108 protein-coding genes (1 of these 108 running past the window's edge) are annotated in these 113574 nt (G+C 64.2%); 55 read left to right on the plus strand and 53 right to left on the minus strand.

The window, feature by feature from the left end:
* Positions 1–556, minus strand: a 556-nt coding sequence (locus HX881_RS25150; protein WP_218171774.1) for an AlgP family protein, incomplete at its 3' end; no start/stop codon positions are given.
* 332 nt (positions 557–888) lie between these two features.
* Here HX881_RS25150 and HX881_RS25155 point away from each other — a divergent pair.
* Complete coding sequence (locus HX881_RS25155; RefSeq protein WP_177087186.1) at positions 889–1554, plus strand: FKBP-type peptidyl-prolyl cis-trans isomerase; 666 nt, start codon at positions 889–891, stop codon at positions 1552–1554.
* Between the two features lie 63 nt (positions 1555–1617).
* Here HX881_RS25155 and HX881_RS25160 read toward each other — a convergent pair whose 3' ends face one another.
* From HX881_RS25160 to HX881_RS25195, 8 genes are all read right to left on the minus strand, one after another.
* A complete protein-coding gene (locus HX881_RS25160; protein WP_017125479.1) occupies positions 1618–2076 on the minus strand; it encodes an Rsd/AlgQ family anti-sigma factor in 459 nt (152 codons plus the stop codon).
* Between the two features lie 192 nt (positions 2077–2268).
* Positions 2269–2781 (minus strand): disulfide bond formation protein B, encoded by a 513-nt coding sequence (locus HX881_RS25165; protein ID WP_017125480.1) that lies wholly within the window; start codon positions 2779–2781, stop codon positions 2269–2271.
* 225 nt (positions 2782–3006) lie between these two features.
* Positions 3007–4245: a heme biosynthesis protein HemY gene (locus tag HX881_RS25170; protein WP_017125481.1), complete on the minus strand. Its 1239-nt coding sequence runs from the start codon at positions 4243–4245 to the stop codon at positions 3007–3009.
* Positions 4242–5369 (minus strand): uroporphyrinogen-III C-methyltransferase, encoded by a 1128-nt coding sequence (locus tag HX881_RS25175; RefSeq protein WP_017125482.1) that lies wholly within the window; start codon positions 5367–5369, stop codon positions 4242–4244. The genes HX881_RS25170 and HX881_RS25175 overlap by 4 nt, the downstream gene beginning before the upstream one ends.
* 17 nt (positions 5370–5386) lie before the next feature.
* The gene (locus tag HX881_RS25180; RefSeq protein ID WP_017125483.1) at positions 5387–6154 is read right to left on the minus strand and encodes a uroporphyrinogen-III synthase; all 768 of its coding nucleotides are present in this window, start codon (positions 6152–6154) and stop codon (positions 5387–5389) included.
* Positions 6151–7092 carry a hydroxymethylbilane synthase gene (gene hemC / locus HX881_RS25185; RefSeq protein WP_017125484.1) on the minus strand — a complete coding sequence of 314 codons (942 nt, stop codon included), beginning with the start codon at positions 7090–7092 and terminating at the stop codon, positions 6151–6153. The genes HX881_RS25180 and hemC overlap by 4 nt, the downstream gene beginning before the upstream one ends.
* A gap of 138 nt (positions 7093–7230) precedes the next feature.
* Positions 7231–7977, minus strand: a complete 747-nt coding sequence (locus HX881_RS25190) for a LytR/AlgR family response regulator transcription factor (protein ID WP_017125485.1) — start codon at positions 7975–7977, stop codon at positions 7231–7233.
* The gene (locus tag HX881_RS25195; protein ID WP_177087188.1) at positions 7974–9056 is read right to left on the minus strand and encodes a sensor histidine kinase; all 1083 of its coding nucleotides are present in this window, start codon (positions 9054–9056) and stop codon (positions 7974–7976) included. The genes HX881_RS25190 and HX881_RS25195 overlap by 4 nt, the downstream gene beginning before the upstream one ends.
* Before the next feature lie 183 nt (positions 9057–9239).
* Here HX881_RS25195 and argH point away from each other — a divergent pair, with 183 nt between their 5' ends.
* Positions 9240–10634, plus strand: coding sequence for an argininosuccinate lyase (argH, locus tag HX881_RS25200; protein ID WP_177087190.1), 1395 nt, complete (start codon positions 9240–9242; stop codon positions 10632–10634).
* A 304-nt stretch (positions 10635–10938) separates the two neighbouring features.
* On the opposite strand, the gene HX881_RS25205 is transcribed toward argH, so the two are convergent.
* Positions 10939–11598: a glutathione S-transferase family protein gene (locus HX881_RS25205; protein ID WP_017125488.1), complete on the minus strand. Its 660-nt coding sequence runs from the start codon at positions 11596–11598 to the stop codon at positions 10939–10941.
* Positions 11599–11723: 125 nt separating this feature from the next.
* Between HX881_RS25205 and HX881_RS25210 the strand changes: the two genes are divergently transcribed.
* From HX881_RS25210 to HX881_RS25220, 3 genes are all read left to right on the plus strand, one after another.
* Positions 11724–12008 carry a hypothetical protein gene (locus HX881_RS25210; protein WP_017125489.1) on the plus strand — a complete coding sequence of 95 codons (285 nt, stop codon included), beginning with the start codon at positions 11724–11726 and terminating at the stop codon, positions 12006–12008.
* 166 nt (positions 12009–12174) lie between these two features.
* Positions 12175–12423, plus strand: coding sequence for a TIGR02647 family protein (locus tag HX881_RS25215; protein WP_017125490.1), 249 nt, complete (start codon positions 12175–12177; stop codon positions 12421–12423).
* A gap of 183 nt (positions 12424–12606) precedes the next feature.
* Positions 12607–15453 carry a class I adenylate cyclase gene (locus tag HX881_RS25220; RefSeq protein ID WP_177087192.1) on the plus strand — a complete coding sequence of 949 codons (2847 nt, stop codon included), beginning with the start codon at positions 12607–12609 and terminating at the stop codon, positions 15451–15453.
* 34 nt (positions 15454–15487) lie between these two features.
* On the opposite strand, the gene rnk is transcribed toward HX881_RS25220, so the two are convergent.
* From rnk to cyaY, 3 genes are all read right to left on the minus strand, one after another.
* The gene (rnk, locus tag HX881_RS25225) at positions 15488–15901 is read right to left on the minus strand and encodes a nucleoside diphosphate kinase regulator (protein WP_017125492.1); all 414 of its coding nucleotides are present in this window, start codon (positions 15899–15901) and stop codon (positions 15488–15490) included.
* Positions 15902–16129: 228 nt separating this feature from the next.
* A complete protein-coding gene (locus tag HX881_RS25230) occupies positions 16130–16354 on the minus strand; it encodes a DUF1289 domain-containing protein (RefSeq protein ID WP_422765609.1) in 225 nt (74 codons plus the stop codon).
* The gene (gene cyaY, locus HX881_RS25235) at positions 16354–16686 is read right to left on the minus strand and encodes an iron donor protein CyaY (RefSeq protein WP_177087196.1); all 333 of its coding nucleotides are present in this window, start codon (positions 16684–16686) and stop codon (positions 16354–16356) included. The genes HX881_RS25230 and cyaY overlap by 1 nt, the downstream gene beginning before the upstream one ends.
* A gap of 216 nt (positions 16687–16902) precedes the next feature.
* Here cyaY and lptM point away from each other — a divergent pair, with 216 nt between their 5' ends.
* From lptM to HX881_RS25265, 6 genes are read left to right on the plus strand one after another with little or no spacing between them, the layout of a single operon-like run.
* The gene (gene lptM / locus HX881_RS25240) at positions 16903–17064 is read left to right on the plus strand and encodes an LPS translocon maturation chaperone LptM (protein ID WP_017125495.1); all 162 of its coding nucleotides are present in this window, start codon (positions 16903–16905) and stop codon (positions 17062–17064) included.
* Between the two features lie 9 nt (positions 17065–17073).
* A complete protein-coding gene (gene lysA, locus HX881_RS25245; protein WP_177087198.1) occupies positions 17074–18321 on the plus strand; it encodes a diaminopimelate decarboxylase in 1248 nt (415 codons plus the stop codon).
* Between the two features lie 4 nt (positions 18322–18325).
* On the plus strand, positions 18326–19156 hold the full coding sequence (gene dapF, locus HX881_RS25250) for a diaminopimelate epimerase (RefSeq protein ID WP_177087200.1): 831 nt from the start codon (positions 18326–18328) through the stop codon (positions 19154–19156).
* 13 nt (positions 19157–19169) lie between these two features.
* Positions 19170–19892: a DUF484 family protein gene (locus tag HX881_RS25255; protein ID WP_177087202.1), complete on the plus strand. Its 723-nt coding sequence runs from the start codon at positions 19170–19172 to the stop codon at positions 19890–19892.
* 2 nt (positions 19893–19894) lie between these two features.
* Positions 19895–20791: a tyrosine recombinase XerC gene (xerC, locus tag HX881_RS25260; protein WP_177087204.1), complete on the plus strand. Its 897-nt coding sequence runs from the start codon at positions 19895–19897 to the stop codon at positions 20789–20791.
* Positions 20791–21498 (plus strand): HAD family hydrolase, encoded by a 708-nt coding sequence (locus tag HX881_RS25265; protein ID WP_017125500.1) that lies wholly within the window; start codon positions 20791–20793, stop codon positions 21496–21498. The genes xerC and HX881_RS25265 overlap by 1 nt, the downstream gene beginning before the upstream one ends.
* 63 nt (positions 21499–21561) lie before the next feature.
* Here HX881_RS25265 and sutA read toward each other — a convergent pair whose 3' ends face one another.
* The 4 genes from sutA to glnK form a co-directional block, all read right to left on the minus strand.
* Positions 21562–21891, minus strand: coding sequence for a transcriptional regulator SutA (sutA, locus tag HX881_RS25270; protein ID WP_017125501.1), 330 nt, complete (start codon positions 21889–21891; stop codon positions 21562–21564).
* 102 nt (positions 21892–21993) lie between these two features.
* The gene (locus tag HX881_RS25275) at positions 21994–22419 is read right to left on the minus strand and encodes a secondary thiamine-phosphate synthase enzyme YjbQ (protein WP_017125502.1); all 426 of its coding nucleotides are present in this window, start codon (positions 22417–22419) and stop codon (positions 21994–21996) included.
* Positions 22420–22631: 212 nt separating this feature from the next.
* The gene (locus HX881_RS25280; RefSeq protein WP_177058305.1) at positions 22632–23972 is read right to left on the minus strand and encodes an ammonium transporter; all 1341 of its coding nucleotides are present in this window, start codon (positions 23970–23972) and stop codon (positions 22632–22634) included.
* 33 nt (positions 23973–24005) lie between these two features.
* On the minus strand, positions 24006–24344 hold the full coding sequence (gene glnK / locus HX881_RS25285) for a P-II family nitrogen regulator (protein ID WP_002555808.1): 339 nt from the start codon (positions 24342–24344) through the stop codon (positions 24006–24008).
* 414 nt (positions 24345–24758) lie between these two features.
* Here glnK and HX881_RS25290 point away from each other — a divergent pair, with 414 nt between their 5' ends.
* From HX881_RS25290 to HX881_RS25300, 3 genes are all read left to right on the plus strand, one after another.
* Positions 24759–25019, plus strand: coding sequence for an accessory factor UbiK family protein (locus HX881_RS25290; protein ID WP_177087205.1), 261 nt, complete (start codon positions 24759–24761; stop codon positions 25017–25019).
* 309 nt (positions 25020–25328) lie between these two features.
* On the plus strand, positions 25329–25601 hold the full coding sequence (locus HX881_RS25295) for a helix-turn-helix domain-containing transcriptional regulator (protein WP_425503540.1): 273 nt from the start codon (positions 25329–25331) through the stop codon (positions 25599–25601).
* Positions 25602–25786: 185 nt separating this feature from the next.
* Positions 25787–27280 carry a YifB family Mg chelatase-like AAA ATPase gene (locus HX881_RS25300; protein ID WP_103033056.1) on the plus strand — a complete coding sequence of 498 codons (1494 nt, stop codon included), beginning with the start codon at positions 25787–25789 and terminating at the stop codon, positions 27278–27280.
* A gap of 24 nt (positions 27281–27304) precedes the next feature.
* Here the strand turns inward: HX881_RS25300 and HX881_RS25305 are convergent, their stop codons facing one another.
* The 3 genes from HX881_RS25305 to HX881_RS25315 form a co-directional block, all read right to left on the minus strand.
* Entirely contained in the window at positions 27305–28114 is an 810-nt protein-coding gene (locus HX881_RS25305) for an NYN domain-containing protein (protein WP_177087209.1), read from the minus strand.
* A 228-nt stretch (positions 28115–28342) separates the two neighbouring features.
* The gene (locus HX881_RS25310) at positions 28343–30319 is read right to left on the minus strand and encodes a methyl-accepting chemotaxis protein (RefSeq protein ID WP_177087211.1); all 1977 of its coding nucleotides are present in this window, start codon (positions 30317–30319) and stop codon (positions 28343–28345) included.
* A 190-nt stretch (positions 30320–30509) separates the two neighbouring features.
* Positions 30510–31430 (minus strand): LysR substrate-binding domain-containing protein, encoded by a 921-nt coding sequence (locus HX881_RS25315; protein WP_103033057.1) that lies wholly within the window; start codon positions 31428–31430, stop codon positions 30510–30512.
* A gap of 159 nt (positions 31431–31589) precedes the next feature.
* Between HX881_RS25315 and HX881_RS25320 the strand changes: the two genes are divergently transcribed.
* Positions 31590–33035, plus strand: a complete 1446-nt coding sequence (locus HX881_RS25320; RefSeq protein WP_246356579.1) for a NorM family multidrug efflux MATE transporter — start codon at positions 31590–31592, stop codon at positions 33033–33035.
* A 54-nt stretch (positions 33036–33089) separates the two neighbouring features.
* Here HX881_RS25320 and HX881_RS25325 read toward each other — a convergent pair whose 3' ends face one another.
* Entirely contained in the window at positions 33090–34760 is a 1671-nt protein-coding gene (locus HX881_RS25325) for a putative bifunctional diguanylate cyclase/phosphodiesterase (protein ID WP_017125510.1), read from the minus strand.
* A gap of 267 nt (positions 34761–35027) precedes the next feature.
* Here HX881_RS25325 and rep point away from each other — a divergent pair, with 267 nt between their 5' ends.
* Positions 35028–37037 carry a DNA helicase Rep gene (gene rep / locus HX881_RS25330; protein ID WP_042935111.1) on the plus strand — a complete coding sequence of 670 codons (2010 nt, stop codon included), beginning with the start codon at positions 35028–35030 and terminating at the stop codon, positions 37035–37037.
* 167 nt (positions 37038–37204) lie between these two features.
* Entirely contained in the window at positions 37205–37777 is a 573-nt protein-coding gene (locus tag HX881_RS25335) for a xanthine phosphoribosyltransferase (RefSeq protein WP_017125512.1), read from the plus strand.
* 32 nt (positions 37778–37809) lie between these two features.
* On the opposite strand, the gene HX881_RS25340 is transcribed toward HX881_RS25335, so the two are convergent.
* The gene (locus HX881_RS25340) at positions 37810–38478 is read right to left on the minus strand and encodes a response regulator (RefSeq protein ID WP_017125513.1); all 669 of its coding nucleotides are present in this window, start codon (positions 38476–38478) and stop codon (positions 37810–37812) included.
* 299 nt (positions 38479–38777) lie between these two features.
* On the opposite strand from HX881_RS25340, the gene HX881_RS25345 reads away from it, so the two are divergent.
* The 8 genes from HX881_RS25345 to HX881_RS32860 all read left to right on the plus strand — a co-directional run bounded on the left by HX881_RS25345 (position 38778) and on the right by HX881_RS32860 (position 47011).
* Positions 38778–39341, plus strand: a complete 564-nt coding sequence (locus HX881_RS25345; RefSeq protein ID WP_177087213.1) for a fimbrial protein — start codon at positions 38778–38780, stop codon at positions 39339–39341.
* Between the two features lie 61 nt (positions 39342–39402).
* Positions 39403–40173 carry a fimbria/pilus periplasmic chaperone gene (locus tag HX881_RS25350; RefSeq protein WP_177087215.1) on the plus strand — a complete coding sequence of 257 codons (771 nt, stop codon included), beginning with the start codon at positions 39403–39405 and terminating at the stop codon, positions 40171–40173.
* Between the two features lie 19 nt (positions 40174–40192).
* A complete protein-coding gene (locus HX881_RS25355; protein ID WP_177087217.1) occupies positions 40193–40972 on the plus strand; it encodes a fimbria/pilus periplasmic chaperone in 780 nt (259 codons plus the stop codon).
* A gap of 137 nt (positions 40973–41109) precedes the next feature.
* On the plus strand, positions 41110–43713 hold the full coding sequence (locus HX881_RS25360) for a fimbria/pilus outer membrane usher protein (protein ID WP_177087219.1): 2604 nt from the start codon (positions 41110–41112) through the stop codon (positions 43711–43713).
* A gap of 74 nt (positions 43714–43787) precedes the next feature.
* A complete protein-coding gene (locus tag HX881_RS25365) occupies positions 43788–44732 on the plus strand; it encodes a fimbrial protein (protein ID WP_177087221.1) in 945 nt (314 codons plus the stop codon).
* Between the two features lie 76 nt (positions 44733–44808).
* A complete protein-coding gene (locus HX881_RS25370; RefSeq protein WP_177087223.1) occupies positions 44809–45336 on the plus strand; it encodes a fimbrial protein in 528 nt (175 codons plus the stop codon).
* A 59-nt stretch (positions 45337–45395) separates the two neighbouring features.
* Positions 45396–45917: a fimbrial protein gene (locus tag HX881_RS25375; protein ID WP_177087225.1), complete on the plus strand. Its 522-nt coding sequence runs from the start codon at positions 45396–45398 to the stop codon at positions 45915–45917.
* A gap of 71 nt (positions 45918–45988) precedes the next feature.
* The gene (locus HX881_RS32860) at positions 45989–47011 is read left to right on the plus strand and encodes a fimbrial protein (protein WP_246356580.1); all 1023 of its coding nucleotides are present in this window, start codon (positions 45989–45991) and stop codon (positions 47009–47011) included.
* A 30-nt stretch (positions 47012–47041) separates the two neighbouring features.
* Here the strand turns inward: HX881_RS32860 and HX881_RS25385 are convergent, their stop codons facing one another.
* The 6 genes from HX881_RS25385 to dadA all read right to left on the minus strand — a co-directional run bounded on the left by HX881_RS25385 (position 47042) and on the right by dadA (position 53173).
* A complete protein-coding gene (locus HX881_RS25385; RefSeq protein WP_177087227.1) occupies positions 47042–48964 on the minus strand; it encodes an acetyl-CoA hydrolase/transferase C-terminal domain-containing protein in 1923 nt (640 codons plus the stop codon).
* Positions 48965–49100: 136 nt separating this feature from the next.
* Positions 49101–49517: a c-type cytochrome gene (locus tag HX881_RS25390; protein WP_305729616.1), complete on the minus strand. Its 417-nt coding sequence runs from the start codon at positions 49515–49517 to the stop codon at positions 49101–49103.
* A gap of 187 nt (positions 49518–49704) precedes the next feature.
* The gene (locus HX881_RS25395; RefSeq protein ID WP_042935159.1) at positions 49705–50253 is read right to left on the minus strand and encodes a cupin domain-containing protein; all 549 of its coding nucleotides are present in this window, start codon (positions 50251–50253) and stop codon (positions 49705–49707) included.
* A 129-nt stretch (positions 50254–50382) separates the two neighbouring features.
* Positions 50383–51456: an alanine racemase gene (gene alr / locus HX881_RS25400; RefSeq protein WP_177087229.1), complete on the minus strand. Its 1074-nt coding sequence runs from the start codon at positions 51454–51456 to the stop codon at positions 50383–50385.
* Positions 51457–51546: 90 nt separating this feature from the next.
* Complete coding sequence (locus HX881_RS25405) at positions 51547–51900, minus strand: RidA family protein (protein WP_017125526.1); 354 nt, start codon at positions 51898–51900, stop codon at positions 51547–51549.
* The gene (gene dadA, locus HX881_RS25410) at positions 51872–53173 is read right to left on the minus strand and encodes a D-amino acid dehydrogenase (RefSeq protein WP_103032867.1); all 1302 of its coding nucleotides are present in this window, start codon (positions 53171–53173) and stop codon (positions 51872–51874) included. Before dadA ends, HX881_RS25405 begins: the two co-directional genes overlap by 29 nt.
* 157 nt (positions 53174–53330) lie before the next feature.
* On the opposite strand from dadA, the gene HX881_RS25415 reads away from it, so the two are divergent.
* A complete protein-coding gene (locus HX881_RS25415; RefSeq protein ID WP_017125528.1) occupies positions 53331–53819 on the plus strand; it encodes an Lrp/AsnC ligand binding domain-containing protein in 489 nt (162 codons plus the stop codon).
* A 21-nt stretch (positions 53820–53840) separates the two neighbouring features.
* Here the strand turns inward: HX881_RS25415 and HX881_RS25420 are convergent, their stop codons facing one another.
* On the minus strand, positions 53841–54194 hold the full coding sequence (locus HX881_RS25420; RefSeq protein WP_177087231.1) for a YkgJ family cysteine cluster protein: 354 nt from the start codon (positions 54192–54194) through the stop codon (positions 53841–53843).
* Between the two features lie 149 nt (positions 54195–54343).
* On the opposite strand from HX881_RS25420, the gene HX881_RS25425 reads away from it, so the two are divergent.
* A complete protein-coding gene (locus HX881_RS25425) occupies positions 54344–55636 on the plus strand; it encodes an NAD(P)/FAD-dependent oxidoreductase (RefSeq protein WP_177087232.1) in 1293 nt (430 codons plus the stop codon).
* On the opposite strand, the gene HX881_RS25430 is transcribed toward HX881_RS25425, so the two are convergent.
* Positions 55633–55875, minus strand: coding sequence for a DUF1127 domain-containing protein (locus HX881_RS25430; protein WP_017125531.1), 243 nt, complete (start codon positions 55873–55875; stop codon positions 55633–55635). The genes HX881_RS25425 and HX881_RS25430 overlap by 4 nt on opposite strands.
* Before the next feature lie 181 nt (positions 55876–56056).
* On the opposite strand from HX881_RS25430, the gene HX881_RS25435 reads away from it, so the two are divergent.
* Entirely contained in the window at positions 56057–57490 is a 1434-nt protein-coding gene (locus tag HX881_RS25435) for an aminotransferase-like domain-containing protein (protein ID WP_017125532.1), read from the plus strand.
* Positions 57491–57550: 60 nt separating this feature from the next.
* Positions 57551–59104: a phospholipase D family protein gene (locus HX881_RS25440; protein ID WP_244861799.1), complete on the plus strand. Its 1554-nt coding sequence runs from the start codon at positions 57551–57553 to the stop codon at positions 59102–59104.
* Here HX881_RS25440 and HX881_RS25445 read toward each other — a convergent pair.
* Both HX881_RS25445 and HX881_RS25450 read right to left on the minus strand, forming a co-directional pair.
* The gene (locus HX881_RS25445) at positions 59101–60249 is read right to left on the minus strand and encodes an MFS transporter (protein WP_177087234.1); all 1149 of its coding nucleotides are present in this window, start codon (positions 60247–60249) and stop codon (positions 59101–59103) included. The genes HX881_RS25440 and HX881_RS25445 overlap by 4 nt on opposite strands.
* Positions 60250–60486: 237 nt before the next feature.
* Positions 60487–61980 carry an aldehyde dehydrogenase gene (locus HX881_RS25450; protein ID WP_017125535.1) on the minus strand — a complete coding sequence of 498 codons (1494 nt, stop codon included), beginning with the start codon at positions 61978–61980 and terminating at the stop codon, positions 60487–60489.
* Between the two features lie 238 nt (positions 61981–62218).
* On the opposite strand from HX881_RS25450, the gene HX881_RS25455 reads away from it, so the two are divergent.
* Positions 62219–62581, plus strand: a complete 363-nt coding sequence (locus HX881_RS25455) for a cupin domain-containing protein (RefSeq protein ID WP_017125536.1) — start codon at positions 62219–62221, stop codon at positions 62579–62581.
* On the opposite strand, the gene HX881_RS25460 is transcribed toward HX881_RS25455, so the two are convergent.
* The 3 genes from HX881_RS25460 to rpmB form a co-directional block, all read right to left on the minus strand.
* Positions 62582–63964 carry a hypothetical protein gene (locus tag HX881_RS25460; RefSeq protein WP_017125537.1) on the minus strand — a complete coding sequence of 461 codons (1383 nt, stop codon included), beginning with the start codon at positions 63962–63964 and terminating at the stop codon, positions 62582–62584.
* 162 nt (positions 63965–64126) lie between these two features.
* The gene (gene rpmG, locus HX881_RS25465) at positions 64127–64282 is read right to left on the minus strand and encodes a 50S ribosomal protein L33 (RefSeq protein ID WP_003177274.1); all 156 of its coding nucleotides are present in this window, start codon (positions 64280–64282) and stop codon (positions 64127–64129) included.
* 12 nt (positions 64283–64294) lie between these two features.
* Positions 64295–64528, minus strand: coding sequence for a 50S ribosomal protein L28 (rpmB, locus tag HX881_RS25470; RefSeq protein ID WP_007921114.1), 234 nt, complete (start codon positions 64526–64528; stop codon positions 64295–64297).
* Positions 64529–64978: 450 nt separating this feature from the next.
* Here rpmB and HX881_RS25475 point away from each other — a divergent pair, with 450 nt between their 5' ends.
* Positions 64979–66568, plus strand: coding sequence for an ABC transporter substrate-binding protein (locus HX881_RS25475; protein WP_017125539.1), 1590 nt, complete (start codon positions 64979–64981; stop codon positions 66566–66568).
* A 128-nt stretch (positions 66569–66696) separates the two neighbouring features.
* Here HX881_RS25475 and radC read toward each other — a convergent pair whose 3' ends face one another.
* Positions 66697–67371, minus strand: coding sequence for a RadC family protein (gene radC, locus HX881_RS25480; protein ID WP_017125540.1), 675 nt, complete (start codon positions 67369–67371; stop codon positions 66697–66699).
* Positions 67372–67504: 133 nt separating this feature from the next.
* Between radC and coaBC the strand changes: the two genes are divergently transcribed.
* The 4 genes from coaBC (at position 67505) to argB (ending at position 72813) form a co-directional block, all read left to right on the plus strand.
* The gene (gene coaBC, locus HX881_RS25485; RefSeq protein WP_103032865.1) at positions 67505–68713 is read left to right on the plus strand and encodes a bifunctional phosphopantothenoylcysteine decarboxylase/phosphopantothenate--cysteine ligase CoaBC; all 1209 of its coding nucleotides are present in this window, start codon (positions 67505–67507) and stop codon (positions 68711–68713) included.
* A 5-nt stretch (positions 68714–68718) separates the two neighbouring features.
* Positions 68719–69174, plus strand: coding sequence for a dUTP diphosphatase (gene dut / locus HX881_RS25490; protein ID WP_017125542.1), 456 nt, complete (start codon positions 68719–68721; stop codon positions 69172–69174).
* Positions 69175–70459: 1285 nt separating this feature from the next.
* A complete protein-coding gene (algC, locus tag HX881_RS32665; protein ID WP_218171782.1) occupies positions 70460–71854 on the plus strand; it encodes a phosphomannomutase/phosphoglucomutase in 1395 nt (464 codons plus the stop codon).
* Between the two features lie 53 nt (positions 71855–71907).
* Entirely contained in the window at positions 71908–72813 is a 906-nt protein-coding gene (gene argB / locus HX881_RS25500; protein ID WP_017125544.1) for an acetylglutamate kinase, read from the plus strand.
* Between the two features lie 70 nt (positions 72814–72883).
* Here the strand turns inward: argB and HX881_RS25505 are convergent, their stop codons facing one another.
* Entirely contained in the window at positions 72884–73663 is a 780-nt protein-coding gene (locus HX881_RS25505; RefSeq protein WP_017125545.1) for an exodeoxyribonuclease III, read from the minus strand.
* An 82-nt stretch (positions 73664–73745) separates the two neighbouring features.
* On the opposite strand from HX881_RS25505, the gene pyrE reads away from it, so the two are divergent.
* Complete coding sequence (pyrE, locus tag HX881_RS25510) at positions 73746–74390, plus strand: orotate phosphoribosyltransferase (protein ID WP_017125546.1); 645 nt, start codon at positions 73746–73748, stop codon at positions 74388–74390.
* Positions 74391–74396: 6 nt separating this feature from the next.
* Positions 74397–74978, plus strand: a complete 582-nt coding sequence (locus HX881_RS25515) for a hypothetical protein (protein WP_017125547.1) — start codon at positions 74397–74399, stop codon at positions 74976–74978.
* Positions 74979–75084: 106 nt separating this feature from the next.
* On the opposite strand, the gene HX881_RS25520 is transcribed toward HX881_RS25515, so the two are convergent.
* Entirely contained in the window at positions 75085–75450 is a 366-nt protein-coding gene (locus tag HX881_RS25520; protein ID WP_017125548.1) for a DUF4870 domain-containing protein, read from the minus strand.
* Positions 75451–75486: 36 nt separating this feature from the next.
* Positions 75487–76209: a ribonuclease PH gene (gene rph, locus HX881_RS25525; RefSeq protein WP_017125549.1), complete on the minus strand. Its 723-nt coding sequence runs from the start codon at positions 76207–76209 to the stop codon at positions 75487–75489.
* 247 nt (positions 76210–76456) lie between these two features.
* On the opposite strand from rph, the gene HX881_RS25530 reads away from it, so the two are divergent.
* The 6 genes from HX881_RS25530 to HX881_RS25555 all read left to right on the plus strand — a co-directional run bounded on the left by HX881_RS25530 (position 76457) and on the right by HX881_RS25555 (position 81783).
* Complete coding sequence (locus HX881_RS25530) at positions 76457–77320, plus strand: YicC/YloC family endoribonuclease (RefSeq protein WP_017125550.1); 864 nt, start codon at positions 76457–76459, stop codon at positions 77318–77320.
* A gap of 12 nt (positions 77321–77332) precedes the next feature.
* Entirely contained in the window at positions 77333–77953 is a 621-nt protein-coding gene (gene gmk, locus HX881_RS25535; RefSeq protein ID WP_177087238.1) for a guanylate kinase, read from the plus strand.
* A 167-nt stretch (positions 77954–78120) separates the two neighbouring features.
* Entirely contained in the window at positions 78121–78384 is a 264-nt protein-coding gene (gene rpoZ, locus HX881_RS25540) for a DNA-directed RNA polymerase subunit omega (protein WP_010447888.1), read from the plus strand.
* A gap of 60 nt (positions 78385–78444) precedes the next feature.
* Entirely contained in the window at positions 78445–80550 is a 2106-nt protein-coding gene (spoT, locus tag HX881_RS25545) for a bifunctional GTP diphosphokinase/guanosine-3',5'-bis pyrophosphate 3'-pyrophosphohydrolase (protein ID WP_017125553.1), read from the plus strand.
* A 36-nt stretch (positions 80551–80586) separates the two neighbouring features.
* On the plus strand, positions 80587–80967 hold the full coding sequence (locus HX881_RS25550) for a RidA family protein (RefSeq protein ID WP_017125554.1): 381 nt from the start codon (positions 80587–80589) through the stop codon (positions 80965–80967).
* 78 nt (positions 80968–81045) lie between these two features.
* Positions 81046–81783 (plus strand): hypothetical protein, encoded by a 738-nt coding sequence (locus HX881_RS25555; protein WP_017125555.1) that lies wholly within the window; start codon positions 81046–81048, stop codon positions 81781–81783.
* A gap of 159 nt (positions 81784–81942) precedes the next feature.
* Here the strand turns inward: HX881_RS25555 and HX881_RS25560 are convergent, their stop codons facing one another.
* Complete coding sequence (locus HX881_RS25560; protein WP_177087240.1) at positions 81943–82800, minus strand: SDR family oxidoreductase; 858 nt, start codon at positions 82798–82800, stop codon at positions 81943–81945.
* Positions 82801–82990: 190 nt separating this feature from the next.
* Here HX881_RS25560 and exbB point away from each other — a divergent pair, with 190 nt between their 5' ends.
* The 6 genes from exbB to HX881_RS25590 all read left to right on the plus strand — a co-directional run bounded on the left by exbB (position 82991) and on the right by HX881_RS25590 (position 89889).
* Positions 82991–83974, plus strand: a complete 984-nt coding sequence (exbB, locus tag HX881_RS25565; RefSeq protein ID WP_177087242.1) for a tonB-system energizer ExbB — start codon at positions 82991–82993, stop codon at positions 83972–83974.
* 6 nt (positions 83975–83980) lie between these two features.
* Positions 83981–84409, plus strand: a complete 429-nt coding sequence (exbD, locus tag HX881_RS25570; protein ID WP_017125558.1) for a TonB system transport protein ExbD — start codon at positions 83981–83983, stop codon at positions 84407–84409.
* Positions 84406–85155 (plus strand): energy transducer TonB family protein, encoded by a 750-nt coding sequence (locus tag HX881_RS25575; protein WP_103032604.1) that lies wholly within the window; start codon positions 84406–84408, stop codon positions 85153–85155. Before exbD ends, HX881_RS25575 begins: the two co-directional genes overlap by 4 nt.
* A gap of 253 nt (positions 85156–85408) precedes the next feature.
* The gene (locus HX881_RS25580; protein WP_017125560.1) at positions 85409–86329 is read left to right on the plus strand and encodes a hydrogen peroxide-inducible genes activator; all 921 of its coding nucleotides are present in this window, start codon (positions 85409–85411) and stop codon (positions 86327–86329) included.
* Between the two features lie 5 nt (positions 86330–86334).
* Positions 86335–88410 carry an ATP-dependent DNA helicase RecG gene (gene recG / locus HX881_RS25585; RefSeq protein WP_177087244.1) on the plus strand — a complete coding sequence of 692 codons (2076 nt, stop codon included), beginning with the start codon at positions 86335–86337 and terminating at the stop codon, positions 88408–88410.
* A 78-nt stretch (positions 88411–88488) separates the two neighbouring features.
* Positions 88489–89889, plus strand: a complete 1401-nt coding sequence (locus HX881_RS25590) for an aminoacyl-tRNA deacylase and HDOD domain-containing protein (protein ID WP_017125562.1) — start codon at positions 88489–88491, stop codon at positions 89887–89889.
* Positions 89890–90207: 318 nt separating this feature from the next.
* Here HX881_RS25590 and HX881_RS25595 read toward each other — a convergent pair whose 3' ends face one another.
* From HX881_RS25595 to tagH, 13 genes are all read right to left on the minus strand, one after another.
* A complete protein-coding gene (locus HX881_RS25595; RefSeq protein WP_083875310.1) occupies positions 90208–90585 on the minus strand; it encodes a helicase in 378 nt (125 codons plus the stop codon).
* 139 nt (positions 90586–90724) lie between these two features.
* The gene (gene tagQ, locus HX881_RS25600) at positions 90725–91669 is read right to left on the minus strand and encodes a type VI secretion system-associated lipoprotein TagQ (RefSeq protein WP_177087461.1); all 945 of its coding nucleotides are present in this window, start codon (positions 91667–91669) and stop codon (positions 90725–90727) included.
* An 84-nt stretch (positions 91670–91753) separates the two neighbouring features.
* A complete protein-coding gene (locus HX881_RS25605) occupies positions 91754–93481 on the minus strand; it encodes a formylglycine-generating enzyme family protein (RefSeq protein WP_177087246.1) in 1728 nt (575 codons plus the stop codon).
* Entirely contained in the window at positions 93474–94676 is a 1203-nt protein-coding gene (locus tag HX881_RS25610; RefSeq protein ID WP_177087248.1) for an FtsX-like permease family protein, read from the minus strand. The genes HX881_RS25605 and HX881_RS25610 overlap by 8 nt, the downstream gene beginning before the upstream one ends.
* Positions 94676–95392 carry an ABC transporter ATP-binding protein gene (locus HX881_RS25615; protein WP_177087463.1) on the minus strand — a complete coding sequence of 239 codons (717 nt, stop codon included), beginning with the start codon at positions 95390–95392 and terminating at the stop codon, positions 94676–94678. Before HX881_RS25615 ends, HX881_RS25610 begins: the two co-directional genes overlap by 1 nt.
* A complete protein-coding gene (locus tag HX881_RS25620; protein ID WP_177087250.1) occupies positions 95392–98526 on the minus strand; it encodes a serine/threonine-protein kinase in 3135 nt (1044 codons plus the stop codon). The genes HX881_RS25615 and HX881_RS25620 overlap by 1 nt, the downstream gene beginning before the upstream one ends.
* A 14-nt stretch (positions 98527–98540) precedes the next feature.
* Positions 98541–99269, minus strand: coding sequence for a PP2C family protein-serine/threonine phosphatase (locus tag HX881_RS25625; RefSeq protein ID WP_017125568.1), 729 nt, complete (start codon positions 99267–99269; stop codon positions 98541–98543).
* Positions 99270–99923, minus strand: coding sequence for a type VI secretion system-associated protein TagF (tagF, locus tag HX881_RS25630; protein ID WP_017125569.1), 654 nt, complete (start codon positions 99921–99923; stop codon positions 99270–99272).
* Positions 99920–103423 (minus strand): type VI secretion system membrane subunit TssM, encoded by a 3504-nt coding sequence (gene tssM / locus HX881_RS25635; protein ID WP_017125570.1) that lies wholly within the window; start codon positions 103421–103423, stop codon positions 99920–99922. The genes tagF and tssM overlap by 4 nt, the downstream gene beginning before the upstream one ends.
* The gene (locus tag HX881_RS25640; RefSeq protein WP_177087252.1) at positions 103420–104745 is read right to left on the minus strand and encodes a DotU family type VI secretion system protein; all 1326 of its coding nucleotides are present in this window, start codon (positions 104743–104745) and stop codon (positions 103420–103422) included. The genes tssM and HX881_RS25640 overlap by 4 nt, the downstream gene beginning before the upstream one ends.
* 6 nt (positions 104746–104751) lie before the next feature.
* Entirely contained in the window at positions 104752–106086 is a 1335-nt protein-coding gene (gene tssK, locus HX881_RS25645; RefSeq protein ID WP_177087254.1) for a type VI secretion system baseplate subunit TssK, read from the minus strand.
* Positions 106087–106101: 15 nt separating this feature from the next.
* Complete coding sequence (gene tssJ, locus HX881_RS25650; protein WP_103032606.1) at positions 106102–106599, minus strand: type VI secretion system lipoprotein TssJ; 498 nt, start codon at positions 106597–106599, stop codon at positions 106102–106104.
* Positions 106600–106794: 195 nt separating this feature from the next.
* Positions 106795–108189 carry a type VI secretion system-associated FHA domain protein TagH gene (gene tagH / locus HX881_RS25655; RefSeq protein ID WP_177087256.1) on the minus strand — a complete coding sequence of 465 codons (1395 nt, stop codon included), beginning with the start codon at positions 108187–108189 and terminating at the stop codon, positions 106795–106797.
* 393 nt (positions 108190–108582) lie between these two features.
* Between tagH and tssA the strand changes: the two genes are divergently transcribed.
* The 6 genes from tssA to tssF form a co-directional block, all read left to right on the plus strand.
* On the plus strand, positions 108583–109611 hold the full coding sequence (gene tssA / locus HX881_RS25660) for a type VI secretion system protein TssA (protein WP_177087465.1): 1029 nt from the start codon (positions 108583–108585) through the stop codon (positions 109609–109611).
* Positions 109612–109692: 81 nt separating this feature from the next.
* On the plus strand, positions 109693–110208 hold the full coding sequence (tssB, locus tag HX881_RS25665; protein ID WP_017125576.1) for a type VI secretion system contractile sheath small subunit: 516 nt from the start codon (positions 109693–109695) through the stop codon (positions 110206–110208).
* A gap of 15 nt (positions 110209–110223) precedes the next feature.
* Entirely contained in the window at positions 110224–111717 is a 1494-nt protein-coding gene (gene tssC, locus HX881_RS25670) for a type VI secretion system contractile sheath large subunit (RefSeq protein WP_177087258.1), read from the plus strand.
* 129 nt (positions 111718–111846) lie between these two features.
* Positions 111847–112335 (plus strand): Hcp family type VI secretion system effector, encoded by a 489-nt coding sequence (locus HX881_RS25675; RefSeq protein ID WP_017125578.1) that lies wholly within the window; start codon positions 111847–111849, stop codon positions 112333–112335.
* Positions 112336–112497: 162 nt separating this feature from the next.
* Entirely contained in the window at positions 112498–113022 is a 525-nt protein-coding gene (tssE, locus tag HX881_RS25680; RefSeq protein ID WP_218169290.1) for a type VI secretion system baseplate subunit TssE, read from the plus strand.
* Positions 113019–113574, plus strand: the beginning of a protein-coding gene (gene tssF, locus HX881_RS25685) for a type VI secretion system baseplate subunit TssF (protein ID WP_177087260.1). 1304 nt of this gene lie beyond the right edge of the window; only the first 556 of its 1860 coding nucleotides appear in the window; its start codon is at positions 113019–113021; the stop codon falls past the right edge of the window. Before tssE ends, tssF begins: the two co-directional genes overlap by 4 nt.

Raw genomic sequence — 113574 nt, forward strand, 5'->3', positions numbered from 1 at the left:
CAGCGGTTTTAGCAGCAGGTTTTGCAGCCGGCTTGGCGGCGGCGGGTTTGGCAGCGGCTGGTTTCGCGGCTGGCTTAGCAGCAGCAGTTTTGGCAGCGGCAGGTTTTGCAGCCGGCTTGGCAGCGGCAACCTTGGCCGGAGCGGCAGGCTTGGCGGCGCGGGTGGACAGGGCCTTGGTCACGGCCTCTTTCACACGGCCAACACCTTGCGCCAGTTTCAGGCTCTCTTGCGCATCGCGCTTGAGTTGCAGGATGTAGGTACGGGTTTCGGACTGGCTGGCTTTCAGCTTGTCGAGCAGCTCTTCCAGTTCCCCCACTGCGCTCTTGGCCTTGGCTTGTGCCTTGGCTTTTCCGGCAGTAGCGGCTTCCTGCAATTTGGTGCGGGACTTGTGCAGTTTTTCCTGTGCTTTACCGCGTTGCTTTTCCAGTTTGGCGAGCAGTTTTTCAGCATCAGCCAAGGCTTGGGAACAAGCGTTTTCCAAATGCTCGAGCAGGCTGCCCGACAACTGTTGGAGTAAGTGCAACGGAGTATTTACAGGCTTCTTGGTGGCCGACATGGTTTACCTCCTGGCTGACGTGAGTGCGGCTCATACTAGCCCTCTGTGACTACCGCCGCTAGGGCATGTTGACAGTATCGAATGGCTGGCGTTGCATGCTGCAAAAAATGTTCTTCGGGATCATCGGACGAACACAGAAATCGCCGATAAAATTCCCCTCGCACAGGCGATATTTCGTCGTGTTTTTCCGGACCGCGTCCCCACTCTTTTTCGCGTTCCACCACCCGCTTCGAGCACACCGCAATCGGCGGTTTTTCAGGGCGCCGCGAGTTCTCCAACAACCGTCGCGCAGCACTGGCATAATCCTTCGGATCTCAGGTCGGAGAGTCCCCATGTCGCGTTATCTACTGCTGTCGTTGTGTCTTGTCTTGCCACTGGCCCATGCCGCGCCAGAAGAAAAAACCGACGATGCCCATGACCTCGCCTACAGCCTCGGCGCCAGTCTCGGCGAACGCTTGCGCCAGGAAGTTCCGGACCTGCAACTCAAGGCACTGGTCGAAGGTTTGCAGCAGGCTTACCAGGGCAAGCCGCTGGCCCTGAAGGACGAACGCATCGAGCAGGTCCTGGCCGCTCACGAAGCCCGGGCCGCCGAGGAAGCGGCAAAACCGCAAAGCGAGATTGCCCTCGAAGCCGAGAAGAAATTCCTCGCCGAGGAAAAAGCCAAACCGGGTGTCCGAGAACTGGCCGACGGCATCCTCGTGACCGAACTGACACCGGGCACCGGTGCAAAAGTGGCTGCCAATGGCCGGGTGCAAGTGCGGTATGTGGGCCACCTGCCCAATGGCACGGTGTTCGACCAGAACAGCCAACCGCAATGGTTTCGCCTGGACAGCGTGATCGATGGCTGGCGCAGTGCGCTGCCGCAGATGCCGGTGGGGGCGAAGTGGCGTCTGGTGCTGCCTTCGGCACAAGCCTATGGCGCGGATGGCGCGGGTGACCTGATCGCCCCGTATACGCCGCTGGTGTTCGATATCGAGTTGCTGGGCGTCGCCAGCTGAGCCTGCCCCACAAACGAAAAACGGCGCGCCATGCGCACCGTTTCAGTGGAGAATCGCTACACCTCAGGCCTGGGCGACCGCCTCTTCCTTGTGTGCGGTGTGCAGCACTTCGATCAGGCAGTCCTCGAGTTCGAAGCGTTCATGCAGCAGGCCACCGAGCTCCTTGAACTTCTCCGCCACGCATTTGCCGGCGTCGCACAGGTCGTTGAAGGCCAGCAGTTTTTCGGTGATCACATCGATACGGGGATAGATCGTCTCGGCCAGTTCCAGCCCGCGCTTGTCGCCGAATGCCTTGGCCTCGCCGGTCAGCTGTTCGTAGATTTCGAAGTGACCGGCCGACACGTAGTCCACCAGGACCCCGCAGAACTCCTGCAGCGGCTGGCGATTGTCCGCCAGGGCTCCGGGCTCGGCACCGAGAGCATCATAAGCCCGTACCAGTTCGTGACGCGCCTGCAACCAGCGGTCGATCAGCAGATGCACTCCACCCCAGCGTTCCTGAGCATTCTGACAACTTTCGAGCATGGTGATCTCTTCCCTTCTGGGTCATGCCGCCCGACACCTCGTACACGCCGAGGATCCTGACTTGGCCAAACAGAACAACCTATTTGCGATAACACGTGCGGGCCAGATTATGCCCGCACGACACCTGCTTCAAGGTACGCAGGAGATAAAGTTCATACAAGTGTTTAATCCGGAGGGCGACTACCGGTTGCTTCACGCGCGGCGTTCAGCGCCGGTGGCCGGGCCAACTATCTGATAGATCGCCAGAATACTCATGCCGACAAAGGCCAGCAGGCTCCACTCGGGCAGACTCAGGTCGAACAGGGTCCAGTGGATCTGCGCGCACTCGGCGGTCGCCCGGAACATCAGGACCAACGCCTTGAAAGGCGAGACCTGTTGCATCAGGCAATGCAGGCCGGGCTGGCAGATCATCAGTTCCTCTATCGGCACCCGCTGCAGCAGGACCTGCCGGGCCGCGGTCGCCGCCCCCGCCAGGACGAACAGCAACCCCAGCGCACCATAGACCCAACGACCGATGCGCGCCGGCCCGTGCAAGGCGCCCACCAGGCTGACCAGGCAGAAGCCGCCGAGGAACAGGCGCTGCATCACGCACAGCGAGCACGGCTCCAGCCCGACTCCATACTCCAGGTACAACGATGCCCCCATGACCAGGGCCGCTGCCAGAAAAGCCAGGGAGAACAGAGAACGTGAGCGGGCCAAGAACATGGCTTTTCCGTAACAGGAGAGACAGGCAGTTACGGTAGAGGAAAGGCCTTGGCCCTTTCAAGGCGGGCCGCAGCAGATAATTCCTCAAGCCTGTAGGGAATTACCGACAGACATCCTATGAAACCATTAAGTAGCGAGTAGGATTTCGGTATCAGAGCATTACAGGGAAATAGGCCGGGGGCCTGAGACGGGTCGCCCATCACGGACCACCCGCCCCGATCTCGCCTAGGCGCTCACCGGTACCGGCAGCGGCAACGCGAGCAAGCGTTCGTCCAGCAGGCCAAGACCTTCCTGGAACAGTTGGTTGCTGCGCTCGGTATCTCCCAACTGGGCCAGCAGCCTGGCCAGTTCGGCACAGGCTTCCGGGTTGCGCTGTACCCGCAGGCTCCCTTCCAGATAATCGCGAGCCTTGCCCCACAGGCTGTTCTGCAGGCACAGGCGCCCCAGTGTCAGCAACAGGCTGGCATCCGCCGGATGGTCCTTGAGCCAGCCCTCGGCGGTCTGCAGCTGGCGAGCCGGATCGCGCCCGCGCAGCAGCCCGTAGAGGCGCGCCAGATGGCTGTCGTACTGACGCTTGAGCGCCGCGCGCAAGACCTCCTCGGCCTGCACCTCGGCCCCCAGCCGGCGCAGTTGCTCGGCATAAGCCAGCACCAGTTGCGGCTCCTGCCGCTGAGCCGCGGACAATTGCTGCCAGGCCCGCTCCAGCGACTGCAGGCCGGCCTCGCCATCCTCTTCACGACGCGCCGCCAGACCGAGGTTTTCGCCCCACGCGCGCCGCTCCAGTTCGACCAGCTCGCTTTGCGGCAACGCCTTGTCCTTGCGCAGTTCCGGCAGCAGCCGGACCACCGCCGACCAGTCGCCCCGCTGCTGATGCAGCCGTTGCAACTGGCGCAGCACCTGGACACTGTGGGGATGCAGCTCATGCATGGCCTGCAGCGTACCCAAAGCACCCTCGGTATCGCCACGGTCCACTTGCAACTGCGCGTGACTCAGCGCAATCGCCAGCTCGGCCTGCGGCTGGCGCGTCAGGGCGCGTTCCAGCAGGCTGTCGCACTCTTCATATTTACCCTGCTCATTGGCCGCACGCGCCGCGCCGAGGTAATAAAGCAGCGGCTGGCGCTCAGCCTCGGCAGCCCGATGCAGGTGTTTCTGGGCACTGGCCCAGCGACCTTCGGCGAGATCCATCTGGCCTTGTTCGATGGCCAGCTGGATCCGCCGGCTACGGTTGCGCCGGGACCAGGGGTTGGCCGCCGAACTCGACGCCGTGACCAGGCCGACGAGGAACCTGAGCAGTCGATAGGCCAGCCACAGCACCAGCAGCACGGCCAGGAATGCCCACAGGCTGGATTCGTAACGGAAGCTGTCATAGGCGATCAGGACGTAGCCGGCATGCCTGGAAATCGCGAAGCCCAGCAGACCTACCGCGACGATGACCAGCAGTGCAATCGCGATAAACCGTTTCATGGACTGGTCTCCTGCGCCGGGTTGGCACTACCGCTCACCGGCGTGTCGGCTTCCACGTGGCGCCGCTCGAGATAGGCCTGGACGGCACCGAGGGTCGCAGCCAGGTCCGGGGTCAGCACTGTCACCGGTTTGCGGCTCAGTTCGCTGAGCTGCTCGACCATGACCTTGCTCTGCGGGTTGTCCGGATTGAAGCTGCCGGTCAACACATCGCGAGCTTCCGTCAGCGCCTGGGTGTAAACCCCCGCCTGGCCGTTCAGGGCCGCCCATTGCGCCTGCTCCAGCGCCAGGCTCAAGGCCAGGCGGACCTGGGTCAGGCTCTGCCCGGCGAGCAACGGCCGGATGTTCTTGTTGGCGTTGAAGTCGATACGGATATAACGCGAGATCTCGTCCCACCACTGCGCCCAGCGACTGGCGCCGTCGCCATCGGAGGTCAGGCCCAGCAGGGAGTCGCCGCGGTCCTTGTACTCCGGTGCCAGTTCGTTGAGCTGCGCGACCTGGTCACGCAAGGCGCCCAGTTGCAGGAACAGTCCGGTGCGATCCGGCTGCTCGGTACTGCGCAGCGCTGCCAGGCTCTTGGCCAATTGTTCGCGGGCGGCAAAGGAGCCCGGGTCGTTCTGTTCACGCAGGATATCGTCGGCACCCTGCACCAGGGCCAGGGCACTGGTGATGTCCTGCAACGCCGACAGGCGCAGCGTGGCCAGGCGCAACAGGTGCTCGGCCTCGGCCAGGCGCCAGTCCTTGCGGCTGGCGCCCAGCACGCTTTCCAGACGCTGGCCCAGGCGCTGCTGATCGCCCTGCAACTGCGCCACCAGGCGCCGGCGGTCCTCCAGTTCGGCGGCACCCGGCAGTTGGTCCAGGCGCGCGGCCAACTGCTGTTCGCTCAGCTTGAGCGACTGCGCCTGGTTGCCCAGTTCCTGCAGTTGCCCGCCCTGCTGCTGGTGATTGGCCTGCAGGTTGCGCACCTGCCAGACACCCCAGCCGCCCGCGGCCACACCGGCGGCACCCAGCAGCAACGCCAGGATCGCCAGACCATTGCCACGGCGCTCGACAGGCGCCACCGGCGGTTTGACCGGCGCCTCGGGCACCGGTTGAGCTTCTTCTTTTGGCAAGGCTGTTTCGCTCACGTATCCATCCTTTGCATTCAGAAAGCGGGTACGGGGAACTCCCGTAGCGCCGCCAGCAAAGCCGTGGCGTTGGCACCACGACAATCCACAACATGTTGAGCCCCGGCGGCACGAGCCATCTGCGCCACCCGGGGGCTTGGAACAAACAACGGCAACCGGGCCACTTCCGGCCAGGCCGCGCCCGCCAACTGCCGCAGGTGTTCAAAACCCTGCCCACTGCTGACCACCAGCCCGTTCAGGCGTTCCGCGCGAATCTGCCCGATCAGGGTGCCCTCGGCATACGCCGGCAGGCAGCGACGATAGAGTTCCAGATAGTCGACACTAGCACCTTGGCCGCGTAAACGCTCAGCCAGGAGCTCGCGCCCGCCCTCTCCGCGCAGGATCAGCACGCGGGGATCGGGCTGTGCCAGGGCCTCCTGCAAGGCCGGCAGGTCGAGCAAGGCCTCGCTGTCATCGCCATCGGCCGGATAGTCCACCCGCAGGCCGTAGTCGTCCAGCAAGCGGGCCGTCGCGGCACCGACGGTGAACCAGGGCAGCAGCGGCGGCTGCGGCCAGTACTGGTCCACCAGGTCCAGTCCCAGGCGCGCGGCCGGCTTGCTGACGACAATCGCCGCCGAATAGAAAGGCAGGTTGAGAATCTTCGTCAGCCCGGCACCATCGACCACCAGCGGCTCGATTTCCAGCAGCGGCAAGGCACTGCTGAAGATCCCGGCCTCGGCCAGTACCGCCGACAGCGCGGTCGACTCATCCGTCGGCCGCGTGAGCAGCAGACGCCAGCCGGTCATTCCTCGCCGGCCTCGCCATAGACGGCCTTGAGAATGACGTCCGCGCCCTGCCCCAGCAGATCCTCGGCCACCCGCACGCCCAGCGCCCGGGCATCCGCTTGCGGAGCGCGTGCTTCGGCGCTCAGCAGCAGGCCGCCGCTGGGCTGGCCGACCAGGCCACGCAGCCAGACCTGCTCGCCTTCGAGCACGGCGTAACAGGCGATCGGCACCTGGCAGCCACCGTTGAGGTGCTTGTTCAGGGCCCGCTCGGCGGTGACCCGTACGGCGGTGTCGGCGTGATGCAGGGGGGCGAGCAGTGCATGGATCTCGCTGTCGGCGCTGCGGCACTCGATACCGACCGCGCCCTGGCCACCGGCCGGCAGGCTGTCCTCGACGCTGATGGCCGAGGTGATACGGTCTTCGAAACCGAGGCGGATCAGCCCCGCGGCCGCCAGGATGATTGCGTCGTACTCGCCGGCATCGAGCTTGGCCAGGCGAGTGTTGACGTTGCCGCGCAGGAAACGGATCTGCAGGTCGGGACGGCGGGTCAGCAGTTGCGCCTGGCGGCGCAGGCTCGACGTGCCGACCACCGCGCCCGGCGGCAACGCATCCAGGCTGGCATGGGTATTGGAGACGAAGGCATCGCGGGGATCTTCACGCTCGCAGATGCAGAACAGGCCGAGCCCCTCGGGGAAATCCATCGGCACGTCCTTCATCGAGTGCACGGCGATATCCGCCTCGTGCTCGAGCAGTGCGGTTTCCAGCTCCTTGACGAACAAACCCTTGCCGCCGATCTTCGACAGCGGCGAGTCGAGCAGCTTGTCGCCGCGACTGACCATCGGTACCAGGGTCACCTTCAACCCCGGGTGAGCCTGTTCCAGGCGGGCCTTGACGTATTCGGCCTGCCAAAGGGCCAGCGCGCTCTTACGGGTGGCGATGCGGATTTCGCGAGAAGACATGGATCGATCCGTACTGAATAGATACGGCAGATAATAACAGTTCAGCCCGGCCAGCTTTGACTTGTATCAGAAAGTCCGCAGCCTCCCTGGCCTGGAACAGCGGACGGACAAACCTCGGGGCCTGTGACAAGCCCCGGATCAGAGCTGCTGCATCATCTTGCGCACACCGGCGACATGGCGCCGGCTGACGATCAGCGCATCGCCGTTGAGGCCCTTGAGGAACAACTGGAAGTGCCCCAGGGGCGTGCGCTGCAGGCGTTCGATGCGTTCGCGGGCCACCAGCGCATTGCGGTGGATACGCACGAAGCGGTCGCCGAACTCGTCTTCCAGGGCCTTCAGCGGCTCGTCGAGCAGGACTTCGCCGCCTTCGTGGCGCAAGGTCACGTACTTGTGATCCGCGATGAAATAGATCACCTGGTCGAGGGGAATCAGTTCGATCCCCTTGCGGGTCCGCGCACTGATATGGGTACGCGGTCCGGCGCCGGTTTCCGCGGCCGGGCGGGTCAGCGCGGCCAGTTGCACGCGGTTGGGCCGCTCGGCCTTCTTCAGGGCCTCGAGCAGATGCTCGGAACGCACCGGCTTGACCAGATAACCCACGGCGCTGACCTGGAACGCCTCCAGGGCAAACTCGTCATGGGCGGTGCAGAACACCACCGCCGGCGGCGTTTCGCGCTCGCACAGGCGCGCGGCCACCTGCAGGCCATCCAGGCCCGGCATGCGGATATCGAGCAAGACGACATCCGGCTTGAGGCTGTCGATCAGGGCCAATGCCTCTTCGCCATTGGTGGCGCTGGGCTCCAGGACACTGTAACCCTCGAGTTCGCCAACCAAACGGCTCAGGCGCTCGCGGGCCAGGGGTTCGTCATCAACGATCAGGACATTCATATTGCGCTGGATTCCTGCGTGAGTCTCGCACAAGGATAGCGTAGACAGGTGAAGTGACGTCCGTCACGGCGATCCACGCTAAGACTAGCGCGAGGCCCAAAAAGTGCCGTAAGTCGGGCACCAATGTTCACCAGCGCCAGTTGAGTACCGCTCGACACCTGCTGCTGGGCAGCATCGTCGTAGGGATTGCTGATACACAATATGAACTCTCCCTCTTTATAGTCGGCTTCGACTCTGACCACCCCGCCTTCGACCCGCGGCGCGATTCCATAGATCAGAGCGTTTTCCAGCAATGGTTGCAAGGTTAGTTGCGGGATCGGCAAATCGTCCGGAATTGTCCCCACCCTCCAGTCCAACTGTAGACGGTTGCCAAGCCGATAGTGTTCGATCGACAAATATCGTTGCGCTAATTCCAGCTCGTCGCGCCACGACACCAGGTTCCCCGGCTTGGCGAGACTGGCCCGGAACAGGTCCGACAGATCCAGCACCGCCTGCTCGGCCTGCCTCGGGTCGGTCGCCACCAGGCTGGCAATGCTGTTCAGGCTGTTGAACAGGAAGTGCGGCCTGATCCTCGCCTGCAACGCCTCGAGCCGCGCCTGCAACTCCGCCTGCTGCTGGCGCCGCCACTGACTCTGCAGGTAAAAGTAGCGCAACATCAGCGCCGACATGATGAGACTGATCAAGCCATGGCGCAGATAACGGCCGAAACTGCCGGCGTCGACCTGCCGCTCGACAAGGGAAAGGTACTCGGTCAGGGCGGTGCAGATCAGCGTCAGGCCGACCACCAGGGCACAGCACAAGGCACCCGCCACCCCGGGACGCAGGCGCGCCAGCCAGGACCGGGCGCCACACAGCACCGCCGCCGAGAGCAGCACGATCCACTGCACGTACAGCGAGGTCAGCGCCAGGCGCACCCAGTCGAAACCGGCGGGCATCGGCTCGGACAGCACCAGCACCATCACCAGCAACTCGGCCAATATCACCAGCACCAGCAGCGCTTCTGGCAGGCAGAGCTCCGGCAGGAAGAATTCCGGTGTCGCCGGCGCATCACGCGCCACCTTCGTTCGTGAGATTGGCATACGGGGCGTATTCCCGAAACGAGAGACCCAGTCTCCGCGCCTGCGCTGCCGGCGACAAGCCACCCGACCGATTCGGTCGAAATAAAAACCGCGCGACCAGTGTCAGCCCCAGCGGGGGCAACCCTGTTATGATCGGCAACGACTTTTCCGGCAACCCACCTTCAGTAGATCACGAGCGAATCCATGAGCACCGACAAGACCAATCAGTCCTGGGGCGGCCGCTTCAGTGAACCCGTCGACGCCTTCGTCGCACGCTTCACCGCCTCCGTCACGTTCGACCAGCGCCTCTATCGTCACGACATCATGGGCTCCATCGCCCACGCCAGGATGCTGGCCAAGGTCGGCGTGCTGACCGATGCCGAGCGCGACAGCATCGTCGACGGACTGACCACCCTCCAGGGCGAAATCGAGGCCGGCAACTTTGACTGGCGCGTGGACCTGGAAGACGTGCACATGAACATCGAGGCGCGTCTGACCGACCGCATCGGCGTCACCGGCAAGAAGCTGCACACCGGGCGCAGCCGCAACGACCAGGTCGCCACCGATATCCGCCTGTGGCTGCGGGACGAAATCGACCTGATCCTGGCGGAAATCACCCGCCTGCAAAAAGGCCTGCTGGAACAGGCCGAGCGTGAAGCCGGCACTATCATGCCCGGTTTCACCCACCTGCAGACCGCGCAGCCGGTGACCTTCGGCCACCATATGCTGGCCTGGTTCGAAATGCTCAGCCGTGACTACGAGCGCCTGGTGGACTGCCGCAAGCGCACCAACCGCATGCCCCTGGGCAGCGCGGCGCTGGCCGGCACCACCTACCCGATCGACCGCGAATACACCGCCCAGCTGCTGGGCTTCGATGTGGTCGGCGGCAACTCCCTGGACAACGTTTCGGATCGTGACTTCGCCATCGAGTTCTGCTCGGCGGCCAGCATCGCGATGATGCACCTGTCGCGCTTCTCCGAAGAGCTGGTGCTGTGGACCAGCGCGCAGTTCCAGTTCATCGACCTGCCGGACCGCTTCTGCACCGGCAGCTCGATCATGCCCCAGAAGAAGAACCCGGACGTGCCGGAGCTGGTACGCGGCAAGACTGGCCGGGTGTTCGGTGCCCTGATGGGCCTGCTGACCCTGATGAAAGGCCAGCCCCTGGCCTACAACAAGGACAACCAGGAAGACAAGGAACCGCTGTTCGATGCCGCCGATACCCTGCGCGACTCGCTGCGGGCCTTCGCCGACATGATCCCGGCGATCAAGCCCAAGCACGCGATGATGCGCGAGGCGGCACTGCGCGGCTTCTCCACCGCGACCGACCTGGCGGACTACCTGGTGCGTCGTGGCCTGCCGTTCCGTGATTGCCACGAAATCGTCGGCCACGCGGTGAAGTACGGCGTGGAAAGCGGCAAGGACCTGGCGGAAATGAGCCTGGAAGAGCTGCGCAAGTTCAGCGACCAGATCGACCAGGACGTGTTTGCGGTATTGACCCTGGAAGGCTCGGTCAACGCCCGCGATCATATCGGCGGGACCGCGCCGGCACAGGTCAAGGCAGCGGTCGCCCGCGGCCAGGCACTGCTCGCCAGCCGCTGATCCCTGGTGGGAGCCGGCTGGCCGGCGAGGGCGATCGATCAGCCGAGGCCAGGCTTACGGGCCTCTTCGCTGGCAAGCCAGCTCCCACAAGGTTTGTGCTCGAACCCATGCTCCGCGCTCGACACTCATCCGGTGGGAGCCGGTTTGCCGGCGAAGGCGATCGATCAGCCGAGGCCAGGCTGGCGGGCCTCTTCGCTGGCAAGCCAGCTCCTACAAGGTTTGTGCTCGAACCCATGTTCCGCGCTCGACACTCATCCGGTGGGAGCCGGCTTGCTGGCGATGGCGTCCTGATGAACGCCACAACCTATTTCTTGGCGGCAATCATCGCCATGAACGCCGGCATCGCGGCCTCCTTGTCCGCCGCGATCCGCTGGGCATGCTCCGTCTGCTGCAGACGCTCCAGCAAGGCCTTCGCCTCCGGCATCCCGGCCAACAGATCGATCCCGAACAGCTTCTGGCCGACCGCGCAGGCCAGGTCGACGCTGTAGAGAAAATACAGGTCCGCCACACTCAACTCGTTGCCCGCCACATAAGGGGCGAACCGGCCATGGCGCTTGAGCGAGGCAAAGCCCAGCAACAGCTCGGTGCGGGTCTTTTCCTTGATCGCCTCCGGCACCGGCATGCCAAAGAACGCCTCGGCAAACGAAGCCCGCGCCGGCAGCTCGATGTACAGTTCGATCTCCTTGGCCAGCGCCAGGACCTGGGCACGCCGGAACGGGTCGCTGGGCAACAGCGCCTTGCCGCCCTGGGTGTCGTCGAGGTATTCGAGGATCACGCTGGTTTCGTTGATATAGCCCTGCTCCACGCCCAGCACCGGGACTTTCCCGCGCGGGCTGATTGCCAGGGCCTCCGGCGTCTGTCCGGCGTAGAACGGTACTTCCTCGAACGACAGGCCCTTCTCGAGCAATGCCAGCTTGACCATGTTGTAGTAGTTGCTGACAGCAAATCCATAAAGCTTGAGCATCACAAAGCCTCCAGGCCGTGCGGGGGGTTGGCGGGGGAAGTTATAGTGCACTGGACAAAATTCAACCAGCAGCATCACGGTGATGAATACGGGTAAACTGGCGACCTTTCCTTGAGGAGCCTGCCATGAGCGAGCCAACCGATATCGACAACGACGACGAAGAGTTCGCCGAGAGCACCCTGGTCCAGGCCATCGAAAACCAGATCGAAAGCGACAACCCGCCGGCCGCCAAGGCCACGTTCAACAAGTTGACCCTGGTCGGCTACGAACGCGACGAGATTCTCACCCTCATGGCCCATGTATTGGCGACGGAAATCGACGCGATGCTCGACGATGACCGCGCGTTCGATACCCAGTGGTACGAAGACGCCCTGCGCGCCTTGCCGGAGCTGCCGCCCGAGAAGCAGTGAGCGTTTCAGCAAGGACTGTCTACACTGGAAAAACCCTGTAACAACTGATCCCACGCCTCCAGCACGCCATCCGGCCGCGCGCTCATCCAGCACTGGACAGCCCGCGCAAGTGGGATCACCTTAGGGGCGCTGTCGTCCAATAATTCCTAGAAAGTCTGGAGTCCTTATGTCGTATACCCCTGAGTTGGTTGCCGAACTGGAAATCCTTGCACTGTTCAACCTGGGGAGTTCCCAGGAGGGCCTGAAAATTCATCAGACCGCTGCCCCGACTGCCATCGCCGCCGCCAAACGCCTGTTCGACAAAGAACTGATCACCCAGAGAGACGGTGGTTACCTGACCAGCCTGGGCCGTGACGCCGCCGAACATGCCCAAGGCCTGCTGACCATCCTGAACGTCCGAAAAGAAGCCGCCTGAGTCCGCCCCAGGCCCACGCAATCCTGTGTTTTCACGGGTTGCGCGGGCTGACCGCGGCCACTCATCTGGCAATCTGACATCCATCGACAAATTCAGCTTAAAGCGCGGCCCGCTTAGCCTGTAAACTGCCACCCTTCAGAGATTTCCTACTGTCGAGCGCCGCTGAGCCGGTTTGAGTTTGAAATGACGCGCACCCACGAAATTCGCCCAAACCTGGACGAGGGCATCGACCGCAAGGTGCTCAGCCAGCTGCGCTCGCGCTTTCTGAAGCTCAACCAGGGTCGGCTCGACCGTGCCATGGAAGGTCTCTCGCCACGCCAGCAGGTCGTGCTGAACGTGCTGCCGCTGTTTTTCCATGTCAATCATCCCCTGTTGCCCGGCTATGTCTCGGGCAGCACGCCGGCCGGGCTGTCGAGCTACGAGCCGGACGATTCGGCGCTCGCCGAAGCCCAGCGCCTGACCCGTTCCTTCTCCTACAAGGCCCGTCACGGCAACCCGCCGCGGCCGATCCATGGGCTGTTCCTGATGGGCAGCCTGGGAACCCTGGCCCAGGCCGACCAGAGCGACATGGACTTCTGGGTCTGCCACGCCAGCGACCTGAGCCAGGGCGAGCTGGCGGAACTGCGCAAGAAATGCCAGTTGCTGGAAACGTGGGCGGCCAGCCAGGGCGCCGAAGCGCATTTCTTCCTGATCGACCCGGCGCGCTTCGTCCGTGGCGAGCGGGACGCCCAACTGAGCTCGGAAGACTGCGGCACCACCCAGCACTACCTGCTGCTGGACGAGTTCTATCGCACCGCCATCTGGCTCGCCGGACGGACGCCGCTGTGGTGGCTGGTGCCGGTGTACGAGGAGGCGCGCTACGACCAATACACCCATACCCTGCTGTCCAAGCGTTTTATCCGCGCGGACGAAGGCCTGGACCTCGGCCATCTGGCGCAGATCCCGCCGGGCGAGTTCATCGGTGCCGGGCTCTGGCAGTTGTTCAAGGGGATCGAGTCGCCCTACAAGTCGGTGCTCAAGCTGCTGCTGACCGAGGTCTATGCCAGCGAGCACCCGCGGGTCGAATGCCTGAGCCTGCGTTTCAAGCAGGCGGTGTTCGCCAACCAGCTGGACCTCGACGAGCTGGACCCCTATATCGTGGTCTACCGGCGGATCGAGGAATACCTCAAGGCCCGCAACGAGCCGGAACGCCTGGAACTGGTACGGCGCAGCCTGTACCTGAAGGTCAACCGCAAGCTCACCGGCAACAGCTCGCGCAACACCAGCTGGCAACGCCAGTTGCTGGAGCGCCTGGCCGGCGAATGGGGCTGGGACCGCCGGCAACTGGCGCTGCTCGACAGCCGCAGCCAGTGGAAAGTCCGCCAGGTCAGCGCCGAACGCCGCGCACTGGTCAACGAACTCAACTACAGCTATCGCTTCCTGACCCAGTTCGCCCGTACCGAGCAGGCGGTCAGCCTGATCAACAAGCGCGACCTCAACGTGCTCGGCCGCCGGTTGTACGCCGCGTTCGAGCGCAAGGCCGGCAAGATCGAGTTCATCAACCCCGGCATCGCCCCGGACCTCGCCGAAGACACCCTGACGCTGGTCCAGTCGCCCAACCGCAAGGAGCCGGGGCAGACCCATTGGGGCCTGTACAACGGCAGCCTGGGCGCCCAGGAGTGGGAACACTTCGCGCCGATCAAGCGCAGCCGCGAGCTGCTGGAATTGCTGACCTGGTGCCACCGCAACGGCGTGATCGACAGCAGCACCCGCCTCGCCCTGCACCCCGGCAGCAGCGACCTGACCGAATTCGAGCTGTTCAACCTGCTCGGCAGCCTGCAGCAGGTGATCGCCTTGCCCCTGAGCACCGTCGGCGAAGAACAGCTGCTGCGTCCGAGCATCCCGAGCGAGGTGCTGTTGCTGGTCAACGTCGGCGTAGACCCGCTCAAGCACCACCGCGACCTGAATATCCTGATGACCACCGAGCGCACCGACTCCCTGAGTTATGCCGGTGTCCGGGAAAACCTGGTGCTGACCCTCGACCAGGTCACCCTCAACAGCTGGAACGAAGTGCTGATCAGTCGTTACGACGGCCCCCATGCCCTGCTCGACTGCCTGCGCGACTACCTCAACAACCTGCCCCTGGGCCGCGAGATGCCAAGGCTGCGGGTACGCTGTTTCTGCCACAACCGCGCGCAATTCATCGCCCAGCGGGTCGAGGAAGTGCTCAATACCGCCCAGGAATTGCTGATCGGCGACCTCAACCACCGCTACCTGGTGCAGGTCCAGCAGCATTACCACGTCCTGGAACTGGTGCCCGGCCAGGTCCGCCATATCGCCCTGGACAATCTGTCGACGCTGCTCGACTACCTGAGCGCCGACCTGTCGAGCTACAGCCCGTTGCACCTGGATCTGCGGGCCATGGAGGAACACGACCTGGCCCTGGTGCTGCCGATGGGCCAGCCCGAGTGCATACAGGTGTTCTTCCGGATCAACGAGAATCAGGCCGAGCTGTATGTGCTGGATGAGTTCAATGCCTTGTGGCAACAGCGCCTGCCATTCCATGACGAGCAAAGCCTGCTGGTGCCGCTGCAACGCTTCCTGCAGTCGATCCTGTACCGTCGCGAGGCCTTGATGCCGATGGATTCGACGTTGCCCGCGACCGTGCTGGAAACCCTGTATTACCAGCTGCTGCCCTCGGCACCGGGGCGGGCACGACGGGTCGAGACCCGGCCGGCACCGCAGACGCCGGTCAACAAGCCGTTCTACGACGTCCAGGCGATCGTCGGCAAGGCCGGGCCGAACGAAGTCCAGGTCACCCTGTACTGCAATCAGCGGGAGTTTTCCCAACTGGAATACGGCGACCAGCTGTTTATCGCGGTCGCCCAGGAGATTATCGGCCAGCGGCGCGAGGTCGAGCGCTATCGCTGCTACATCACCGACCTGGACCTCAGCGGCCTGGTCGGCGAAGGCACGGGCTCGACCAACCTGTACCTGCGCTACAAGGCCGACCTGGAAAGCTCGCTGAATATCGCCCTGGAACAGGCCTGAAAGGGCTCAGGGGTGATGGCTTGTAAGTGACGGCTCAGAGGTGGAAGTCACCGGCCGCTTCCGGCTGGTATTCCACTTCCAGCAGGGTCAGCTTCAGGGTCTTGCCACCCGGGGCCGGCCAATCGATGTGCTGACCGACCTGCAAGCCGAGCAGGGCGCTGCCGACCGGCGCGAGAATCGAGATCTTGCCTTCGTCGGCATTGGCATCCTGGGGATAGACCAGGGTCAGGTGATAGTCCTTGCCACTGCCTTCTTCACGGCAATGGACCCGGGAATTCATGGTCACGACACCGGCGGGCACTTCTTCGTGGCCCACGACGCTTTCAGCGCGATCCAGTTCGGCCTGCAACGCGACGACGCCCGGCAGCGAATCGTCCAGGCTGTCGATCAGGCGCTCGAGACGCTGCACATCGAGGCGGGTGAGGATGATGGAAGGTGCGGTGCTCATGATCCAGGCAGACTCCTTTTTTCTGCACGATAAAAGCAAAACCCCGCCACGAAAGGCGGGGTTTTCACTGGCCTCGTCATCGCGAGGCATAGTCGGACACTATCACAGCAGCGCAAATACACAAGTCGCAGCGCAATGCATGTCCCGCTGGGAGCTGGCTTGCCAGTGACTACGATGCCCCGTTCACCGCCGCCATCGCGGGCAAGGCAACGCCCGCGAGGACCGCGATCAGGCCTGCGCCCGGCGCTGTCGTGCCTGCTCGCAGATCACCCGGCGGCGCTGGTCGTCCGCCGAACGCCATTCGCGAATGTCCTCGACATGCCGAAAACAGCCGATACACACTTTTTGCTCGTCGAGCCGGCACAGACTCACGCAAGGCGAAGGCACGGCCGGGCTGATGTTGCTGTACAGCGGCTTGGCGGGTCTTGCCGGTGTGGCTTGCTGCGTCACGATCAGATCTCGTCGAAGTCCAGGTTGACGCCGGCTTGCTCCAAAGTCGAGCGAGCAACGATCTCGCTCAGCAACTCATCGGTCTTGTCGCACGTCCAGACGCAGTTTTCTTCATCATAGTCAAAATGAAAACCGCCTGACTTAGCGGCCAGCCAGAGCTGACGCAGAGGCTCCTGGCGGCTAACAACCAGCTGGGAGCCCCCTTCGAACTTCACGGTCAACACACCCGCGGAGTTCTCCAGGTCCACATCCAGGCCACTCTCGTCAAAAATATCTTCCAGCACTTGCTGGGTGGCATCGACCAGATCGTGAAAACGGGCTTCAGTCAAACTCATTGCGCGAACCTCGAAAAATACTGGTCACTCCAGGCGCCCGAAGATACGGGCGCTCGCGGATGATTGCAAAGCATAACCACCCTGGAGCGACAGTGACATCAATAATCCACCAGGTCCCGATCGACCCGGCGGAGTCCGGCTGGCGGCCCGCATAGGCAAGCCGCCGGGTGGCCGGTATACTCGGGCGCAATTAATGCTTTTACAAAGGATTTCGCCATGAAGCGCCTGATCTCTTCCCTTGCTGCGCTCCTCGCGATCGCTTGCCTGGTCTCTGCCTGTGGGCAAAAAGGTCCGCTGTATCTTCCCGATGACAGTCAGAACCCGGACGACCAGGCCAAGTCCTCGCAGGCCAAAGCGCACAAGCACGACACCTACTAAGGGATCACCATGGACGCTTTTAACTACCGCGACGGTGAACTGTTCGCGGAAGGTGTAGCTTTGTCCGCCATCGCCGAGCGCTTTGGCACGCCGACTTATGTCTACTCCCGCGCCCATATCGAGGCGCAATACCACGCTTATGCCGATGCCCTGCAAGGTGCCCCGCACCTGGTCTGCTATGCGGTCAAGGCCAACTCCAACCTCGGCGTGCTGAATGTCCTGGCGCGCCTCGGCGCCGGTTTCGACATCGTGTCCCGTGGCGAACTGGAGCGTGTCCTGGCCGCCGGTGGCGCGGCGGACAAGATCGTCTTCTCCGGCGTCGGCAAGAGCCGTGACGACATGCGTCGTGCCCTGGAAGTCGGCGTGCACTGCTTCAACGTCGAGTCCACCGACGAGCTGGAGCGCCTGCAGGTGGTGGCGGCCGAGATGGGCGTCCGCGCACCGATCTCGCTGCGGGTCAACCCGGACGTGGATGCCGGCACCCACCCGTACATCTCCACCGGCCTGAAGGAAAACAAGTTCGGCATCGCCATCGCTGACGCGGAAGAGGTCTATGTCCGCGCCGCACAGCTGCCGAACCTGGAAGTCCTGGGCGTCGATTGCCATATCGGCTCGCAACTGACCAGCCTGCCGCCGTTCCTCGACGCCCTCGACCGCCTGCTGGCGCTGATCGACCGCCTCGGCGAATGCGGTATCTACCTGCACCATATCGACCTCGGTGGCGGTGTCGGCGTGCGTTATCGCGATGAAGAGCCGCCGCTGGTGGCCGACTACATCAAGGCCGTGCGCGAGCGCACCGCCGGCCGCGACCTGACGCTGATGTTCGAACCAGGCCGCTTTATCGTCGCCAACGCCGGCGTGCTGCTGACCCGGGTCGAATACCTCAAGCACACCGAATACAAGGACTTCGCCATCGTCGACGCGGCGATGAATGACCTGATCCGCCCGGCGCTGTACCAGGCCTGGATGAACGTCACCGCCGTGCGCCCGCGTGACAGCGAGCCACGGGCCTACGACATCGTCGGACCGATCTGCGAAACCGGCGACTTCCTGGCCAAGGACCGCCAGCTCGCGCTGGAGGAAGGCGACCTGCTGGCCGTGCACTCGGCCGGTGCCTATGGTTTTGTCATGAGCTCCAACTACAACACCCGCGGCCGTGCCGCCGAAGTGCTGGTGGATGGCGAGCAGATGATCGAAATCCGCCGTCGCGAGACATTGGCCGAGTTGTACGCCGGCGAAAGCCTGTTGCCGGAGTAAGACCATGCTGCTGCGTTTTACCAAGATGCACGGCCTGGGCAACGACTTCATGGTCCTCGACCTGGTCAGCCAGCACGCGCACATCCTGCCCAAGCACGCCAAGCAATGGGGTGACCGGCACACCGGCATCGGCTTCGACCAGTTGCTGATCGTCGAGGCACCGAGCAATCCCGAGGTGGATTTCCGCTACCGGATCTTCAACTCCGACGGTTCGGAAGTGGAGCAATGCGGCAACGGTGCCCGTTGCTTCGCACGCTTCGTCCTGGACAAGCGCCTGACCGCCAAGCGGCAGATCCGCGTCGAGACCAAGAGCGGCATCATCGAACTGGACGTGCGCCAGGACGGCCAGATCAGCGTGAACATGGGGGCCCCGCGCCGGGTGCCGGCGGACATTCCGTTCCAGGCTGCGGCCCAGGCCCTGAGCTACCCGGTCGACGTCGACGGCCAGAACGTCGACCTGGCCGCCGTGTCCATGGGCAACCCCCATGCGGTGCTGCGCGTGACGGATATCAACAGCGCCCCGGTGCACGAACTGGGACCGAAGATCGAACACCATCCGCGCTTCCCGGCGCGGGTCAACGTCGGCTTCCTGCAGGTGATCGATCGCCAGCGCGCGCAACTGCGCGTCTGGGAACGTGGCGCCGGGGAAACCCAGGCCTGCGGCACCGGCGCCTGCGCGGCAGCGGTCGCGGCCATCAGCCAGGGCTGGATGGATTCACCGGTGACCATCGACCTGCCCGGCGGACGCCTGTCCATCGAGTGGGCCGGCGACGGCGCACCGGTGATGATGACCGGGCCGGCCGTACGGGTGTATGAAGGACAAGTGCGTCTATAAGCGAGCGAACGTCATGACCGATCAGCCTCAGGCTCCAGAACAGCCCAACGAACTGCCTGCGCAAAGCCTGGAGGCGGCGACCGTCGCCGCCTACCTGGAGGCTCACCCGGACTTCTTCGTCGAGCACGAAGAGCTGCTGCCGGCGCTGCGCATTCCACACCAGCGTGGTGACACGGTATCGCTGGTCGAACGGCAGATGAAGATCCTGCGCGAACGCAATATCGAGATGCGCCACCGGCTTTCGCAGCTGATGGACGTCGCCCGCGACAACGACCGGCTGTTCGACAAGACCCGTCGGCTGATCCTCGCGCTGATGGACGCGGCCAGCCTGGAAGACCTGGTGATGGCCGTCGAAGACAGCCTGCGCCAGGATTTCCAGGTGCCCTTCGTCAGCCTGATCCTGTTCAGCGACAACGCCATGCCAGTGGGCCGCTGGGTCAGCGGTGCCGACGCGCAGCAGGCGATCGGCGGCCTGCTCTCGGAAGGCAAGAGCATCAGCGGCAGCCTGCGCGAGCATGAGCTGGACTTCCTGTTCGGCGAAGAACAACGCAAGCAGATCGGCTCCACCGCCGTGGTCGCCATCAGCCATCTGGGCCTGCACGGCGTGCTCGCCATCGCCAGCCGCGACCCGCAGCACTACAAGAGTTCGGTCGGCACCCTGTTCCTCAGCTATATCGCCGAAGTCCTGGGGCGTGTCGTCCCGCGCTTCACCCACTCCCTGCGCTCGGTGCGCTAGTCGTGGAACGGCAACTGGACGCCTACTGCGAGCACCTGCGCAGTGAGCGCCAGGTGTCGCCCCATACCCTCGAAGCCTACCGGCGCGACCTGAACAAGGTCCTCGCCTTCTGCGCAAAGGAACAGATCGGCAGTTGGTCGGCCCTCGATATCCAGCGGCTGCGGCGACTGGTGGCGCGCCTGCACCAGCAGGGACAATCCTCGCGCAGCCTGGCACGGCTGCTGTCGGCGGTCCGCGGGCTGTACCAGTATCTGAACCGCGAAGGCCTGTGCAACCACGACCCGGCCACCGGCCTGGCGCCGCCCAAGGGCGAACGCCGGCTGCCCAAGACCCTCGACACCGATCGCACCCTGCAACTGCTCGACGGTGCCGTCGAGGATGATTTCCTCGCCCACCGCGACCAGGCCATCCTCGAGCTGTTCTACTCCTCGGGCCTGCGTCTCTCGGAACTGACCGGGCTCAACCTCGACCAGCTGGACCTGGCGGACGGCCTGGTGCAGGTCCACGGCAAGGGCAGCAAGACCCGCGTCCTGCCGATCGGCCGCAAGGCCCGCGAAGCCTTGCAGACCTGGCTGCCGCTGCGCGCCCTGAGCAATCCGGCGGACGATGCGGTATTCGTCAGCCAGCAGGGCCGGCGCCTCGGCCCCCGGGCCATCCAGCTGCGGGTCAAGGCGGCCGGCGAGCGTGAACTGGGGCAGAACCTGCACCCGCACATGCTCCGGCACTCCTTTGCCAGCCACCTGCTGGAGTCCTCCCAGGACCTGCGCGCGGTGCAGGAACTGCTCGGCCACGCGGACATCAAGACCACGCAGATCTACACCCACCTTGACTTCCAGCACCTGGCAACCGTCTATGACAGCGCCCACCCCCGGGCCAAACGCAGCAAGGATAGTGAGTAATGACGATTCAGCTGATCACCTTCGACCTCGATGACACCCTGTGGGATACCGCGCCGGTGATCCACAGCGCGGAGAACGTGTTGCGGGAGTGGCTGGCCGGGCACGCGCCGGACCTGGGCGGCGTGCCGATCGAGCACCTGTGGGCGATCCGCGAACGGGTGCTGCTCAAGGAGCCGACGCTCAAGCACCGCATCAGCGCCTTGCGCCGCCGGGTGCTGTTCCATGCGCTGGAAGAAGCCGGCTATGCCCACGGGCAGGCCGAGACACTGGCAGCGGAAGCGTTCGAAGTGTTCATTCACGCTCGGCACCAGATCGAGGTGTTTCCCGAGGTCGAGCCGACCCTGGAGACCCTTGGCCGCTCCTTTGCCCTGGGCGTGGTCACCAATGGCAATGCCGACGTGCGCCGCCTGGGCCTTGCCGACTACTTCCGCTTTGCCCTGTGCGCCGAGGACATCGGCATCGCCAAGCCCGATTCACGGCTGTTCCACGAAGCGCTGGTCCGCGGCGGGAATGTCCCGGCAGAAGCGGCGGTGCATATCGGCGACCATCCGGGCGACGATATCGCCGGGGCGCAGCAGGCGGGCCTGCGGGCGATCTGGTACAACCCCGCGGGCAAGGCCTGGGAAGCGGACCAGCCACCGGATGCGCAGATCCGCAGCCTGACCGAACTGCCGGCGCTGCTAGCCGCCTGGAACACCAGGGCCTGACCGGCAGGCATGAAAAAGCCCGCAGCGACGGCGGGCTTTTTCGACAAGCGAGGAAGCTGACACTCAGATAGGTCGGCTGCCGTACTTGTTATCCGGCTTCTTGGGTGGATCTGCCACCACATTGGCCTCGACTTCCTGCACCTTGCCACCACGTGCGAGGAACTCTTCCATCGCGCGGGCCAGAGCATCACGCTCCTTGTTCTTGGCTTCCACGCTGGGCAGTTCGTCAACCGATACGGCTGCCTTGGCCTTACCCTTGGCAGTCGGCGCGGGGACATCGCCACCGTCGTCATCGGCAACATCTACGTCTTCAGCCGCCGCTTCCAGACCTTCTTCGGTTTCGTCTTCGTCGCCTACTTCGAGGTCATCGTTTTCCAGATCATCGTCGCTCATGTTCTACCTCATGACTTGCGAAAAGCAGATTAGTTATAGCCCAGCTGCGCCGACTGTCGTAGGCCGCCGGAAAAAAATCAACATCCGCTGGACCCCAGCGGCTTATGCCCCATCACCCTGCAGGGTGGCGAGGACTCTACGAACACCGCCATGATCACGGTGTTCGCCCAGATAGACACCTTGCCAGCTACCCAGAGCCAACCGTCCCGCCGTTACCGGCAAAGTCAGCTGACAGCCTAGCAAACTGGCCTTGAAGTGCGCCGGCAAGTCATCCGCGCCTTCGTCGTCATGTTCATACTCGAGCCCGCCTTGCGGCACCAGTCGGTTGAAAAAACGTTCGAAGTCACGGCGAACCGCCGGATCGGCATTCTCGTTGATCGTCAACGAGGCCGAGGTATGCTGCAGCCACAAATGCAACAGACCGACTCGACATGCCTTCAGTTCAGGCAAGCCATCGAGCAACTCCTGGGTCACCAAATGAAAACCCCGGGGCCTGGCCCGCAAGGTAATCAGTGTCTGTTGCCACATACAGTTCTCCGCCCATCGGCGCGCATTCTAGCGCGCTCAGGAAAAAAGCAAAGCGCCTAATACGCCAGCCATGCTGTAAGCCATCGGCCCATGGGGAATAGTCCCGGCGTTTTGGCTGGAATGCTTCTGGATAAAACCTTTCAGCTCTCTTTGCACTGACAAAATCCAGGCAAAAAAATGCCCGGCAAGCCGGGCAAATTTTTTAAACGCGCTTACAGGTTATAGCCGCGCTCGTTGTGTTGTGCCAGGTCGAGGCCGACCGATTCTTCTTCGTCGGTCACACGCAGGCCCATCACTACATCCAGGACCTTGAGGATGATGTAGGTCACGACCGCGGTGTAGATGACGGTGAAGCCGACGCCTTTGCACTGGATCCAGACCTGGGCAGCGATGTCGGTGGTTGCAGCGTTGAAGCCGCCCATCGACGGTGCCGCGAACACACCGGTCAGGATGGCGCCGAGGATACCGCCGATACCGTGCACGCCGAAGGCGTCCAGGGAGTCGTCGTAGCCCAGCTTGCGTTTCAGGGTCGTGGCGCAGAAGAAGCACACCACACCCGCCGCCAGGCCGATGATCAGCGAGCCCATCGGGCCGACGGTACCGGCAGCCGGGGTAATGGCGACCAGGCCGGCCACCACGCCCGAGGCGATGCCCAGTGCGCTTGGCTTACCGTGGGTCAGCCACTCGGCGAACATCCAGCCCAGTGCGGCAGCGGCGGTGGCGATCTGGGTCACCAGCATCGCCATACCGGCGGTACCGTTGGCCGCGGCGGCGGAACCGGCGTTGAAGCCGAACCAGCCGACCCACAGCATGGCCGCGCCGATCAGGGTGTAGCCGAGGTTGTGTGGCGCCATCGGGGTGGTCGGGAAGCCTTTGCGCTTGCCCAGCACCAGGCAGGCCACCAGGCCGGCGATACCGGCGTTGATGTGCACCACGGTGCCGCCTGCGAAGTCGAGCACGCCCCAGTCGCCCAGCAGGGAACCCGGGCCGCTCCAGACCATGTGCGCGATCGGTGCATACACCAGGGTGAACCAGACGCCCATGAAGATCAGCATCGCGGAGAACTTCATCCGTTCGGCGAAGGCACCGACGATCAGCGCCGGGGTGATGATCGCGAAGGTCATCTGGAAGGTGACGAACACCGCCTCGGGGAACAACGCCGCCGGGCCGGTGATGCTCGCCGGGGTGATACCGGCGAGGAAGGCCTTGGCCAGGCTGCCGACGAAGGAGTTGTAGTTGACGACGCCGGCTTCCATCCCGGTGGTATCGAACGCCATGCTGTAGCCATAGATGAACCACAGGATGGTGATCAGACCGGTAATGGCGAAGCACTGCATCATCACGGAAAGAATGTTTTTCGACCGCACCATGCCGCCGTAGAACAGCGCGAGGCCTGGAATGGTCATGAACAGCACGAGGGCCGTGGAGGTCAGCATCCAGCTGGTATCACCGGAATTGAGGACTGGAGCCGGTACCGGGTCCGCCGCCATGGCCAGGGCCGGCATTACGAGGGACAACAGGGCTCCTAGCCCTGCGAATTTACGCAGAGTCATATTGTTTTCTCCTGGGGCGTTGGGTTTGGCGGCTTAGATTGCGTCGGTATCGGTTTCGCCGGTACGGATGCGAATAGCCTGTTCCAGATTGACCACAAAGATCTTGCCGTCACCGATCTTGCCGGTGTTGGCGGCCTTGGTTATCGCCTCGATAACCCGGTCAAGATCCTTGTCGTCGATGGCGACATCAATCTTCACCTTGGGCAGGAAGTCGACCACGTATTCCGCGCCGCGATACAGCTCGGTGTGACCCTTCTGCCGACCAAAGCCTTTGACCTCAGTAACGGTAATGCCCTGCACGCCGATTTCGGACAACGACTCGCGCACGTCGTCCAACTTGAACGGCTTGATGATGGCAGTGACTAGCTTCATGAAACTCTCTCCCGAATTGGTGGACTTGCCCCAGGAAAACAAACCCGACTCAAGTCTAAGCGCAGTGCCTGGCTTTGTAACGCATCGTTGGCCCTGATCAGCCTGTCGACGCCAGCTAACCGCTGCCGGCGAAGCTTCCCAGCTCCGCCTGCCGCACTGCTTCGTCACAGCGACTGCATCAGTGCATGGGTCACAAGCGACTAAGCAGAAACCTTGCCATCTCTACAAAACCCACTGATTTCAATCCCTTGGTCGCCGTGGAGGACGAAAATCCCGCCCGCATGCGGACAACACGCACAACAACGGTGCGCGACCGCCCGGCGTGCTGCGCGAAAAGCGTGCATCGCCGCCCTCGGAAATCACTATAGACACTGCGTGGTACACTGGGACGACCCTGTATTCGGAACCCAGACCATGCTCGCGCCCAAAGCCTTCCTCGACGCCCTGAGCGGCCACGCCTCCCGCCTGTTCAGCGGCGAAACCCCGTTGCCGCGCACTGAAATCGAAAGCCAGTTCAAGGCCCTGCTGCAGAGCGGTTTCAGCAAGCTGGACCTGGTCAGCCGGGAAGAATTCGACAGCCAGATGGTGGTCCTGGCCCGCACTCGCGCGCGCCTGGAAAGCCTGGAGGCGAAGGTGGCGGAGTTGGAGGCGAAGCTCAGCCCGCCTGTGGAGTAACAGCTCAGTATTCCGCTCCTGCTTCATGCGGGAGCAAGGGCTGGTATTCGAGGGTTCCAGCCTCAACTCAACCCCCTGAATGACCCTACTCGCCTCGCTCGACAAGCCCGGCAAATGAACATTTGCAACCAGCTATCGGCGCTGAATTCTTTGGTAGCAAAATGGGCAATTTGCCGCCGTTTCGCGCATCCAGTTCTCATCTCAGAGTCGTTGAGTCGTTCACCACAGCTCTATGGTGGCGCGTCGCCCCCTCTCGTCCAACAACGGACAAAAGAACGAAGCATGAAAGACAGATCCCATGATTGCACCATGGCCGAGGTATTTCGCAACGATCCGGCCTACGCGGCAGAACTGCTGAACAGCATCCTGGCAGACGGCGAACAGGCCGAGTTGCTGATTGCCCTGCGCCAGATGGCGGAGGCTTTTGGCGGTGTGCGCGGCGTAGCCAAGGCCGCCGAGTTGAATCCGACTCAGCTCTATCGAACCTTGTCTGCCGAAGGCAACCCGGCTGTCAGCAGCCTTGCAGCGATTCTGCGTGTCATGGGACTGAGGCTGGCTGTTCAGCCACTTACAACCCACTGAAACACTGACACTTGCCCACAATGCACCTTCAAGGTTGTCAGCCCATAGGTATACACGCGCGCCTGCTTTGACAGCTTACAGGCTGACAACGAATCGTCCGGACACACAAAAGCCCACAAGCCCTTCCTCCGCTCGACTAGCCTTGCAGAACCGCAGCAAATCCGCTTTGCGTTCAAGGAAAGAACATGTCCCTGGCCATCGTCCACACTCGCGCCCAGGTGGGCGTGGAAGCCCCCGCCGTTACCGTTGAAACCCATATGGCCAACGGCTTGCCCTCCCTTACCCTGGTCGGCCTGCCCGAAACCGCCGTGAAGGAAAGCAAGGACCGGGTGCGCAGTGCGATCCTCAATTCGGCTCTCGACTTTCCCGCTCGGCGCATCACCCTCAACCTCGCTCCGGCGGACCTGCCCAAGGACGGTGGGCGCTTCGATCTGGCGATTGCCCTCGGCATCCTCGCCGCCAGCGTACAGGTGCCGACCCTGACGCTGGAAAACCTGGAGTGCCTGGGTGAACTGGCCTTGTCCGGCGCCATTCGCCCGGTGCAGGGCGTGTTGCCGGCGGCACTCGCGGCACGCGCCGCCGGACGTACGCTGGTGGTGCCGCAGGCCAATGCCGAAGAGGCTTCGCTGGCTTCCGGGCTGACGGTGATCGCGGTCGATCATCTGCTGCAACTGGTCGCCCATCTCAACGGCCACGCACCGATCAGCCCCTTCGAGTCCGATGGCCTGCTGCACCTGGGCAAACCCTATCCGGACCTGAGCGAAGTGCAAGGCCAGCTCGCCGCCAAACGCGCCCTGCTGATCGCCGCCGCCGGCGCCCACAACCTGCTGTTCAGCGGGCCGCCGGGTACTGGCAAGACGCTGCTGGCGAGCCGTCTGCCCGGCCTGTTGCCGCCGCTGGATGAACAGGAAGCGCTGGAAGTGGCGGCGATCCAGTCGGTCGCCAGCCATGTGCCCCTCAGCAGTTGGCCGCAGCGACCGTTTCGCCAGCCCCATCACTCGGCTTCCGGGCCGGCGCTGGTGGGCGGCGGGTCCAGGCCGCAGCCTGGCGAGATCACCCTCGCCCACCATGGCGTGCTGTTTCTCGACGAGTTGCCGGAGTTCGACCGCAAGGTGCTGGAGGTTTTACGCGAGCCGCTGGAGTCGGGCCAGATCATCATTTCCCGGGCCCGGGATCGGGTACGGTTCCCGGCGCGCTTCCAACTGGTGGCGGCGATGAATCCCTGCCCCTGTGGATATCTTGGCGACCCCGCCAACCGCTGTCGCTGCACGCCGGAGCAGGTCCAGCGCTATCGCAACAAACTCTCCGGCCCCCTGCTCGATCGCATCGACCTGCACCTGACCGTAGCCCGCGAGGCCACGGCCTTGAGGCCCGCCCGGGAGCCGGGAAACAACACGGCCAAGGCCGCGACACAGGTGGCAGAAGCCCGCCACTGCCAGCAACAGCGCCAGGGCTGCGCCAATGCCTTTCTCGATCTGGAAGGCCTGCGACAGCACTGCAAGTTATCCACAGCCGACGAACACTGGCTGGAAACGGCTTGCGAGCGATTGACCCTGTCGTTGCGGGCGGCCCATCGATTGCTGAAGGTCGCGCGGACCCTGGCGGACCTGGAGCAACTGGAAACCATCAGCCGCGACCATCTGGCCGAGGCGTTGCAGTATCGGCCCAGTGCCAGTTGATGGCGTTGGATCGATGGCAAAAGCTCAACCCTGAACATCAATCCCCGGATCAGTCTCCATATTCCCGGTGATCGCTATATCAGCGCAGGTTTTTTGCCACCAATCAGGCAGGCTGGATACTGTTTCGCCCGTTACGTCGCGAATGATTCGAACCAGATCAAACGATCGAAGCCCATCGACGTGTTCGCTCAAGCTAGCACTCGTGTTAGCCCACATAGGATCCAGGACGAAGTCGATACCTTTCATGCGTGCCAGCTTTGCCGCAGGCACAAAATCGGAATCCCCAGCGACCAGAACGATCACGTCGACCAGCTTGTCGAGGGCGAGCGTGGTGATGTCCATTCCCAGCTTTGTATCGACGGCTTTCTGTTCGACCTTGTAATGGAAATCTTCATTGGTCAGCGCATGCCATTGCCTTGCCCCCTTGAGCAACTCCTTCAGCGTATGAGTATTGAGTTGCCACTCCCCATTTCTCGACAGTTCTCCCAAACGCAGGGCAGTCTTTCGGCTAGCCCTGAGATGGTCATGCAACTCTCGTCGAAGCTGGTAGGGAGGATGCTTGTTGAAGTTCAAGTGGCCGGATGACGTATGGCCCGAGGGCACAATTGGCAAACGCACCTGATTTGAGGGTGGGGGACAATCGTAGTAGTAAATCCGATATAGCTCTCTGGCTGCAGTTCGTTCATCTTCGATATGCAGCCGGACAATTTTTTTGATGATTGTCGCCAACTGCTCGGACGTCACAATGAAGTCTTTTCGGAAGTACTTGCGCGAGAAAAAAAGAAACCGCTGGAAGAAAAATCCCCCGTCAATCAGGACGGCTGTTCGTTTCATGAGCTTTTCTCCGGGCAAAAAAAAGCCCAGGACCGCTGGGCAGGTTCTAACGATTGCCTGCGCGCTGTACTGGGCTGTTGATCAAATTTTATTCAGGCTTGACGAAGCAGTCAAACCAAAATCATCAGTAGGTTGTTTCAAAACTTTCGTACGTCCTTCCTATTGAGCGGCCAACCGCGACAACTCCGCTTGGCATCTGGATCGACATCCTGAAAGGACTACTTCCGTTCAACGAAACCGATCAACCTCCTGACGCAGGTCCGCCGCCAGGCCTTCCAGTTCCTTGGCGGTCAGCGCCAGGTTGGAGACCACTTCGCGCTGTTCGCTGTTGGCCAGGGCGATGCTTTGCAGGTTGCTGCTGAGCAGGGTCGCGGTGCTGCTTTGTTCCTGGGTCGCGGTGGTGATGGCGGCGAACTGCTGGCCGGCCGAGCGGCTCTGTTCGTCGATCCGCGCCAGTGCCGAGGCAACGTTGGCATTGCGTGACAGACCTTCCTGCATCAGCGCGTTGCCCTGCTCCATGGTCTGGATGGCATGGCTGGTTTCCTGCTGGATGCTGTGGATCATCCCGGAAATCTCGTCGGTCGCCTCGCGGGTACGACCCGCCAGGCTGCGCACTTCATCCGCCACCACGGCAAAACCACGGCCCTGCTCGCCGGCACGGGCGGCTTCGATGGCAGCGTTCAACGCCAGCAGGTTGGTCTGGTCGGCAATCGAGGTGATCACTCCGACGATGCCACCGATTTCCTGGGAACGCTGGCCCAGGGTGTTGATCACCGTCGCGGTGCTGTTGAGCGCTGCGGCGATCTGCTCCAGGGAGAAGGACGCCTCGTCCATGGAGGTCCGGCCGATCCGCGTCTGCTGGGCATTTTCCTGGGCCAGGCGCTCGGTACTGCCCATGTTGTCGGCAATGTTCAGCGAGGTCGCGCTGAATTCCTCCACCGCGCCGGCCATGCTGGTGATTTCGCCGGACTGCTGTTCCATTCCCTCATAGGCCCCGCCGGACAGGCCGGACAAGGCCTTGGCGCGGCTGTTGACCTCGGCGGCGGCCTTGCGGATGTGCTCGACCATGGTCGACAGCGCCTGCCCCATCTGGTTGAAGCTGGCAGCCAGTTGGCCGATTTCGTCATGGCTCGACACATTCAGCCGTACGCTCAAGTCACCGGCACCCAGGGCTTGCGCCTGGCGCACCAGGTCTCCCAGCGGTTGCAGCTTGCTGCGCAACAGCCAGACCGCCGCGCCGACCGCCAGCAACATCGCCAGCACGCTGCCCAATACCAGGCGAATACCGACGCTCCAGGTCACTTCGCGAATCTCGGCCTTGGGCATGCTCGCCACCACGGTCCACGGCCCGCCTTCAAACGGCACCGCGACACTGTAGAGGTCGTCGCCCTTGTCGCTCCAGAAACGTCCCTGGCCCGGTTGCCTGGCGAGGTCGACGATCACCGGGACCGCCTGGTCGAGGTCCTTCACCCCGGCCGGCGGCACCAGCCAGTGCTTCTGCTCGTCGAGCAACGACAGGGAGCCGGTGGTGCCGATCCGGAAGCGCTTGAGGTTTTCGAACTGCGCGTTCTGCGCATCGGTGTAGTCGAAGCCGACAAACAGCACCGCGAACACCTTGCCACTGCTGTCACGCACTGGCGTGTACTGGGTCATGTAGGAGCGATCGAACAGCAAGGCGCGGCCGACATAGCCCTGGCCGGCCATCAGCCTGGCATAGGCCGGGTGCTGGTGATCGAGCAAGGTGCCGATGGCCCGGCTGCCGTCCTGCTTGGTCAGGGAGGTGCTGACCCGGATAAAGTCGTCGCCACTGCGCACGAACAAGGTCGCGACGCCAGCCGACATCTGCTTGAATTCGTCGACTTCGCTGAAATCGTTGTTGAGCAGGTGATCGCCCAGGTACAACCCGGGGGCCTGGGTGCCGGCGACGGCCACCGGGGCCTCGGGACGTACGCTCAGGCCGCTGCTGAAGCGCTTTTCGAACAGCCCGCTCAGGCGCTGGGTGCTTTCGCGCAGGGTGCCGTGGAAGGTATTCAACTGGTCGGCCAGCAGCCGCGCCTCGCTGGCCAGGTGCTCTTCACGGGTGTCGAGGTTGGCGGAGTCCAGCGAGCGGAGGGCAAAGACAGTACTGCCACTGATCACCACTGCCAGGATGACAGCGAGCGCAAGACCCAGTTGCGTGGCGATTCGAGCACGGGGTTGAGACATGAACAGCTCCTGGCCGAGCGGCCGGATCATCCTGATCTCGTGGCGCTACCCGGTAATAATTCTAAAAGTTGAGTCGTGAGTGGGGCTTTCTGAACGAAGGTTCCATATGGGTAGATTCGGCGGCCAGCAGCGATACTTGAGTAAATCAGGTGGATATCGGCCAAATCCCGGACTGACGGGCTGTTTCGATTCAGCTCAGGCGTTCGACCGGGGGCAATTCCATCGCGGCGACCTCGCCTTGCAGGAAGTCGCTCAGACGCCGCAGGCGCTCGCCGCCAGGGCGGGTTTTCGGCCATACCAGGTAATATTTCTCGCCGCTGGCCACGGCGGTCGGCCATGGCAGGCTCAGGCGGCCCTGGGCGACATCCTCCGCCACCATCAACAGGTCGCCCATGGACACGCCGTAGCCACGGGCCGCGGCGATCATGCCCAGTTCCAGGGTATCGAACACCTGGCCGCCCTTGAGGGAAATCCGCTCGGACAGGCCCATGCGCTCCAGCCAGCTGCGCCAGTCACGACGATCCGGCGTCGGATGCAACAGCTCGGCGCCGGCCAGCCGCTCGACGTCCCAGGGCTGGTCGTTGAGCAGCGTCGGCGCGCCTACCGGGATCAGCCATTCGGAAAACAGGTAGCTGGCTTCCCAGTCCGGCGGGAAATGCCCGTTGCCGAGCAACACCGCGCAATCGAAAGGCTCCTGGTTGAAGTCGACACTGTCGATGTCCATCCAGGCGCTGGTGAGCTGCACCTCGTTGCCTTTCTGCAAGTGCCGGAAGCGGCTGAGCCGGGCCAGCAACCAGCGCATGGTCAGGGTCGAGGGCGCCTTCATGCGCAGGATGTCATCTTCGGCGCGCAAGGTATTGCAGGCACGCTCCAGGGCACCGAAGCCTTCGCGGATCCCCGGCAACAGCAGGCGCGCGGCTTCCGTCAATTGCAGGTTGCGGCCATTGCGCTGGAACAGGCGACAGGCGAAGTGGTCTTCGAGCGTGCGGATATGCCGACTGACCGCGCTCTGGGTGATCGACAGTTCTTCCGCCGCGCGAGTGAACGAGCTATGTCGCGCCGCGGCTTCGAAAGCGCGCAAGGCGTAGAGGGGCGGCAGGCGGCGGGACATGCGGAACCTTCCGATGGCTGGATAGTGAAGAACTTACCAGAAATGCCCCTGCATGAGTTTTTATCATGCGAGCAATCGTTTTTATCCCTTTGTGCAAACCCGCGCAGGCGCCGAGAATCAATCCTTTCCCCAGCCTGCCACTTTTTGAGCCTGATGATCATGCAGCATCCAGCACGTACCGAACTCTGGGCCATCCTGCGGCTGTCGGGGCCGTTGATCGCCTCGCAGTTGGCACACATGCTGATGGTGCTGACCGACACCCTGATGATGGCCCGCCTCAGCCCCGAGGCCCTGGCCGGCGGCGGACTGGGTGCGGCGAGCTATTCGTTCGTGTCGATTTTCTGCCTCGGCGTGATTGCCGCGGTCGGCACCCTGGTGGCCATTCGTCACGGCGCCGGCGATGTCGAGGGCGCCACCCGGCTGACCCAGGCCGGGCTCTGGCTGGCCTGGGCCATGGCGCTGGTCGCCGGCCTGCTGCTGTGGAACCTCAAGTCGCTCCTGCTGCTGTTCGGCCAGACCCCGAGCAACGTGCACGCGGCCGGCCAGTTCCTGCTGGCGCTGCCGTTCGCCCTGCCCGGCTACCTGAGCTTCATGGCCCTGCGCGGCTTTACCAGTGCCCTGGGACGTGCCACCCCGGTGATGGTGATCAGCCTCTGTGGCACCGTGGCCAACTTTGCCCTCAACTATGCGTTCATCACCGGGATGTTCGGCCTGCCCCGGCTGGGACTGACCGGTATCGGCCTGGTCACCGCCATCGTCGCCAACTGCATGGCGCTGGCCATGGCCTGGCACATCAGGCGGCATGCCGCGTATCGCGACTACCCCTTGCGCCGCGGCCTGTCCCGGCCGAACTGGCAGTACCTGCGCGAGCTCTGGCGACTGGGCCTGCCCATCGGCGGCACCTACGCGGTGGAAGTCGGGCTGTTCGCCTTCGCCGCCCTGTGCATGGGCACCATGGGCAGCACCCAGTTGGCGGCCCACCAGATCGCCCTGCAGATCGTCTCGGTGGCGTTCATGATTCCGGCGGGGATTTCCTATGCCATCACCCTGCGCATCGGCCAGCACTACGGTGCCGGACAACTGCTGGATGCGCGGCGCGCGGGACGGGTCGGCATCGCCTTCGGCGCGGCGACCATGCTGGCCTTCGCCATGCTCTTCTGGCTCGCGCCGCATCAGTTGATCGGGTTGTTCCTGGACCACAACGACCCGGCATTCCGTCCGGTGATCGACCTGGCTGTCAGCCTGCTGGCCGTGGCCGCCTGGTTCGAGCTGTTCGACGGCACCCAGACCATCGCCATGGGCGCGATTCGCGGGCTCAAGGATGCCAAGACGACCTTCCTCGTCGGGCTCGGTTGCTACTGGCTGATCGGCGCACCGGCAGCATGGCTGCTGGCGTTCAGTGTCGGCTGGGGCCCCACCGGCGTCTGGTGGGGCCTGGCCCTGGGACTGGCGTTCGCGGCGGTGGGCCTGACCCTGGCGTTCGAATGGCGGATGAAGCGGATGCTGAAGCAGCGCCGGACGAATTCGTCAGCGCACACGACCCCGACGGGTGGGAGCCGGCTTGCTGGCGATCGCGTTGTACCAGCCGGCAAAGATGTCGCCTGATCGATCGTAATCGCCAGCAAGCCGGCTCCCACGGGGGACCGCGCCCCGACAGGCTCAGCAGACGTCCTGCACCGCCTGCTGGCTGGCACCGAACGTCAGGTACTCGACCAGTTCCACCAGTGGCAGCGGCCGGCTGATCAGGTAGCCCTGGGCCTGGTCGCAGCCGAAGCCACGCAACAGCGCCAGTTGCTCCGGGGTTTCGACCCCTTCGGCCACCACTTCCAGGTTGAGGTTGTGGGCCAGGTTGATCATGGCGTGAACCAGCTTGCGGTTCTCTTCGCGCAACTCCATACCGCCGACGAAACTCTTGTCCACCTTGAGCAAGGCTATCGGCAGGCTGTTGAGGTGCACGAAGGAGGAGAAACCGGTGCCGAAGTCATCCAGGGAAAAACGCACCCCCAGCCGCCCAAGGGCATCCATGGTCTGCTTGACCAGGTCGCTGCGCCGCATGACCGCGGTTTCGGTGAGTTCGAACTCCAGCCATTGCGCCTCGACGCCGCGCTCGGCGATCAGCCGGCTCAAGGTCGACAGCAACTGGCTGTCCTGGAACTGCCGGAACGACAGGTTGACCGCCATGTGCAACGGCCCCAGCCCGCGCTCGCGCAAGTCCTGCATATCCCGCAGGGCTCGGGAAATCACCCAGTAGCCCAGGGGCACGATCAACCCGCTCTGCTCGGCCAAAGGCACGAATTCGCTGGGCGGCAACAGCCCACGCTCGCCGTGGCGCCAGCGCACCAGGGCTTCGAGGCCGACGATCTGCCCGGTGCCCAGGTCCAGGCGTGGCTGGTAGTGCAGTTCCAGCTCGTCGCGGCGCAGCGCCCGGCGCAGCTCGCTTTCAAGGTCGGCGAGGCTGCGGGCATTGCGATTGATGCGTTCATTGAAGATGTGGAAGGTACAGCCCTGGGTGCTCTTGGCCTGCTGCATGGCAATGTGCGCGTGCCACATCAGCGGGTCGGCCCCGGCGTTGGCGCGAGCGTGGGCGATGCCCAGGCTGCAGCCGATCAACAGGCTTTCACCGTCGACCCAATAGGGCTCGGCCATGACTTCGATGATCCGCTCGGCCATCCACTCGGCCCGCTGCGGTGCGCGACGGGTATCGATCAACAGGGCGAACTCGTCGCTGCCCAGGCGCGCCAGTTGATCACCGGCTTCGAGCTGGCTCTTGAGGCGGGCGACCACCTGCAGGATCAGCCGGTCACCGGCCTGGTGCCCCAGGGCATCGTTGGCGTGACGGAAGTTGTCCAGGTCGAGGTGCCCGAGGGCCAGACCGCGCCCTTCATTCTCGGCCAGGCGCGCCGCCAGCAGGGTCTGGAACCCCTGGCGATTGGCGATACCGGTGAGCGGGTCCTGTTCGGCGAGACGTTGCAGGGTGTTTTCCAGCACGCCGCGCTCACGCACGTGCCGCAGGCAGCGACGCAGGGTCGAGGCGTCCAGGTCCGCGCGGACCAGCCAGTCGCTGACGCCCAGCGGCGCCACGTCGGGTTCGCTGTCGAGCAGCAGCACGGTCGGCAGGCTGCAACGCCCCGGCGCCGGCTGCAGGCCGGGCACGGTGAGCAATACCGCCGTGCGTTCGTCATCGAAGAGGCTACTGACCAACTCCCAGGAGGTCGCACTGACCAATACGGCCGCGCCTCCCATCGGAGCGAGACACTCGCGCAACAACGCTGCCCACACCGGCTCTTCGGCCAGAAGCAGCAAACGCAAGGGTTCGACAGGCTTGGACAAGCTAGCTCCCTAGACTCTGCAAAAAATAGTGGCGAAAGGCATTATGACGCGCCGTGCAGCGACTACAAACGCAATTGATTCTCAACCGCCGTCTTGTACCGTGCAAACGTGAACGATAGCCTTAAATTCTTCGCGCATCCTGCGGGAAAGTAACAAAACCGGCAAATTTAGATCGCGTGGTACGTCACAGTGTCGGAGAGTCGCGGCAGAATCTGTCCAGCCTGTTAAAATGCCCGCCCTTTTTCGTAACAGACCACTTACTTCGCCATGTCCCGACTCAACCCCCGGCAGCAAGAAGCCGTGAACTACGTCGGCGGCCCTCTTTTGGTGCTCGCCGGTGCCGGCTCCGGCAAGACCAGCGTGATCACCCGCAAGATCGCCCACCTGATCCAGAACTGCGGCATCCGCGCCCAGTACATCGTCGCCATGACCTTCACCAACAAGGCGGCGCGGGAAATGAAGGAACGCGTCGGCACCCTGCTCAAGGGTGGCGAAGGCCGTGGCCTGACGGTCTCGACCTTCCACAACCTGGGGTTGAACATCATCCGCAAGGAACACGTGCGGCTGGGCTACAAGCCGGGCTTCTCGATTTTCGACGAGACCGACGTCAAGGCCCTGATGACCGACATCATGCAGAAGGAATACTCGGGCGACGACGGCGTCGACGAGATCAAGAACATGATCGGCTCGTGGAAGAACGACCTGATCCTGCCGCCCCAGGCCCTGGAAAACGCGCGCAACCCCAAGGAACAGACCGCCGCCATCGTCTACACCCACTACCAGCGCACGCTCAAGGCGTTCAACGCGGTGGACTTCGACGACCTGATCCTGCTGCCGGTGAAACTGTTCGAGGAACATGCCGACATCCTCGAAAAGTGGCAGAACAAGGTCCGCTACCTGCTGGTGGACGAATACCAGGACACCAACGCCAGCCAGTACCTGCTGGTGAAAATGCTGATCGGCACGCGCAACCAGTTCACCGTGGTTGGCGACGACGACCAGTCGATCTACGCCTGGCGCGGCGCGCGTCCGGAAAACCTGATGCTGCTCAAGGACGACTACCCGTCCCTGAAAGTGGTGATGCTCGAGCAGAACTACCGCTCCACCAGCCGTATCCTGCGCTGCGCCAACGTGCTGATCTCGAACAATCCCCACGAGTTCGAAAAACAGCTCTGGAGCGAGATGGGCCACGGCGACGAGATCCGCGTGATCCGCTGCCGCAACGAGGACGCCGAGGCCGAGCGCGTGGCCATGGAAATCCTCAGCCTGCACCTGCGCACCGACCGTCCCTACAGCGATTTCGCCATCCTCTATCGCGGCAACTACCAGGCCAAGCTGATCGAGTTGAAGCTGCAGCACCACCAGATCCCCTATCGCCTGTCCGGCGGCAACAGCTTTTTCGGACGCCAGGAAGTGAAGGACCTGATGGCCTACTTCCGCCTGATCGTGAACCCGGATGACGACAACGCCTTCCTGCGGGTGATCAACGTGCCCCGCCGGGAAATCGGCTCGACCACCCTGGAAAAGCTCGGCAACTATGCCACCGAGCGCAAGATCTCGATGTACGCCGCCACCGACGAGATCGGCCTCGGCGAACACCTGGACAGCCGCTTCACCGACCGCCTGGCGCGGTTCAAGCGCTTCATGGATCGCGTGCGTGAACAGTGCGCCGGCGAAGACCCGATTTCCGCCCTGCGCAGCATGGTCATGGACATCGACTACGAGAACTGGCTGCGCACCAACAGCTCCAGCGACAAGGCCGCCGACTACCGGATGAGCAACGTCTGGTTCCTGATCGAGGCGCTGAAGAACACTCTGGAGAAAGACGAAGACGGCGACATGACCGTCGAGGACGCCATCGGCAAGCTGGTCCTGCGTGACATGCTCGAACGCCAGCAGGAAGAGGAAGAAGGCGCCGAAGGCGTGCAGATGATGACCCTGCATGCGTCCAAGGGGCTGGAGTTCCCCTATGTGTTCATCATGGGCATGGAGGAGGAGATCCTTCCCCACCGCTCCAGCATCGAGGCCGACACCATCGAGGAAGAACGGCGCCTGGCCTATGTCGGGATTACCCGCGCGCGCCAGACCCTGGCCTTCACCTTCGCCGCCAAGCGCAAGCAGTATGGCGAGGTCATCGATTGCGCGCCGAGCCGTTTCCTCGATGAACTGCCTCCCGACGACCTGGCCTGGGAAGGCAACGATGACACCCCGACCGAAGTGAAAGCCGTTCGCGGCAACTCCGCGTTGGCGGATATACGCGCCATGTTAAAGCGCTAGAATTGGATTCCCCTTTATTTGTGGGAGCGGGCTTGTGTGGGAGCGGGCTTGCCCGCGAAGCTTTTCAGTAGCCTCACTGGCCCCTTCATGGGCAAGCCCGCTCCTACCCAAACCCGCTCCTGCAGGAGCAATATTTTCAGCGTAAACGCGCTATTCGAGGACGTTCCGTGGAAGCACTGCATAAGAAAATTCGCGAAGAAGGCATCGTGCTTTCCGATCAGGTCCTGAAGGTCGACGCCTTCCTGAACCACCAGATCGACCCGCAGTTGATGAAACTGATCGGTGACGAATTCGCCACGCTGTTCGCCGATTCGGGCATCACCAAGATCGTCACCATCGAAGCCTCGGGCATCGCCCCGGCGATCATGACCGGCTTGAACCTCGGCGTACCGGTGATTTTCGCCCGCAAGCACCAGTCCCTGACCCTGACGGAGAACCTGCTGTCGGCAACCGTCTACTCCTTCACCAAGCAGGTGGAAAGCACCGTGGCGATCTCCCCGCGCCACCTGACCAGCAGCGACCGCGTGCTGATCATCGATGACTTCCTGGCCAACGGCAAAGCGTCCCAGGCGCTGATCTCGATCATCAAGCAGGCCGGCGCGACCGTGGCGGGCCTGGGCATCGTGATCGAGAAGTCGTTCCAGGGCGGCCGTGCCGAGCTGGACGCCCAGGGCTATCGCGTCGAGTCCCTGGCCCGGGTCAAGTCCCTGGCCGGCGGCGTCGTGACCTTCATCGAGTAACCCGTCCCGCGACAGGCCGGTCCCCGCCGGCCTCAGAAACCCATCGCGTTCGAATCCCGTAGCGAACTGGACAGCTTGAACAGTTCGCTGTCGGTCTTGATCCCCAGCTTGCGGTAGGCCGACTGTTTCTGGGTGCTGATGGTATTGGCGCTGCGCGAGAACTTCTCGGCAATCCCGTTCACCGACATGCCATCGAGAAAACAGCGCAGCACTTCCCGCTCCCGGGGCGAGAGGATGTCATGGGCACACGCGGGCACCTGCTCGCTGGCGCTCGCCGCCTCGTACACCTCCTTCTCCGACACCGTGGCGACCTCCCTGGCCATGATCGGGTGCAGGTAGATCTTGCCCCGGGCCACGGTGCGGATCGCCGCCGCCAGCCCGTCCAGGCGCTGGGTCTTGCCAAAGAAGCCCCAGCTTCCGGCCCGTAGCGCCAGCGACACGGTCGCCGGGGTGTAGTGGGCCGAAAGCACCAGTGGCCGGCAATCGGGATAACGCACCCGCAGCGCACGGATCAGGTTGATCCCGTCGATCTCCGTCGGGCCGAGCATGAAGTCGATCACGAGGATATCCGGCTGCCTGATGGCCAGGGCGGCGAGCAGTTCCCTGCCCGTGGAAAAGGAACCGACAACCTCAAGGTCAGGCTCTTTCGACAACCACAGGGACGTACCCACCCTTATCAGTTCGTGATCGTCCAGCAGCATGACTGTGTAGGAACCAGGGACTGCGCTAGTCATCTTTATTTAGACCTCCCGAGAAAAAACCGAGCCAGCAGATAAGGGCCGCGACGAATACCTACAGAACTTTCAGGCTTATAGCACCCAGCGCCGAGAGCACAAACGGAAAGCCCTTCGAGAAATCACGAAACTGCAGGGTTTCGAGTTATCTCGATGTTCCAGCGACCCCGGCTACGCGAGAGTAGCGGCCTCGTCCGACAGGCTATCACCCTCCACCCGGAGGGCTGTCGGAAGGGAAATCAACTGAAACCATTCAAGGTAATCCGATGAAAATCTCCCAAGTCTCTGCCGCCGTCTCCCTCGCCCTGGCCGCACTCATCGCCCTGCCGGCTTCCGCCGCCAATGACGGCGTCATCAACTTCAATGGCCTGGTGACCGACGTGACCTGCACCATCGAAGGCGAAGCGCCAGGCGGTGGCAGCGTGGTCAAGAACGTCGACCTCGGCGGCGTGTCCGCGGCCCGCCTGACGAACGCCGGCGATCGCGCCAACCTCACCGGCTTCTCGATTCGCGTGGGTGCGCCGGGTGAAACCGCCTGCACCAACGGTCGTACCGCAATGGTCGCGTTCGACCCGACCAGCCCGGCCATCGATGTCGCCACCGGTCGCCTGAACATCGACACCACCGGCGACGCCGCCAGCAACGTGCAGGTCGAGGTCACCCAGCGCGACGGTACGCCGATCCACGTCTACACCGAGAAATCCGAAGGCGTGGTCATCGCCGACAACCAGGCGGTCATTCCCCTGGCCGCCCAGTACTACGCCACCGGTGCCGCGGGTGAAGGCCAGGTCGCCACCCGGGTCGGCTTCATGATCGAGTACGCCGAGTAAGCGTCATCCAACGGACCCGCGCCCTGTCGCGGGTCCAGCCTTCAACACGAGAGCTTCGCCAATGAACAACCTGGTTCGTTCGGGCATGGTCGCCTGTGCCCTTCTGACGGCATCGCTGCACGCTACTTCCTCGCTTGCCGCCGTGGTCATCCATGGTGCGCGCGTGATCTATCCCGCCGAGCAACAGGAAGTCGTGGTCCGGCTGGAGAACAAGGGCGAACGCCCCGCCCTGGTCCAGCTCTGGCTCGACGATGGCGACAAACGCGCGACGCCCGCTACCGCGCAGGCGCCCTTCACCGCCATGCCGCCGATCCTGCGCATCGAACCGAAAAAGCAGCAGGCCCCGCGCCTGCGCTATACCGGTGGCCCGCTACCCGCGGACCGCGAAAGCCTGTTCTGGCTGAATGTGCTGGAAGTGCAGCCGACCACCGTCGGTACTGCCGACAGGAACCTGCTGGAACTGTCGTTTCGTTCCCGGCTGCGAGTGTTCTACCGGCCGGAAGGCCTGCCCTATCCGAAAACCAGCGCGGCGCCGAAGCTGAGCTGGAAACTCGTGCGCCATGAAGGTGGCCACGCGCTGGAAGTCCTCAACCCGACGCCTTATCACGTCTCCCTGGGCTCGGTGGAACTGGTGGGCAAGGGCCGCGACGAGCGTTACCCGAAGGCACCGAACAAGGAGGTCAACGACAGCCTGTTGCTGCCGTCCGGCGACATCAAGCGCTTCCCGCTGCCCAACCTGCGAACCCCGCCCAGCGGCGCCCTGAAGGTCGAATTCAGTGCGATCAGCGACTTCGGCGCGCGCGTCAGCCACAGCGCCGACATCACCTCTTGAACCGGACCGACCAGTGCTCATGAACACACTCCCGCGCAGCGCCGCGACCGCACGCCTCGTCATCCTGCTTGCCCTCGCAATCCTGATGCTGAGCACCAGCTTCATGGCCCGGGCCAGCGTCATCATCACCGGCACCCGGGTGGTATACCCGGCGAACCAGAAGGAAGTGACCATCCGGTTCGAGAACAAGAACCAGAAACCGGCCCTGGTGCAGGTCTGGCTGGACACCGGCGACGAAGAGGTGGCGCCGGAACAGGCCCGGGTGCCCTTCCTCGCCACGCCCCCGATCTTCCGCATGGAACCGGGCAAGCAACAGGTCGTGCGCCTGGCCTATACCGGCGAATCGCTGCCCAAGGACAAGGAGAGCCTGTTCTGGCTGAACATGCTGGAGGTACCGCCCAAGGCCCAGGACTCGGAAGGGAGCAACCAGCTGCAACTCGCCTTCCGCACGCGCATCAAGGTGTTTTTCCGGCCGCGGGACCTTCCCTACCCGCCCGCGCAAGCCGTGGAAAAACTGCGCTGGACACTGGTGTCCGGCGACCAGGGACCCGCCCTGGAAGTGCATAACCCTACGCCCTACCACCTGAACTTCGATTCGGTGGAACTGGTCGCGGCGGGCCAACGCCATGCCAAGCCGGTCGGCCAGACAGGCGCCGGGAACATGGTCAACCCGAATGCCAGCAACCGCTTCGTCCTGCCGAGCCTGAAGTCGGCCCCCGCCGCTGGCGCCCTGGTCGAGTTCCAGACCATCGACGACTACGGCGCCCGGCATTCGCACAAGGTCCAGGTCACGCCATGACCGGCTGATATCAGCGCCTGGCGCGCCTGGAACGCCAGCCAGTAAAGGAACTCCCGCCCCGTCCGCGAACAAGAACGCGCGACGGTCGGGCCCGGCTTGCCCGAATCCGGCAATACACAAGGTTTGGAATGTTTGCGATGAGATCGAAGACCCAGTCTGTACCCGGCGGATTGCGCACCCCGCGCAACCGTCTGGCCCATGTCATTCACAGCCTCCTGCTGCTGGCAGCCGGCAATGCCCTGGCCGCGGACGAGGTCGAGCGGGTGGAGTTCAACCCGGCGTTCTTCCCCGGTGGCGGCGGACAGATCGACATCTCGCGCTTCAACGAAGGCAACGTGGTCCTGCCGGGCCAGTACCGCGCGGACGTCTCCGTCAACGGCAACTGGATCGGCCGGGAAGAACTGACCTTCGCCGCCGTCGAGGGCCGCAACAATGCCCAGCTCTGCCTGGAACGCCCCCTGCTGACGCGGCTCGGGGTCGATCTCGATGGCATAGCGCAGAAGGCCGCCGAAGTCGGTGAACCCGTGCCGCCGGCGCTGCCGCCGCTGTCGACCTGTGGCGATATCGGCACCTACATCCCCGGCGCCAGCGTCAGTTTCGATGCCGGTGAAGGACGGCTGGACCTGCAGGTGCCACAGCTCTACCTGTCACGCACGGCACGCGGCTACGTCAGCCCGGAGCATTGGGATCCGGGGGTGAACGCGGCGTTCGTGCGCTACAACGCCAACGGTTTCATGAACAACAACAAGGGCCGCTCATCGTTCTCCAACTACCTGGGGCTGCACACCGGTCTCAACCTCAACGGCTGGCACCTGCGACACAACGGCGCCTACAGCAGCAACGAAGCCAGCAGCAGCTACCAGAGCAGCGCCACCTATCTGCAACGGGAACTGCCCGGGCTGCAATCGCAACTCATGGCCGGCGAGATCTACACCACCGGCGAGCTGTTCGACAGCATCCGCCTGCGCGGCATGACCCTGTCCACCGACGATCGCATGCTGCCCGACTCACTGACCGGCTACGCGCCCATCGTCCGTGGCGTGGCCGAGACCAACGCCCGGGTCAGCGTGCGCCAGCGCGGCATACTGCTGGACGAAGTCACCGTGCCGCCGGGCCCATTCGTGCTCAACGACCTGTTCCCCACCGGTTACGGCGGCGACCTGGAGGTCACCGTCACCGAGGCCGATGGCCGGCAACGGCAGTTCATCGTACCGTTCGCCTCCAACGTCAACCTGATCCGGCCGGGCTACAGCCGCTACTCGCTGAGCCTCGGTGAAATGGACGAGCTCGGTGTCGACAGCAAGCCCTGGCTGAGCCAGGGCACCTTCCAATACGGTCTCAACAACCTGGTCACCGGCTATGTCGGCGCCTTGGCGTCGGAAGGCTATCACTCGCAACTGCTGGGGGCGGCGTTCAATACGCCGGTGGGGGCGATCTCCCTCGACCTGACCACCTCCCAGTCTGAACTGCCGGGGTTTGCCAATCGTCGCGGCCAGAGCCTGCAGGCCCGCTACAACAAGAACTTCGCCGATACCGGGACCAACTTCGCCCTGGGTGCCTTTCGCTATTCCACCGACGGTTTCCTCAGTGCCCGCGACACCGCGCAACTGCGGGATATCGCCCGCCGGGGCGGGGACCTGGAAAAAGTCAGCCGGGTGCGCGAACGCCTGGATGTCAGCCTCAACCAGAGCCTGGACCAGGGATCGGTATTCCTCACCGGCTCGTCGCAGAACTACTGGAACCGCAAGGGCGGCAGCCTGAGCTTCACCGCCGGCTACAGCAGTTCCTGGCAACGCATGAACTACACCATCAGCGCCCAGCGCAGCCGCGACCTGCTGACCGAGCGCAGCAGCAACCAGATCGACCTCACCATCAGCCTGCCGCTGGGCTACTCGAACCGCGCACCGAACCTGTGGAGCAACCTCACCCGCGGCGACCGGCAAAGCAGTGTCCAGGCCGGCCTGGGCGGCACCTGGGGCGAACGCAGCGAGGTCAACTACGGGGTTTCGGCCAGCCACGCCGGCAATGGCGTCGGCAACAGCTTCAACGCTGACCTGCAATACCGCAGCCGCTATGCCGTGGCTTCCACCAGCCACAGCCAGGGCAACGGCTACCACTCGCAATCGCTGGGGTTGTCCGGCGGGCTGGTCGCCCATGCCGACGGCTTGACCCTGAGCCCGGAACTGGGCGACACCATCGGCCTGGTCCACGCACCCGGCGCCAAGGGGGCCTGGGTCGGCAGCAACAACGATGCCCAGGTGGACGGCAAGGGGTACGCCGTGGTGCCGCACCTCACCCCGTACCGCCAGAACGTGGTCGAACTGGACCCACGCGACATGTCCCACGACGTGGAGCTCAAGTCCGCCTCGCACAACGTCGCCCCCCGGGCCGGTTCCGTGGTGGTGATGAAGTACGAGACCAGCAGCGGGCGGGCCGTGATCATCAATGCCAGTCGGGAAGATGGCAGCCCGCTGCCGTTCGGTGCCGATGTGTTCGATGAAAGCGAGGCCAACGTGGGCGTGGTCGGGCAGAACAGCATGGCGTTTGTCCGGCTGCCAGACGATAGCGGCCAGTTGACGGTCAAGTGGGGCCCGAGCAGCGCGGACAGCTGCCGGATCGCCTACGACCTGGGCACGCTCGCCGACTCGGAGGACTTACGTCAAATGGAGGGGGAATGCCGGACCGACAGTAGCGATACGTCCCGCTCGACCCCGCCTGATACTCCTGCAGATGAGGCTTGATCATGGTCGCGAATACCTGCCCCGCAAACGCTTCGGTCGACAGACTCCAGACCTTGCTTCAGGCGAGACCACACATGAAACGTCCCCTCCAGGCAGCGTGTGCGTTGCTGGTCCTCCTGCTGCCCGTGGCAGCCCAGGCCGCGTGCAACTATTACCCGAGCAACCCCCGCAACGGCGTGACGTTTCCAGCGACCATCAGCGTGCCGTCAACTCTGCCCGTGGGGGCCGTGATCGCCAGGGCTCCCTTCGGTGGTCCCTACCCCAGCGGCATCAGCACTTGCAGCCCGCCGATCATGCAGCAAACGGTCGGGCGGTACACCACCGCCGACTGGGTGGCGCTTCCCGGGCTGACGAATGTCTATCGAACCAATGTTCCAGGGATCGGCATGCGGGCCCATGCAACGCTCAGGGGAGGAGTCTTGTATCCCATGCCTCTCCACAGCAGTTCGATTGCACTGGGCTACACAGCCTACGAACACACGATGTTGACCATGGAGGCGCAGTTCTACAAGATCGGGAACGTATCGAACGGCACGGTCCCCAGCGGCAACCTCATGGTCAACAGCTGGGATGGACGCACCATCCACACGGTTCTCCTGAACAACGCGGTCAGCTTCGTCGCGCCCACCGCCACCTGCGACCTGGCCACCAGCGATGTCAATCGCACCATCACGCTCGACCCCGTGCAGATCGCCAACTTCACCGGCATCTCCACCGGCGTCAAGCACTTCGACCTGACCGCCACCTGCAGCAACGCCTCGAACGTCACCTTCAGGTTCACCGGCACTCCGGCGCCCACCAACCCCGCGCTCTTCGCCAACACAGGCGGCACGGCCGGCGGCGTTGCGTTATGGCTGCATACCCCGAACCAGACGGTCAGCCACAACAGCACCCGGACCGTGGCGGTATCCGCCAACCGGGCCGTGCTGCGAATGGGCGCGGAGTATCACAAGACCACCGGCGCCCTGACCAAGGGCACGCTGGTCAGCACCGTCACCGTCAACATTTCCTACAACTGAGCAAGCCCGTGGTCGGCGGCGTCTTTCACCAGCCGCCACGAACCGATCGACTTCCCAACCCATGAGGACCCCGACAATGAAAGCACCTCTTTTCGCACTCTCCTTGTGCATCGCCGCGACAACGATCAGCGCCACCGCCCAGGCGGTCCAGACCGGCAGCCTGACCATCCGCGGGACTATCCAGGGCGGGACCTGCCACCTGGCCACCAGTGACGTCAGCCGCACGATCAATCTGCCCAATGTCAAAGTCAGTGACTTCGATAGCTCCGAGTGGGCCGGATTGCATGAGTTCAACCTGACCGCCAACTGCGACTCGGATATCAGGAATGTCACCTTCACCTTTGACGGAAAGCCGGCTCCCACCGCGCCCACACGCTTCGCCAACGACGGCAACGCCGCCGGCATTGCCACCGTGATCCAGTCGCGCATCGGCGGGTCCGTCTACAACTTCCCGGCCAACGGCAACGCCACCGCTCGCTCGCGAACCATTGCGGCCACCGCTGGCCGCGCGGTACTGCCGATGGGCGCGCACTACATCAGGATCGGCACCGTTTCCAAGGGTTCGTTGCTGACTATGGCCTCCGTGACCATTACCTACAACTGACGCCCCGAATCCTATGTGGAAGCAGCCCCCAGCCGGCCCGCCAGAACGGACAACACCCCATGAAAACGTACCTGATACCCCTGGTGCTGACGGTTACGGCCATCGCCCAAGCCTCGGCCACCGAGGTCCTGAATCCGGGAAACCTGCAGATCAAAGGCACTGTCGAGGGTGGCACCTGCAGCCTGGTTGCCGATGACATCGAGCAGCCCATACGCCTGCCATCGGTCAAGGTCGGTGACTTCGCCAATACGGACTCGGCGGGTCACAAGCCCTTCGAGCTGAGTGCCCGCTGCGAGTCGGATATCAACAGCGTCACCTTCACCTTCCATGGCACCCCGGCACCCTCGGACGGTGCCCGGTTCGCCAACACCGGCGACGCCAAGGGCCTGGGGTTGTGGCTGTACTCGCGCCTGGGGGGCGTGCAACAGACCATTCGCGCCGACGGTCGCGAGAATGTCCGCACCCTGACGCCGAATGCCGGCCTGGCCGTGCTGCCGCTGGGGGCGGCCTACTGGAAATCCGGGACGGTAAGCGAAGGCACGCTGGAGAGCCTGGCGACTGTGGAAATCACCTACAACTGAGGCAAACAGGTTCACGCAGGCCGCGTGCGCCGGGCCCGGGAACCATCGGTATCAATAACCGGGGGAGGCAAATGAACAAACCCTACAAGGTAATATCCGCGGTGGCGCTGCTCGGGTTCATGTCCGGGCAGGCGTTCGCCGCGTGCACGTCTTCTGTCTATCATCCGGGCGGCTATTCCGGTGATATCGGCACGGTCACGGTGACAGATCTCAATGCATCGGTCGGCAGCCCGCTCACCGGCTGGCGGGACTTTCCGAGCGTGACCCACGGCACCAAGCGCGTCAGTTGGTACTGCGATAGCCGCACCGATGTGAAATTCAGTGCCCAGGGGGCTGCCGGCGCGGTATCGACCTATAACGACGGATCTCGATCCTATAGCGTCTACCCCACGGGGATGCCGGGCATCGGCATTGTCTTCAGGACCAACGGTGACACCCAGGTGGGAGCGCACAACATCGTCACCGGTATCCTGAGCAACAACACCCAGCGAACGTACAGCCAGACCAATCTGTCGGCGAGCAACAAGACCTACGCCTATGAAATAAACTACCGGCTGATCAAGACCGGTCCCATCTCCTCCGGCAGCATCGTGCCCCGCGTGATTGCCAGGACGTGGTGGGAACCGGTGCCCTCGCATTTCAACCCGCGGGAATACAATATCCTGCTGGGCAGGGGCACCATCGTCGCTCCGGTTCCCACCTGCGACCTGGCGACGGGCGACGTCAATCGCACGGTGACGCTGGACACCATCCGGCTCTCGAACTTCACCGGCACCTGGCTGGCCAAGAAAACCTTCGAGATCAGCGCCAACTGCCGCAATGCCTCCAACGTGACCTTCAGATTCACCGGTACACCGGCAACCGGCAATGCCGCGCTGTTCAGGAACACCGGCGACGCCGCCGGTGTCGGCCTGTGGCTGTACTCGCGGATCGGCGGCGTCGAATCGACCCTGAGCCACAACGGCTCACGGACCGTGACGGTATCGAGCGATCGGGCAGTGCTGCCGTTGGGCGCGGCGTATCACAAGACCACCGGCACGGTCACCAGAGGCACGCTGGTCAGCACCGTGACCGTCAACATCAGTTACAACTGAGGCAGATGACAGGCCGCGACAGCATGCCGTCTAGTCGGTTGTGGCCTGCAGTCCCGCCAGCAGCAGGCGCTGGTAGAGTTCCTCGCGCAGTCCTTGCGGTTGGGTCAGGCCCATGCGTTGCAGGTGCTCGGGGAATACCGACGGCTCGGGTGCGTCCAGCGTCGCCTTGCCCAGCTCGAAGACTTCGCTCAGCTTGAACTTGCTCTTGAGCCAGTTCAGCGCCCGCAGCAGGTCACGCTCCTCGGCGCTGAAATTGCTGCCCAGCGGATACTCCGGAAACAGCTGCGGGTGCCGTGCCCGGATCGCCTGCAGGCGCTCCGGACGGTTATCGGCAAAACGCGGATCGAGGCGGAAGTCCTTCGGCAGCTTGCCGACCTTCTGCGCCTGCTCGATCAGGCCGGCCTGGAACCGCGAGTCGCTGATATTGAGCAATGCCTCGATCACCGTCGCATCGTTCTTGCCGCGCAGGTCGGCAATCCCGTACTCGGTCACGACGATGTCGCGCAGGTGCCGGGGAATGGTGCAATGGCCGTATTCCCAGACGATATTGGAACTGACCTCGCCCGCGGATTCACGCCAGCTGCGCAGGATCAGCACCGAGCGCGCATCTTCCAGGGCATGTCCCTGGGCCACGAAGTTGTACTGCCCGCCCACTCCGCTGAGCACCCGTCCGTCTTCCAGCTGGTCGGCAACGCCGGCCCCGAGCAGTGTCATGGTGAAGGCGCTGTTGATAAAGCGCGCATCCAGCCGTTGCAGGCGCTTGAGTTCCTCCTGGCCATACAGCTCGTTGATATAGCTGATGGAGGTCATGTTGAACTCGGCGAGCCGCTCCTTCGGCAACTCCCGCAAGCGCTGGTAAAAGCTCTGCGGCCCGAGAAAGAAGCCACCGTGCACGGCGATGCCGCCGACCGCCGTCGTCTCGTCGAGCAGCCCGGCATTGGCCTGGCGCTGCTGGGCGATATCGGCATAGACCTTGCGCCGCACGATCCCCGCATCGGCCAGTACCAGCAGGCCGTTGACGAACATCTCGCTGCAGCCGTAGAGCCCCCGGGCAAACGGCTCGGTACCGCCCTGCCGGTCGATCAGCGACTTCCATGGCAGCACGTCGATATCGGCCAGCAGCGCCCGATAGCCTTCGTTATCCGCGTGGCGCGCCAGCAGCGCCGCCGTCAGCGCATCGCCCATGGAGCCGATGCCGATCTGCAGGGTCCCGCCATCGCGCACCAGGGTACTGGCATGCAGGCCGATAAAGTGATCCTGGGTGTCCACGGGCATGTTCGGCGTGGAAAACAGGGTGCTTTGCTCCTGCTCGTCGATCAGCAGGTCGAAGGCGTCACGGTCGATTTCAGAGTCGCCCGGCATGTAGGGCAGGTCGCCATGGACCTGGCCCAGCAGGAGGATGGTTTCACCGGCGGCACGGCGCCTGGCGATCATCGGCAACAGATCAAGAGTGATGTCCGGGTTGCAGCTCAGGCTCAGCCGGTCCGGCTGCCGCGGATCGGCGGCGACCAGCTGGGCCACCAGGTTCAGGCCGCTGGCATTGATATCCCGGGCCGCGTGGCTGTAGTTGCTGCTGACGTAGTCCTGCTGCGCCGCCGCGCTGTTGAGCAGGCTACCGGGCTGCATGAAGAACTGCTCGACATGGATGTTCGACGGCAACGCGTCACGATGCAGGTCGGCGAGGAAATCCAGTTCCGGGTAATCACCGAACACCCGCGCCACGAAGGGCTCGAGAAAGCGCCGTTGCAAACCATCGCCAAGGGCTGGACGGCCCAGGCTCAGGGCCGTGTAGATCGTCAGCCGGCGCTCCGGCAACCGGCTGACACGCCGGTACAGGGCATTGACGAAACGATTGGGTTTGCCCAACCCCAGGGGCATGCCCATGTGGATATGCACCGGCAACCGCGCCAGCACCTCGTCGACCGCTTGCTCGATAGAACAGTCCTGCACCATTCGATCCTCCCCACCTTTCCCTGAATTGAGGTTGGACCGAGCTTGCCCGCTCTTTGCTGCAAATGACAGCCACAAGATGTAAACGCCAGACATGAAAAAGCCGCTCGAAAGCGGCTTTTTCAGCGCGGGACCCGCGTTATTTCAGGCCGGACATCTTGCCGATGGCGCCTTTGAGCTCGTCATCGGAGCAATCGGCGCAGGTGCCTTTTGGCGGCATCGCGTTGATCCCGGTGATGGCCTTGGCCAGCAGCCCATCCAGGCCGCCCTGTTCCTTGGCACGCTTGCCCCAGTCGGCCGCGTCGCCGATTTTCGGCGCGCCCAGCAGACCGCTGCCATGGCAGGCATTACAGTGCTTGGCAATCACCTCGTCGGGCGTCTTCGCCCCGCCACCGCCACCGGCCGAGGCTGCAACTTCCATCCCCTTGCATTCCTGGCCCTGTACACAGACCTGGCCGACCGGCTCCAGGCGTTTGGCAATATCGTCGTTCGTCGCAGCTTGAGCGCTGACAGCCCATAGGGCCAACACGGTTGCTGGTACGGCCAGCATTTTCATAATTGGATTCACGCGTACACCCTCAATGGTGGCTAATCACACCCCGAACCACGGTTTCGCAGGCGGGCGTGAGTATAGCGGTAAGACCGCCACTGCGAAACAACCCCTTGAGTTACAGGGGTATTACCCCAGTCGCGTATCCGTACGGCCGGGCGCCTTGAAATCCGTGACCTGGCGCCTCTGGTTCTCAGAAATTCGCGGGTGTCGCTGCGCTGATTAGTCGCGCCGGTGTATCGAACGGATTACGAAAGCGGTGCGGCTTGGTACTTTCGAAATAGTAGCTGTCGCCCGCTTCGAGCACGAAGGTTTCCAGGCCGACCACCAGTTCCAGCCGCCCTTCGACCAGAATGCCGGTTTCCTCACCTTCGTGAGTCAGCATTTCCTCGCCGGTATCGGCGCCTGGCGGATAGATTTCGTTGAGAAACGCGATGGCGCGACTCGGATGGGCCCGCCCGACCAGCTTCATGGTCACGGCGCCATCGGAGATATCGATCAGTTCGTTGGCTTTGTAGACGATCTGCGTCGGTTTTTCCTGGAGAATCTCTTCGGAAAAAAACTCGACCATCGACATGGGAATGCCGCCAAGCACCTTTCTCAGTGAGCTGATCGAGGGACTGACGCTGTTTTTCTCGATCATTGAAATGGTGCTATTGGTGACGCCCGCACGCTTGGCGAGTTCACGTTGAGACAGACCTTTCAGTTTGCGGATGGATTGCAGTCGTTCACCGACGTCCAATGCGGCAGCCTCCCAGGGATTCAGGCAATTGTTGTAATTGAGCGATATCATGGCATAGCGTTCAGTATTTACAACACTTTGGCCCGAATCCACTTCGGCAGAACTTTCCGTGAGGCGCTGCGCCAGGCGCTAGCTCCCGGTGTAGAGCCTCGGGACCCGACGCAGGTTGCAGAAGATCTGGTACGGGATGGTCTCGGCGCAGGCGGCCACCTCGCTGGCGAGGATGTTCCGGCCCCACAATTCCACGGTCGAACCGAGCCCGGCCTGGGGCACGTCCGTCAGATCGACACACAGCATGTCCATCGATACCCGTCCCAGCAGCTGGCTGCGCTGCCCGGCCACCAGCACCGGCGTGCCGGTCGGCGCATGCCGTGGATAACCGTCGGCGTAGCCCATCGCGACCACACCGACCCGCATCGGCTTGGGCGTGATGAACCGCGCCCCGTAGCCCACCGGCTCGCCAGCCGGCAGTTCGCGCACGCTGATGATTTTCGACTCCAGGGTCATGACCGGCTGCAAGCGCGCCGCCACCGGATGTTCCTCGCCGAACGGCGTGGAGCCGAACAACAGGATCCCCGGACGTACCCAGTCGCTGGGAATGCTCGGCCAGCCCAGCACCGCCGGGGAATTGCGCAGGCTGACTTCTGCCGACAGGCCCTGGCGCGCCGCCTCGAATACGGCGACCTGCTCGTCGCTGCGCTGGCAGCCCAGTTCATCGGCGCGGGCGAAGTGGCTCATCAGCACGATCTTCGCCACCTTGCCACTGGCCAGCAGGCGCTGGTAGGCCGCCTGGTAGTCCGCCGGGTGCAGGCCGACACGGTGCATGCCCGAGTCCAGCTTCAGCCAGACGGTGATCGGCGCACCGACCGCCGTCCGCTCGATGGCCTCCAGTTGCCACAGCGAATGCACCACGCACCAGAAATCGTGCTCGACGATCAACGCCAGCTCGTCGGCTTCGAAAAAGCCTTCCAGCAGCAGGATCGGCGCGCGGATGCCCGCGGCGCGCAACTCCAGCGCTTCCTCGATGCAGGCCACGGCAAAACCGTCGGCCTCGGCTTCCAGGGCCTGGGCGCACCGCACCGCACCATGGCCATAGGCATCGGCCTTGATCACGGCGAGAGCCTTGGCCCCCGATATTTCACGGGCCAGCTGGTAGTTGTGGCGCAAGGCCTGGAGGTCGATCAGGGCACGGGCAGGACGCATGGCGGCAGACTTCTGGACGGTCGGTTGGGAATAAAAAACCGGCACGACAAGCGGTGTTGCCACACGCCGTGCCGGGAGAGGGATCTTGCGTTAAGGCAGGGCGGCCACGACGGACAGCTCGACCAGGATTTCCGGTTCGCAGAGCTTGGCCTGCACCGTGGCGCGGGCCGGGGCCACGCCCTTGGGCAGCCACTTGTCCCAGACCGAGTTCATCCCGGCGAAATCGGCATCGACGTCTTTCAGGTAGATGGTCACCGACAGCAGCTTGGTCTTGTCGGTGCCCGCCAGGTCCAGCAAACGCTCGATATTGCCCAGGGCTTCACGGGTCTGCGTCTCAATCCCGGCGCTCATGTCGTCGCCGACTTGCCCGGCCAGATACACGGTCCCGTTGTGAACGACGATCTGGCTCATGCGCTCATTGGTGAGCTGGCGCTGGATTGACATGTCTTGCAGTCTCCTGGTGATTGCCATAACGGGAAATATCGAGGCCTTCTGCGCTGATCTGCGGCGTTTTCTTCGCCATCAGGTCGGCCAGCAGGCGACCGGAACCACAGGCCATGGTCCAGCCGAGCGTACCGTGGCCTGTATTCAGGAACAGATTGCGGAACGGCGTGGCGCCCACGATCGGGGTGCCGTCGGGGGTGGTCGGACGCAGGCCGGTCCAGAAACTGGCCGCCTGGAGGTCGCCGCCCTGAGGATAGAGGTCGTTGACGATCATCTCCAGTGTTTCGCGCCGACGTGGGTTCAGCGACAGGTCAAAACCGGCGATTTCCGCCATGCCGCCAACGCGGATACGGTTGTCGAAACGGGTGATCGCGACCTTGTAGGTTTCGTCGAGAATGGTCGAGGTCGGAGCCATTGCCGAATTGGTGATCGGCACGGTCAGCGAGTAACCCTTGAGCGGGTAGACCGGTGCCTTGATCCCCAGCGGCTTGAGCAACTGCGGCGAATAACTGCCCAGGGCCAGGACGTAGCGGTCGGCGGTTTCCAGCTTGCCGTCGATCCACACCCCGTTGATCCGGTCGCCGGCGTAGTCGAGACGCTGGATATCCTGTTCGAAGCGGAATTCCACGCCCAGCTTGGCAGCCATTTCGGCCAGGCGGGTGGTGAAGATCTGGCAGTCGCCGGTCTGGTCGTTCGGCAGGCGCAGGGCACCGGCGAGGATATCGGTGACGCTGGCCAGGGCCGGTTCTACGCGGGCAATGCCGGCGCGGTCGAGCAGTTCGTAGGGCACGCCGGACTCTTTCAGCACCGCGATGTCCTTCGCCGCGCCGTCCAGTTGCGCCTGGGTGCGGAACAGCTGGGTGGTGCCCAGGCTGCGGCCCTCGTAGGCAATGCCGGTTTCGGCGCGCAATTCGTCGAGGCAGTCACGGCTGTACTCGGACAGGCGGACCATGCGTTCCTTGTTCACCGCGTAGCGGCTGGCGGTGCAGTTGCGCAGCATCTGCGCCATCCACAGGTACTGGTCGACATCGGCGGTGGCCTTGATCGCCAGCGGCGCATGGCGTTGCAGCAGCCACTTGATGGCCTTGAGCGGCACGCCAGGCGCGGCCCACGGCGAGGCATAACCCGGCGAGACCTGGCCGGCGTTGGCGAAGCTGGTTTCCATGGCGGCGGCAGGCTGACGGTCGACCACCACCACTTCAAAGCCGGCCCGGGCCAGATAATAAGCGCTGGCGACACCGATGACGCCACTGCCCAATACCAGAACTCGCATGTGTATGTCCCTCAATCGCGGCCAGCTGCCGATGTTTGTTGTTCAGAGCGAAGATGCGCGCAGTGTAAAAAACAATAGCCAGTGCTTTTCACTATATAACCGCCTATATTTGGCGAGAATTCTCGGCAATATGGCTTTTCACGGAGGCGCATCCCCTATGCGAACCAACCACCAGACCAAACGCGAGCTGGACAAGATCGACCGCAACATCCTGCGGATCCTCCAGGCCGACGGGCGCATCTCGTTCACCGAGCTGGGGGAAAAGGTCGGTTTGTCCACCACGCCCTGCACCGAGCGGGTCCGGCGGCTGGAACGCGAGGGGATCATCATGGGCTACAACGCCCGGCTCAACCCGCAGCACCTCAAGGGCAGCCTGCTGGTGTTCGTCGAGATCAGCCTCGACTACAAGTCCGGCGACACCTTCGAGGAATTCCGCCGCGCCGTGTTGAAGCTGCCGCATGTGCTGGAGTGCCACCTGGTCTCGGGTGACTTCGACTACCTGGTCAAGGCACGGATTTCCGAGATGGCGTCCTATCGCAAGCTGCTGGGCGATATCCTGCTCAAGCTGCCTCATGTGAGGGAGTCCAAGAGCTATATCGTGATGGAAGAGGTGAAGGAGAGCCTGAACCTGCCGATTCCGGACTGATCCGCCGAACGATCCATGGGCTCAGACCAGGACCTGGCGGGTGCTGGCGATGTACTCGTGTACCTGCTTCTCGGCACGTGGATGAATCATTTCAACCGGACGCCGGCCATTGGGGCACGGCAGGCTCGGCGTGGTGCCGAACAGGCGGCAGATCAACGGTCGCTCGTCGTACACCGTGCAACCGTTCGGCCCCAGGTGCACACAGTTCAGTTCGTTCAGCGCCGCTTCCTGTTCGGCCGCGGTCTTGCGCGGCAGACGGGCCATTTCCTCCGATGAGGTGGTCACCGGCCCACAGCAGTCGTGACAACCCGGCACGCACTCGAAAGACGGGATCTGCTGCCGGAGAAAGCGGATTTTCTGGCTGTTGCAGCTCATCGAGGCGATTACCGGAGACAGGGATGGGTAAGAATTCTGCCTGAAAAGCCCGACAGCAGACAGCGGTAGCCGCCCCGCGGTTGCCCGCCCGTAAGGGTCCGGCTTATCCTCCGTAAAATTTTCCAAACACAAAAATCAGGATCATGCACATGAACGCCCCTGCCCGGCACACCGCCTCCTACTACGCCGCCAGCAGCCACCCGCAGCCGGAATATCCGCTCCTGCAAGGTGAGGTGCAGGCCGATGTCTGTGTGGTCGGTGGCGGTTTCTCCGGGCTCAATACCGCCATCGAACTGGCCGAGCGCGGCCTGAGCGTGGTCCTGCTGGAGGCGCGCAAGATCGGCTGGGGTGCCAGCGGACGCAACGGCGGGCAACTGATCCGCGGCGTCGGCCATGGGCTTGAGCAGTTCACCGACATCCTCGGCCAGGACGGCGTACGGCAGTTGAAGCTGATGGGGCTGGAGGCCGTGGACATCGTCCGCCGGCGCATCGAGCACTTCCAGATCGACTGCGACCTGACCTGGGGCTACTGCGACCTGGCCAACAAGCCCCGCGACCTCGAAGGTTTCGCCGAGGACGCCGAGGAACTCCGGCAACTGGGCTATCGCCATGCAACCCGCCTGCTGCAAGCCCATGAAATGCACAGCGTGGTCGGCTCCGAGCGTTATGTCGGCGGCCTGGTGGACATGGGCTCCGGTCATCTGCACCCATTGAACCTGGCGTTGGGCGAAGCGGCCGCCGCCACGCAACTGGGGGTGCGGCTGTTCGAGCAGTCGGCGGTGACCCGTATCGATTACGGCCCCGAAGTGCGGGTGCACTGCGCCCAGGGTTCGGTTCGCGCCAAGACCCTGGTCCTCGGCTGCAACGCCTATCTCAACGGGCTCAACAGCGAACTCGGCGGCAAGGTGTTGCCCGCCGGCAGCTATATCATCGCCACCGAGCCCCTGAGCGAAGCCCAGGCCCGCTCGTTGCTGCCGCAGAACATGGCGGTCTGCGATCAACGGGTCGCGCTGGATTACTATCGGCTATCGGCCGACCGTCGCCTGCTGTTCGGGGGTGCCTGCCATTACTCCGGGCGTGATCCGCAAGATATCGCCGCCTATATGCGACCGAAAATGCTTGAGGTGTTCCCGCAACTGGCCGGGGCCAGGATCGATTACCACTGGGGCGGGATGATCGGTATCGGCGCCAACCGGCTGCCACAGATCGGTCGCCTGAAGGAGCAGCCCAACGTGTATTACGCCCAGGCCTATGCCGGACACGGGCTCAACGCCACCCACCTGGCCGGCAAGCTGCTGGCCGAAGCCATCAGCGGCCAGCAGAGCGATGGCTTCGACCTGTTCGCCCGGGTGCCGCATATCACCTTCCCGGGCGGCAAGTACCTGCGTTCTCCGCTGCTGGCCCTGGGCATGCTCTGGCATCGCCTCAAGGAATTGCGTTAAGACCGCCAGAAAGGTTTCAGGCCTTCCGCCCTTGCCTGCTCCCGACTCAGCCCGATATCCCGCAACTCGTCGGGCGTGAGTTCGAGCAGCACCTTGCGGGTACGCAGGCGATGCCAGAGCAGCTCCATCCGACCCAGCGCGGGCGCGCATTGGCGGACGGAAACCGCACCCGCGTGCTCCTGCTCGATCATCAGTTCCTGACTGCGCAAAACCAGACGCACATCGCTCAAACCGTTCATTGCCGCTGCTCCTTTGTTACTCGGTTGCCATGAGCAGAGAGCATGACGATTCGGGGAAAACCATTACAGATTCAATCCTCCTGTATTATTTCCATACAGAATTGACAAAATCGTCACTGAATCCTGTATTTTCCACCTATCTGTACTGGTCAACCGTTTCCCTCCTGAGCGAGCACCCGCCATGACCCTCTACATCAACCTCGCCGAACTGCTGGGAACCCGCATAGAACAAGGCTTCTATCGCCCAGGCGACCGTTTGCCTTCTGTACGGGCATTGAGCGTGGAACATGGGGTCAGCCTGAGCACGGTGCAGCAGGCCTACCGGATGCTGGAGGACAACGGCCTGGCCCTGCCCAAGCCAAAGTCCGGCTATTTCGTGCCGACCAGCCGCGAATTGCCGGCCTTGCCGGTGGTGGGGCGCCCGGCCCAGCGGCCGGTGGAGATCTCCCAGTGGGACCAGGTGCTGGAACTGATCCGTGCGGTACCGCGCAAGGACACCGTACAGTTGGGCCGGGGCATACCGGACGTCGGCAGCCCGACCATGAAACCGCTGCTGCGCAGCCTGGCACAGATCAGCCGGCGCCAGGACCTGCCAGGGCTGGCCTACGACAACATCTACGGCAACCTGGGCCTGCGCGAGCAGATCGCCCGGCTGATGCTCGACTCCGGCTGCCAGCTCGGCCCCCACGACCTGGTGGTCACCACCGGTTGCCATGAAGCACTATCCGCCAGCATCCGCGCCACCTGCGACCATGGCGACATCATCGCGGTGGACTCGCCGAGCTTCCATGGCGCCATGCAGACCCTCAAGGGCCTGGGCATGAAGGCCCTGGAAATCCCCACCGACCCGATCACCGGGATCAGCCTCGACGCCCTCGAACTGGCGCTCGAACAGTGGCCGATCAAGGCCATACAGTTGACCCCCAACTGCAACAATCCGCTGGGCTATATCATGCCGGAGTCGCGCAAACGCGCGCTGTTGCAGCTGGCACAACGTTTCGACGTGGCAATCATCGAGGACGATGTGTATGGCGAGCTGTCCTACACCTACCCGCGTCCACGCACCATCAAGTCCTTCGACGACGATGGCCGGGTCCTGCTCTGCAGTTCGTTTTCCAAGACCCTGGCCCCGGGCCTGCGCATCGGCTGGGTGGCGCCCGGGCGCTACCTGGAACGCGTGCTGCACATGAAGTACATCAGCACCGGCGCCACTGCCCCGCAGCCGCAGCTGGCCATCGCCGACTTCCTGCGCAACGGTCATTTCGAACCGCATTTGCGGCGGATGCGTACGCAATACCAGCGCAATCGCGACTTGATGCTCGACTGGGTCAGCCGCTACTTTCCCGCCGGGACCCGGGCCAGCCGGCCCCAGGGCAGCTTCATGCTGTGGGTCGAGCTGCCGGATGGCTTCGACACCCAGCGGCTCAATCGCGAACTGGTGGACCAGGGCGTCCAGGTCGCCGTGGGCAGCATCTTTTCGGCCTCGGGCAAATACCGCAATTGCCTGCGGATGAACTACGCTGCCAAGCCGACGGCACAGGTCGAGGAAGCCGTGCGCAAGGTCGGCGTGGCGGCGACCCGGCTGCTGGCCGAAAACCCGTGCGGCAGCGATTGACCTTTATCCGCCGGACAGCGTCCATATGCCAATACCTGCCATGACTCAGGGCGACTGCGCTTGAAATCCTGTTTGCTGTTGATCGCCCTGCTCTTGAGCGGATGCGCCTCACTGGAAGTTCCCCGAATCCCCAGCCAGGCCTTGCCGGCAGCGGACTCGGCCTTCGGCCGCGCGCTCCAGGCCCAGGCCGCGGCCTACCAGGGGCGCTCGGGCTTTCGCCTGCTGCCCAATGGCGGCGAGGCCTTCCGGGCCCGGGCCGAACTGATCCGCAACGCCCAGAGCAGCCTCGACCTGCAGTACTACATCGTCCACGACGGCCTGAGCACACGGATGCTGGTGGACGAACTGCTCAAGGCCGCCGACCGCGGCGTGCGCGTGCGAATCCTGCTGGACGACACCACCAGCGACGGCCTCGACGACATCATCGCCACCCTGGCCGCCCACCCGAACATCCAGATCCGCCTGTTCAATCCGCTGGACCTGGGGCGCAGCACCGTGGCCACGCGCACCCTGGGCCGGCTGTTCAACCTGTCCCTGCAACACCGGCGCATGCACAACAAGCTGTGGCTGGCCGACAACAGCGCGGCCATCGTCGGCGGACGCAATCTGGGCGACGAGTATTTCGGCGCGCAACCGGACCTGAACTTCACCGATATCGACATGCTCGGCGTGGGACCGGTGGCCGAACAGCTCGGCCACAGCTTCGACCAGTACTGGAACAGCGCCCTGAGCAAACCCATCGGCGAGTTCCTCTCGCGCCAACCCACCGCTCGCGACCTGGCGGACACCCGCACCCGCCTGGAACAGTCCCTCGACGCCTGGCGCCAGCAGAACCCCGCGCTGTACCAGCGCCTGGCCGATTACCGTTACCGCCCCCGCCTCGACACCTGGCGCCGCGAGTTGATCTGGGCCTGGAACCAGGCCTTGTGGGATGCGCCGAGCAAGGTGCTGGCCAGGAACGAGCCCGATCCGCGCCTGCTGCTGACCACCCAGCTGGCGCCCGAGCTGCAGAATGTCCATACCGAGCTGATGATGATTTCCGCGTACTTCGTGCCCGGCCAACCGGGGCTGGTGTACCTGACAGGACGGGCGGACGCCGGGGTGGCCGTCAGCCTGCTGACCAACTCGCTGGAAGCCACCGACGTGCCGGCGGTGCACGGCGGGTATGCGCCCTACCGCAAGGCGTTGCTGGCACACGGGGTGAAACTCTTCGAACTGCGCCGCCAACCCGGCGACCGTGGCGGCAGTGGCCCGCACCTGTTCCATAGCGGCTCATCCAAGGGCTCGGATTCCAGCCTGCACAGCAAGGCGATGATCTTCGACCGGCAGAAATCCTTTGTCGGCTCGTTCAATTTCGACCCGCGCTCGGTGCTGTGGAACACCGAGGTCGGGGTGCTGGTCGACAGCCCGGAGCTGGCTGAACACGTGCGCACCCTGGCCTTGCAGGGCATGGCTCCGGCCCTGAGCTACGAGCCACGGCTGGAAGCCGGGCAACTGGTCTGGGTCACCGAGGACAACGGCCGGATACATGTCCTGCATCGCGAACCCGGGAGCTGGTGGCGCCGCTTCAATGCCTGGCTCGCCAGCAGCGTCGGGCTGGAGCGCATGCTTTAGGCGGACACGGGCTCCGTCCGGCCAAACGCCCCCTGGCGCAGTACCAGGATCACCAGGCCCAGCGCCCCCGCGGCCATGAACAGCGGCAAGGCATGCCCGCTGATCCACTGGCTGCCCGCCCCTGCGGCCAGCGGCCCGACCAGGCAACCGATGCCCCAGAGCTGGGCCACATGGGCGTTGGCGCGGACCAGCGCGTCGTCACGATAACGCTCGCCGATCAGGATCAACGACAGCGTGAACAAGCCGCCCGCGCTCGCCCCGAACAGCACCCACAGCGGCCAGATCAGCAGGGTGTCGAGCAACAGCGGTACCGCCAGGCTCGACAGCATCAGCGCCACCGCGCAGCCGCTGAACATCGCCCGCCGCGAGATCCGGTCGGCCAAGGCTCCGATCGGTAACTGCAGCAGCGCATCGCCCACCACCACGGTACTGACCATCGCCAGGGCGATATCCGCCGTGAAGCCCTGGCGCAGGCAGTAGACCGGCAGCAGTGTCAGGATCATCGCCTCGAAGGCGGCAAACAACGAGATCGCCCAGGCAATCGCCGGCAGGTTCCGGCAGAACCCCAGCAGGTCCATCAGGGTCACCCGGCTGGATTCCGAGGTCGGAGCCCCGCTACGGCCCAGCAACAGGAACGGCGAAAGCACCAGCAGGCCCACCCCGACCCAGAAACCGTAGTCGCCTTGCGTGCCCACCGCCGCCAGCAGCAACGGCCCGGACAGCTGGCTCAGGGCATAGCTGCTGCCATAGAGCGCCACCAGCCGGCCGCGCCAGCGCTCGACCACCAACTGGTTGATCCAGCTTTCGCCGAGAATGAAGACGATGGTCAGGATCACCCCGATCATCAGGCGCAGCACCAGCCAGACCGGATAACTCGGCAACAGCGCCAGCAGGCCGATGGACAATGCCCCGGCCCACAGACACAGGGCCATCAGCCGCGCCGTACCGAAGTGGGCCGCCAGGCGGCTGGACACACTCGCGCCGACCAGCACGCCAATGGCCGGCATCGCCGCCATGACCCCGATGGCGAACGAACCATAACCCCAGCCTTCCAGCCGCAGCGACACCAGCGGCATGCTCACGCCCAGCGCCAGGCCGACGCTCAGCACAGCGGCCAGGACGGCGAAATAAGTCGCCCAACGCATTTCCACGCTCCTGTGGATAACTCTGTCTGGAGACAACGCAGCCGGACCTCCTTGCGGAAAGTCCGGCTGTGTCTTTTGGATACCGTCGATCGTTCCCATGCTCCGCGTGGGAACGATCGTCAGACGCGATCCTTGTGGGAGCCGGCTTGCTGGCGATGGCGTCCGGACTGACAGCGCAGGCCCCAGGACCTCATCGCCAGCAAGCCGGCTCCTACAGGTTTTGTTGCGACCTGAAGATTACAGCTTGATCCAGGTCGCCTTCAGCTCGGTGTACTTGTCGAACGCATGCAGCGACTTGTCGCGGCCGTTACCCGACTGCTTGAAACCACCGAACGGCGCGGTCATGTCACCGCCGTCGTACTGGTTGACCCACACGCTGCCGGCACGCAGGGCCTTGGCGGTCAGGTGTGCCTTGGAGATGTTCGCGGTCCAGACGGCAGCGGCCAGGCCATACGGCGTGTCGTTGGCAATCTGGATGGCTTCTTCGACGCTATCGAAAGCGATCACCGACAGCACCGGGCCGAAGATTTCTTCCTGGGCGATTTTCATCGCGTTGCTCACGCCATCGAAAATCGTCGGCTCGACATAGGTCCCGCCAGTCTCCTGGAGGGTTCGCTTGCCGCCGGCCACCAGCTTGGCGCCATCGGCATGGCCGGAATCGATGTAGGACAGCACGGTGTTCATCTGCTGGGTGTCCACCAGGGCCCCGACATTGGTTGCCGGATCCAGCGGGTTGCCCGGCTTCCAGGCCTTCAGCGCCTCGATCACCAGCGGCAGGAAGGTGTCCTTGATCGAACGCTCCACCAGCAGGCGCGAACCAGCGGTGCAGACTTCGCCCTGGTTGAACGCGATGGCGCTGGCCGCGGCTTCGGCGGCGGCCTGCAGGTCCGGGGCGTCGGCAAAGACGATGTTCGGGCTCTTGCCGCCGGCTTCCAGCCAGACGCGCTTCATGTTCGACTCGCCGGAGTAGACCATCAGTTGCTTGGCGATCTTGGTCGAACCGGTGAACACCAGGGTATCGACATCCATATGCAGGGCCAGGGCCTTGCCGACGGTGTGGCCGTAACCGGGCAGCACGTTGAGCACACCCGCCGGGATGCCGGCCTCGACGGCCAGGGCCGCGATGCGGATGGCGGTCAGCGGGGATTTTTCCGATGGCTTGAGAATCACCGAGTTACCGGTGGACAGCGCCGGGCCGAGTTTCCAGCAGGCCATCATCAGCGGGAAGTTCCACGGCACGATGGCGCCGACCACGCCGACCGGCTCGCGGGTCACCAGGCCCAACTGGTCATGGGGCGTCGCGGCGACTTCATCGTAGATCTTGTCGATGGCTTCGCCGCTCCAGCTCAGTGCCTGGGCCGCGCCCGGCACGTCAATGAACAGCGAGTCGGTGATCGGCTTGCCCATGTCTAGGGTTTCAAGCAGGGCCAGCTCTTCGGCATTGGTCTTCAGCAGCGCGGCGAAACGGATCATCGCCGCCTTGCGCTTGGCCGGCGCCAGGCGCGACCAGACGCCGGAATTGAAAGTGGCACGGGCATTTTCCACGGCGCGCTGGGCATCGGCGGCATCGCAGCTGGCAACATGCGTCAGCAGGCGGCCGTCGACCGGGCTGATGCACTCGAACGTGTCGTTGGAAACCGCGGCGGTGTATTCGCCATTGATGTAGGCGCGGCCTTCAATCTTCAGCTCACGGGCGCGTTGTTCCCAGTCAGCACGAGTCAGGGTGGTCATGCGAGTGTCCTCCTCTTATTGAAATACAAGCGCCACGCGCTCTTGCGCCAGCACCGTCCAGAATTCTGCCCGACGAGCCCTGTTTTCGGCCCACGGCACCCACCACCCTAAACCAGCGGCACCCGAAGTTTCAATATATTTGACACAAGGTCGGTAAACGCCGTTGCCATGTTCGTTTTAATAAACATAGACTCGTGACTGCCGATCACCCGCCTTACCACTGCCGAGGAAAAGCAGCATGAGCATCCAGGACATCGTCGACTTCAGCGAAGCCAGCACCACGCCCGAACGCTTTCGCCCGGTACCGGAAAAGGTGCTCAAGGGCGATCCGGAACAGACGATCTTCAATCACTACGCCAGCCCGTGCGGCCAGATGAATGCCGGTGTCTGGGAAGGCGCGGTCGGCCAATGGACGGTGAACTACACCGAGCACGAATACTGCGAAATCGTGCAGGGCGTTTCGGTGTTGCGCGATGCCGATGGCAACGCCAAGACCTTGCGCGCCGGCGACCGCTTCGTCATTCCAGCAGGCTTCAAGGGCACCTGGGAAGTGCTGGAGCACTGCCGCAAGATCTACGTGGTCTTCGAACAGAAAGCCTGATCAGGCCTCGATGCACCAGATGCGCGGGTCGTCGACGGCCCGCACCGGATAGGGCAGGTCGAGCTTGAGGTCGTCGCGCTCGACGCGCAGGCGACCGTCGTCGCCCTTCTCCAGTTCGTCCGCCGTCAGGGCCAGGATCCAGTAGAAATCCTCGCGCCCACAGGCTTCCTGCAGCCGACTCGCGACGGTGGCCGCCCTGAGTTCGATGCGACCGTCACGGAAGGCGAAGCCCGCCCGCACCCCCACTTCGATTTTCTCGGGCTGCGCGGCCAGAAGGTAGGACTGGACGATCTCGAAACTGCCCTGCATGGCTCGGTTCGACACCATCAGGCGTGCGCCGGAGGGATCGTTGAAACGCTGCAGGAACGGCTCGAAGGCCTGCGCCGCCTGGCGATTGGCCTTGGCGACGGCAGCGTCGATGCGCTGGCTCAGCACCTCGTCAGCAGGCGTGGCGAGCGGTGGCAGCGATCCCAGCAGGATCGCCACCGGCGTCTCGCCCCGGGCGACACGCGGCAGCCAGTCCACCCCCTGGCGCTCAAGCAGATACCCGGCCAGATCGCCCAGCACATAACTCTCGTGGTCGGCGGTCAGATAGTCTTCCCGCCCCTGCCGGACCAGCGCTTCGAGCATCAGTGTCGACCATTCGGCAGAGTCCGGCCGTACGCCCTGCGCCAGCAATCGGGCAACCGACTCCACATGACGCGCACTGCCTTCGGAGCGGTCGGTGTTGCCGACACGCCTGGCCTCGTCGGCATGCTCGCTCAACCAGCGGCGATGCCAATGGCTGGCCCGTGCCAACCCGTCAGGCTGTCCCTGGGCCGCCGCCAGCAGGTGACGGATGATCAGGTTGCGATACAGCCTCGGCGCGGCGGACGCGGGATACAGGACGCTGCGCTCCGCCCCCGGGCCAACCACCCAGTCGTCCTCGGCGTAAAAATGAAAGGCCTCGTGGGTTGCCAGGCTGAACACATCGGGAACTGCCCGCGGATCCTTCAGGCGCTGCCGCTCATCCTCGGGCAAGGCTTCTCCCAGGCCGACAAAGACGGCCGGGCGGCCCTGCCAGCGGATCTTCCGATAGCGCTGGTACTCGTGGGACAGGCCCAGTGCGGTGACCTGCGCCATCTCCACTTCGCGCCCGCCCTGGGCATTCATCACCCAGGCGCGCCGGCCATTGCTGGTCACCAGCTGGATATCGGCAAACACCCGGGTGGCCTGGTTGAACCCGGCCAGCGCGGGCCAGGCGACCTGCGTCGCCTCGATCATCCGGCGCACATAGGCGTCGGTGCCGGTTTCGCCATCGGCCGACGGCGCCGCCGAAACCGCGACACTGGCCGCCGCCAGGAACACCAGCAACAGCAATGCAAACATCCTCGCAATGATCATCCACGCCCTCCATGACTGTGTTGTCCCGCTGTTCAGGCAGTCTAGGAAAGGCACAACGGGAGAGACGCAGGAAAAGGCCATGCGAAATGAAGGAAACAGCCGAAAAACAGGCGAAAAAAAAACCCCGAACCAGTCGGGGTTTTTCTCGAAAAACAAAATCAATTACTTGATTTTGCCTTCCTTGTAGATCACGTGCTTGCGAACAACCGGATCATATTTCTTGATCTCGATTTTGTCCGGAGTAGTGCGCTTGTTCTTGTCAGTCGTGTAGAAATGACCAGTACCGGCGCTCGAGATCAAACGAATCAATTCACGCATGATTTAGCTCCCTTATACCTTGCCATCGCGACGGAGTTCGGCCAGCACGACATCAATGCCACGCTTGTCGATGATACGCATGCCCTTGGCGGAAACGCGCAGACGCACGAAACGCTTCTCCGACTCAACCCAGAAGCGGTGATGCTGCAGGTTCGGCAGGAAACGACGACGGGTTTTGTTGTTTGCGTGGGAAATGTTATTCCCAGTCACCGGACCCTTACCGGTAACTTGACAGACTCTAGACATGCCTCAGCCCTCTAAACCACATGCCCAACCCGGCATGGGTTGGCCGCTTAATCTCTCAGTCATTTGGCGCCAGGCGCCGCGTTTCTTTAAGGGTCTTACCGGCTACACCTACAAGCGAAGGAACCGGGCCCCTAGAAAAGAGCGCTGCTTTATACCAGAAAGACTACGTTGCAACAACATCAAGTGCGATTAAAACCGTGTCGAGCGCCCGAGAACCAGGGTACGGGACGCCAATGCCGGGGGCTTGGGCAACAAATGCCGCTCGTCGCACAAAGCCAGGCCCTGCGAGGAAAAGCCCGGAACCCTGTATGGGGAAGACCGCGCGATTGTACAGTGCCCCGGGCAAGCCGAGTAAAAATGGGATAGTCAATTGTCGCCCGGCGCACTAGGGTAGAGGTTTTTCCAGACTGCACTCGCAGATGGGACAACGACCTGCAAAGGAAACTGAATATGCGCTTCGCTGCCCTACCGCTATTGCTCGTCCCTTTTCTCAGCCCGCTGGCCTCGGCCGCGACCTCGCTGAGCGTCTGCACCGAAGCCAGCCCGGAGGGCTTCGACGTCGTGCAATACAACTCGTTGACCACCACCAACGCCTCGGCGGATGTGCTGATGAACCGCCTGGTGGACTTCGACGCCGCCAGCGGCAAGCTGGTGCCGAGCCTGGCCGACAGCTGGAGCGTCTCCGATGACGGCCTGACCTACGACTTCAAGCTGCACCCCGGGGTGAAATTCCATCGCACCGATTACTTCAAGCCGACCCGCGACCTGACCGCGGCCGACGTCCGCTTCAGTTTCGAACGCATGCTGGACCCGGCCAACCCCTGGCACAAGATCGCCCAGAGCGGCTTCCCCCATGCCCAGTCGCTGCAACTGCCGGCACTGATCAAGCGCATCGAGGCCACCGATCCGCTGACCGTGCGCTTTACCCTGGACCACCCGGACTCGACCTTCCTGGCGGCGCTGAGCATGGGCTTTGCCTCCATCTATTCGTCGGAATACGCCGACAAGCTGATGGCCGCCAATACCCCGGAGAAGCTCAACAGCCAGCCGATCGGCACCGGCCCGTTCGTTTTCGGGCGGTTCCAGAAGGACGCATCGATCCGTTATACCGCCAATCCGGACTACTTCGCCGGCAAGCCGGCGGTCGACAACCTGATCTTCGCGATCACCCCGGACGCCAACGTGCGGCTGCAGAAGCTGCGGCGTAACGAATGCCAGATCGCCCTTTCGCCCAAGCCCCTGGATGTCGGTGCGGCGAGCAAGGATCCGGCGCTCAAGGTGGAGAAGACCGCCGCCTTCATGACCGCCTTCCTCGCCATCAACAGCCAGCATCCGCCGCTGGACAAGCCGGAAGTCCGCCAGGCGATCAACCTGGCCTTCGACAAGACCAGCTACCTCAAGGCCGTCTTCGAGGATACCGCCGAAGCCGCCAACGGCCCTTACCCGCCCAATACCTGGAGCTACGCCAGGGACCTGCCCGGCTACGCCCACGATCCGGCGAAGGCCAAGGCGCTGCTGGCCAAGGCCGGCCTCAAGGACGGCTTCCAGACCACTATCTGGACCCGCCCGTCGGGCAGCCTGCTCAACCCCAACCCGAGCCTTGGCGCGCAACTGCTGCAGGCCGACCTGGCGGAAGTGGGGATCCAGGCGGAAATCCGCGTGATCGAATGGGGCGAACTGATCCGCCGCGCCAAGGCCGGCGAGCATGACCTGCTGTTCATGGGCTGGGCCGGCGACAATGGCGACCCGGACAACTTCCTGACCCCGCAATTCTCCTGCGCCGCTGTGAAATCCGGCACCAACTTCGCGCGTTATTGCGATGCCGGCCTGGACAAGCTGATCAGCGCCGGGAAAACCACCAGCGAACAGGGCGTGCGCAGCAAGCTCTACCAGCAGGCCCAGGCCCAGATCCAACAGCAGGCGCTCTGGCTGCCACTGGCCCACCCAACCGCCTTCGCCCTGACACGCAAGGATGTCCAGGGCTACCAGGTGAGCCCGTTCGGACGCCAGGACTTCTCCCGGGTCGCCCTGAAACCCTGAGATTGACACGCCCCCTGCAGGAGCCGGCTTGCCGGCGACGAGGCCTTCGAGCCTTGCGGCGCCCATCCGGACGCCATCGCCGGCAAGCCGGCTCCTGCAAGGGATCGCGGTATCTGCCCGCCTCCCACCTACATCAGGCCATGCTCCATCATTGAAAACGGCTCGCCCTCGCCGACAATGAAATGATCGAGCACCCGCACATCCACGAATTCCAGTGCATCCTTCAGCCGCCGGGTCAGCAGCCGGTCGGCCTGGCTGGGCTCGGCAACCCCCGAAGGATGGTTGTGGCACAGGATCAACGCCGCCGCATTGTGCGCCAGCGCCCTTTTCACCACCTGGCGGGGATAGACGCTGGTGTTGTCGATGGAGCCCTGGAACAAAGCCTCGAAGGCCAGCACCCGGTGCTTGGCATCCAGAAACAGGCAGCCGAACACCTCATGGGGCTCATGGCGCAACATCGCCTTGAGGTAGTCGCGTACGGCCCGCGGGCTTTCCAGGGCCGAATCACGCCGCAGGCGCTCGGCCAGGTGACGGCGGGCCATTTCCAGCACCGCCTGCAACTGGGCGAACTTGGCCGGCCCCAAACCCAGCTCACGGCTGAATTCCCGCTGGTCGGCCTCCAGCAGGCTACGCAAACTACCGAACCGTCCTAACAGATGTCGCGCCAGATCCACGGCACTTCTGCCGGAAACCCCGGTGCGCAGGAAGATCGCCAGCAGCTCGGCATCGGACAGGCTTGCCGACCCCAGCTCCAGCAGCTTCTCCCGTGGCCGCTCCGCAGCCGGCCAATTGCGAATACTCATCCCACCTCCCTGTCCTTTGGGCCCCGCTGTTCCATGGCGGGCGCTGTGTTATCGTAGCCCATCTTTTTTACCCCCGATCCGGCCTGGGGAGGCGTCGTCGGGGGTAGCAATCACCGGACTAAAAGGCAGGCCTATGCAGCGGCTGTATCGGAAACGCATCGTTCTCGGCGTCGGCGGCGGCATTGCTGCCTACAAGAGCGCCGAGCTGGTTCGCCGACTTCTCGACCAGGGCGCCGAAGTGCGCGTGGTCATGACCCGCGGCGGCAGCGAGTTCATCACTCCGCTGACCATGCAGGCGCTGTCCGGGCACCCGGTGCACCTGGACCTGCTCGACCCGGCGGCCGAAGCCGCGATGGGCCATATCGAACTGGCCAAGTGGGCCGACCTGGTGCTGATCGCGCCCGCCACCGCCGACCTGATCGCACGCCTGGCCCAGGGCATCGCCGACGACCTGCTGACCACCCTGGTGCTCGCCACCGACGCCACCGTGGCCATCGCCCCGGCGATGAACCAGGCCATGTGGCGCGATCCCGCGACCCAGGCCAACACCCAGTTGTTGCAGAGCCGCGGCCTGAAAGTCTTCGGCCCGGCCTCCGGCAGCCAGGCCTGTGGCGACGTCGGCCTGGGGCGCATGCTCGAAGCCACCGACCTGGCCCAGTGCGCCGCCGACTGCTTCCAGCACCTGGCACTGACCGGCAGGCATGTCCTGATCACCGCCGGCCCGACCCAGGAAAACATCGACCCGGTGCGCTACATCACCAACCACAGCTCCGGGAAAATGGGCTTTGCCCTGGCCGAGGCCGCGGTCGAGGCCGGCGCCCGGGTGACCCTGATCACCGGCCCGGTGCACCTGCCGACTCCTGACCGGGTCAGCCGTATCGATGTCGTCAGCGCCCGCGACATGCTCGCCGCCTGCGAAGCCGCGATCCCCTGCGATCTGTTCATTGCCTCGGCCGCGGTGGCGGACTACCGCCCCGAAGTTGTTGCCCCGCAAAAACTCAAGAAAGACCCTACGAACGGCGACGGCCTGCTGCTGCAGATGGTGCGCAACCCGGACATCTTGGCCACCATCGCCTCCCGTCCCGATCGTCCGTTCAGCGTCGGTTTTGCCGCCGAGACCGAGCATCTGCTCGACTACGCCGCGCGCAAGCTGAAGGACAAGAACCTCGACCTGATCGTCGCCAATGACGTGGCCAACCCCAGCATCGGCTTCAACAGCGAGGAAAACGCCTGCAGCGTGATCGACCGGGACCTGCACGCGACACTTTTCGCCCAGACCAGCAAAGGCAAGATTGCCCGCCAGCTGATCTCTTTTATCGCCACACGACTGAACCAGGTTTAATCCACATGCACGCTTTGCAAGCCAAGATCCTCGACCCACGCATCGGCAACGAATTCCCGCTGCCGCAGTACGCCACACCCGGCTCGGCCGGCCTCGACCTGCGCGCCATGCTCCAGCAGGACACCGTACTGGAACCGGGCCAGACCTTGCTGATTCCTACCGGCCTGTCGGTCTATATCGGCGATCCGGGCCTGGCCGCGCTGATCCTGCCGCGCTCCGGCCTGGGCCACAAGCACGGTATCGTGCTGGGCAACCTGGTCGGCCTGATCGACTCGGACTACCAGGGCGAGCTGATGGTGTCGTGCTGGAACCGCGGCCAGACCGCCTTCAATATCGCCGTCGGCGAGCGCATCGCCCAACTGGTGCTGGTGCCGGTGGTCCAGGCGCATTTCGAACTGGTCCAGGAGTTCGACGAAAGCCAGCGCGGTGCCGGCGGTTTCGGGCATTCGGGCAGCCATTGACCTACGCTGATCAAGGCCGGGCTCCACACCCGGCCTGAACAATTCGCGCTGCACTTCAGGATGAGTTTCGCGGAGACGGTATTTGAAAGGCATCAAGCGCAGTGCAAAGACCGCCAACGGTCCCGAACATCCTGACCATTCGTCTTCGAATGAGGCCGCCAATCCACTGCTTCCGGGCCTGAAGATCGCCCTCGGCGGCCTGCTGCTGGCAGCCGCACTGCTCTGGTTCGGCGTGCTGGGCCCCTCGCACCAGTACTTTCGCCTGCAACTGGCGCAAACGGCCGGTTCCGTGATGGCCTCGGGCCTGGGACAGGCCACCACCGACCTGATCGCCCAGACCGACGCCGCCGCGCTCAACCCCGCCCTGCTGAAAGCCCTGCAAAGCCAGAACGCCGATAGCGTGAAAGCGACGGAAGACAGCCTGCGCCATATGGATGGCCTGGTGGACGTGCAGCTCAACCTGCGGGACGCCGCCCAGCCGGTCGCCGACCGTGCGGCGCCGCTGAATTTCTCGGCCCTGGACCTGATCCGCCGCGCCGAACGCGGCACCCGGCCACCGCCGGAGGCCTACAAGGTCGGCCAGCGCTGGCTGGTGTACAGCGTAGCGACCCTGGGCGACGCAACCGATGCCCGTGGGACCCTGCTGCTGGTATTCGACCTGCAACGCCTGCTCAAGCCCCTCGGCACCTGGCACCCGGACAACGGTTCGCTGCAGCTCACCCAAAGCATTCTCGGCAGCCCGGAACAGGTACTCGACCAGCGGGGCAATGGCGCCTCGGGGGATAGCTATACCCTCGGCACCAACAACGCCAACTGGGTACTGAAGTTCAGCCCCGGCCCGGCGTTCCAGTTCGGCTACCCGCTCAGCGCCTATGGACTCATGCTCCTGGCGCTGCTGGTGGTGCTCGGCAGCGCGGTGCTGGCGATCTACCTGACCCACAAACGCCTGCAAAACCGTCTCGACGGCGATGCCCGACAGCTGGAACAGCTGTTTCACGAACTCTCCGGCGGAAAAGCCGTCAAAGCCTTCAGTTTGAGCCTGCCGGCCCTCAACGGACTGGCGCAGGATCTGGCGCGCTTCTCTCTGCGCAATGGCCAGCCTGCCGCCGCCGCGAATCAACCCGGCATCGATCCAGGCCCGACGACCAGCAGTGCCCCAGCGCCGATCCAGACCGTCACCCCGGGTGCCGAATGGATCGATCCGCTGTTCCAAGATACCGATATCCTCGATGTCGACATTCTCGACGAAAACCAGGATTTCCTGAGAACGGAGCACCCTCTCGCCATGAACAGCATCACACGCACTGTCCCGACGTTCCCCGACAGCATCTTCCGCGCCTATGACATCCGCGGCACGATTCCGGAAACCCTGACCGCCGAAACCGCCTACTGGATCGGTCGCGCCATCGGCTCGCAGAGCCTGGCCCAGGTCGAACCGAATGTATCGGTTGGCCGCGACGGGCGCCTGTCCGGCCCGGAGCTGGTCCAGCAACTGATCCAGGGCCTGCATGACAGCGGCTGCCATGTCAGCGATGTCGGCCTGGTGCCGACACCGGCGCTGTACTACGCCGCCAACGTGCTGGCCGGCAAGTCCGGGGTCATGCTCACCGGCAGCCACAACCCGTCGAACTACAACGGCTTCAAGATCGTCATCGCCGGCGACACCCTCGCCAACGAACAGATCCAGGCCCTGCACACGCGCCTGAAGACCAACGACCTGAGCAGCGGCAAGGGCAGCATCGAGAAGGTCGAGATCCTCGACCGCTACTTCCGGCAGATCCGCGAAGACATCGTCCTGGCGAAGAAACTCAAGGTAGTGGTCGACTGCGGCAACGGTGCCGCAGGCGTGATCGCCCCACAACTGATCGAAGCCCTGGGCTGCGAAGTGATTCCGCTGTTCTGCGACGTCGACGGCAACTTCCCGAACCACCACCCGGACCCGGGCAAGCCGGAAAACCTCGAGGACCTGATCGCCAAGGTCAAGGAAACCAATGCCGACCTGGGCCTGGCCTTCGACGGTGACGGCGACCGCGTCGGCGTGGTGACCAACACCGGTAACATCGTGTTCCCGGACCGCCTGCTGATGCTGTTCGCCAAGGACGTGGTGTCGCGCAATCCGGGCGCGGATATCATCTTCGACGTCAAATGCACCCGGCGCCTGACTCCCCTGATCCAGGAATATGGCGGCCGCCCGGTGATGTGGAAGACCGGTCACTCGCTGATCAAGAAAAAAATGAAGCAGAGCGGCGCCCTGCTGGCCGGCGAGATGAGCGGCCATATCTTCTTCAAGGAGCGCTGGTTCGGTTTCGACGACGGCATCTACAGCGCCGCGCGCCTGCTGGAGATCCTCAGCCAGGAGAAAGCCACCGCCGAGGAGCTGTTCGCCACCTTCCCGAACGATATTTCCACGCCGGAAATCAATATCAATGTGACCGACGAGAGCAAATTCAGCATCATTGAAGCCTTGCACGACGCACAATGGGGCGACGCCAACCTGACCACCATCGACGGTGTACGGGTCGACTACCCCAAAGGCTGGGGCCTGGTTCGCGCCTCCAACACCACGCCGGTGCTGGTACTGCGCTTCGAGGCCGATACCGAGGCCGAGCTGCAGCGCATCAAGGATGTGTTCCACGCGCAACTGAAACGTGTTGCACCCGATCTCCAACTACCGTTCTGACATACAGGCGGTGTAAAAACACCGTCTGACCACTTGTTCCACCGGAGCCCTGAATGACCCTCGAACGCGATGCCGCTGCCAATACCGCCAAGGTTCTTTCCGAAGCGTTGCCTTACATCCGCCGCTACGTCGGCAAGACGCTGGTGATCAAGTACGGCGGCAATGCTATGGAAAGCGAAGAGCTGAAGACCGGCTTTGCCCGCGATATCGTGTTGATGAAGGCCGTGGGCATCAACCCGGTGGTCGTGCATGGCGGTGGCCCGCAGATCGGCGACCTGCTCAAGCGCCTGTCCATCGAGAGCCATTTCGTCGACGGCATGCGCGTCACCGACGCGCAGACCATGGACGTGGTGGAAATGGTCCTCGGCGGCCAGGTGAACAAGAGCATCGTCAACCTGATCAACCGTCATGGCGGCAGCGCCATCGGCCTGACCGGCAAGGACGCTGAGCTGATCCGTGCGAAAAAGCTCACCGTGACCCGCCAGACCCCGGAAATGACCGCGCCGGAAATCATCGACTACGGCCAGGTGGGCGAAGTGGTCGGGATCAATACCGATCTGCTGAACCTGCTGGTCAAGGGCGACTTCATCCCGGTGATCGCGCCGATCGGCGTGGGCGCCAATGGTGAGTCCTACAACATCAACGCCGACCTGGTCGCCGGCAAGATCGCCGAGGCACTGAAAGCCGAGAAGCTCATGCTGCTGACCAATATCGCCGGCCTGATGGACAAGGAAGGCAAGGTCCTGACCGGCCTGAGCACCGACCAGGTTAACGGCCTGATCGCCGACGGCACCATCTACGGCGGCATGCTGCCAAAGATCCAGTGTGCGCTGGAAGCGGTACAGGGCGGCGTGGGCAGCTCGCTGATCATCGACGGCCGGGTACCGAATGCGGTCCTGCTGGAGATCTTCACCGACACCGGCATGGGCACCCTGATCAGCAATCGCAAGCGCCACTAAGCGCCGGCGATGAAAAAAGCCCCGCTCCGGGAAACCGGGCGGGGCTTTTTTCTGCCGTCTGGACAACGACTCAGATGGTCAGCGTCCAGTCGTAGTCGACGATCAGCGGTGCGTGCTGCGAGAAGCGCGGCTGGCGCGGCAGGCGCGCGCTGCGTACGAAGCGGCGCAGCCCCGGCGTCAGGATCTGATAATCGAAGCGCCAGCCGAGGTTGAGCATCTCGGCCTGCTCGTTATCCGGCCACCAGCTGTACTGGTCGCCTTCGCGGCTGACTTCGCGCAGGGCATCGACATAGCCCATGTTGCCGACAATCTCGTCCATCCAGGCGCGCTCAGGCGCCAGGAAGCCCGGGGATTGCTGGCTGTCGCGCCAGTTCTTGATGTCGAGCTTCTGCTGCGCCACGTAGAGCGAGCCGCAATAGATGTACTCGCGACGTTTGCGCCGCTGCTTATCCAGGTAGCGGGCGAAGTCGTCCATAAGCTTGAACTTCTGGTTCAAGTCTTCATCGCCGTTCTGCCCTGATGGAAGCAGCAAGGTCGCGATGCTGACCTTGTCGAAATCGGCTTGCAGGTAGCGCCCGTAGCGGTCTGCCGTCTCGAAACCGAGACCGCTGATGACAGCCTTCGGTTGCAACCGCGAATACAGAGCCACGCCACCTTGGGCAGGGACTTCGGCATCGCAGGCATAAAGGAAGTAGCCATCCAGTTGGAAGGCTGGGTCGTCCAGTTCAAAGGCGGAGGCGCGGGTGTCCTGCAGGCAGATGACGTCGGCATTCTGGGCTTGCAGCCAACTGAGCAAACCACGCTCGACTGCAGCCTGAATACCATTGACGTTCACACTGATGATCCGCATAAATGGCCCCAAAAATCACGTGCGTGTATGATACCCGAGGTCTACCTAATTAGCTAAATCCGTGGTATTTGGGGCTTTTTTCATGCAGGCGTATCAGCGCGATTTCATTCGTTTTGCCATCGATCGCGGGGTTTTGCGCTTCGGTGAGTTCACCCTGAAGTCCGGACGCACCAGTCCTTACTTCTTCAATGCCGGCCTGTTCAACTCAGGTTCCGCCCTGGCCCAGCTGGGGCGTTTCTATGCCGCGGCGATCGTCGAGAGCGGTATTCCCTTCGACGTTCTGTTCGGCCCGGCCTACAAGGGTATTCCCCTGGCGGCCGCGACTGCCGTGGCGTTGGCCGAGCATCACCAGCTCGATCTGCCATGGTGCTTCAACCGCAAGGAGGCCAAGGCCCACGGCGAAGGCGGCAGCCTGGTCGGCGCGCCATTGACCGGCAACGTGCTGATCATCGACGACGTGATCACCGCCGGTACGGCAATTCGCGAAGTGATGCAGATCATCGAATCCCAGGACGGCGCCAAGGCCGCGGGCGTGTTGATCGCGCTGAATCGCCAGGAACGCGGCAACGGTGAGTTGTCGGCGATCCAGGAAGTCGAACGTGACTTCGGCATTCCGGTGGTCAGCATCGTGTCGCTGAACCAGGTCCTCGAATTCCTCGCCGGCGACGAGCAGCTCAAGCAGCATCTGCCGGCGGTCGAGGCTTATCGCGCACAGTACGGGATCTGACCCTTCTTGAGGCGCGGATACCTGTGGCTGGCCCTGGCCATCGGGGCTTCGTTCGCCGTGCAGGCGGACGAAGTGCTGCTGTACCGTTATGTCGATAACAAAGGCGTGACGGTCCTGGATCGCCAGGGTGTGCCGCCGGAGTACATCGGCAAGGGCTACCAGGTGCTCAACCAGCGCGGCCGGGTGATCCAGACCGTGGCCCCGGCGCTCACCGCCGAACAGATCCAGCAGAAGCAGGCCGAGAAAGCCCAGGCCGATGCCAATGCGCAATTGCTGCAGCGCTATTCCAGCGTCGATGAGGTCGACAAGGCCCAGGGACGCAAACTGGCCGAGCTGGATGGGTTGATTGCCAGCGTGCAGACCAATCTCCAGGCGTTGCTGGCCCAGCAGGCTGCCCTGCAAGGCCAGGCGGCGGAGCAGGAGCGCGCCGGCAAGGAGGTTTCGCCACAACTACTGGCCCAGCTCGCCGGCTTGCGCGACGAGCAGGTGCGGATGAAGGCCGATATCGACAAGTATCGGGCGGCACGGGTCCAGTCACAGCAGGATTTCGCGGTGGATCGGGCACGGGTCGAGCAGTTGCTGCGCTGATCGACAGCCACAAAAAAGCCGACCTCGCGTCGGCTTTTTTGTGCGTCGGTGCTGGACAGGGGAGCTTGTACCGCCGTCTGCGCATCAATCCGGCACCGGCCCGAAGCTATTTGATCGGACGCCAGGTGAAGGGATAGCGATAGGCGATGCCCTGGTTGGCCTTGATGCCGGCAATGATGGTCAACACCACCGCACCGATGGCCAGCAGGCCGAACAGCAGGAAACCGATCACCACGAACATCAGCGCAAAACAGACCATCGCGGCCACCGCCACGGTGATCTGGAAATTCAGCGCTTCCTTGCCCTGGGCATCGATGAACGGATCCTGCTCACGCTTCATCTGCCAGAGGATCAACGGCCCGATCAGGCTGCCGAAGGGAAACCAATAGCCGAGAAACGCCGACAAGTGACAGAACATCGCCCACTGACGGACGTTTGCATCCGGTGCCGGCACAGGCATCTGCTCACTCATGGCGCACTCCTTTTACGCGGGGAAAAGTCCGGATCATCAGTCAGCCAGTGCGGCGTTCTGCAATTCGAAGATCTCGTTCATGCCTTTTTGTGCCAGTGCCAGCATCGCATTCAGCTCTTCCGGCTGGAACGGCGCGCCTTCGGCGGTGCCCTGGACCTCGATAAAGCCACCGGTGCTGGTCATCACCACGTTGAGGTCGGTCTCGGCGGCGGAATCTTCCAGGTAGTCCAGGTCGAGTACCGGCTCACCCTGGTACATGCCCACCGAAACGGCAGCGATCATCTGCTTGAGCGGGCTGCCACCCTTCAGGCCGCCACGTTTCTTGATCACGGCCAGGGCATCGGCCAGCGCCACCATGGAACCGGTGATGGACGCAGTGCGGGTGCCGCCGTCGGCCTGGATCACATCGCAGTCGACATACAGGGTCACGTCGCCGAGCTTGGACATATCCAGCGAAGCACGCAGCGAACGGCCGATCAGGCGCTGGATCTCCAGGGTCCGGCCGCCCTGCTTGCCACGGCTCGCCTCACGCTGGTTACGCTCGCCGGTGGCCCGCGGCAGCATACCGTACTCGGCGGTCAGCCAACCCTGGCCCTGGCCCTTGAGGAAGCGCGGCACCCCATTCTCGACACTGACCGTACAAATCACTTTGGTATCACCGAACTCGACCAGTACAGATCCCTCGGCGTGTTTGGTGTAGTTGCGGGTGATGCGGATCGAGCGGAGCTGATCGGCGGCGCGACCACTTGGACGTTTCATCTGGGAATACCTGTACAGGGACGGAAATCTACCCGGCATTATAGAGGGCATGGCCCGCGCTGGGCACTTCTTAAAATTCTGCAGCCACCGGCTCCCACGGTTTCGCGGCGATCGGCAGGTCATCGACCGGCATTGGGGCATTCGCCGCACTGCGCTACAATCCTGCGCCTTTGCTGCCAGTCGGCTTTAATTTATTCATCAGGTCAGCCCCGGCAACGCCGGCAGGCCCGAACAGCGAGGTACCTCCATGGTCCACAGCATGACCGCCTTCGCCCGAGTCGAAAGCGCCGGAACCCAGGGCACCCTGAGCTGGGAACTGCGCTCGGTCAACAGCCGTTACCTGGAACCGCACCTGCGCCTGCCGGAAGCGTTCCGCGACCTCGAGGGCGCGGTGCGCGAAGCCCTGCGCCAGGGCCTGTCCCGGGGCAAGCTGGAATGCACCCTGCGCTTCACCGAGGAAACCACCGGCAAGCCGCTGCAGGTCGACCGCGAACGCGCCACGCAACTGATCGCCGCCGCCGAGACCGTCGCCGGCCTGATCAAGCAGCCGGCCGCGCTGAACCCGCTGGAAGTGCTGGCCTGGCCCGGCGTGCTGGTGGCCGACGCCAGCGACCCGCAGGCCCTCAACAATGAAGCCCTGGCCCTGTTCAACAAAGGCCTGAAGGAACTGAAGAACGGCCGCGAGCGCGAAGGCGCGGAGCTGGCCCGACTGATCAACGAACGCCTGACCTCGATCGAGGAAGATGTCCTGACCCTGCGCGAACTGGTGCCGCAAATGCTCGCCACCCAGCGCCAGAAGGTTCTCGACCGCTTCGCCGACATGCAGGCCGAACTGGATCCGCTGCGCCTGGAACAGGAAATGGTCCTGCTGGCGCAGAAAAGCGACGTGGCCGAGGAACTCGACCGCCTGAGCACGCATATCATCGAAGTACGCCGGGTGCTCAAGTCCGGCGGGGCCGCCGGCCGGCGCCTGGACTTCCTGATGCAGGAGCTCAACCGCGAAGCCAATACCCTGGGCTCCAAGGCCTTCGACCCGCGCAGCACCACCGCCGCGGTCAACCTCAAGGTGTTGATCGAGCAGATGCGCGAACAAGTACAGAATATCGAGTAAGGCTACCCCGACATGACCCACAGCACTGGCACCCTCTACATCATTTCCGCACCGTCGGGCGCAGGCAAGACCAGCCTGGTCAAGGCCCTGATCGATGCCCAGCCGCAGATCCGCGTCTCGGTCTCGCACACCACCCGCGCCATGCGTCCGGGCGAAGTCGACGGGGTGAACTACCACTTCGTCGACCGCGCCGAGTTCGTGCGGATGATCGAGCACGGCGATTTCCTCGAGCAGGCCGAAGTCTTCGGCAACCTCTATGGCACCTCGCAGAGTCACCTGCAGCAGACCCTGGACGAAGGCCATGACCTGATCCTCGAAATCGACTGGCAAGGCGCCGAACAGGTGCGCCGGCAGATGCCCCAGGCCAGGTCGATCTTCATCCTGCCGCCGAGCCAGCACGCCCTGCGCCAGCGCCTGACCAACCGCGGCCAGGACAGCGACGAGATCATCGAAGGGCGGATGCGCGAGGCCGTCAGTGAAATGAGCCACTACGTCGAATACGATTTCCTGATCATCAACGACGATTTCGCCCACGCCCTGGACGATCTCAAGGCGATTTTCCGCGCCAACCAGTTGCAACAGCAGCCCCAGCAGCAGCGTTTCAGCGCCCTGCTGACGCAATTGCTGGCATGACAAGGACTTCCCAAAACCGCTGCGAGGGCTTTACATTGGCACTTGTAGCGCGTTCGGGTGTTTGCTGGAAAAATCAGCGCTTCCCTAATCGCTGGTGATTTTTTAAACTGTTCAGTCCGCTCGCCCATCCGGGCAGCGCGCCTACCGCATTTGCTACGAGGAACACCATGGCCCGCGTAACCGTTGAAGACTGCCTAGAACACGTGGATAACCGTTTTGAGCTGGTCATGCTCTCTACCAAGCGTGCTCGTCAACTGGCGACCGGCGGCAAAGAGCCGAAAGTGGCATGGGAAAACGACAAGCCTACCGTTGTGGCCCTGCGTGAAATCGCCGAAGGCCTGGTGAGCTACGAAATGATCGCCAACGAAGAGATCGTCGAAGACGAACCTCTGTTCGCGGCGTTCGAGGACGAGTCCAACGAGGCCGTCTAAGCCTATGCCTGGTCGACGTAGCACGGCGCAGGGTACAAGGCTTCGGCCGGGGGAAACCTCATGCCGAGCATAGACGCCCTCGCCGATCGCTTATCGACCTACCTCGGCGCCGACCAGGTCAATCTGGTCCGCCGGGCGTATTTCTACGCCGAACAAGCCCACGATGGCCAACGCCGTCGCAGCGGCGAAGCCTACGTCACGCATCCGCTGGCGGTGGCCAATATTCTTGCCGACATGCACATGGACCATCAGAGCCTGATGGCGGCGATGCTGCATGACGTGATCGAAGACACCGGGATCGCCAAGGAAGCGCTGCAGGCGCAGTTCGGCGAGACCGTGGCCGAACTGGTCGACGGGGTCAGCAAGCTGACCCAGATGAATTTCGAGACCAAGGCCGAGGCCCAGGCGGAAAACTTCCAGAAGATGGCCATGGCCATGGCTCGCGATATCCGCGTGATCCTGGTCAAGCTCGCCGACCGCCTGCACAACATGCGCACCCTGGAAGTGCTGTCCGGCGAGAAGCGCCGGCGCATCGCCAAGGAAACCCTCGAGATCTACGCGCCCATCGCCAACCGGCTGGGCATGCATGCGATCCGCGTCGAGTTCGAAGACCTCGGCTTCAAGGCCATGCACCCGATGCGTTCCGCGCGGATCTACCAGGCGGTCAAGCGCGCCCGGGGCAACCGCAAGGAAATCGTCAACAAGATCGAGGAATCCCTCAGCCACTGCCTGGCCGTCGACGGCATCCAGGGCGAGGTCAGCGGTCGGCAGAAACACCTCTACGGCATCTACACCAAGATGCGCGGCAAGCGCCGGGCCTTCAACGAGATCATGGACGTCTATGCGTTCCGGATCATCGTCGACAAGGTCGACACCTGCTATCGCGTGCTCGGCGCTGTCCATAATCTGTACAAGCCCCTGCCCGGTCGCTTCAAGGACTACATCGCGATTCCCAAGGCCAACGGCTACCAGTCGCTGCATACGACGCTGTTCGGCATGCACGGCGTACCGATCGAGATCCAGATCCGTACCCGCGAAATGGAAGAGATGGCCAACAACGGCATCGCCGCCCACTGGCTGTACAAGTCCAGCGGCGACGAGCAGCCCAAGGGCACCCATGCCCGCGCCCGCCAGTGGGTCAAGGGTGTGCTGGAAATGCAGCAACGTGCCGGCAACTCCCTGGAATTCATCGAGAGCGTGAAGATCGACCTGTTTCCCGACGAGGTCTACGTCTTCACGCCCAAGGGCCGGATCATGGAGCTGCCAAAAGGCTCCACGGCGGTCGACTTCGCCTACGCGGTGCACACCGACGTCGGCAACAGCTGCATTGCCTGCCGGATCAATCGCCGTCTCGCCCCGCTGTCCGAACCGCTGCAAAGCGGCTCCACGGTCGAGATCGTCAGCGCCCCCGGCGCCCGGCCGAACCCGGCGTGGCTCAACTTCGTGGTCACCGGCAAGGCCCGCACGCATATCCGCCATGCCCTGAAGCTGCAGCGCCGCTCCGAATCCATCAGCCTGGGCGAACGCCTGCTGAACAAGGTCCTCAACGGCTTCGACAGCGCCCTGGACAAGATCCCGGCCGAACGCATCCAGATGATGCTCCACGAGTACCGCCTGGAGCTGATCGAAGACCTGCTGGAAGATATCGGCCTGGGCAACCGCATGGCCTACGTGGTCGCCCGTCGCCTGCTCGGCGAAGGCGAACAGCTGCCCAGCCCCGAGGGCCCGCTGGCGATTCGCGGCACCGAAGGCCTGGTGCTCAGCTACGCCAAGTGCTGCACACCGATCCCCGGCGACCCGATTGTCGGTCACCTGTCCGCGGGCAAGGGCATGGTCGTGCACCTGGACAACTGCCGCAATATCAGCGAAATCCGCCACAACCCGGAAAAATGCATCCAGCTCTCCTGGGCCAAGGATGTCACCGGCGAATTCAACGTCGAGCTGCGCGTCGAGCTGGAACACCAGCGCGGCCTGATCGCCCTGCTGGCCAGCAGCGTCAATGCGGCCGACGGCAATATCGAGAAAATCAGCATGGACGAACGCGATGGCCGCATCAGCGTGGTCCAACTGGTGGTCAGCGTGCACGACCGCGTGCACCTGGCCCGCGTGATCAAGAAACTGCGCGCCCTGACCGGGGTGATCCGCATCACCCGCATGCGCGCGTAGCCGCCCAGACAGTCCAGACATTACAAGGAGTCATTCATGACCAAGAGCGTTATCAGCAGCGACAAGGCCCCGGCCGCCATCGGCACCTACTCCCAGGCGATCAAGGCCGGCAACACCGTGTACATGTCCGGCCAGATCCCCCTGGACCCGAAAACCATGGAACTGGTCGAAGGCTTCGAAGCCCAGACCGTCCAGGTCTTCGAGAACCTGAAAGCCGTGGCCGAAGCGGCCGGCGGTTCGTTCAAGGACATCGTCAAGCTGAACATCTTCCTGACCGACCTGAGCCACTTCGCCAAGGTCAACGAGATCATGGGCAAGTACTTCGAACAACCGTACCCGGCCCGCGCCGCCATCGGTGTCGCAGCGCTGCCACGCGGCTCGCAGGTCGAGATGGACGCGATCCTGGTCATCGAATAACCCGTCACCCCAGAACAACCCCGCACTGCCTGGCGCAGCCTCCAACACTGCGCCAGCCTCGTCTGCAAGGATTCCACCATGCGCAAAGCGCTTGCCATCCCGGTGTTTGCCCTCCTGCTTGGCGGCTGCGCCAGCGACCCCGCCAAATATGACATCAGCGGCACCTGGATCAACCAGGCGGCCATCGATGCGGCCGTGAAAAAGGGCAGCTTGCGTGAAGCCCTGGAAACCTACGGGCCGAACCTGGAATGGAATATCGACACCCGCAACAGCCAGGCCAAGTACAGCAACGGCTTCGAGCGCCCCGAAGGGCATGTGCGGGCGGACGGCAAGCAGAAGTGGCACGTTGATTTCTATGGCAGCACCGGCACTCCCCTGGTACGCGACGGCAAGGAGCTGATCCAGGGCGCCAGCGACTCCGAGCCCGAGCAGACATTCGTCCGGGCCCAGAGCGAGCTGCCGGCCGAAGCGCCGGTAGGCGCCAGCTTCGAACAGGCCCTGTATACGGCTTACATGGGTGGCGACTGGAAAATCGTCAGCGGCCCCGGCGAAGGCGCCCAGGTGAAATTCCTGCCGGACGGACGCCTCGAAGGCCTGCCCGGCAGCGACCGCTACGCCCTCTGCCTCGCCGGCGATTGCGCGAACATGAGCGGCGACAACGACAGCATCTGGCTGCAGCAGGGTGACAAGGGCAATGCCTGGATCTTCGTGCGCAAGGGCAAGCAACTGGAAATCTTCCAGGCACTGAACTCGGCCCAGGCCGACGAACAGCCGCAGCTTTACCCGGGCAACCGCCAATGGTTGCTGGAGAAATAATCTTCCACGACTGAAAACCGCAGGCCCCTTGCTGGCGATGAGGCCCTTGAGCCTTGCGCTGCCCATGCGAGCGCCATCGCCAGCAAGCCGGCCCCCACAATGATCGAGGCAAGACAGGGGGCGGCGACAAGGCTCCCGCAGGGATTGCGCTCGCCTGTTTCAGCAACGCCCTTCGAGAATCGCCGCATACCCCTCGCGGTAGCTCGCATACCTCGGCACCCAACCCAGGGCCCGCGCCCGGGCATTGCTGCAACGCTTGCTGCCGGTGCGACGCACGCTGGACTCGGCATCCCACTCGGTCACCCCCAGGTACTCGCGCAACCAGCCCACCACCTCGGCCAGGGGTGCCGGTGCGTCATCGACGCCGATATAACAGTCCTCCAGCACCTTGCCCGCCCGATCCGCCTCCAGCAGGAACGCCAGCAACCCGGCAGCGTCGTCGACATGAATGCGGTTGCCATATAAAGGCGGCTCGACGGCCACCCGATAACCGCGGCGCACCTGCGTCAGCAGCCATTCGCGGCCCGGCCCGTAGATTCCCGTCAGGCGCACCCGGCTCGCCGGGATACCGCTGTCGAGCGCCAGCTGCTCGGCCTCGAGCATCAGGCGTCCGGAATAACCCTCGGCTTCGGTCGGCGAGGTCTCGTCGACCCATTCGCCCTGCTGCTGCACATACACACTGCTGCTGGAGACGAACAGCAGGCGCCTGGGCTGCTGTCCCGACTGCCCGAGCCAACTCAGGACATGCCGCAGGCCTTCGACATAGGCGGCCCGATAACCGGCCTCATCGTGATCGGTGGCCGCCGCGCAATACACCAGGTAATCCAGCGATCCACCCGGCCAGCCGGTGGGACGCTGCTCGACGAACAGGTCCCCCGCCACCCCGAGAACACCTTCCGGCAGACGGGAAATCGAGCGGCGCAGGCCATGCACCTGCCAGCCGCCGGCCAGCAATTGCGTGGCCAGGCGACTGCCGACATCACCGCAACCGGCAATCAGAACAGAAGGAGCGGACATCGGGAACCTCCACAAAAAGAGCCACAGACTAGCTTCAGGAATGGACGAGCGGCTAGCAATGGAAGAAAAAAAGAGACGCTATTACTTCTGTTAACAAGAATTACTTGCAATAATGTCCACCCATTTGTTCTCGGCCCCACGAGGCCTGGAAGGACAAGACCCACTTTCAATTCGCTCAGGTCCGGCCAGAATGACACGCAATCCAATCTCCGCCTCGCCAACCCAGTCTCACCGTCCCTCTCGCGCCTGGCGTTCGATTGCTGCGTTGCTGTTCAGCCTGCTGCTGGCGCCGACTGCCGCCTTCGCCGACGAGCCGACCAACCACACCGCGCCTGCCGCTGCCGCACCGGCTGCCGCCGAACATGCCGCGCCCAGCGTGACTCCGGTGGCCGCTGATCCGGCCCAGGCTGAAAACGCCGCGCCGGCCGATGCCGACGTACTGCCGGTCGAAGACACCACCCTGGGCCTGGGCCACGACCTGTCGCCCTGGGGCATGTACAAGAACGCCGACATCATCGTCAAGCTGGTCATGATCGGCCTGGCCATCGCCTCGATCATCACCTGGACCATCTGGATCGCCAAGGGCTTCGAGTTGCTGGGCGCCAAGCGCCGTCTGCGCGGTGAAATCGCCAACCTGAAGAAGGCCACCACCCTCAAGGAAGCCAGCGCCACGGCGGCCAGGGAAGGGACCCTGGCCAACCTGCTGGTACACGACGCGCTTGAAGAAATGCGCCTGTCGGCCAACAGCCGCGAGAAAGAAGGCATCAAGGAACGCGTCAGCTTCCGCCTGGAGCGCCTGGTCGCCGCCTGCGGTCGCAACATGAGCAGCGGTACCGGCGTGCTCGCCACCATCGGTTCCACCGCGCCGTTCGTCGGTCTGTTCGGTACCGTATGGGGCATCATGAACAGCTTCATCGGCATCGCCAAGACCCAGACCACCAACCTCGCCGTGGTCGCCCCCGGCATCGCCGAAGCCTTGCTGGCGACGGCCCTGGGCCTGGTCGCCGCGATCCCGGCGGTAGTGATCTACAACGTCTTCGCCCGCTCCATCGCCGGCTACAAGGCCCAGGTGTCCGACGCTTCGGCCGAAGTCCTGCTGCTGGTCAGCCGCGACCTCGATCACCTGCCGGTCGCCGAGCGCTCCGCGCAACCCCATGTGGTCAAAGTAGGGTAATCGGCCATGGGCTTGCATTTGAAAGAAGGCGCGGACGACGATCTCGCCGAGAACCATGAAATCAACGTCACGCCGTTTATCGACGTGATGCTGGTGCTGCTGATCATCTTCATGGTCGCGGCGCCCCTGGCCACCGTGGACATCAAGGTCGACCTGCCCGCCTCCACGGCCAAGCCGGCACCGCGTCCGGAGAAGCCGGTGTTCCTCAGCGTCAAGGCCGATCAGCGCCTGTTCCTCGGCGAAGACGAGGTCAAAGCCGAGTCCCTGGGCGCATCCCTGGACGCCAAGACCCACGGCAAGAAAGACACCACCATCTTCTTCCAGGCCGACAAGGGCGTGGACTACGGCGACCTGATGCGCGTCATGGATTCCCTGCGCGCCGCTGGCTACCTGAAGGTCGGCCTGGTCGGACTCGAGACGGCAGCCAAGAAATGATCACGACGCGCCATAAACTGACGCGTTACGGCGGTAGCCTGGTCCTGGTACTGGGCGTTCACGCGGTGGCGATTCTCGCCGCCCTGAACTGGTCGGTGTCCAAGCCGATCGAACTGCCGCCGCAGGCCATGATGGTCGAGCTGGCCCCGTTGCCGCCCGCACCGCCGCCTCCGGCGCCACCCAAGGTGGTGACGCCGCCGCAGCCGCCGGCACCAGTCGAAGAACTGCCGCTGCCCAAGCTCGCCGAAGCGCCGAAGCCGACGATCTCGGTGCCCAAGCCGGTCAAGCCCAAACCCAAGCCGCAGCCACCGAAGCCGGAAGTGAAGAAGGAACCGGAAAAGGAAAAGCCCAAGGAAGAGAAACCTTCCGAGGAGCCGCCGACCAACCGTCCGCCGGAGAAATCCGCCGCACCGGCACCCGGCCCTTCGCCACAGCAGGTCGCCGCCAAGGCGAGCTGGGAAGGCACCCTGCTGGCGCACCTGGGCAAATACAAGAAGTACCCGCCCGCCGCGCAATCCCGTGGCAAGGAAGGCCTGAACCGCCTGCGCTTCGTCGTCGACGCCGAAGGCAAGGTACTTTCGTACGAGCTGGTGGGCCGCTCGGGCAATGCTGATCTGGACCGGGCCACCCTGGAAATGATCCGCCGCGCCCAGCCACTGCCCAAGCCTCCGGCAGACATGCTCACCAACGGCAGCATCGAGATTGTCGCGCCCTTCGTCTATTCCATCGACAAGCGCGGCCGCTAGATCAAGACAGGGAGCGGGACCTATGTGGGAGCGGGCTTGCCCGCGAAGCTTTCAAGGACCTCAAGGGCCTCTTCGCGGGCAAGCCCGCTCCCACAGTTTCCTGATCGCCAATCGCTCCCGAACCTCCCGTCCCGCCCCCGCAAACCCGTCGTTTCATTAAATTAACGACAATCGCCGCTTATCCTGCGTCTGATAACGTGCGTCTATCGATTGCAGCCGTTATGCTTGGCCCGCAACCTTATGGACGCTCGCTATGACTCTGACAGAATTACGCTACATCGTTACCCTCGCCCAGGAGCAACACTTCGGTCACGCGGCCGAGCGCTGCCATGTCAGCCAGCCGACCCTGTCGGTGGGCGTGAAAAAGCTGGAAGACGAACTCGGTGTGCTGATTTTCGAGCGCAGCAAGAGCGCCGTGCGCCTGACGCCGGTCGGCGAAGGCATCGTTGCCCAGGCACAAAAGGTCCTGGAACAGGCCCAGGGCATCCGTGAACTGGCCCAGGCCGGGAAAAACCAGCTGACCGCACCGCTGAAAGTCGGCGCGATCTACACCGTCGGCCCCTATCTGTTCCCGCACCTGATCCCGCAACTGCACCGGGTCGCCCCGCAGATGCCGTTGTATATCGAGGAAAACTTCACCCACATCCTGCGCGACAAGCTGCGCAACGGCGAACTGGACGCGGTGATCATCGCCCTGCCGTTCAACGAAGCCGATGTGCTGACCCTGCCGCTGTACGACGAACCGTTCTACGTGCTGATGCCGGCCTCGCACCCCTGGACCCAGAAGGAAACCATCGACAGCGCCCTGCTCAACGACAAGAGCCTGCTGCTGCTGGGCGAAGGCCACTGCTTCCGCGACCAGGTCCTCGAAGCCTGCCCGACCCTGGTCAAGGGCAGCGAAGCGGCCAAGCACACTACGGTCGAATCCAGCTCCCTGGAAACCATCCGCCACATGGTCGCGTCCGGCCTGGGTATTTCCGTGCTGCCGCTCTCGGCGGTGGACAGCCATCACTACGCGCCCGGCGTCATCGAGGTCCGGCCGCTGACGCCACCCGTACCGTTCCGCACCGTGGCCATCGCCTGGCGTGCCAGCTTCCCGCGGCCCAAGGCGATTGAAATCCTCGCCGACTCGATCCGCCTGTGTTCGGTGGCCAAGCCGCCCGTCGCGAGCTGAATGCCGTGACTGAGCTGTCGCAGGTGTCGGTCACGGCACTCAAGGGTGTCGGCGAAGCCATGGCCGAAAAACTGGCCAAGGTCGGCCTGGAGAATATCCAGGACGTCCTGTTCCACCTGCCCCTGCGTTACCAGGACCGCACCCGCATCGTCCCCATCGGCGCCCTGCGCCCCGGCCAGGACGCGGTGATCGAGGGCGTGGTCAGCGGTGCCGACGTGGTCATGGGCAAGCGCCGCAGCCTGCTGGTGCGCCTGAACGATGGCACCGGCAGCCTGAGCCTGCGCTTCTACCACTTCAGCAATGCGCAGAAGGAAGGCCTCAAGCGCGGCACCCATGTGCGCTGCTACGGCGAGGCCCGCCCCGGCGCCTCGGGCCTGGAAATCTACCACCCGGAATACCGCGCCCTGACCGGCGACGAACCGCCCCCGGTGGACCAGACCCTGACCCCGATCTACCCGCTGACCGAAGGCCTGACCCAGCAGCGCCTGCGCCTGCTGAGCCAGCAGAGCCTGGCGATGCTCGGCCCGCGCAGCCTGCCGGACTGGCTGCCCCAGGAACTGGCCCGCGACTACCAGCTGGCGCCGCTGGACGATGCCATCCGCTACCTGCACCAGCCGCCGGCCGACGCCGATGTCGAGGAACTCGCCCTCGGTCATCACTGGGCCCAGCACCGCCTGGCCTTCGAGGAACTGCTCACTCACCAGCTGTCCCAGCAACGCCTGCGCGAAAGCCTGCGGGCCCTGCGCGCGCCGGCCCTGCCCAAGGCCAGCAAGCTGCCGGAACGGTTTCTCGCCAATCTCGGATTCCCGCCCACCGGAGCCCAGCAGCGGGTCGGCAACGAAGTCGCCTACGACCTCAGCCAGCCCGAGCCGATGCTGCGGCTGATCCAGGGCGATGTTGGCGCGGGCAAGACCGTGGTCGCCGCCCTGGCCGCCCTGCAGGCCCTGGAAGCCGGCTACCAGGTGGCGCTGATGGCGCCGACCGAGATCCTCGCCGAACAGCACTTCATCAACTTCCAGCGCTGGCTGACGCCGCTGGGCATCGAGACCGCCTGGCTGGCCGGCAAGCTCAAGGGCAAGGCCCGCGTCGCCGCCCTGGAACAGATCGCCGGCGGCACGCCGATGGTGGTCGGCACCCACGCGCTGTTCCAGGACGAAGTACAGTTCAAGAACCTGGCCCTAGTCATCATCGACGAACAGCACCGCTTCGGCGTCCAGCAGCGCCTGGCCCTGCGCCAGAAAGGCGTGGGCGGACGCATGTGCCCGCACCAGTTGATCATGACCGCCACTCCGATCCCGCGCACTCTGGCGATGAGCGCCTACGCCGACCTGGACACCTCGATCCTCGACGAGCTGCCCCCCGGCCGCACGCCGGTGAACACCGTACTGGTGGCCGACAGCCGGCGCTTCGAAGTGGTCGAGCGAGTCCGCGTCGCCTGCGCCGAGGGCCGGCAGGCCTACTGGGTCTGCACACTGATCGAAGAGTCCGAGGAGCTGACCTGCCAGGCGGCCGAAACCACCTTCGAGGAATTGACCGCCGCCCTCGGCGAACTGCGCGTCGGGCTGATCCACGGGCGCATGAAACCGGCGGAAAAAGCCGCGGTGATGGCCGAGTTCAAGGCCGGCAACCTGCAACTGCTGGTGGCCACCACCGTGATCGAAGTCGGTGTCGACGTACCCAACGCCAGCCTGATGATCATCGAGAACCCCGAGCGCCTGGGCCTGGCGCAGCTGCACCAGTTGCGCGGCCGGGTCGGCCGGGGCAGCGCCGCCAGCCACTGCGTGCTGCTCTACCATCCGCCGCTGTCGCAGATCGGTCGCCAGCGCCTGGGCATCATGCGCGAAACCAACGACGGCTTTATCATCGCCGAGAAAGACCTGGAACTGCGCGGCCCTGGCGAAATGCTCGGCACGCGCCAGACCGGCCTGCTGCAATTCAAGGTAGCCGACCTGATGCGCGACGCCGACCTGCTCCCCGCCGTGCGCGACGCGGCCCAGGCCCTGCTCGCCCGCTGGCCGCAACATGTCAGCCCGCTACTGGAACGCTGGCTGCGTCATGGGCAACAATACGGTCAAGTGTGATAGACCTCACAATTCATGGACCAATCACCAGGACAAGCTGGTTATACTGGTGAAATTGTAGGAAACCGGATACAGACCATGACAGAAGTTGCCCTCATTGATGCAACCCCGCACACCCCGTCTGTGGTCCGGCTGCTGCTCGACAAGCTAGCCATCAACTACCGCGAAGTCCCGGACCTGCCTGGTCTGCCGGCCGCTCGCAAGGTACAGGCAGTGCTGCTCGACGACGCAGTCGGCGCGCTCATGGTCCTGTTTCCGCAGAACCAGCTGCTCGACCTCAACCGCCTGACCGAACTCACCGGTCGGCGCCTGACGGCCGTACCGACCGAACGCCTGGAGCGCATGCTCGGCAAACACAGCCTGCACCTGCTGCCGGGCCTGCCGGCACTGACCAGCTCGCCGTGCCTGTACGAAGAACAGCTGCTGCGCGAACCCAGCGTGCTGATCAACTCCGGTGAGGTCGGCCTGCTGCTGGAGATCTCCAGCGACGACTTCAAGAGCATGCTCACCAAGGCCAGCGCCGCCAGCTTCGGCGAAGCGCTGAGCAGCATCCGCCCGAACCTCGACCGCCCGGACGATGACCGCGAGGAAATCACCCAGGCGGTGCAGGCCTTCACCGCCCGGCGCATCCAGCAACGCCTGGAAGCGACCATCGAGATCCCGCCGCTGGCGGAAACCGCGCAGAAGATCATCAAGCTGCGGGTCGATCCCGATGCGACCATCGACGACATCACCGGCGTGGTCGAGACCGACCCGGCGCTGGCCGCGCAGGTGGTGAGCTGGGCGGCATCGCCGTACTACGCCTCGCCGGGCAAGATCCGCTCGGTGGAAGACGCCATCGTCCGCGTGCTGGGTTTCGACCTGGTGATCAACCTGGCCCTCGGCTTGGCCCTGGGCAAGACCCTGAGCCTGCCCAAGGACCACCCGCAGCACAGCACGCCGTACTGGCAGCAATCGATCTACACCGCCGCGGTGATCGAAGGCCTGACCCGGGCCATGCCTCGCGCACAGCGCCCGGAAGCCGGCCTGACCTACCTGGCGGGCCTGCTGCACAACTTCGGCTACCTGCTGCTGGCTCACGTGTTCCCGCCGCACTTCTCGCTGATCTGCCGCCACCTGGAGGTCAACCCGCACCTGTGCCACAGCTATGTCGAGCAACACCTGCTGGGCATCAGCCGCGAACAGATCGGTTCCTGGCTGATGCGTTACTGGGACATGCCGGACGAACTGGCCACCGCGCTGCGCTTCCAGCACGACCCGAGCTACGACGGCGACTATGCCGAGTACCCGAACCTGGTGTGCCTGGCCGTGCGCCTGCTGCGCAGCCGCAATATCGGTTCCGGGCCGGACGAGGAGATTCCCGACGCCCTGCTCGACCGCCTGGGCCTGAGCCGCGACAAGGCCGAGGACGTGGTGAACAAGGTGCTGGAAGCGGAAGTCCTGCTGCGCGAACTGGCTTCGCAGTTCAGCCAGGGCTGATACGGCGCCTGGACGATCGCCATCGCTGGCAAGCCAGCTCCCACAAGGTCGGCGCCGCATGCAAGCAGACTGCACGCCATCCGTAGGAGCCGGCTTGCCGGCGATCCAGGCGACGCGGTCCGACAGCGAGACCGCGGTGACATCATCGCTGGCAAGCCAGCTCCTACAAGGTCGGCGCCACATGCACGCAGACTGCACACCATCCGTAGGAGCCGGCTTGCTGGCGATCCAGGCGACGCGGTCCGACAGCAAGACCGCGCTGACATCATCGCTGGCAAGCCAGCTCCTACAAGCGATCCAGACGGCTGCGGATGAGTATCAGGCCTTCTTTTTCTTCGGCTTGAGGTACTTCGTCAGGCCCTGGAACCAGATCACCAGTGCCGGATTTCCCTTGATCTGGATCGACTTGTCCTGAATCCCCGTCATGAACGCCAGTTGCTTGTTCTTCGCCTGCATCGTGGCGAAGCCGTAGGCGGCATCCTTGAAGGCAATGGCAAACGCCGGCTCCGGGTAAGTCCCGGACTTGCTGGTGATGCGCTGGTCCTTGACCGTGAAATGACGCGCCACCTTGCCGTCCAGGGTCTGCAGCTGGAAGACCAGGGCCTTGTCGGCCAGTTGCTGCTGGAACGCGGGGTTATTGCGGCTGGCCCGGGCCATCAAAAGGCCCATTGCCCAGAGAAGAAAACGGAATTTCATGCACAGCGCCTCGGCAGAAAAATTGAATAGCCGGCGCAGTGTAGCGGTTTGTTCGGGGAACGCCACCGATCTGCTTCGTTGCAAGAAGATCGGTGGGCGTTTGCTGCTTATCTCAGCACGTTATTGACCAACCGGTCACTCAGACGTTCGGGCAAGGCACGGGTGCCCAGTCGCCCAGGTCCGGGTTCTTGCACATGCTGTTGACCTGGGACTGGCCGGTGCTCGCCACTTCCTGGCTGGCAGCTTTCTTGGCGTTGGCGTCCTGGATGGTCTTCTCGGTCGCGACCGCTTCTTTCGGCACGGTCGGCAGTGGTGGCTTCTTCACGACCTTGACCTGCTTCTTGCCCTTGCCGGTGGTCGGCGCAACCACGGGCGCGGTATCGGCGGTCGCCACGGTGACCACGTCAGTACGCTGGACGCCGACGGTCTGCAGGTCTTTTTCGTAGGCCTGGGTGTAGTTGCTCAGGTCTTCGCTGGCCTTGCCGTTCACCGCGACGATCAGGTCATTGGACTCTTTCAGGCCGGCAACGATTTCCGCCAGGCGCTTGCGGCCCTCGGTATCGTTGATGGTCTTGGCCTTGCGGGCATTGACCAGGCTGGTGAACTCACGCTGGTAGCAGCTCTGCGAAGCCCTGGCATAGGCGGTGCTGCGATCGATATCGGCGGCGCTTTTGTTGATATCGGTGGCATAGGAACCGATACGCTGGTTGTCATCGGTGATCTGCTTCTGCTTCTCGGTGTAGTAGCCTGCCGCGCCGCCCGCGAGGGCACCGCCGGCGGCACCGATGGCGGCGTTGCGACCACGCTTGTCGGCGTCGCCGGTCAGTGCGCCGAGGGCCGCGCCACCCAGGGCACCGAGTACCGCGCCGGTGGCGACGGACTTGGTCATGTCCGAGTCAGTGGCGCGCAGGTGCTGCACCGGCTCGTAGCAGGTCGGGTAGTACTCGACCTTGGTGGTCGCGCCGACCTTGGACGTCGCGGACGTGGCGCAACCGCCCATCAGCACGGTGCTGAATCCGGCGGCAACCCACAGCGCGGCACGGCACTTGGAGGTTAAAGCAAGGGGTTTGCTGGAGAAAATCATGTTCATGTTCCCTTTCTTGGTTTGACTTGGCCGGACGACACCCTGCCGCCCGGATCCCCTCTACACTCGCCGGATCACGACCGCTCAAGGCTTCTGCGCGGTCGATGCGAGTAACGCTTTCAAGATCGCCGCCGGATCGGCCCGCTGCTGCTTGCGGTAGTCCCCGACATGACGAACGAACAAGGTCGCCCGCGCCACCAGGCTGTTGCCGAGCACGGGCTTGCGATTGAGTTCTTCCCTGACCCGCTGGAACTGCGCCTGGATCACCGCATCGGTGTAGCGCGTGGCCGTTGCCAGGTTGTCGATATAGATCGCCACGGCGCCGTCCAGGGCGCTGCTGCCGTTATCGATGGCGGTGGCGAACAGCGCGGCGCTGGCTTCGTCCTTGGCATCGAGGGCCTGCTGGCGGCTCTTCTTCAGGTTGGTCAGGCGGATGTTGTAGTTGTTGACGGTTTCGGCCACCAGGGCCGCCGACTGGATCAGGTTGCCGGCGGCTTCCTCGCGCTGGCGGGCGATCAGCGAGACGTTGCGCTTGAGCTCTTCGTTGACCAGTCCCAGTTCGGCCTGCAGGCGCGGGTCGGTGCTGGCGGAAATGATCCCGTCCAGGCGCTTGGTCGGGTCCTGGGCATCGTCGATGGCATCGGTCAGGGCGGCCAGGCGGCCCTCCTTCTCCCATTGGCTGAACAGTTCCTTGTAGCGCGAGCGCGGCGCCGACAACGCGCCGATGGCCACCCGGAAGCCGGTGGTCTCATTGCTCTGCTCGGTGCCGTCGGCGGCGAACAGCGGATACTCGCGGCGCATGCCGGTAAACAGCGTGCCTTCGCCTTCGAGGTAGTTGCCGCCCTTGACCACGAAGCCGCCATAGGCGCCCTGGCGCCGCCCGGCGTGCACCAGCTGGAAGGATTCCTGGACCATCTGCGCGGCATTGCCGATCACATCGAACAGGCCGATGGGATTGGGCAGCTTGGTGCCCACCGGCATCAGCCGCGCGGCCTGGCCGGTGCCGCCGGCAACTTGGTTAAACACCGCGTAATCGGCCAGCGGGCCGTCGCTGTCGCTGCCTGGCTGACGCCGGGGAAACAGCCGGCCTTCCAGGTCCTGGCGACTGACCGCCTGGCCACCGCGGGCCGCGAACTCCCACTCGACTTCAGTGGGCAGGCGCACGAACCCCAGGCCGCCGTCGTCGGCCGATGAACCACGTCCACTGACCGGCAGGCGATCACGGTGATACTTCATCAGCCAGGCACTGTAGACCGCGGAAAAACGCTCGGCATCAAACCGCGAGACCTTGACCTTGGGCAGGCGCCCGGCGATGCCCTCCGGTGCCTCGCAGGCCGGGGCCGGCTCGCCGCTGGCCAGCGACTGCGCCTGGGCCATGACCAGCGCGTACTGGCGCGCCGTCACCGGGTATTTGCCCATGAAATAGAACATCGGCTTCAACGGCGAGCCGCTGTCGGTTTTCGGCAGGGCCGGGGAAATGGCTTTCTGCCAATCGGCCGGCAGATCCTTGAGGGTGAACTGGCCGTTGATGAAATCGCGCCGGTAGCCGGAAATGAACGACTGCTTGTAGCCGGGTTCGTCTTCGCTGAAGGGATAACCCAGGCTGATCTCGCGGTCATCCAGGGTGCCCTGGGCGAGGATATAGACGTAGCGGAACACCATCTCGCCGTCGCACGGCAGCGGCAGGCTGATATCGCCACTCAAGGGCTTGGGGTTGTCCAGCTTGTTGCCGTCGTCGTCGGCCAGGGCCATGCCCACCGCGATCAGGGAACCGACAAGAACCGCCAGGGCCGCGCTGCGCAGCTTAAACATCTCTGATTCCTTCCGAAGCTTCTATCCGTGCCACGCGCCAGCCACCGAGGGCTGCAGCCAGAGCACAGACCACCAACACCGAGAAAAGTGCCAGCACATAGTGGCGCCACAGCAACTGACTGGCGTATTCGCCGGCCACCTGCACAAACAGATGATTCAGGCCCTGCTCCGCCACGGCGTACAGCGCCACGCTCAACGCCGCGGCGAACAGCCCGCTGTAGAGCGCCTGCAGCACCACGAACAGGAGCAGGGCACCGGTTCCCAGGCCGAGCAGGCGTAGGACCGACAGCTCGCGACGCTTGCGCTCGACCGCCGCCAGCGCCCCGGCGCAAATCGCCGCGAAGGCACCGGCCAGGGCCAGCGCGGCGATGATCCAGAACACGATGGACAGGTTGCGGCTCAGGGACTGCACCTGGGCAATGGTCTGGGCCTGGGTCGAGACCAGCAGGCCGCGCTCGGCGAAATAGCGGCGCAACGGCTCGACATCGCCCAGCTCGCGGGCATACAGGCGGAAGGCCGGATACACCCGCTGCGCGGCGGAACCCGCCGGCTCGCCGCTCCAGCCCAGCAACGGCACGCCACGACCGTCGCGATAATCTTCCGCGGCCTCCAGCAGGCCCAGCGGCGCAAACAGCGCATCGCGACCGAAGGCCTCCAGCGGCAGCACCGCCTGCACGCGGATCTGCGTGTGCTGGCTTTCCACCCGGCCCGCCACCTGCCGGCTGAAGGACACCTCCAGCCAGTCCCCCGCCTTGGCCCCGAGCTTCTCCGCGGCCGTCTGGCTCAACAGCATCGCCGCCAACCCGATCGGTGCCGGCAGGCCACCCAGCAACGGATCGCCCTCGGCGGTCGGCAGCATCTCGACGTTGAGCGCCGGGCCCTGCCTGTCGAGGGACAGATCGGCGGTGGCGGCGATCTGCCGGGTACGCGGCAAGGCGAACGCCACGTCTTCGCGCCGCCCCAGCTCGGCGATATAGGCCGCGTTGAAGCGGCCGCCGCCCAGGGGAATGATCTCGCGCACCGTCGGGTCCCGCTCCAGCCGCTCGGTCAGGCTGCTGACCAGCCCGAACTTGAGGCCAAACAGCACCAGCAGCGGCGCGATCACCGCCACCAGCGCCAGCACCGAACAGGCCGACAGCCGGGCATCGGCGCGATAGTCCTGCCAGGCCAGCGCCGCCACCAGCGCAGCGCGCATCACAATGCCGCTCCCAGGGTCGCGGTGACACCGCCATCGGCATCGCGCCGGCAACTGATACGCAGCACCGCCAACCCCAGCTCGCGCACCAGGGCTTCGTCATGGCTGGCAATCACGCAACACGCACCCTGCTCGCGGGCCTGGTTCAACAGCAACTGCATGACCCGCCCGGCATTCAGCGGATCGAGCGCCGCGGTCGGCTCGTCGGCCAGCAACAGTCGCGGCCCATGGGCCAGGGCCCGGGCACAACCGACCCGCTGGCGCTGCCCCACCGACAGATCGCGGGGCGGCTTGTCCAGTTGATCGGCGATTTCCAGCTGCTCGGCGAGCCGCTGCACCGTGCCGTCGTCGCCCATTCCCAGCAGCTTGCGCGACAGCCCGATATTCCCGCGCACATCGAGAAAGCCCAGCAGGCCGCCGGTCTGCAACACATAGCCGAGGTAGCGGCTGCGCAGCTCCGCCAGCCGTGCGTGCCGGCCCTGGCGCCAGAGCGCGGCGATATCCAGCGCGCCACTGTGGTCATCGAAGGCGAACAGCCCCGCGCGGTCCGGCGCCGACACCAGCGCCAGGAGGTCGAGCAAGGTACTCTTGCCGCAGCCGCTGGGGCCGACCACCGCCCACTGCTGGCCGGGCGCCAGGGTCAGGCGCGGAACCACCAGGCTGTAGCGCTGGGCGCCCTCGCCGCGCGTCTTGCGCACCTCGCGCAGGCTGATCATCACGGCAGTGTCGACAACGGCACGCGATACAGCGCGTCACCCGGCTCGGCATCGCCGAACCGGACCCAGTTGGCCACATCGTTGTGGAAGGTCTCGTAGAGACGGATCTTCGAATCCAGTTCGTCGATAAAGTCTTCCTGCTCGGCGACGCTCAGGGACAACCACAGGTCCTGGGTCATGCTCAGCGACTTGCTGCGATATGGCAGGCCTTCCAGGTACTCGCCGAGCACGCCGCCGTCGGCGAGGTTGCCGCCCTTGCGCAGGGCCGCCGGATCGCGGCTCATGTAGGCGCTGGCGCTGGCGATTTCCTGGAAGAAATCCTTGGGCGAGGTCTGGGTCTTGCGCGCGGCATCGACAATCAGTTTCAGCGACTGCTGCAGATCGTTGAGCTGCAGCTTGGTCAGCATCACGCAGACCTGGAACGCCGGCAGAGCCGGGTTGGTCAGGTCGCGGTCGGCGGTCCAGGCACTGACCAGCTGCGGCGCCTGGCTGGCACCCTTGCGGCCGAGGAAATCCATGTGCATCGCATAGCCGATGGCCGCCGACTTGTCCGCCAGGCTTGGCGCCGCCGCCAGCAGCGGCACGGCCTGCGCCTGGTTGCTGCGCACCTGGTGCACGAGATTGGCGAACACCGAGCCGATCTCGCCGACCCGCTCGCCGAGCTTGCGCACATCGCCGCCCTGGACCGGGATATAGAGATCGCCGATCTTCGGGTTGGCGTCGGCGGTCAGGGTCCGGTACTGCTGCTCGGCGAAGGCGTGATTCTTCTTCCCGGCATCGCTGCGCAGGTGCAGCGCGTAGATCTTGATCTGCTTGCCCAGCGCCGCCTGGCGAATCTCCGCCTCGTTCATCTGGGTGCTGCTGTAGGGGTCGTTCTTGCGCAGTGAGCCGGCGTCGCTGACCAGCAGGATCAGGCGCCCGCCGTAGCCCGACCAGTCCATGCCGTTGACCGCCTGCATGACTCCGGCGAAGGAGTCCTCGTTGAACGAATGGCTCGACACCGTCGATGCCTTGACCTGCCGCGCCAGTTCGAGAAAGCGCTCGGGATCGCGGCCCTGGTCGAGGGTCACCAGGGTCTTGGCCAGGTACTCCAGGCCGGGGGTCTTCTGGATGTTGTTGCGAAAGCCCACCAGGCCGAAACTCACGCTGTCCAGTTCGCCGCGCTGGGCGATCTGGCTTTGCAGTTCGTGGACCACATCGCGGATCTGGTCGATATAGGGCTGCATCGACACCGTGGTGTCCACCACCAGCACGATGGCGGTACGGAAGCTGTCGGTCGCCGCCGCTACGGGCGCGGCGCCGTTGCCGGTGCTTTGCCCACCGGTGCCGGGATCGATCGAGGCGACATTGAGCAACTGCACCGGCTGGCCGTTTTCATCGAAGCTTTCCCGCGAGGCGAAAATCGGCAGCAGGTAGAACTGGTTCTGCGGCACGGCGCTGGCCGCCGGTTCCAGGGCCAGCACGCGCTGGTCGTCCGCCGGATTTTTCTGGGCGTTGAGCAGCAGGTTCTTCGCCGCCGACGGATCGGCCAGCAGGCGGTCGAGATCGGCGGACTGGCGCAGGAACATCACCGGTGCCCGTCCGGAGCGCTCGGTGAATTTCAGCACCAGGCTCTGCTTCCACTCGCTGACCTTCGCGCCCGGCAGCCAGCCCGCGCTGCGTCCGTCGCTGGCCGCGCCGACGCGCACCCAATCGGCGCCGTCGACATGCTTGCGCTGATAGACATAAAGCACCGAGAACGCCGGCAGGACCTTGTCCTTCTGTCCCCCCGGCGAACTGTAGAGCTGTGCGCCGGGCTGGCTCAGCACGCGCTGGAACAGGGTCTTCTTGCCCGCCATCAGCAAGGGGCGATTGCCGCCGTCCGCTTCGCCCGGCGTCGGTTCGCTGACGGTCGGGAGCGCTGTCGACGGCGTGGTCGGCTTGTCCGAGGCCGGAGGTGGTTTCGTCGCCGCGGTGGCCGTCGCCGATGAGCCTGTGGTCGCTCCCGGCGGCGTTGACGAAGACGTCGTGGCGCTGGCGCTCGACTGACCGCCCGCGGGGGGGTTCGCCGGGGCATCGGCGCTCAGCCACCAGTAGCCAGCGCCGCCGATGCCCAAGGCGGCCGCCACCGCCACGGCCAGCAACGCGAGCACCGGGCCACGGCGCTGCTGCGAGCCGGCAGCCGGATCGAGCACCGGTTGCGCAGCCGGGCGCGGCGTGGGCGCGGGTTGTGCCGGCGCGCTGGTGGGAATCTCGATCGAGACCGGCGTCAGCCCACCCAGGTCGGTTCCCGGGGACGGCATCGGCTGCGCAACCGGCGTCGGCACCGCCAGGGGCTGGATCAGGGTCGACTCCAGCGTCTCGGGCGGCAGGTTGTCCAGCGCCGCCAGCAAGGCCGCCGCATCGGGGAAACGCTCCGCCGGGTCCTTGGCCAGCAGCCGACGCAGGATGTCCTGGTAACGACCGTGCTGGATCGGCAGCTCCGGCAACGGTTCGGTGAGGTGCGCCAGCGCCGTGGACAGCGCATCGGTGCCGGTATACGGCAGCTTGCCGACGAGGATCTCGTAGAGCACCACGCCCAGCGCGTAGAGGTCGGCGCGACCGTCGATATCCTGGCCCCGCGCCTGCTCCGGGCTCATGTAGCTCGGCGTGCCGACCGCGAATCCGGCCTGGGTGAACTGGGTACGGTCGTCCAGCGACTTGGCGATGCCGAAGTCCGAGAGCACCGCGGTACCGTCGGCGCGGAACAGGATGTTGGCCGGTTTCACATCGCGGTGCACCAGCCCCTGGGCATGGGCATACCCCAGCGCCGAGGCGATCTGGCGGATATAGCCCAGGCCCTGCTCCGGGCTCAGGCCGGCGGCGATGCGCTCCTTGAGCGTGCCGTTGGGCAGGTACTCCATGGCCATGTAGTACAGCTCGCCGACATTGCCGATATCGTGGATGGTCACGGTATGCGGGTGCGACAGTCGCGCCAGGGTCCGGCCTTCGCGCAGGAAGCGCTCGCAGAAGCTCGGGTCGGCGGCCAGCGCGGCCGCCATGACTTTCAGCGCCACCTTGCGCTCCAGCGACCGTTGGGTCGCCAGGTAGACGGTGGCCATGGCGCCTTCGCCAATCTCGCCGTCGATGTCGAATCCGGGAATCAGTATGTCCATGGGTTGGGGTGTCTTCAGGTGGCTTTGACGACGATCGCCGTAATGTTGTCGGGGGCGCCCCGGGTCAGGCCCAGGTGCACCAGGCTGCGCACCACCTCATAGGGATCCGGGTGGCCGAGCACGTCGCGGATCTCCGCGTCTTCGGCGGTCTTGTTCAGGCCGTCGCTGCACAACAGGTAGCTGTCGCCGGAGAGCACCTGGAAGTTGCTCGTGGACAATTCCAGTTGCGCCTCGACGCCAATCGCCCGGGTGACGATATTGGCCCGTGGATGCACCCGCGCCTCGGCCTCGCTGAGCAGGCCGCTGTCCTGCAGGTCCTGGACATAGCTGTGATCGCGGGAAATGCTCTCCAGCTGGCCGTCGCGCAGGCGATACAGGCGGCTGTCGCCGGCCCACAGGCAGACCGCGGCATCGCCGCGCACCGCCAGCAGGACCACGGTACTGCCCATCATCGCGACACCCCGGTTGCTCGTTTCCTCGCGGACCGCCGCGTTGACCTCGGCCAGCCGCGTGCGCAGGGCATTGCTGTAGATCGCCAGGGAGTCCGATGGCGGAATGCGCCGCAAGGTGTCGACGATCAGGCTGGCGACGTAATCGCCCGCCGCGTGACCGCCCATGCCATCGGCGACGGCCCACAGGCCGGCATCGGGCAATTCCAGGCAAGCGTCTTCGTTGATCTGGCGAACCATGCCGACATGGCTGTAGCTGGCGGACTGATAAGTGATTGCAGGTGTGCTGGACATCTAGTTCGACACTCCGCTGCCCAACAGGAAACTGCCGAAATCGGCGGTCGCCGGCAACCCCGTGCAGCGCATCAGGCCGGCGGCGATCCGCTGCGAACCACGTCCCCACCACAGGCTCGCGCCGACACAGGCCTGCTCGGCCAGGGCCAGGCCACGACTCTGCGCATCGAGCGCGGCAAAGCGCTGCAACCCGGCGAAATCGCAGGTCGGGGGCTTGTTGGCAAACAACAGTGCGCCGAGGTCCTGGACGCCCTGGTCGAAGGCCTCGAAACCGGCCTCTTCTTCCAGGGTCGCCAGCAACAGCGCCTCGGCCTGTTCGAACCAGTCGTCGGCGCCGCCCACCACCGTCGCCAGGGCATGCCCGGCGTCCAGCGGCTGGGCGATGGTCAGCGGAAAATAGCGGCCGACCCGGTCGATGCTCGGCATCAGCACGCCGGCGATCGCCTCGGGCCCACAGACGCCCGGTGCCAGGACAAAACGCCAGAGCGGGCTGACCAGGTACACATTCAGCCAGTCGCTGCCCAGTTGCTGCTGGCTGGCGAGCAGGCCGGACGCCAGCCAGGCGTCCCAGGGCTGCACGAAGCCCTGGGGCAGGCCGCGACTGACAAAGTCGCCGCGGCTGGCCAGCTTGCCGTAGAAACCCACTGTCGTCATAGGCGCTCCGGCAGGCTGAAGCCGCTGAGCACACGACTCTTGAACGGGTTGAAGGCGCTGTTGGCGCGCAACTCGTAGGAGATGCTCGCGCCGTCCACGCGCAAGCGCAGGTTGAAGCGGTCCGGGGAATTGCCGGCGTCCAGGTCCGACTGCTCCAGCAGGCGGAACCAGGCCCACGGGCCATCCAGGGTGATGCCGGAACGACCGGTCGCCGAGGGCGGCGAGATCGACAGGCGGACCACGCCGATACTTCCGGGGTTGGGCCATTGCATCGCCACCGGCCGGCTCGGGCCGTGGTCGTAGCTGATCTGCTGGCCATCGAGGTCGAGCAGGAACTGGGTGATCGAGGCATCCATCGCCACCGGCTTCAACTCGAAACGCACGATCGGCTGGGTGCCGCCGGAGCGGAAGAACGCATCGCGAATCGACGCGGCGCGCTGGAAGGTCTGCAACACGCCCGGTGCGATCCCCAGTTTCTGCGCGGCGCCCGGCTGCCAGCGCCAGGTCGCCGCCGAGGTATCGACGTAGGGCTGCAGGTATTTGCGGAAGTAGTTGTCCATCACCCCGCCCACCCCGAAGAACTGGCCGAAGTCATCCAGGGTCGCGTCCCGGGCACTGCCGGAGGCCAGCGGATAACGGCCGCTGAGGGACTGCCGGTAGACATTCACCACTTCGCTGGTCCAGGCCGCGTTCAGCTGGTTGCGCACCCCGCCCATCATGCTGTTGGTGGTGGAGCTGACCACCGACTTGACCAACCCCTGGACCAGCGGTGGCTGGCGCTCGGCGGTCAGGCTGACCCGCGCGGCGGCGGCGCTGGCCTGGTTCTTCGCTTCACCGAGCAAGGCATCGCCACTGGCACCGACCATGGCGCTGACCTGCACATACAGTGCGTTCATGTCCGCCAGCAGGCCATCGATGGCCGCCGGCTCACCCTCGCCCTTGTTGACCAGGGCATTGAGTTCGGCGAAGTGCGCGCTGACCGGGTCCTCGCCCGCCGCCGCCGGCGCGGTGCCGGCCGCCTGTTCCTGGCCGAGCATCGAACCCAGGCGCTGCTTGATCTGGTCGACCCCGCTGTCGACCTTCTTGCCCTGGGCCGCCAGCAGGCGTTCTTCCTGCTGCAGGTCGGTTTCCCTGGCCACCGCCACCAGCAGTTTTTTCAGTGGCGAGGTCGGTCCGGATATCACCCGCAGGACATCGGCCGCCTGGGCCACGCTGGTGATCGGCACAAAGTCGATATCCGCCAGCAGGGCATCCCACTGGCGCAGGTAGTCCTGGAAGTACAGGCGGCGCACATCCGCCGCCAGGCTGGCGACATTCTGTTGCTCGGCCTGGTCGCGCCCCAGTACCCACTGCTCTTCGGCCAGGGTTCCGGCCTGGCTCAGGCTGCTCAGCAGGAACGCCTCGCGATAGCCCCTGGCGGTGAAGAAGCCGCTCAGGGGATCGCCCAGGGGCTTGCCGCTCTTGCGACTGAAGACCAGCGCGGCATCGCGACCGGCGGCTTCGTTCAGGCGGAAATCGGGCACCCCTTCCGGCAGCTTCTGGCGCTTGACGCGGTCGTAGACCCGCTGCGCCACCGGCAGTTGCTGCAACTGGCGGCGCAGGTCGTCGATCAGCCGCTCGTCCAGCCGGGCATTCGGCGGACGGCGCTCGAACAGCGCCTTGAGGTGCTCGCCCAGAGCCAGCCGCTGCTCCGGCGGCAGGTCACGGGGCAGGCTGCGGTCCCAGTCGAGGGCGATCCAGGCCTTGATGAACTCCGGATCGTAATGCTCGTTGTCGGCCAGCATCAGGTAGGCCTTCAGCCCCTCGTAGAGGAAGTCCGAGTTGCCGCCGCCGTGCAGTTGTTCCTCGACCCGGGTCAGCAGGCGCGGCGCGAACACCGCGATCAACAGCTTGCGATAGACACTGGCGGACTCGGCCTCGAGCATGTCGCCCTGATACAGCCCCAGCCCTTCGGACCAGCCCGGCGCATCGCCGGCCAGGTGCCTGACCGCGTTGAGCAGCGGCAGCACCGCCAGCACATCGCGCTGCGCCGGGCTGAGGTTCTGCACGCTCTGGCCCAGCGGCGCGACCTTCTGGTCGACCTGGGCGATATAGGCCTGGTTGGCGCGGTAGCTCACCAGCCACAGCGTGCCCACCAGCAGCACCACCGCGACCGTTGCCGCCAGTACGCCACGGGCCAGCCATTTGCGCCGGCGCTCGACCTTGGGGTTGACGCCGACCAGTCCGCGCTCGGCGAAAGCCACGGCGGTGAACAGCTTCTCGATGAAATAGCTGCGCCCGGTACCGCTCTGGCGGGCCAGTTGCTGGCGGTCCAGGTTCATGCTCTGGGCCATGGCACCGATCAGGCGGTCGATCGGGCTGCCTTCCTGGGTGCCGCTGGTGAAGTACACGCCGCGCAACAGCGCCCGGTCTTCATAGGCGTTGGGCTTGAACACGCCGTCGAGGAAGCTCTGCAGGCATTCCTTCAGCGCGCCGAACTGCTGCGGGAAACCGTAGATCAGGTCGCGCCGCGCCGGGTCGCGTTCCTGCTGCAGGCGCTCCACCAGGCGGGCGTTGAGGCGCTGCTCAAGCGCGGCGAATTCGCTCTTGAAATGCAACAGCGGACCTTCGGCGTTCTTGCCGTCGTCCAGGGCAAAGGTCATGCCCCAGACCTGCGCCCGTTCTTCCTTGCTCAGGGCATCGAAGAACTCCATGAACCCCGGCACCAGGTCCAGCTTGGTCAGCATCAGGTAGATCGGGAAGCGCACCCCGAGCTGGGTGTACAACTCCTGGATCCGCGCGCGGATCGCGGTGGCATGGGCCGCCCGCTCCGCGTCGGTGCTCAGCAGCAGGTCGGACAGGCTGATGGCGATGAAGGCGCCGTCGATGGGCCGGCGCGAACGCTGGGTCTTGAGCAGGTCGAGGAAGCCCAGCCAGGCCGCCTTGTCCACCTGGGCATGGCTGTCCTGGGTGGTGTAGCGCCCGGCGGTGTCCAGCAGCACCGCTTCGTCGGTGAACCACCAGTCGCAGTTGCGCGTGCCGCCGACCCCGCGGATCGCCCCGGCGCCGAGTTGCGCGGCCAGGGGGAAGTGCATCCCGGAATTGACCAGCGCGGTGGTCTTGCCCGAACCCGGTGGGCCGATGATCACGTACCACGGCAACTCGTACAGGTTGCGCCGCTCGTCACCGCCGAGCTTGGCCTTCTTGAGCAGCACCAGCGCCTCGTCCATGCGCTGGCGCAAGGTCGCCAGCTCCTCGGCGGTGGCCACGCTGGCGGGGTCCGGCGCGGTTTCCGCGGCCAGGCTCTGCATGACTTTCGCCGCCTGGCGGCGGGCCTGGATCAGGCGGAACAGGCGATAGCCGATCCACACCGCGAAGATCAGGATGATCAGCGCCCAGCGCCGCCCTGGCGGCACCAGCGCTTCCAGCAGCGGGCCGACGAACCAGATGATCAGGCTCAGGGCGATCAGCCCCAGCAACGGGATCACCCAGCGAATGACAAAACCGAAAAACGCCTTCACTCGACTCCCTCCGCCAAGACTGTGATTTCCACCCGACGATTCTTCGCCCGGCCCTCGGCCGTGGCGTTCGAGGCCAAGGGCTCGGTGTCGCTGCGCCCTTCGGCGCTGAAACGTTCCGGCTGGCCGGTCTTCGCCGCGAGGATCTGCAGCACCTGCTCGGCCCGCGCCTGGGACAAGGCCCAGTTCGACGGGAAACGCAGGGTGGCGATCGGGCGGTTGTCGCTGTGGCCGGTGACCCGCACCTGGCCCTTGACCTTGTGGATGGCGTCGGCGATGCGCAGCATCAGCGGCTGGAAGTCATCGACGATGCTGGAGCTGGCCGAGGCAAAGAGTTCGTCGCCGCGAATGGTCACCACCGAGCGATCGACCTTGTCTTCGACGGCGACCTTGCCAGCCTTGATCTCCTCGGCGAGGAACCCCGCCAGGCGCGGCCGCTCCACCAGCTTGGGCTGCACCACCGGACGGTCGATGGTCTGCACCGGGATCTCGCCCAGGGCATGGATATTCTTGAACACCGGCTCGGCGTCGGCGGCCAGCTTCAGGCGCAGGCCGAACAGCAGCGCCAGCAGCAACGCCAGGCCGATGGCGACACCGACCCAGGGCGGCATGAACTGGCTCAGGCGGTCGCGCACCACGCTCAGGCCGCGCCAATGGGGCGACAGCTCGCGCTCGTACTCGCCACGGGCGCTGCGGATCGCCGCGCTGGTGCGTTCGCGCAGGGCATCGAGCTGGCTGCGACCGTCGTTCATCACCCGATAACGACCTTCGAACCCCAGGCAGATGCACAGGTACAGCAGCTCCAGCAGATACAGGCGTTCGCGCGGGCTCTGCAGGCAATGTTCGAGCAGCTGGAAGACCTTCTCGCCACCCCAGGCCTCGTTGTGCACAGTGATCAGCAGGCTCTGCTTGCCCCATTCACTGGCGCTGCCCCACGGCGTGCTGAGCACGGCTTCATCGAGGGCGGTGCACAGCGCGTAGCGCGCCAGCAGCACTTCGTTGCGGGCCACGCCGGCGGCTTCGGCGCGCTCTTCGAACTGGCGCAGATAGGCCAGCAATTGCGCGCGCAGGCTCGCCGGTGCCGGGTGGGCGATGGTGTTGCGCAAGCGTGTCAGCAACGCCAGCAACGGGCCGGCGGCGCTTTCCAGCGGGTTCAGGCCCTGGGACTGGCCCAGCGGTAGCGGCGCGGCCGGCATCGACAAGGGCGCCACCGGCTCGGCCCGGGCAGCGGCTTGCGGCTCGCGGCCACCGGGACGCGGCATGAACTGGGTACGGTCGTTGGGGACCGGCGCGGGCTGGCCCAGCGGATCTTCATTGGAGTGCATCGCGGCTTATCCTCGAATGGCCCAGAAGGCCAGGTTCAACCCCGGAAACTCGCCGGCGACATGGAACGCGAAGCCGCCGGAGTGGATCAGTTGCTTCCAGTGCTCGCTGCCACGGTCCAGCTCGTAGTAGGTAGAACCGGCGTGGAACGGGATCTGCCGCGGCGCCACCGGCAACGGCAACAGACCGATGCCCGGCAACTGCAGGTTGACCAGGTCGCGGATGTGCTCCACCGAACCGATCTTGCTTTGCTGGGCAAAACGCCCGCGCAGGGTTTCGCTGGGGATATCGGCACGCACCACCAGGATGAAGCTGGCGTTGTCGATCAGGGTCTTGTCGGCGAGCATCGCCACATGGATACCGTAGGCTTTCTCGACGATCGGAATCGGCGTGGCCTTGCTGTCGATCAGCATCGACAAGGCTTCGCGCAGCGCCTGCATGACCGGGGCGAAGCTCAGCACCAGGGCATCGTGCTGGTACTGCGGATACTCGGCAGGACGCCGGCCGCTCTGGGAAAAGGTGGCAAACTCGCCGGCCAGACTCACCAGTTCGCTGTAGAAACGCTCGGGGTGCAGCGGGCTCAGCTGGCTCAGGTGATTGACCAGCGGCTCGGCGCGGTTGACCAGTTGCAGCAGCATGAAGTCGGCGATCTCCGAGGCACCGCCGGCGCCCGAAGCGACGACCCGCCCGGCCAGGGCTTCGCCACGCTGGTGCAGGAGGCCCAGCAGCTCGCTGCGAAAGGCCGTCAGCGGCTTGCTGGCGGCCACGTCCAGCACCGGCGGGATATAGCTGTCGTCCAGCACCAGGGCGCGGTCGGCACGTTTTTCCTTGATCCGCACCAGGCCGATGGCGGCGTAGTCGCTCAGGCCATCGCCGGTGGTCAGCAGGCGCAACGCACGGGAGCCCACGGCCACCGGCGCACGGTTCTCGAACGGGGCGTTGTCGTCACGCACTTCGCGCACCTGGCTCAGGTAGCGTGCGCCGCCGAGTTCCTCGCCTTCGTCGACGGTATCGCGGGCACCGGCACGCTTGAGCGGCAACGCCAGGTAGATCACCCCGTCACGCAGGCTGTCCTCGATGCTCAGCGGGCTCGGCGCCACGTCGTCATGGGGAATATTGAACGGCGTGCCGTCCGGCAGCAGGCCCCGGGCGGAAACGATGGCCAGCTTGCCCTGGGCCAGCAGGCCCTGGTCGATCAACAGCTCGGAAAAACCCCAGGCACCGACCGCCAGCGGGCGGCTGCGGGCGTCGATCAGGTTTTCCAGATAACGGTCATGCTGCTGGAAGTGCTGCGTTCCGATGAACATGCCTTCCGACCAGACCACTCGATTGTTCCAGGACATGGCTTCTCCGTTTGCCTAAGGGGCGGTGCGTTCGACGGCGCTGCGCACGGCACGCACATCGAGGCTGATCTGATAGTCGGTGACTTGCCGGGGCGGCACGTTGAGCACGCTGCGCCAGAGCGCCTGGTCGATTTCGCGATAGCCCACCACCAGCCCGACCTGGCGGGTCGCGGGATTGAGCGGGCGCTCGACACTCAGTTGTTCGCCGGGCTGGACCAGCACCTCGTCCTGATCGACAAGATCGGCACCGAGGGTGGCCTGGGCCCGTTCGGCCAGGGCGAAATAATCGGCACGGCTGAAGTTGGCGGTATTCTTCAGCTCGAAAATACGCACGCGCACCGGGGCCGGCGCGCCGTTGGCGCCAGGGTTGAGGCCAGCGATGGCATGGAAATTCAAGACAACGGTGGCGCTATCGGCAACCGGGCTATCGGCGGGCGCTGGAGCCGCCGCATCCCTGGCACATGCGCTCAGCAGCAGTGTCGCGGCTGCGGCGAGTAAAGCTCGGTGAATCATCCTGCGTCCTCAATGACGTGCTGAACTATCCGTTAAATCCTGTGTTGCAAAAAATCGTTGGCGCCGTGGCGCTGCTACTGGCGCCTTCGCGGGCAAGCCCGCTCCTACAGGGGTCCAGGCGTACACAAAATCTGCGCAAGACCCGGACATTGTGGGAGCGGGCTCGCCCGCGAAGAGGCCCCCGTGGCCACCCCACTAGCCCCGGCGCAATCGCGCGCTGTGTTCTTCATAGGCCCGGCTGAACTCCCGCCCGAACAGGTCCTGGAAGTCCTCTTCGGCCTCGCGGGAGATGTTCGTGTACAGCTCGGTGAACTGTTGCCAGTACTGTGCCTGACGCGAACCGCTGAACAGGTTCGACAGGCCGCCGGGCCGGCTCATGCGGGCCTCCAGTTCGGCTGGTTCGAAGCGCTTGAGCAGGTGCTTGATCGCCGCTTCCACCCCGGCCATGACCGCCAGCTGGTGGGCCCGCAAGTCATCGAAACTGTCCCGCACCGCCTGGTCCGGGGCCATGAAGGCCTGGTTGCCATGGCGCAGCAGCAACAGCAGCGCCTCATCGGCGTTCGGGGCAAATTTCAGCGGATTGTTTTCCACCGGGCGGATCATCGTCTGCTGCATGCGGAATTCGCCCTTGAGGCTGCTGCGCGCCCGCAGGACATCGATCAGTCCTTCGACCATCAGCCGATAACTGCGACCGATGGCCTCCATCTGCGCTTCCACCTGGGCGCCGTCGATACGCAACTGATCCAGGCCCGCACCGCGCAGGAAGGCTTGCAGCAGGGCCGCCTGCGACCCGGCCGTCGACGGTGAATCAACGGCCGGCGCCACAGGGGCCACGAACGGTTCGACCACTGCCGCGGGCGGCGCGGGAATCGGCTCGATAATCTCCGGTATCGCTACCGGGACCGGTGGCGGCGGGTTGATCGCCACCTTCGGCGGATCGCCGAACAGGTCCCAGTCTTCGGGAATCACCCCGGCGGCGGGAACAACCGCGGGTGCGGCCACGGCAACCGGCGGGCTCAGGGGGGTCGGCGGACGGAAATCATGCTGCTGCGCCGGCACATGATCCGGCTGGGTGGCCGGCGGCACGCTGGTAGGTGTCAGGAAGTCGAACAGGTCGGGCAAGGTATCCATCGACGAGCCGCCCTGGAAATGCACCGCGGGCGTATTGAACGGCACAGGCGTCGGCGCTGGCGCGGCGCGCCCCATCAGCGCCTCGAAACTGTTGGAAGAGTCCACGCCGGAAAACGCGGCATCGGCCAGTTGCAGATTGAAGTCGATGCGTGCGCGGATCTCGTATTCACCGATACGGATAACTTCGCCATCCTGCAATGGCTCGCTGTTACCCCTGCGCAAACGGATACCGGCATTGACCAGTTCCACTCCATTGGTGCTGTTATCGGTCAGATAGTAACGTCCGTCCTTATATTGAATAACGCAATGTCGGGAAGAAACCAGCCGCTCCGGATCGGGAAGTACCCAGTCATTTTCAGAACTACGGCCAATTGCCATCACTCCCTTGTCCATGGATTTCTCGGGACATTGGCCGGGGGTGATCTTGTGATAACTAGTGATAGTCAAACACAGCGACATTGCGCCTCCTTGCAGTACTTCCACGCGCGGCCAGCCCGCCACAACGACCTTGCGGCGAGCCCCGTCCGGGCCTTGCAAACCCTGGATAAAAACCTATTGATTTCAGCCAGTTCGGCGAAACTACCGGATTCTACCCACAATTTTCTTACAATCGTACACGGCATGACCCATGAGTCGTCAGCCTTGCCGAGTCCGTCACAACGGTAACAAAGGGCAGATAGCTTACCTTGACAAGCCCCAAGTACTACACCAAAAATGCACAACTTCTCGTTTATACATGATGGCTCCGTGATATCAAGCAGCCAATATCAACGAGAACTATGAGACTTTCCTCCCGGGAACTTTCACAGGAAATAGCTGGCACTTTGCCAGCAGATAAGGAGATCGATTTTGCTGGACGTGCCGTTGTTGCTCGCCGCTGTTTCCGCGAACTCGCCCTGTGGCGAGGACCTGGAATATGACGCGCAATTCTTGCAATTGGAGCGCGACGCCCAAGGCAAACCCGAGCGTAGCATGGGCGATTCGGTACAACCTGCCGAGCCCCCCGCCTGGCGCGCCATCGAACAGTCGAGCACGTCCCTGCTGCAACGCAGCAAAGACCTGCGCATCACCCACTTCCTGACGCAAAGCGCCCTGGCCCTCGACGGTTTCGCCGGCCTGAACGATGCCCTGAACCTGATCAGCCAGCTGCTCCAGCAGTACTGGGCCGAGCTTTACCCGCAGCTCGATGCCGATGACGACAATGACCCCACGGTGCGGGTCAATGCGCTCTCGGGCCTGGCCTGCGAGACCAATGTACGCCTGCTGCGCGAAAGCGTGCTGACCCGCTCCCGGGCCTTCGGTACCGTCACCCTGCGCGCGGCGCTGAACGCCAGCGGCCTGCAGAGTTTCTCCGACGAGAGCCTGAACGCCGACGAGCTGGGCGGCGCCCTGCGCGACAGCGATCCGCAGCAACTGGACGCCGTGCGCCGCAGCCTGACCGAGGCCCGCAGCGCCCTCGACGCCATCGAGCGCTTCGTCTCCGAACAGGTCGGCTCGGCCCAGGGCGTCGACCTGAGCGCCTTGCGCCAGCCGCTCAAGCTCGCCTTGCAGGTGCTCGCCGAGTACGCCCCGGACAGCGCCGGCGAGCCGGCAACCGAGGCCGCCGAAAGCCCCGCCGACACCAGCGGATACCCCCCGGTCGACGCCCCTGCAGCCGCGACTCCACGCGCCACGGGCGAGATCGGCAACCGCGACGACGTGTTGCGCAGCCTCGATCGGATTCTCGCCTACTACACTCGCCACGAGCCCTCGAGCCCGTTGCCGGTGCTGTTGAACCGGGCGAAGAATCTGGTCCACGCCGACTTTGCGGCGATCGTGCGCAATCTGATTCCCGATGGCATGTCCCAGTTTGAAAACCTGCGTGGTCCCGAGGGCGAGTAAGCCCCCGCGGAGCGCGCAGTTACGTTAACGGCAGACACCGATGACGCCTACACCGTCGCAGCAGCGACCAGGAGCAGCAACGTGGCGAAGCAAAGTTCTCAGAAATTCATCGCGCGCAACCGCGCGCCACGGGTCCAGATCGAGTACGACGTGGAACTCTACGGCGCCGAGAAAAAGGTCCAGCTGCCCTTCGTCATGGGCGTGATGGCCGATCTCGCCGGCAAGCCCGCCGAACCCCTGGCCGCGGTCGCCGACCGCAAGTTCCTGGAGATCGACGTCGACAACTTCGACTCGCGCCTCAAGGCCATGCAGCCACGGGTCGCGTTCAACGTGCCGAACGAACTGACCGGCGAAGGCAACCTGAGCCTGGACATCACCTTCGAAAGCCTGGACGACTTCAGCCCCGCCGCCGTGGCCCGCAAGGTCGACTCGCTGAACAAGCTGCTCGAGGCGCGGACTCAGCTGGCCAACCTGCTGACCTACATGGACGGCAAGACCGGCGCCGAAGAAATCATCATGAAGGCCATCAAGGATCCGGCGTTGCTCCAGGCCCTGGCGAGTGCGCCAAAGCCCCAGGACTCCGAGCCCAGCGCTTAATCAGGACGAACGATCATGACCCAGTTGCAGCAAGACAATCAGCCTCTGCAAAGCGGCACCACCGAACCCAGCGAGTTCGCCAGCCTGCTGATGCAGGAGTTCAAGCCCAAGACCGAGCGTGCCCGCGAAGCCGTCGAAGGCGCCGTGCGTACCCTCGCCGAGCAGGCCCTGGCGCAGACCAGCCTGGTGTCCAACGACGCCATCAAGTCGATCGAATCGATCATCGCCGCCATCGACGCCAAGCTCACTGCGCAAGTCAACCAGGTGATCCATCACCCTGACTTCCAGCAGTTGGAAAGCGCCTGGCGCGGCCTGCACTACCTGGTCAACAACACCGAAAGCGATGAACAGCTGAAGATCCGCGTGCTGAACATCTCCAAGCCGGAACTGCACAAGACCCTGAAGAAATTCAAGGGCACGGCCTGGGACCAGAGCCCGATCTTCAAGAAGATGTACGAAGAGGAATACGGTCAGTTCGGTGGCGAGCCCTACGGCTGCCTGGTGGGGGACTACTACTTCGACCAGTCGCCGCCGGATGTCGAGTTGCTCGGCGAGCTGTCCAAGGTCTGCGCGGCGATGCACGCGCCGTTCATTGCCGCCGCCTCGCCGACGGTGATGGGCATGGGCTCGTGGCAGGAACTGTCGAACCCGCGTGACCTGACCAAGATCTTCACCACTCCGGAATACGCCGGCTGGCGTTCCCTGCGCGAATCCGAAGACTCGCGCTACATCGGCCTGACCATGCCGCGCTTCCTCGCGCGCCTGCCGTACGGGGCCAAGACCGATCCGGTGGAAGCCTTCGCCTTCGAAGAAGACACCGACGGCGCCGACAGCAACAAATACACCTGGGCCAACGCGGCCTACGCCATGGCGGTGAACATCAACCGCTCGTTCAAGCACTACGGCTGGTGCTCGCGGATTCGCGGCGTCGAGTCCGGCGGCGAGGTCCAGGACCTGCCGGCCCACACCTTCCCGACCGACGACGGCGGCGTGGACATGAAGTGCCCGACCGAGATCGCCATCTCCGACCGGCGCGAGGCCGAGCTGGCGAAGAACGGCTTCATGCCGCTGCTGCACAAGAAGAACACCGATTTCGCCGCGTTCATCGGTGCCCAGTCGCTGCAGAAACCGGCCGAATACGACGACCCGGACGCCACCGCCAACGCCAACCTGGCCGCGCGCCTGCCGTACCTGTTCGCCACTTGCCGCTTCGCCCACTACTTGAAGTGCATCGTTCGCGACAAGATCGGCTCGTTCAAGGAAAAGGACGAAATGCAGCGCTGGCTGCAGGACTGGATCCTCAACTACGTCGACGGCGACCCGGCCCACTCCACCGAAACCACCAAGGCCCAGCACCCGCTGGCGGCGGCGGAAGTGGTGGTCGAGGACGTCGAAGGCAACCCGGGGTACTACACCTCGAAGTTCTTCCTGCGTCCGCACTATCAGTTGGAAGGCCTGACGGTTTCGTTGCGCCTGGTATCGAAGCTGCCGTCGGCAAAAGGGGCGTAACCCCAAACCTTGTGGGTACAGGAGCCGGCTCCCGCAAGGGGCCGTGTAACCCTCGATAACAGCGAATCCGCCCCCTACCTGGCGGATCCTGGCTAACAACATCGTGGTGAAGACCACACTGGAGAAAACATGGCTGTTGATATCTTCATCAAGATCGGCGACATCAAGGGCGAGTCCCAGGACAAGGCCCACAAGGACGAGATCGACGTCCTGAACTGGAGCTGGGGCATGTCCCAGTCCGGCAACATGCACATGGGCGGTGGCGGCGGTGCCGGCAAGGTCAATATCCAGGACCTGTCGATCACCAAGTACGTCGACAAGTCGTCGCCGAACCTGATGATGCATTGCGCCAGCGGCAAGCACGTCGACAAGGTCACCCTGGTGGTGCGCAAGGCCGGCGGCGAAAGCCAGGTCGAGTACATGAAGATCGACCTCGAGGAAGTGCTGATCACCTCCCTGAGCACCGGCGGTTCGGGCAGCGATGATCGCCTGACCGAAAACGTCACCCTGAACTTCGCCCAGGTGATGGTCGAGTACCAGGAACAGAAGGCCGACGGCTCCAAGCAGGGCGGCCCGGTCAAGTTCGGCTGGAACATCCGCTCGAACACCAAGCGCTGATCCCCGCGCCCCCGACGCCTGGCGTCGGGGGCGTCTGGCGTTACCCCCGAATTCGATTCACTCCCGGTGCCCGAGCATGGCCAAGCCTTCGTTTCCCGATCAGCGCTGCTGCCATCCCAGAGCGGCCCGCCCCCATGACGTTCGGACGGGCGACGTTGCGCCATGAGTAGCGTGCCCAGCGACTTCGCCCTGCGCGAACGCCTGCAACCGTCGCTGCTCGACCGGCTGACCGACGACGAACCCGGCCATCTGCAGGAAGGCACGGACAAACGCGTGTTGTCCCTCAGCCAGCTCAAGGCCTCGGTGCTGCGTGACCTGACCTGGCTGCTCAATACCACGTCGCTGCTCGACGCCGACGCCACCGTGCACACCCCGGCGGGCACCTCGGTGATCAACTACGGCCTGCCGGCACTGGCCGGCTACAGTGCCTCGAGCATCGATATCCCGGTACTGGAAAGCCTGATCCACAAGGCCATCGTCACCTTCGAGCCGCGCATCCTGGCCAGCACCTTGCGGGTCCGCGCCCAGGTCGCCTACGGCGAGATGAACCACAATGCCCTGAGCTTCGAGATCGAGGGCGATCTCTGGGCGTTGCCGGCCTCCCTGCCATTGCTGCTGCGCACCGACCTCGACCTGGAGTCCGGCCATGTGCGCGTGGTCCCGGCCGAGCAACGGAGACGTTCATGAACCCGCGCCTGCTCGACCTCTACAACCAGGAACTGCAGCACGTGCGCGAAAGCGCCGCCGAGTTCGCCAAGGAATACCCGAAGATCGCCGGGCGCCTGACGCTGTCCGGGATCGACTGCGCCGACCCCTATGTCGAGCGCCTGCTGGAAGGTTTCGCCTACCTCACCGCGCGGGTGCAGCTCAAGCTCGACGCCGAGTACCCGACCTTCACCCACAACCTGCTGGAAATCGCCTACCCGCACTACCTGGCACCGACTCCGTCGATGACCGTGGTGCAACTGCAGGCCGATCCCGACGAAGGCTCGCTGGCCGGCGGTTTCACCCTGCCCCGCGATAGCGTGCTGCGTGCCACCCTGGGCAAGGACACCCAGACCTCCTGCGAGTACCGCAGCGCCCATGCCGTGACCTTGTGGCCGCTGCAGGTCAGCCAGGCCGAGTACTTCGGCAACCCTTCGGCAGTGCTCGGGCGCCTGGCCGCCAGTGAGCCGAAAGCCAAGGCCGGCCTGCGCCTGACCCTGCGCACCGGGGCCGAGCTGCCGTTCAACCAGCTCG

Source organism: Pseudomonas gingeri (genome assembly GCF_013386115.1).
GTDB lineage: Bacteria > Pseudomonadota > Gammaproteobacteria > Pseudomonadales > Pseudomonadaceae > Aquipseudomonas > Aquipseudomonas gingeri.

Coding starts and splice junctions, on each gene's coding strand:
- HX881_RS25180 (WP_017125483.1), bottom strand. CDS start 6,154: ATGACCGGCTGGCGTCTGCTGCTCACGCGGCCGACGGATGAGTCGACC.
- HX881_RS25310 (WP_177087211.1), bottom strand. CDS start 30,319: ATGTCTCAACCCCGTGCTCGAATCGCCACGCAACTGGGTCTTGCGCTC.
- gmk (WP_177087238.1), top strand. CDS start 77,333: ATGACCCACAGCACTGGCACCCTCTACATCATTTCCGCACCGTCGGGC.
- HX881_RS25605 (WP_177087246.1), bottom strand. CDS start 93,481: ATGTTTAAGCTGCGCAGCGCGGCCCTGGCGGTTCTTGTCGGTTCCCTG.
- rep (WP_042935111.1), top strand. CDS start 35,028: ATGTCCCGACTCAACCCCCGGCAGCAAGAAGCCGTGAACTACGTCGGC.
- HX881_RS25430 (WP_017125531.1), bottom strand. CDS start 55,875: ATGAACGGTTTGAGCGATGTGCGTCTGGTTTTGCGCAGTCAGGAACTG.
- rpmB (WP_007921114.1), bottom strand. CDS start 64,528: ATGTCTAGAGTCTGTCAAGTTACCGGTAAGGGTCCGGTGACTGGGAAT.
- HX881_RS25280 (WP_177058305.1), bottom strand. CDS start 23,972: ATGACTCTGCGTAAATTCGCAGGGCTAGGAGCCCTGTTGTCCCTCGTA.
- HX881_RS25640 (WP_177087252.1), bottom strand. CDS start 104,745: ATGCACTCCAATGAAGATCCGCTGGGCCAGCCCGCGCCGGTCCCCAAC.
- HX881_RS25315 (WP_103033057.1), bottom strand. CDS start 31,430: ATGTCCCGCCGCCTGCCGCCCCTCTACGCCTTGCGCGCTTTCGAAGCC.
- HX881_RS25475 (WP_017125539.1), top strand. CDS start 64,979: ATGCGCTTCGCTGCCCTACCGCTATTGCTCGTCCCTTTTCTCAGCCCG.
- dadA (WP_103032867.1), bottom strand. CDS start 53,173: ATGCGAGTTCTGGTATTGGGCAGTGGCGTCATCGGTGTCGCCAGCGCT.
- HX881_RS25370 (WP_177087223.1), top strand. CDS start 44,809: ATGAAAGCACCTCTTTTCGCACTCTCCTTGTGCATCGCCGCGACAACG.
- HX881_RS25455 (WP_017125536.1), top strand. CDS start 62,219: ATGAGCATCCAGGACATCGTCGACTTCAGCGAAGCCAGCACCACGCCC.
- HX881_RS25300 (WP_103033056.1), top strand. CDS start 25,787: ATGTCCCTGGCCATCGTCCACACTCGCGCCCAGGTGGGCGTGGAAGCC.
- rph (WP_017125549.1), bottom strand. CDS start 76,209: ATGAAACGTCCAAGTGGTCGCGCCGCCGATCAGCTCCGCTCGATCCGC.
- tssK (WP_177087254.1), bottom strand. CDS start 106,086: ATGTCCTGGAACAATCGAGTGGTCTGGTCGGAAGGCATGTTCATCGGA.
- HX881_RS25305 (WP_177087209.1), bottom strand. CDS start 28,114: ATGAAACGAACAGCCGTCCTGATTGACGGGGGATTTTTCTTCCAGCGG.
- HX881_RS25155 (WP_177087186.1), top strand. CDS start 889: ATGTCGCGTTATCTACTGCTGTCGTTGTGTCTTGTCTTGCCACTGGCC.
- HX881_RS25450 (WP_017125535.1), bottom strand. CDS start 61,980: ATGACCACCCTGACTCGTGCTGACTGGGAACAACGCGCCCGTGAGCTG.
- HX881_RS25555 (WP_017125555.1), top strand. CDS start 81,046: ATGCGCAAAGCGCTTGCCATCCCGGTGTTTGCCCTCCTGCTTGGCGGC.
- HX881_RS25210 (WP_017125489.1), top strand. CDS start 11,724: ATGAGCGAGCCAACCGATATCGACAACGACGACGAAGAGTTCGCCGAG.
- HX881_RS25445 (WP_177087234.1), bottom strand. CDS start 60,249: ATGCGTTGGGCGACTTATTTCGCCGTCCTGGCCGCTGTGCTGAGCGTC.
- HX881_RS25425 (WP_177087232.1), top strand. CDS start 54,344: ATGAACGCCCCTGCCCGGCACACCGCCTCCTACTACGCCGCCAGCAGC.
- lysA (WP_177087198.1), top strand. CDS start 17,074: ATGGACGCTTTTAACTACCGCGACGGTGAACTGTTCGCGGAAGGTGTA.
- HX881_RS32860 (WP_246356580.1), top strand. CDS start 45,989: ATGAACAAACCCTACAAGGTAATATCCGCGGTGGCGCTGCTCGGGTTC.
- HX881_RS25265 (WP_017125500.1), top strand. CDS start 20,791: ATGACGATTCAGCTGATCACCTTCGACCTCGATGACACCCTGTGGGAT.
- radC (WP_017125540.1), bottom strand. CDS start 67,371: ATGAGTATTCGCAATTGGCCGGCTGCGGAGCGGCCACGGGAGAAGCTG.
- exbB (WP_177087242.1), top strand. CDS start 82,991: ATGACACGCAATCCAATCTCCGCCTCGCCAACCCAGTCTCACCGTCCC.
- HX881_RS25675 (WP_017125578.1), top strand. CDS start 111,847: ATGGCTGTTGATATCTTCATCAAGATCGGCGACATCAAGGGCGAGTCC.
- HX881_RS25170 (WP_017125481.1), bottom strand. CDS start 4,245: ATGAAACGGTTTATCGCGATTGCACTGCTGGTCATCGTCGCGGTAGGT.
- HX881_RS25195 (WP_177087188.1), bottom strand. CDS start 9,056: ATGCCAATCTCACGAACGAAGGTGGCGCGTGATGCGCCGGCGACACCG.
- tagH (WP_177087256.1), bottom strand. CDS start 108,189: ATGTCGCTGTGTTTGACTATCACTAGTTATCACAAGATCACCCCCGGC.
- coaBC (WP_103032865.1), top strand. CDS start 67,505: ATGCAGCGGCTGTATCGGAAACGCATCGTTCTCGGCGTCGGCGGCGGC.
- HX881_RS25460 (WP_017125537.1), bottom strand. CDS start 63,964: ATGATCATTGCGAGGATGTTTGCATTGCTGTTGCTGGTGTTCCTGGCG.
- tssE (WP_218169290.1), top strand. CDS start 112,498: ATGAGTAGCGTGCCCAGCGACTTCGCCCTGCGCGAACGCCTGCAACCG.
- pyrE (WP_017125546.1), top strand. CDS start 73,746: ATGCAGGCGTATCAGCGCGATTTCATTCGTTTTGCCATCGATCGCGGG.
- rpmG (WP_003177274.1), bottom strand. CDS start 64,282: ATGCGTGAATTGATTCGTTTGATCTCGAGCGCCGGTACTGGTCATTTC.
- HX881_RS25435 (WP_017125532.1), top strand. CDS start 56,057: ATGACCCTCTACATCAACCTCGCCGAACTGCTGGGAACCCGCATAGAA.
- HX881_RS25340 (WP_017125513.1), bottom strand. CDS start 38,478: ATGCTGCTGGACGATCACGAACTGATAAGGGTGGGTACGTCCCTGTGG.
- tssJ (WP_103032606.1), bottom strand. CDS start 106,599: ATGATTCACCGAGCTTTACTCGCCGCAGCCGCGACACTGCTGCTGAGC.
- tagF (WP_017125569.1), bottom strand. CDS start 99,923: ATGACGACAGTGGGTTTCTACGGCAAGCTGGCCAGCCGCGGCGACTTT.
- HX881_RS25205 (WP_017125488.1), bottom strand. CDS start 11,598: ATGCTCAAGCTTTATGGATTTGCTGTCAGCAACTACTACAACATGGTC.
- HX881_RS25355 (WP_177087217.1), top strand. CDS start 40,193: ATGAACACACTCCCGCGCAGCGCCGCGACCGCACGCCTCGTCATCCTG.
- HX881_RS25360 (WP_177087219.1), top strand. CDS start 41,110: ATGAGATCGAAGACCCAGTCTGTACCCGGCGGATTGCGCACCCCGCGC.
- HX881_RS25350 (WP_177087215.1), top strand. CDS start 39,403: ATGAACAACCTGGTTCGTTCGGGCATGGTCGCCTGTGCCCTTCTGACG.
- HX881_RS25580 (WP_017125560.1), top strand. CDS start 85,409: ATGACTCTGACAGAATTACGCTACATCGTTACCCTCGCCCAGGAGCAA.
- HX881_RS25415 (WP_017125528.1), top strand. CDS start 53,331: ATGCGAACCAACCACCAGACCAAACGCGAGCTGGACAAGATCGACCGC.
- HX881_RS25275 (WP_017125502.1), bottom strand. CDS start 22,419: ATGTGGCAACAGACACTGATTACCTTGCGGGCCAGGCCCCGGGGTTTT.
- HX881_RS25595 (WP_083875310.1), bottom strand. CDS start 90,585: ATGAAATTCCGTTTTCTTCTCTGGGCAATGGGCCTTTTGATGGCCCGG.
- hemC (WP_017125484.1), bottom strand. CDS start 7,092: ATGTCTTCTCGCGAAATCCGCATCGCCACCCGTAAGAGCGCGCTGGCC.
- HX881_RS25560 (WP_177087240.1), bottom strand. CDS start 82,800: ATGTCCGCTCCTTCTGTTCTGATTGCCGGTTGCGGTGATGTCGGCAGT.
- HX881_RS25615 (WP_177087463.1), bottom strand. CDS start 95,392: ATGATCAGCCTGCGCGAGGTGCGCAAGACGCGCGGCGAGGGCGCCCAG.
- HX881_RS25215 (WP_017125490.1), top strand. CDS start 12,175: ATGTCGTATACCCCTGAGTTGGTTGCCGAACTGGAAATCCTTGCACTG.
- HX881_RS25190 (WP_017125485.1), bottom strand. CDS start 7,977: ATGAATGTCCTGATCGTTGATGACGAACCCCTGGCCCGCGAGCGCCTG.
- HX881_RS25390 (WP_305729616.1), bottom strand. CDS start 49,517: ATGAAAATGCTGGCCGTACCAGCAACCGTGTTGGCCCTATGGGCTGTC.
- HX881_RS25220 (WP_177087192.1), top strand. CDS start 12,607: ATGACGCGCACCCACGAAATTCGCCCAAACCTGGACGAGGGCATCGAC.
- HX881_RS25375 (WP_177087225.1), top strand. CDS start 45,396: ATGAAAACGTACCTGATACCCCTGGTGCTGACGGTTACGGCCATCGCC.
- lptM (WP_017125495.1), top strand. CDS start 16,903: ATGAAGCGCCTGATCTCTTCCCTTGCTGCGCTCCTCGCGATCGCTTGC.
- HX881_RS25505 (WP_017125545.1), bottom strand. CDS start 73,663: ATGCGGATCATCAGTGTGAACGTCAATGGTATTCAGGCTGCAGTCGAG.
- HX881_RS25290 (WP_177087205.1), top strand. CDS start 24,759: ATGCTCGCGCCCAAAGCCTTCCTCGACGCCCTGAGCGGCCACGCCTCC.
- spoT (WP_017125553.1), top strand. CDS start 78,445: ATGCCGAGCATAGACGCCCTCGCCGATCGCTTATCGACCTACCTCGGC.
- HX881_RS25620 (WP_177087250.1), bottom strand. CDS start 98,526: ATGGACATACTGATTCCCGGATTCGACATCGACGGCGAGATTGGCGAA.
- HX881_RS25255 (WP_177087202.1), top strand. CDS start 19,170: ATGACCGATCAGCCTCAGGCTCCAGAACAGCCCAACGAACTGCCTGCG.
- dut (WP_017125542.1), top strand. CDS start 68,719: ATGCACGCTTTGCAAGCCAAGATCCTCGACCCACGCATCGGCAACGAA.
- algC (WP_218171782.1), top strand. CDS start 70,460: ATGAACAGCATCACACGCACTGTCCCGACGTTCCCCGACAGCATCTTC.
- HX881_RS25575 (WP_103032604.1), top strand. CDS start 84,406: ATGATCACGACGCGCCATAAACTGACGCGTTACGGCGGTAGCCTGGTC.
- HX881_RS25610 (WP_177087248.1), bottom strand. CDS start 94,676: ATGCGCGCTGCGCTGGTGGCGGCGCTGGCCTGGCAGGACTATCGCGCC.
- HX881_RS25165 (WP_017125480.1), bottom strand. CDS start 2,781: ATGTTCTTGGCCCGCTCACGTTCTCTGTTCTCCCTGGCTTTTCTGGCA.
- exbD (WP_017125558.1), top strand. CDS start 83,981: ATGGGCTTGCATTTGAAAGAAGGCGCGGACGACGATCTCGCCGAGAAC.
- HX881_RS25550 (WP_017125554.1), top strand. CDS start 80,587: ATGACCAAGAGCGTTATCAGCAGCGACAAGGCCCCGGCCGCCATCGGC.
- HX881_RS25405 (WP_017125526.1), bottom strand. CDS start 51,900: ATGTCAATCCAGCGCCAGCTCACCAATGAGCGCATGAGCCAGATCGTC.
- argB (WP_017125544.1), top strand. CDS start 71,908: ATGACCCTCGAACGCGATGCCGCTGCCAATACCGCCAAGGTTCTTTCC.
- tagQ (WP_177087461.1), bottom strand. CDS start 91,669: ATGATTTTCTCCAGCAAACCCCTTGCTTTAACCTCCAAGTGCCGTGCC.
- HX881_RS25625 (WP_017125568.1), bottom strand. CDS start 99,269: ATGTCCAGCACACCTGCAATCACTTATCAGTCCGCCAGCTACAGCCAT.
- cyaY (WP_177087196.1), bottom strand. CDS start 16,686: ATGAGTTTGACTGAAGCCCGTTTTCACGATCTGGTCGATGCCACCCAG.
- dapF (WP_177087200.1), top strand. CDS start 18,326: ATGCTGCTGCGTTTTACCAAGATGCACGGCCTGGGCAACGACTTCATG.
- alr (WP_177087229.1), bottom strand. CDS start 51,456: ATGCGTCCTGCCCGTGCCCTGATCGACCTCCAGGCCTTGCGCCACAAC.
- HX881_RS25520 (WP_017125548.1), bottom strand. CDS start 75,450: ATGAGTGAGCAGATGCCTGTGCCGGCACCGGATGCAAACGTCCGTCAG.
- HX881_RS25160 (WP_017125479.1), bottom strand. CDS start 2,076: ATGCTCGAAAGTTGTCAGAATGCTCAGGAACGCTGGGGTGGAGTGCAT.
- glnK (WP_002555808.1), bottom strand. CDS start 24,344: ATGAAGCTAGTCACTGCCATCATCAAGCCGTTCAAGTTGGACGACGTG.
- argH (WP_177087190.1), top strand. CDS start 9,240: ATGAGCACCGACAAGACCAATCAGTCCTGGGGCGGCCGCTTCAGTGAA.
- rnk (WP_017125492.1), bottom strand. CDS start 15,901: ATGAGCACCGCACCTTCCATCATCCTCACCCGCCTCGATGTGCAGCGT.
- HX881_RS25320 (WP_246356579.1), top strand. CDS start 31,590: ATGCAGCATCCAGCACGTACCGAACTCTGGGCCATCCTGCGGCTGTCG.
- HX881_RS25420 (WP_177087231.1), bottom strand. CDS start 54,194: ATGAGCTGCAACAGCCAGAAAATCCGCTTTCTCCGGCAGCAGATCCCG.
- rpoZ (WP_010447888.1), top strand. CDS start 78,121: ATGGCCCGCGTAACCGTTGAAGACTGCCTAGAACACGTGGATAACCGT.
- HX881_RS25385 (WP_177087227.1), bottom strand. CDS start 48,964: ATGGTGCAGGACTGTTCTATCGAGCAAGCGGTCGACGAGGTGCTGGCG.
- HX881_RS25590 (WP_017125562.1), top strand. CDS start 88,489: ATGACAGAAGTTGCCCTCATTGATGCAACCCCGCACACCCCGTCTGTG.
- tssC (WP_177087258.1), top strand. CDS start 110,224: ATGACCCAGTTGCAGCAAGACAATCAGCCTCTGCAAAGCGGCACCACC.
- HX881_RS25365 (WP_177087221.1), top strand. CDS start 43,788: ATGAAACGTCCCCTCCAGGCAGCGTGTGCGTTGCTGGTCCTCCTGCTG.
- HX881_RS25295 (WP_425503540.1), top strand. CDS start 25,329: ATGGCCGAGGTATTTCGCAACGATCCGGCCTACGCGGCAGAACTGCTG.
- sutA (WP_017125501.1), bottom strand. CDS start 21,891: ATGAGCGACGATGATCTGGAAAACGATGACCTCGAAGTAGGCGACGAA.
- HX881_RS25530 (WP_017125550.1), top strand. CDS start 76,457: ATGGTCCACAGCATGACCGCCTTCGCCCGAGTCGAAAGCGCCGGAACC.
- HX881_RS25345 (WP_177087213.1), top strand. CDS start 38,778: ATGAAAATCTCCCAAGTCTCTGCCGCCGTCTCCCTCGCCCTGGCCGCA.